Here is a 108,450-nt window from a genome sequence, read left to right as displayed (position 1 = left end):
TACACCTTCACCCATGCCTTCAAACGCCAGTACGGGTCACCGCCCGGCAGTTACCGGCACCACGTCGGCTGAAGCACAACACCCGCGTCGGGATCTTCGAGGTCTGGCGGCCTATGACACGTTGGTTAACGGCACCCCGAGACACCGCACTGTCGATTGAACTACGACGCGTCGTCGGTGTGAGCGTGCGCGCTGCTCGCATCCGGGGCTCTGCGTAGGTTCCCAGCTCGGATGACTACGCTGGATCCGCAAGCTGGGGGAGGTCGCGATCGGTATGGCCAACGAGAACGCGACTGGACGGTCTGAGCTCGAGGACACGCTCGGAACCGAATGGGAGGGGCACCGGCCCGCTGTTTTCGGCGTGGCCTACCGGCTGCTGGGCAGTGTGGCCGATGCCGAGGACGTGACCCAGGACGTGTGGCTGCGGGCGGCCGGAACAGATCTGCAGGACATCGATGATCTGCGGGCCTGGCTGGTGACGGTGGCCGCACGGCGGTCGTACGACATTCTCAAAAGTGCCCGTTTCCGCCGGGAGACCTATGTCGGGCCGTGGCTGCCGGAACCGCTGCTGACGGGGCCGGACGCGTCCGAGCCGGTCCTCGTCGATGAGTCCGTCGGCTCGGCGATGCTCCTGATCATGGAGGAGTTGAGCCCGCTGGAGCGGGTGGCCTTCGTCCTGCACGATGTCTTCGGCCTCGAGTTCGTCCGGATCGCCGAAGTGCTGGATGTCTCCGTGCCGAATGCCCGGCAGTTGGCCTCGCGGGCGCGGCGGCGGGTGACCAACGCGAAGCAGTCTTCGCCGCAGGCGTCGAGGGCGGAGCGTGAACGTGTGCTGGCGGCCTTTCGCGCCGCCTACGAGGCCGGGGATCTGGCCGGCCTGGTCAGGCTGCTGCACCCCGACGCCGTCTACGTCACCGATGGCGGCGGCAAGGTCGCCGCGATGCGCAAGCCCGTCTACGGTGGTGAACGCGTGGCTGAGGTGATGGTGCGCGTGGGCCGCCGGTGGCGTCCGGACCGCATCGACCTCGTCGAGGTCGGCGGCGAGCTCGCTCTGGTGTGCCACCGGGAGGGCCGTGTCTACTCCGTGGACACGCTGCAGATCACAGACGGTCTGATCACCGCGTACCGCAGGGTCATCAACCCGGACAAACTTTCTCACGTCTGAGCTGTCACAACTCGAGGGGCCACCTCGTCTCCCTGATGAGAACCCAAACGGGACAGACGAACGAACGCGGCTCGCGCGTGAGTTCGGCGCGTACGTCATCGCCACCGGACGCGCCGTCGACCGTCAGAAGACGCTCGACTTCGGCGCGATGGAGTTCGTACGCGCCCATCAATGCACTAAAGAGACAAATCTCCGAGGAGACAAATCCCATGAAAGCGATCGTGGTGACAGACCAGGCTGCGGGAACGGCCGGGATGACGCTGATGGAGCGGCCCGAGCCGCCGGCAGCGATAAACGACGTCGTCGTTGAGGTTCATGCGTCGGGATTCGTCCCGACGGAGATGGCGTGGCCTTCGACCTGGACCGATCGCCGCGACCGTGACCGAACACCGTCGATCCCTGGGCACGAGCTGGCCGGATTGGTCACCGCGCTCGGATATGGCACGACGGGGCTGTCGGTGGGACAACGGGTGTTCGGCCTCACGGACTGGCATCGCGACGGCACCCTGGCGGAGTATGTGGCCGTCGAGGCACGCAACCTCGCGCCGCTCCCGGGCGACGTCGACTTCACGGTGGGCGCGAGCCTGCCGATTTCGGGGCTGACCGCGTGGCAGGGACTGTTCGAGCACGGCCGCCTCCAGGCGGGGCAGAGCGTGCTCGTGCACGGCGCGGCCGGCGCAGTCGGGTCGATGGTGACGCAGCTCGCACGTGAGTTCGGTGCGTACGTCATCGGCACCGGACGCGCTGCCGACCGTCAGAAGACGCTCGACTTCGGCGCGATGGAGTTCGTCGACCTTGAGAACGACGCTCTGGAAGACGTCGGCGGCGTCGATCTGGTTTTCGATGTCATCGGCGGCGACATCCAGAAGCGGTCCGCGGGTCTGGTTCGGGCCGGAGGAACGCTGGTGTCCATCGTCGGGCCGCCCGAGGCGCGGCCTGCGGACGGCCTGGCGGTCGACTTCGTTGTCGAGGCCGATCGTGCCCAACTGGGTGAGATCGTCCGGCGGGTGCGTGACGGACGGCTGCGGACGAACATCGGCAACATCGCAACCCTCGACGATGCCGTCGCCGCCTTGAATCCGACCGAGCGGATCAAGGGGAAGACGATCATCCGCGTTCGTCCGTGAGACTCAGGGCGAGGGGAACCGCCATGACAGCCGGCGACCTGGAGGGGTGGGCGAGGTACGGGTTCAGCGAAGAACTCGTCAGAGTCTTGTTCCACGGCCTGCGCGTGGGTCTCTACGTGGTCGACCATACGGGGAAGATCCTCATGGTCAATCCGTATGCCGAGAGGCTGCTCGATCGTCCCGCACGGCAGTGGATCGGGGCCGACTCCCACGACTTGCTGCACCGCAACGCCGACGGAAGCCCGATCCCCCGGGAGGACTGCCAGATTTCGGGCGCGTTTTCCGAGGGGGTGTACGTCCGCAGCGAGGAGTCATGGTTCACTCGCGGATCCGGCGGCCTGGTCCCCTTGGGCGTGATGGTGGCTCCGCTCCCGATGGGCGGGGAGGAGGACATGGGCTCGGTGGTCCTGTTCTACGACCTGTGGCGGCACAAGGCCGTGGAACACAAGCAGGCGGCCGCCCTTGCGGCACTGGGAAAGCTGACCGACCGGTTGTCACTGGTGGCCGAGACCAGCACCGTGCTGGCCTCCACGCTGAAGGTGGATGAGGCGCTGCGGCGGCTGTCCCGTCTGCTGGTGCCCCGGCTGGCCGACTGGGCGATGATCGACCTGCTCAGTCCCAGCGGCAACGGGGTGGACAGGGTGGCGGTCGTGGTCAAGCAGGGCCGGAGCGGTGTCAAGTGCAAGCAGTTGGAGGGGCCGCTTCCGGCGTTTCCGGAGACCTCCCAGGCGCCGATGGCGCGAGTGCTGCGTGGCGGCCCCGCGGTGCTGTTAGGCCCTGAGGATCTGGCCGAGCGAATTGACCCGAAGAAGGAGCCCAGCGTCCGGCGGCGGCGGCCGTACGAGGAGTTGGGCGCCCATTCGGTCATCCTCGCGCCGCTGCGAACGCCGCACCGGGTGCTGGGTGCGCTCACCCTGGCCCGGTACGAGACCTCCCCGGTGTACGACTCGGCCGATCTGTCCCTTATCAGCGACATCGCCAGCCGGGCCGGGCTCGCCGTGGACAACGCGGACATGTGCGAGGAGCAGCGCCGGTTCGCCTCCACCACATCGCACGAGCTCAGAACGCCGCTCGCGAGCCTTTGCGCCCGGTTAGACGAGGCGGTGCTCTACCCCGCCGACGTCGACCCGCACGAGACCATCAGGGAGGCCCTGACGGTCACCGATCGTTTGAAAAAGATCGTCGACGACCTGCTGGTCCTGGCTCGGCTCCGCGGCGGCGACCCAGCCGCGTACGAGCCGATCGACGTCGGCGCGCTGGTGACGGACGAGGCGGCGGCTCTGGCGGGCGGCGTCCCGGTCCACGTCGAAGCCGACCGCGATGTGAACGTTCTAGGCAATCGGATCCAGCTGATCCGGGTCATCGACAACCTCCTGGTCAACGCCCGGCGGCATGCCGGCACAACGGTCGAGGTCACCGTGCGACGAGCGGCGGGCTCGGCCGTCATCACCGTGCAGGACGACGGTGCCGGAATCGCGCCGCAGGACCGGGAGCGCGTCTTCGAGCCCTTCGTCCGACTGGACGACGGCCGGCGCAAGGAGCCCGGAGGCAGCGGGCTCGGCCTGGCCATCTCACGCGACATCGCGCATACCCACCACGGCACCCTCACGGTCGAGGACTCGCCACGTGGGGCCAGGTTCGTGCTGTGGCTGCCGCTCATCAGTGAAGGTCCCGCAACGGCAGGGGAGGAAGGCGCCTGACGCGCACCAAGAGCCGCATTCACAGGTTGGTCGGCTGGCTGTACCTGTTGGCTCATAGCGACGCCGTCACCGAATCCGCGCCGAGCACCGTCCGGCGACGAAGCCGAGGAGAGGTAGCGTAGTGGGCGGCGCCGCGGACACGGCCCAGCCGCGTGGTCGTCCGCGTGGTCGTCGCCGACCACGTGGCAGTGCTCGGCGGTGGCCTCGAACCGATGGTGAAGCGTGACCTGATGCTTAGCGTTGGCTGATTTTTCGAGTCCTACACCGAGCGATATAGCCGACGCGGTAGGCGAGGATCTCATGGAAATACACCGCATCGGAAAAATAGTGCATAGTGCGGGGATTTCGACCATTCGGTATGGACTTGTGGTCAACCTTCTGGAGATCGGGCGAATAAAATTCGAAGACTACGAGGTAGAGAATATTCGCCCCCTCGTAACTTCAAGCCCTCCGCTCGCGTGGCTTATCGCCAGATTGGGGGAGAAGAAGGTCGCTAAATTACTCGGCGTCACTGAAATCGTTCTGGGCTCGCTGATCGGAGCGAAACCGATTGCGCCGCGAGCGTCAGCCCTCGGCAGCCTCGCCGCCGTCGGCATGTTCGCCACCACCCTCAGCTTCCTGGCTACGACGCCCGAGGCGTGGCAACAGACACGCGGGGAACCGAAGCTGTCTCTCGCGGGGCAGTTCCTGATGAAGGACGTCGTGCTTCTTGGAGCCTCCTTGCTGACGGCCGCGGACGCCCTGCAAGCCGCGGAGCGCCCGGGTATTGCGCGCTGATGAGCACCACACCCATCGCCGACCTCGCGTTGGTGTCCGACCGCCATTCCGCTGGCCTCATCAGCCGGGACGGATCGGCCGAGTGGCTCTGCTTCCCCCGGTTCGACGGGCCGTCCGTCTTCGCCCGCCTGCTGGACGACGAGGCCGGGCACTGGGCGATCCGCCCGGCCGTCCCGTACGAGACCACGCGCCGCTACCTACCGCAGACGATGGTGCTGGAGACCACCTTCCGCACCGGGAGCGGCACGGTCGTTCTCACCGACGCCCTGCTCACCGGACCGGACGACGGCGGCCACCGGCTCGGCGTCGGTGTGCCGCACCTGCTCGCCCGACGGGTGTCCGGCCTCGGCGGCGAGGTGCCGATGGAGATCGAGTACCGGCCCCGGCCGGAGTACGGCCTGATCTACCCGATCCTGTCCGTCGTCGACGGCGGCGTGACCGCCCGCGGCGGCGCCGACTGGCTCGTGCTGACCACGCCGGTCCCCCTCGGCATCGGCGACTGCAGCGGATACGGCGTGTTCACGGTGCGAGAGGGCGAGACACGGCACTTCGGGATGCACTGCTCGACGCTGCAGGAGACTCCCGCGCGGGTGTGGGACCAGGCGGAACTGGCGGCCCGGCTGGACGACACGATCGTCGCCTGGCAGTCGTGGTCCAGCCTCCACCAGGCCTATGACGGCCCGTGGTGTGACCTGGTGCACCACAGTGGGCGGGTGCTGCAGGCGCTGTCCTTCCAGCCCAGCGGTGCGATCGTCGCGGCCGCCACGACATCGCTGCCCGAATGGGCCGGTGGCGGGCGCAACTGGGACTACCGGTACACGTGGGTACGGGACGCGTCCCTGACCATGGGCGCCCTGTGGGTCGCGGCCTGCCCCGACGAGGCGAGCGACTTCTTCGCCTTCCTCACCACCGCGGCCCCATCTCTGGACAGGGACCGTGCGCTGCAGATCATGTTCGGCGTCCGCGGCGAGCACGACCTGAGCGAGCGCACCCTTCCGCACCTGCGCGGCTGGCGCGGCAGCCGGCCTGTACGCGTCGGAAACGACGCGTGGAACCAGCGGCAGATCGACGTGTACGGCGAGCTGCTCGATGCGGCCGTGCGCCTCGAACACCAGATCTGCGACATCGACGACGACGTCCGGCGCTTCCTCGTCGCCTGTGCCGACACCGCGGCCGAGCGCTGGATGGAGAAGGACCAGGGCATCTGGGAGATACGCGGAGAGCCACGCGACTTCCTGTACTCCAAGCTCATGTGCTGGGTGGCGCTGGACCGCGGCATCGCCCTCGCCGGCCTCCTACGGGCCCAGGATCGTATGGACTCCTGGCGGCGGACCCGCGCCGAGATCCGCGACACTCTGCTGCGCGAGGGCTGGAACGACCGGGTGGGGGCGTTCACGCAGGCCTTCGGTTCCGACGAGCTGGACGCCAGCGCCCTCATGGTGCCGATCACCGGCTTCCTGCCCGCCGGCGACCCGCGGGTGCTGGCCACGATCGACGCGGTCGCGGACCGGCTCACCGACGACCAGGGCCTGGTCTACCGCTACCGCACCGCGGACGGCCTCGACGGCCTCGCCGGGGAGGAGGGCACCTTCCTGCTGTGCTCGTTCTGGCTGGCGCAGGCCCTCGCCATGTCCGGGCAGGTCGGCCGGGCCAGGGAGGCATTCGAGCGAGCCGCCGCGTACGCCAACGACGTGGGCCTGCTGTCGGAGGAGGTCGACCCCGGGAGCGGCGAGCTGCTCGGCAACTTCCCGCAGGCGTTCAGCCACATCGGGCTCATCAACGCCGCCTGGGCCATCGACGAGGCCGAACGAACCGCACGGGCCGGCGGGGCGACCGGCGCGGGCAGCGGGAACGGCGATGGTCGGATGGCGTGAGGTCACCGCCGAGTTCGCCGGCACGGCGCGCTGACGGCGAGGTGGCCGAGGTGGCCGAGGTCTCTGGGGTGGCTGGGGGTCAGGCACGGCTCGGCACGGGGCGGTCCAGTTCCGCGAGGCGTTGCAGCGCCGTCGCGTCGCCCTCGGCCACGGGCAGGAAGACGACGAGGTGCTGGGTGACGTCCTCGGTGACGGTCAGCTTCGTGTAGTTGAGGCTGAACCGCCCTGCCCGCGGATGGTCGAAGTGCTTGGTCGCCGAGGCGAACGCCCGGATGGGATGGGCCGACCACATCGAGACGAACGTGGGACTGGCCGCCAGCAGCGCGTCGACTAGCGCGGTGGTCCGCGGGTCGTCGGGGTTCTTGTCGGCCGCAGCCCGGAACTGCCCGAGGATGTCGCGCGCCTCGCACTGCCAGTCCACCAGCAGCGTGCGCATGCCGGGGCGGGTGAACAGCAGCCAGACGCTGTTCCGCTCCTCCTCCGGCAGGTCGTCCAGCCCGCCGACCAGGTCGGCGTACGCGCGGTTGTACGCCAGCAGGTCCCAGCACGGGCTGATCACGTGGGCCGGGTTGGGTTCGAGTGTCTCCAGCAGGGTCCGCAGCGTCGGGCTGACCGGCATCCGGCGCGCCGGTTCGGCCGGCAGGGGCGCGCCGGCGAGTGCGAAGAGGTGACCGCGCTCGGCCGGTGTGAGCTGCAGCGCGCGTGACAGGCTCTCGAGCACCTGTCTGGATACGGTGATGTCCCGGCCCTGTTCCAGCCACGTGTACCAGGTGACGCTCACCCCGGACAGCTGCGCGACCTCCTCGCGCCGCAGGCCGGGTGTGCGCCTGCGGGAGCCGCCGGGCAACCCGGCCGCCTCGGGGCCGAGGGACTCCCGGCGCGAGCGGAGGAAGCCCGCCAACTCCTTACGCCTCATCATGCCGACCATGAAACCGCAATCGGGCTTGTTCAGCCGGGTGGGATTTATACCAGCATAAACACAATCTGTACCAGGATAATCGCCCGACCAATGATGGCTGGGTGAGCACACAGCAAACGGCGACACCAACCGGCCGGACGAGCACCGCGAACAGTGCCTGGGTCAGGCAGGTCACGATCCTCGCGGTCGGATCCTTCGCCATGGGCACCGACTCCTTCGTCCTGGCCGGCATCCTGCCGCAGATCTCCGGGGGACTCGGCCAGACGGTCAGCGCCACCGGCCAGGCCATCACCGTCTTCTCCCTCACCTACGGCGTGACCGCGCCGTTCCTCGCCGCGTTCACCGGCAGACTTCCCCGCAAGCCGCTGATGGCGTTCGCCCTGGCCGTGTTCGTCGCGGCCAACCTCGCCTCGGCCGCCGCGCCGACGCTGGCGCTCCTGCTGGTCGCGCGGGTCGTGGCCGGCCTCGGCGCCGCCCTGTACACGCCGAACGCGAGCGCGGCGGCCGCCACGCTCGCCGGTCCGGCTCATCGCGGCCGGGCGCTCGCGGCCATCCTCGGCGGGTTGACCGTCGGCACCGTTCTCGGCGTGCCCGTCGGAACCTGGATCGGCCAGAGCCTGTCCTGGCAGGCGAGCCTGATCTTCGTCGCGTGCGTGGGCGCGGTCGCGCTGGTCGGCCTGCTCACCGTCCTGCCTGCGCTGCCGCTGCCGCCCGCCGTGCCGCTCCGCGCCCGGTTCGCGGTGCTGGCCCATGCCCGGGTGGTGGCGATCGTCGGGTTCATGCTCCTGGAGAGCGCGGCCGCCATCATGGTCTACACCTACATCGCCGACGTCCTCGACGACACCGTGCACGCCCATGGGACGACCCTGACGCTGCTGCTGCTCGTCTGGGGTCTCGGCGGCGCCGTCGGCGCGTTCGGCAGCGGGCGGCTCACCGACCGCTGGGGCGCCGACCGCACGCTGACGGTCGCGGTCGGCCTGCTCATCGTGACCCTCGCGGCGTTCGCCGTCTCGTCCTCGCTGCCGCTCGCGTTCGTCGTCATGGCACTCAACGGCGCGGCCGGGTGGGCGGTGTCGACGCCGAACAACCACCGGCTCACCGAGCTCGTCCCACACCTCCCGAGCGTCGTCATCTCCTTCAACTCCTCGGGCATCTACCTCGGCCAGGCGATCGGCGCTGGGCTCGGCGGGGTCCTGCTCGGCGCGATCCCGGCGACCCGGCTGTGCTACGTCGGCGCCGGTATCGCCGTGGTGGCAGCCGTGCTGCACCTGCTCATCGCCCGCAGACCCGCGACGTCGCCTGCGCCCGGCGTTCACACGTGAGCCCTGGCCGGTGATGGGTCACTGGTGGAAGGACCCGTGAACGGTCAGTCCCCGACCTGCCCGGTCAGGCTCGGGCCGCCGAGTCCGGCGAGCAGTTCGCGCAGCAGGTCGGCGAGCTGATCGCGGCGTTCGGGTGAGAGATGGCCGACGAGGCGGTCCTCGGCCACGAGCAGGTCGGCGACGACGCGGTCGAGCAGGGCGTTGCCCGCGTCGGTGAGGAAGACCGCGCGCGCGTGGTAGCCCGATCCGACGGTGGTCCGTTCGACCAGCCCGGCCCTGACCGCGCGCTCCACGCGCTGGGTGATCGCGCCGCGCGTCACCATGCACGCGCCGGCCAGCTCGCCCGGGCTCATCCGGTAGGGCGGGCCGGAGCGCCGCAGCGTGGACAGCAGATCCAGAGTGGCGACGTCCACGCCCAGGTTCGCGAGGAGACGGCGGCGCTCATCGCCGAAGACCTTGGCGGCCCACCAGATCCGGGTGACGACCCCGATCGACTCCACCGGGACGCCCGGCAGCTCGCGCCGCCAGGCGTCCTGGATCGCGTCGGCACCGTCGCGCGGCGGCTCAGCGGCCACGTTCGGCCCCGCCGTTCACCTGGATGATCTGGGCGGTGACGTGCCCGCCGCCGGGCGAGGCGAGCCAGTGCACGGTCTCGGCGATGTCCTGCGGCGACCCGGCCCGGCCGGTGTGCGTCTGCCCGACGAGCATCGCGCGGCGTTCGTCGTCCATGGTGCCCCGGAAGAACTCGGTGTCATCGATGAACCCCGGGGCGACCACGTTCACCGTGATGCCGCGTGGTCCGAGGGCGGCGGCGAGATCGAACGCGTACGGGTGCAGGGCCGCCTTCATCGGGCCGTACGAGGTGCCGCCCGAGCCGCGGAAGGCCGCGATCGAGCTGATGAACACGACTCGCCCGTTCGGGTTCAGCAGATCGCGGAACGCCTCGGTCGGCAGCACCGCCGTCAGCACGTTGGCCCGGAAGTTGCCGGTCCACCGCTCCGCGACGTCGCCGGAACCGCCGTGCCTCTCGATGTTGCCGCCCGCGTTGTTGACCAGCACGTCGATCGTGCCGAAGCGCTCGGCCAGGTCGGCGCGCACCCGCTCGACCTCCGCGGGCTCGCTCAGGTCGGCCGTCAGTGCGGTGCCGCCGATCTCCTTGGCCGTCCTTTCCAGGACGTCGGCGCGGCGGCCGATGATCGCCACCTGGTCCCCGTCGGCGGCGAAGCGCGCCGCCACGGCCTTGCCGATGCCGGTGCCGCCGCCACTCACCACTATCGTGCGCGTCATCGCGATCCCCCCTGAGTTTAGGTCTAAACTCAGTTTAGCTCGCCGAGGGGAAGGCGTGTCGCGGTGCGGCCGGTCAGCCGCCGAGCCCGAGCCGTACGGCCCGCGCGAGGGGGGTGGCGTCGCCAGGGGTGAGCGGCTCGGCCAGGAAGAGCGGGATCTGGGACATGAAGCGAGGCCGGGTGCCGCCGTGGGGCTGAGCGGCGTGGACGAGGTGCGGGTGGCACAGGTAGACGTCGCCGGGCAGTCCCGTGGCGCAGGTCTCGGGCCGGTGCGCGGTCGCCTCGTCCAGCACCGGGCCGGAGGCGAAGAACTCCAGCCCCTCCTCGCCGTACGGCTCCAGGACGCGGACGGTGTCGAGGTGGGAGCCGACCCTGATGCGGGTGGGCGCGTCGTCGGGCCCGACCTCCGACAGCAGCACCAGCACGAGCATCGTGCGGGACGCGAGGGTGACGGTCCCCCAGGCGTCGGCCGGTCCGGGGTTGTTCTGGTCGATGTGCCAGCCGGTGTCCCCGGCGTCGGAGGGGTGGGGGAAGCGGACCGGCGTGTTGCCGATGGTGCCGCGCGGCACCCATCCGCCCTTGCCCGCGACGAGGTCCAGCGCCTCGGTCAGTCGCGGGCCGCGCATCGCCTCTCCGAACGGGCCCCGCCCCGCCGGGTCGGGGGCGGCCCACACCACCGGCTGCGTCCAGTCCTCCGGCCGGTCGGGGGACAGACCGATCTGCCGCCACAGCAGATCCCTGATCCGGTCCCCGGTCTCGCGTGGGAACGCCTCCTCCACCTTGAGGAAGCCCTCGGTGACGAAGCGGTCGAGGTCGGCATCGGTGAAAACAGCCATGGCCGGACGGTAGCGATCTCCCGCACTGGGTGTCGATCGATTTAACCGGGGCCTCACCCGCCGAGTCCGGACGGCCGGCGGCGCGACGAACTGCGGCGCGACGAACGGGCGGCCTTGGATTCCTGGTTGCGTGTCGGGCCCTATGTGGTGGACGACGTCTGGCGCGAGGTGCGCGTCCACCAGTGCCGGATAGGGCCGTCATTCCTGCCGTCCGGCATCGAGACCTCCGAATGACGTCGGCGCCATGCCCGGTTCGCCGGGTGGCAGGGCGGCGGGCGACGGCGGGTAGTCGTCGATGGTCATGGAGTTGTAGAAGCGTGCGCTCTTGGTGGTGAGGCGGACGAGAGCTCGGCTGGGCCCCGCGGGCAGGGCAGAGACCAGGCGGGCACCCTGGACCAGTTCCAGCACGCCGAGGCGGGACGCGGGAACCAGGGTCTTCGCCGCGCTCAGCGCGACCACGCGGCTGCCGCGCACGTGCTCCGCCATCGCGCGCTCGTAGGCGGGGAAGGCGCGCTCGTGATCGCCGCCCGCCCGCGCCAGCTCCCCGGCGAGGACGTACGCGCCGACGACGGCCAGGCTGGTGCTGCCGCCGACGGCCGGGCCGGGGCAGTAGCCCGCGTCGCCGACGAGCGTCACCCTCCCACGCGACCAGGTGTCCATGCGGAGCTGAGTGATCGAGTCGAAGTAGAACGCCGGTGTGCGGTCGAGCTCGTCCAGCCAGCGGTCCACGTCGGCGTGCATGCCCTCGAACGCATCGCGCAACAGCTCCTTCTGCCGGGGCACGTCGCGATGGTGGTAGTCGAGCTCGCGCTCGCTCCGGAACAGGAACAACGCCCGCGCCCCGCCGAGGCGCCGCGAGCCGTACATGCCGGCAGTGCGGCCGACGCCGGTGTGGATGAGCAGCTCGCCGTCGAGGCCGGAGACGCCGGGCAGGGTCAGCACCCCGAGGTAGGCCCCGATGAAGGCGCTGAAGCGGGACTCCTCGCCGAAGACGAGGCGGCGCACGTTGGAGTGCAGCCCGTCCGCGCCGACGACGAGGTCGAAGCGGCGCGGCGCGGCGTTCTCGAACCGCACATCGCCGTCTCGCGAGATCGCGGTGATCGAGTCGCCGAAGACGTACTCGACGTCGTCGCGCGTGGCGTCGTAGTAGATCTCACTCAGATCGTCGCGCATGATCTCGACGTGCCGCTCGGAGGTGGCGCTGAAGATCTTCGAGAGGTTCGCCCGGACGGGACGCCGTGCGCCCTCCCGGTACATGGTCATCCGGTTCGTGCCGATGGCCCGCTCCTCGACGCGGGGGAGCACGCCCATCTTCTCCGAGATGTTCATCGCGGGCCGGAACAGGTCGACCGCGTGGCCGCCGGTCTTGCGCAGAGCCGGCGCGCGCTCGACGACGGTGACGGAGAAACCCTGCCTGGTGAGCCAGTACGCCAGCACCGGACCGGCGACGCTGGCGCCGGAGATGAGAATCCGCATCGGCAAGGCTCCTTACTTAACGATAGGTAAGCATAGACCGTTACTTACCTATCGTTAAGTCGATAGGCTCGTGGCATGCCTCGTCCCTCTGACACCAAGCAGCGGATCCAGGAGGTCGCTCGCGAGCTCTTCGCCCGGCAGGGTGTGCAGCGGACCAGCCTGCAGGAGATCGCCGACCGGCTGGGCATCACCAAGCCGGCGCTCTACTACCACTTCTCCTCACGTGAGGAACTGGTCCGCAGCATCGTGCAGCCGATCATCGACGAGGAAGAGGCGTTCCTGATGGGTCAGGAGGCGCTGGGCGAGGCCGAGCCCCGCGCCCTGCTGGAGGGCTACTTCGACTTCCACTACCGCCACCGCAGAGACATTGTGCTCATGCTCAGCGAGCTGACCACGCTCGCCGACCTGGGCCTGATCGACCTCGTGCTGAACTGGCGCGGGCGGCTGGTGAAGCTGCTGTACGGCCCCGAGCCCACGCTTGAGCAGGCCACCCGGGCCGTGATCGCCTTCGGCGGCCTCCAGGACTGCACGATCCAATTCGCCGACGTGCCGAAGGACGAGCTCCGCCGGGTGGCCGTGGACGGCGCCTGCGCGGCCCTGGGCATCGAGCCGCAGCGCGAGACCCGACGACGGGCGTGATCACGCCTCGTTCCCAGGGCCGCGGGGCGTCATCCCGTGATTTCGCGGATGCGCGGTCACCGGCGGATGACGCCCCGCCCGGCTCACCAGGTCTTGCCGGCCTGCTCCCGGACCGCGCGGTTGATCCGGTTGAAGAAGTTGGTCATCGCCACGTTCAGAATGATCGCGGACAGCTGCCTGTCGTCGAAGTGGGCGGCGGCGGCCTCCCAGATCTCGTCGGTCACGCCCGGCGCGCCGTCCTGGATCCGGGTGGCGGCCTCGGTCAGCGCGAGCGCCGCCCGCTCCGCCTCGGTGAAGAACGGGGTCTCGCGCCAGGCGACCACGTTGTGCAGCCGCTCGTCGGTCTCTCCGTGCTTCTTCGCCGATGCGACCCCGGCAAAGACGCACGGGCTACAGCCGTTGATCTGACTGGCGCGCAGGTGGACCAGCTCGAGGACGCGCGGGTCGACGCCACCGGCGTGAATCGCCTTGTAGAGGTGCTGGACCGCCGTGGTCACGTCGGGATTCGCCGGGCTCTTCATGCGTGCTTCCATCGGTGTTGCTCCTTCATCGGTTACCTCGGCCCGTCCGGGCCCGTCATCCCCATGACGGAGCAGATTCGAGGAAGGTAACAAACATGTCCGACACCAGCCCGGCGGACCTGGTGACCAAGACGTTCGAGGCCCAGCGCGACCGGCTGCGCGCGGTCGCCTACCGCATGCTCGGATCGCACGCCGACGCCGAGGACGTGGTCCAGGAAGCCTGGCTGCGGCTCTCCCGCCAGGACACGGCGGCCATCCACAACCTCGCCGGCTGGCTGACCACGGTGGTCGGCCGGATCAGCCTCGACGTCCTGCGATCGCGCCAGGCCCGCCCCGAGGCGTCCTACGACGACCGGCTGCCCGAGCTCGTCGTGACGGTCGACGCCGGCCCCGCGCCGGAGGACGACGTGGCGCTCGCCGACTCGGTCGGGCTCGCGCTCCTCGTCGTCCTCGAGTCGCTCGGGCCGAGCGAGCGGCTGGCGTTCGTGCTGCACGACATGTTCGCGGTGCCATTCGACGAGATCGGCCAGATCCTGGGCAAATCCGCCGCTGCCGCCAAAATGCTCGCCAGCCGCGCCCGCAGGAAGGTGCAGACGACCGAGCACCCTACGGCCGCCGGACGGGAGCAGCGCGAGGTGGTCCAGGCCTTCCTGGCGGCGGCACACCGCGGCGACTTCGAGGGGCTGCTGCGCGTGCTCGACCCCGAGGTGAAGCTGACCGTCGACACCCCCGACGGCGTGGTCGTCGTCCTCGGCGCCACCGAGGTCGCCGCCGGCGCGCAACGTCGTGTGGCCGCCGGCGCGGCCACGCGGGGGCGGGCGGCGCTCGTCAACGGCCTTCCCGGGTTCGTGTCGTGGCGCGAGGACGGCACCCCGCTGTCGGTCATGGCGTTCACCGTCGTCGACCGTCGGATCACCCGCATCGCGGTCGTGATCGACCCGGCCAGGCTCGCGGCGATGGACCTGCCGGAGCCGGTGTGAGCCGTCGCAGAGACCGGCTCCGCACCCGGTCCGCGTTCTCCAGGCACTCCCGCGCTACCAGCGGGCGTGCCTGTCCGGCCGGCGCCCCTACTGGGCTCTCAGCTTCCGGAAGAAGTCCCGGATGTCGGCGACCAGGAGGTCCGGAGCCTGCAGGGACGCGAAGTGCCCACCTCGGGAAAACCGCGACCAGTGGACGACGGTGTTCGACAGCTCCGCCAGCCCGCGGATCGCCCGGTCGCCGAGGAAGTTCGCCACCCCCGTCGGCACCGGCGAGGGCTCGGGGCGCCGGCCCCACGCCTCCGATCCGGTCTCCAGGTACAGCCGGGCGGCCGATCCCGCCGTCCCGGTCAGCCAGAAGATCGTGACGTTGGTCAGAACGGTGTCGCGGTCGACGGGGGTTCGCTCGGTGCGGGTGGGGTCCCAATCCACGAACCACTCCAGGTTCCACGCCAGCTGGCCGACCGGGGAGTCGTTGAGCGCGTACGCGAGGGTCTGCGGCCGGGTGGACATCTGGGTGGCGTAGCCGGAGTGGGGGTACCACCACGACTGGTTCCGCCTGGCCTGTTCGCGTTCGTCGTCGGAGAGCTCCTCCAGTTCGCCGGGGCCGACGGGTGTCGAGGCGGTGGCCAGCGCGTTGACATGGACGCCGATCACGCGCTCCGGCGCGATCCGGCCGAGCTCCGGGGAGACGATGCTGCCGAAGTCGCCACCCTGCGCGCCGAAACGCTCATAGCCCAGGCGTCGCATGAGCTCGGCCCAGGCCCGGGCGACGCGGCCGGCCCCCCAGCCGGTCTCGCGGGTCGGGCCGGAGAACGCGAAGCCCGGCACCGAGGGCGCGACGACATGGAAGGCGTCCGCCGGGTTTCCGCCGTGCGCCCGCGGGTCGGTCAGCGGCCCGAGGACGTCCAGGAAGTCGTACGCCGTGCTCGGCCAGCCGTGCGTGACGATCAGCGGGGTGGCGTCCGGCTCGGGGGAGCGTACGTGCAGGAAATGGATGGTCTGGCCGTCGATCTCGGTGGTGAACTGCGGGACCTTGTTGAGGCGGGCCTCGTGCTCGCGCCAGTCGTAGCCGGTGCGCCAGTGGTCGGCCAACTCCATCAGGTAGTCCTTGCTCACGCCGTAGGACCAGCCGACGCCGGGAAGCTCGTCGGGCCAGCGGGTGCGGGCCAGACGAACGGCCAGGTCGTCGAGATCGGCCTGCGGGATGTCTATGCGAAACGGTTGTGGTGTGCTCATGGCAGTCAGCCTCCCGTCTGTGTAGGACAGCTCCGGTCCTACACATCCGTCACCATTGACGCATGTTGGAAACCCCGGCCCGCCTGCTCCGGCTGCTGTCGTTGCTGCAGACCCACCGCGACTGGCCGGGCACCGAACTCGCCGAACGCCTGAACGTCACCACCAGGACCGTGCGACGCGACGTCGAAAGGCTGCGCGAGCTGGGATATCCGGTGCACGCCACGATGGGCCCCGCCGGTGGTTACCGGCTCGGGGCCGGCACCTCACTGCCCCCGCTGTTGCTGGACGACGACGAGGCGGTGGCGGTGACCGTCGGGCTGCGCACCGGCGCGGCGAGCAGTGTCAGCGGGATCGAGGAAGCGTCGCTGCGTGCGCTGACCAAGGTCGAGCACGTCCTGCCGTCGCGGCTACGCCACCGGGTCGAAACCCTGGAGAACGCCATGGTCACGATCCCGCCGCGCGGCGGACCCACCGTGGACGCGGACGTCCTCACCGCTGTCTCCACCGCGATCCGCGCCGCCGAGACGCTCCGCTTCGACTACGTCGGCCACCACGGGGCGCGGTCGGCCCGGACCGCCGAACCCCATCGCCTGGTCTCCTGGGGCCGCAGGTGGTACCTCGTCGCCTGGGACGTCGGCCGGGGCGACTGGCGCACCTTCAGAGCCGACCGGATGTCGCTGCGCACACCCAACGGGCCCCGCTTCACTCACCGCGAGCCACCCGACGGCGACGTGGCGGCCTACCTCCGCAGGACGATCGGCCGTGACATCTGGCCGTACCGCTCCCGGCTGACAGTGCACGCCCCCGCTTCGCGGATCGCCGGACGCGTCGACGGCGTCGTCACCCCCATCGACGACGACACCTGCCTGCTCGAACTGGCCTCCGACTCACTCGACCTGGTCGCGCTCGTGGCGGGCATGCTCGACGTCGACTTCGACGTCGAGTCGCCCCCGGAACTCGCCCGGCACCTTCGTAAGCTGTCCGACCGCTTCGCCAGTGCGGCGGCGCAGCGGTGACGGGACTTCCGCCGCGACGGCTCCGGTCGGACTGCGGTCAGACTCCGGTCGGACTGCGGTCAGACTCCGGTCGGACTCCGGTCAGACGAGGGCGAGCTGGCGGGTGGGGGAGCGGCGCCGCCGCCACCGCCGGGCGTCCCTGCCGATGCCGTAGGTCTCGGCGAGGACGCGCACCTGCTCGGCGATCCGCTGCCGGTAGCCGTCCTCGGCGACCTGGCCCCTGCCGTACAACGCCTGGTAGCGCGGCACGAGACCGGGATGCTCACGCTCCAGCCACCCCATGTACCATTCCCGGGCGCCGGCGGGCAGGCGCAGCACGACGGGCGTCACGCTGACCGCGCCCGCCTCGGCCGCCCGCCGTACGGTCGCCAGCAGGTGATCGGTGGAGTCGGTGATGAGCGGCAGGATCGGCGCCATCAGCACACCACAGGGAATGCCGGCCTCGTTCAGCGTCGCGCAGATCTCCAGGCGCCGCTGCGGGGTCGCGGCCCCAGGCTCGACGGCACGCCGCAGACGGTCGTCGACGAAGCCGACCGACACCAGGGCGCCGACCTGGGTCACCTTCGCCGCCTCGCGTAACAGGTCCAGATCACGCAGGACGAGGGGGCTCTTGGTGAGCACGGTGAACGGGTTGGCCGCGTCGGCGAGCGCCCGGATGACGCCGGGCATCAGGCGGTAGATCTCCTCGGCCGGCTGGTAGCAGTCGCCGGTGAGGCCCAGCGCGACCGCCTCGCCGCTCCAGCGGGGGGAGTCCAGCTCGCGCCGCAGGCGGCGGGCCAGGTCGGTCTTGACGACTATCTTCGTGGAGAAGTCGCGGCCCGGATCCAGGCCGAGGTAGCGGTGGCCGCGCCGGGCGGTGCAGTAGCCGCAGCCCGCCTCGCAGCCGCGATAGGGGCTCGCGCCCCACACGAAGGGCAGCTCGGCTGCCTCGGGCACCCGTTCGAGCGCCGCGCGGGCCGGCACCTCATAGCAGGTGATGCCGTCGAAGACGCGTGTGACGGCCTGCCGCTCGATGCGCGGACGGGCGGGCCCCTCACCGACGAGCGACTGCTGCACCGTCTGTCCGGGTTGCTGCACCGTCTGTCCGGGTCGCTGCACAGACTGTCCGGGCTGCTCCACAGACTGTCCAGGCTGGTGCACCGTCTGCTCGGGTTGCCGCGCCTGCTGTTGCCCGGGCTGCCGCACCGTCTGCTGCTGCCCGCGGGGCTGCGCAACGGGCTGGTCCTCCGCGCGGGAAGTGGCGTCGCGACGCATGAGGTTCAGTAGAACACGCATTCGACCCTCGCGCCAAGTGTCCACGCCTGTGCGCGCCGCCCGTGCTCGGCCCGTGGCGGTCAGCGCGGCGCGACGGTCAGGGCTCGGCGGAGGCGGCGGCGTGACAGGCGCCGTACCCGTCGGCGCGCGCGACCACGCGGCCCGACCGCACCCGGACGGCCGCCTCGGTCCCGTCGCTGACGGCGGCCACCCCGGCCGCCGCCGCCACCGCCCCCTCGTCGTCGTGCACCACGCGCAGGCGCGGCCAGGCCGGCGCGGGCAACACCTGCCGCAGGCACGCGCGCAGGCCGGCGAGGGTCAGCCGGGCGAGCGGCCCCAGCTCGCCGGGATCGCCGGTGACCAGGACCGCGGTGACCTCGCCGCCGGGCGGCATGGCCCGCACCGCCTCCTCCACGGCCTCCAGACGGTGCAGTCCGAGGATCGCCACCACGCCGTCACGCGTGAGCGGGACCGGCTCGCCCCGCACCGCGTCCACCGCGAGCGGCGGCGACCAGGGCTGGTCGGCGGGCCGTGCGCGGGGCACGAAGGGCAGGTGAGGGGGGTCCCACCGGTCGCCGAGATCGAGGTCCGCCAGTGCGGCGCACGCCGCGACGATGTCGAACGGCTCGGCGAATCCGGGCGCCGCGTCGGCCATCTGGCTCGCGCCGTGCAGGGTGGTCAGGGCCGTCTCCGCGATCCGCACCCGGCGCCGCGTGGAGGCGTGCCCGTCGAGTCGCTCAAGCGCGAGTCCGAGCACGATCGCGTTCAGCTTCATGAGCTGCGCGAACGGCTGGCGGACCCGCTGGTCGGCGAGCACCTCCGGCATCAGGTCCATGCCGAGCCTGGCCGGGCCGTCGGTGGCCAGCGGAAGCCGGGCGACCCAGGCGCGGGCGAACGCCGCGAGCGCCTCCCGGGCCGTGTCCACGGCGGGTGTCCCTGTATCGGCTGTCTCGGCATCGGCTGTGTCGCTGGCGGGCGTCTTGCCGGACGCGGGGGAGGGTCGCCGCGCGCCGTCCGGTCCGGCCTCCCGCTCGGCCAGGCCGGCCAGCACCGAGAAGTACAGGGCCCGCTTGCCCGGGAAGTTGGAGTAGACCGCGCCGCGGGTGAGTCCGGCCCGGTCGGCGATCGCGTCCACCTTCGCGTCGCGGAACCCCCGCTCGGCGAACTCGTCGCGGGCGGCGGCCAGCACCCTGGCCCGGTTGCGTGCCTGAAGCTCAGCCCTGGTGAGGCGTCCCATCCCTCTCCTCGTCCGCATACGCCCGCTTGCCGTACGGGCGGACCCAAGATACCGTCACGAACTCAGATGATAAGAACATCTGGACTCAACATCTGGAGTTGCCAGTGATCGCCCTGCCCGAGGTGGACCTCACCGACCCCGAGGTCCTGCGCGACCCCTTCACGGCGTACGGACAGGCGCGTGAACGCGCGCCGCTCGCCCGGCTGCTGATCCCCGGACTCGGCCCGATATGGGCTCTCACCAGGCACGACGGCGCACGGGCGATGCTCGGTGACGCCCGTTTCGAACTCGCCGCCGACAGCTTCATGCGCCCTCAGGTCCCCGACGACTGCCTGCCGTACATGCGGACCATGAGCGAGATGAGCGGCCCCGAGCACGCGCGGCTGCGCAAACTGGTCGCTCCGGCCTTCACCCCCCGGCGGGCCGCCGAGTTCCGGCCCCGGATCGAGGCCATCGTCGGCGCCCTGCTCGACGACCTGTTCACCCAGGCGGACGGCGGGCGGGTCGACCTGCTGCGGCACTTCGCCCGGCCGCTGCCGATGGACGTCATCTGCGCGCTGGTCGGCGTTCCCGAGCAGGACCGCCCGCGCTGGCGCGAATGGGGCGCCACCGTCGCCGCCGGGGCGGGCCAGGACTTCGCGCGGGCCATTCCGGGCATCATGGCGGGTGCCAGGGACGCCGTCGCCGCCGCCCGTGCCGATCATTCCGGCGCGCCCGGGGGTCTGCTGGGCGAGTTGGTGCGCGTTCAGGCCGAGGACGGGGACCGGCTGAGCGACGCCGAGATCGTCACCCTTGTCTGGCACCTGGTCCTCGCCGGGCAGACGCCGACCAACCTCATCGCCAACGCCGTGGCCGCCCTGCTGTCCCACCCCGCCCAGCTCGCCGCCGTACGCTCCGACCCCGCGCTGATGCCGGGGGCCGTCGAGGAGCTCATCCGCTGGTGCGGCCCCTCACTGCTGGCGATCCCGCGTCACGCCCGCCAGGACGTCGACCTGTACGGCGCGACCGTGCCCAAGGGCGCCAAGGTCACCGCCCTGGTCGCCGCGGCCAACCGCGATCCGCGGGTGTTCGCCGACCCCGACCGCCTGGACGTCACCCGGACGCCCGGCGCCGGCCACCTGGGGTTCGCCCACGGCCCGCACTTCTGCCTCGGCGCGTCCCTCGCCCGCGTGCAGACCCAGGTCGCGCTCACCGCGCTGCTGCACCGCTTCCCCGGCCTGTCCATGGCCGCTCCGCCCGACGAGCTGCGCGCCCCCGACCCCGGCACGTGGCGGCTGACCGCGCTGCCGGTGACCCTTTGAAACACGACCCGCGGGCTCACCGTCGGGTCAGGCGACGGGGACCCAGGTGAACCGGCCGTCGGAGCGGCGCTCGGCGCGCCCGAAGACCACGTCGGCGAAGTGACCGCCGTAGCCGACGGTGTCCGGGCGGCTCAGCTCTTCGACCAGGCGGCGGCGGTGCTCGGCGGACTCGCCGGGGTCGTGGTCGATGCCGCAGGGCCATTCGGGGTGGGTCACCTGGACGGGGGAGTGGAGCGCGTCGCCGAACGCGATGAGCCGCCGGTGATGGTGAAGGTGGTGTGGCCGACGGTATGCCCGGCCGCGAAGGAGGCCCGGACGCCGGGGAAGATCTCCTCGCCGTCCGCGGCCGGGTGAACGCGGGAGGCGAAGGCGGCCAGGCGCTCCTCGGTCGCCCCGCCCTCGCCGGCGCCATGCGACTCGCACTCGCCGATGACGACAGCATCTCCACAGTATGGATTCCGACGGCCGTACGCCTTCGGGCGAGCACGCCGCCCGTGTCCGGCAGGCTGTCGGTCTGCTGAGCCGTGGTACGTCCGGCGCTCCGCGGCACCGGCAGCCTCGCCTCCGGCTGGGGGTTCCAACCGGGCTGCCGTCTACGGCGTGCCGCAGGACAAGCTACGCCCAGCGCACCCCGCTCAAGCGGGAGGCGCTGCCCGAGCACGTCGCCGCGGCCCCGGTGGGAGCCGGGCGCGCGATCTCCTTATGTGAAAGGTGAGGCCGAGTCAGTACTCGGTTGCCCGTTGGCGGTCAGGCGTCGGACGCGTCCGTCACTGAGTGACCGGATCGAAGGCCCACAGGTCCACCGGGAGGCCGGGTCTGCGTGCGCTGAGAGTCAACGTCTGGTTCTCGCCGTGACCGGCCAGGTACACGCTCTCGCCGGGGGCCGTGTGGTTGCTCAGGAACATCCCCGCCCCGTTGAACGTCGCACACCACTGATAGCCGTCGTCGTTGGGGCGGAAGGTGTTCAGCGTGACCTTTGCTCTGCGTGGTCGACGACGCGCAGTGGATGGACCGGGCCTCGGCGCAGGTTCTCGGCTTCGTCGCCCGGCGGCTCCTCGCGGAGTCTGTCGCCCTCGTCTTCGGCTCTCGCAAGCGGTCCCAGGATCTGCTCGGACTGCCGGAGCTCGAGGTCACAGGCCTGACAGCGGAAGACGCGCACGCCTTGCTGACCTCGGTGACGCACGTCCAGATCGATCAGCACGTCCGCGACCGGTTCGTGGCCGAGACCAGGGGAAACCCGCTGGCCCTGCTGGAGCTGCCGCGTGATCTGGCGGGCGGGTTCGGCCTCCTGGACGCCGAGACGCTGCCGGGCCGGATCGAGCAGAGCTTCCTGGCCCGGATCGAGGGCCTGCCCGCGCAGACCCGGCTGCTCCTGCTGGTCGCCGCGGCCGAGCCGGTCGGCGACCCCTCGCTGGTGTGGCGGGCCGCCGAGCGGCTCGGCGTCACCCCTGCGACGGTCCCGGCGAGCGGGACGGACGAGCTGTTGGAGTTCGGCGTGACGGTGATCTTCCGTCACCCGCTCGTGCGGTCGGCCGTGTACGGCTCGGCGAAGGAGGAGGACCGGCGAGCTGCCCATCTCGCACTGGCGGAGGCCACCGACGCGGAGACCGATCCGGACCGCCGTGCTTGGCATCTCGCGTCCGCTGCGGCCGCGCCAGACGAGAGTGTCGCCGCCGAGCTCGAACGGTCAGCCAGCCGGGCGCAGGCCCGCGGCGGGCTGGCGGCCGCAGCGGCGTTCCTGCAGCGATCCGTGGCTCTGACCATCGACACCTCACGGCGTGCCGAGCGTGCCCTGGTGGCGGCCGACGCCAGCCTCAGGGCGGGCGACATCGAGGTCGCGCGCCGGTTCGCCGACATCGCCGACCGGGATGCCCAGAGCGAGTTCCAGCGCGTGCGAGCGCACCTGACACGCGGTCACATCACGTTCGCGGCGGGCTTCGACAACGAGGCACCGCTGATGCTGCTGGAAGCCGCTCGGCGGCTGGAGCCGTTCGACCTGGATCTGGCTCGGGAGACGTACCTCATCGCCTGGGGCTCCGCGTCGTTCGGGGCGGCGAACCGCGACAGTCTCATGGCCATCTCCCAGGCGATCAGGGAACTCCCCGCGCCCGAGGGCAGCCGGCGGCTTCTCGACCTCGTGCTCGAGGGCTTCGCCCTGCTCATCACCGAGGGCAGGAGCGTCGCGCTTCCCACGTTGCGCAGGCCGCACTCGCCGACTGTCCCGTCCGGGATCTCCTGAAATGGGGCTGGGCGGCGTTCGGCGTGAGCCCGCTCGTCTGGGACGACCGGGTCATGCCCGAGACCCGCGCCAGGGCACTGGACGAGGTGCGCAGGTCCGGTGCCGTGTCCGACCTTCCCGTCTATCTCCACGCGCTGGGGATACCGATCGTGCTGAGCGGGGACTTCGCCGCCGCGGCCGCGCTCGTGGCCGAAGCGGAAGCGGCCGCCGACGCGACGGGCGTGCCCATGGCGCAGCACACCCAGCTCCTGCTTACGGCGATGCAGGGCAAGGAGGCCGAGGCCATGGAGCTGATCGAGGCCACGATCGAGGAGGCCGGCGCCAGCGGCCAGCTGAACGGTGTCGCCTCCGCCCACTGGGCGGCCGCGATCCTCTACAACGGCCTCGCCCGCTACGGGCTCGCGCTCCCGGCGGCCCATGCCGGCAGCGAGAGCGCCAACCTGGTCGTCTCCAACTGGGCGCTGCCCGAACTCGTCGAGGCGGCGGCGCGCGCCGGGGACGACACGGCTGCTCGCGGGGCGCTGGAAGGCCTGGTGGACGCGACAGAGCCGTGCGACACGGACTGGGCACAGGGAATTCTGGCTCGTTGCCGCGCGCTGCTGACCGACGCCACCGCCGCGGACGGGCTTTACCGCGAGGCGATCGAACGGCTGGGCCGTACACTCCTGCGCCCCGAGCTGGCACGCGCCCACCTGCTGTACGGCGAGTGGCTGCGCAGGGAACGGCAGCGGGCCGAGGCGCGGGTTCACCTGCGGACCGCGTACGAGTTGTTCGTGTCGATCGGGATGGAGGCGTTCGCCGAACGGGCCCGCCGCGAGCTTCTCGCCACAGGCGACAGTGTCCGAGAGCGCCAGAGCACCTCGATCAGCGGCGAGCTGACCGCGCAGGAGACGCAAATCGCCCTGCTCGTACGAGATGGCCTGTCCAACCCCGAAGTCGCGGCCCGGCTCTTCCTGAGCCCGCGTACGGTCGAGTGGCACCTCCGCAAGATCTTCACCAAGCTCGGGATCAGCTCCAGAAAGCAGCTCGGCGACGTCCTGTCAGGCGGCGCGGCGTAGTCCCGACCCCGGGGCGATCCCTGGCTCCGGTTGACCAGTGAGACACCCTGGTTCGGCCCTGGGCCGGCTGCGCGAGTCTCGTCGCGTAGGTAGTTCGGCTGAACGCGGGAGGCGCGGTCGTGGGGATAGTTCATGATCAGCCGCTCGACGGCGCCGTCGCGCTCGTCACCGGCGCGAGCAGCGGAATCGGTGCCGCGACCGCATGCCGCCTCGCCCGTGAGGGCGCGGCGGTCGCTCTCGTAGCCCGCCGCCGCGACCGCCTGGACCGGGTCGCGGGCGACATCGCGATGCTCGGCGGTGAGGCCGTCGGGTTGGAAGCCGACATCACCGAACCCGAGCGTGCCGAGGACGTGGTGCAGGACACGCTGGACCGGTTCGGACGGCTGGACATCCTGGTCAACAACGCCGGGATCATGCTGCTCAACTCGGCGCTGCACACCACCGTCCAAGAATGGGATCGGATGATCTCGCTCAACGTGGCGGCGCTGTTGCACGTCACGCACGCCGCCATCCCCCACCTGATCTACGCGGCGTCGACATCCCCCCGGCAGGTGGCAGACCTGGTGAACGTCAGCTCGACGGCCGGGCGAGTCGCCCGGCCGGGGAGCAGCGTCTACGGCCTGACCAAGTCCGGCCTGAACGCGTTCACCGAATCGCTCCGCCAGGAACTGCTCAGCGAACGCGTCCGGGTCAGTGTGGTGGAGCCCGGCACCGTGGACACCGAGCTGGTGAACCATCTGAGCGACACCGTCCGGGACGCGGCCCGCCGGCGGATCGACGGAATCGAGGCGCTGCTTGCGGAGGACGTTGCGGACGCCATCGGCTACATCGTCACGCGAGACCGGCGGATCGCCATCAACGAGTTGCTGATCCGCGCCGGCGACCAGACCTGGTAGCCGCGTTCGATCGAGGAGGACGGACGGTCAGCTCGTTCGGCCCGCTCCTGCGAAGGTTGCGGCAGGAATCGGGGTTGACGATCGAGGAGCTTTCGTACGCCTCGGGCGTGAGCGTGCGAGCGGGGACGCGCTGGAGGAGCAGGCCGAGCTGGGCCTGCTGACCTCGCCGTACGCCGGCCGTTACGTCTTCCACGACCTGGTCAGGTTGTACGCCCGCGCCCGGTTGTCGGAGGAGGAACCTTCGGCCGTTTGCTGACCGCGAGGACATCCACCCCGCGCTCGGCGAGTTCGATGGCCTCCCGCAGCCCGGCCCCTCCGGTCCCGATGGTCGGAGGCGAGCGTGCCCGCCGCGTTCTCTGGCGCGATGAGACCAGATGGATGGAACTGCACCAGCTCGGGGTCGCGGACGCGTCAGCCGGCAGGCGGCACGGGGCGAGGGCGGGATCCTGCGCAACCGGCTCGGCGAGCGATTCATGTCCCGGTACGACCCGGAGCGGATGAAGTCGTCCACGCGCGACCGGGTCGCGCTAGCCGCCTACACAGAGATCAAGGTCGCGGCACCCCGACGGCGGCCTCCTCGTCTTCGGACGCATCGTCGGCCAGGCGGCGGCGGAGTATTCCGCGGGTCTCGACGCGCAGCGCCGCTCCGCCGAGGCGCTCGCCGCGCGCGCGACCATCGAAACCGCGATCGAGCGCCGCGAGACCGCGGGGCAGCATCCCGCCGATCCCGCCGAGATCGCGGCGCTCATGCGCGAGGTCTCGACCGTAGGAAAGCTCGTCGAGTAGCCAGCTCTTGTCACAAGTGCCGGGGCTGTCCTGTCTTAGCTGGCGATCCTGCCACAGCACTGAACGGGGGAAGTTGTTGTGACCGCGTTGGCGATGGTCGCCGAGTTCGACGATGTCGCGGGCTGGACCGCCGACGCCGTCGAGCTGCTCGGGGAGCGGCATGCCGTACCGGCTGCCTGCCGTGGCACCGCGAGCCCCGCGGCGCTGGCGTGGCTGGCCGAGGCGTGCGAGCTGGCACCCGGGATGCGGCTGATCGATGTGGGCGCGGGAGTCGGCGGGCCTGCGGCCTGGGCGGCCGAGCGGTTCGGGGTCCGGCCAATCCTGATCGAGCCGATGCCTACCGCCGGCCGCGCGGCCGCCCGACTGTTCGGACTGCCGGTCATCGCGGCCGATGGGCGAAAGATCCCGCTCCGTCCGGCAACCGCCGACGCCGCCTGGTGCCTGGGCGTGTTGTGCACCGTGCGGGACAAGGCCGCGGTGCTCAGGGAGATCCACCGGGTGCTCAAGCCCGGCGCCTCGCTCGGGCTCTCGGTGGTCGTGGCCAGGGGCCCGCAGGTTCTCCAGGTCCCCGACGGCAACCACTTTCCCACCTGCCGGGAGCTCGACGCGCTGCTCGAAGGCGCCGGGTTCGAGGTTCTCGAGCAACTCGACCAGCCCGGCCGGGCGCCTCTGTCGTGGTCGCGGCGCGCCGACCAGGTCGCCGCGGTAGTCGCCCGCCGCCACCGGGCTGATCCCGCCTACGCGCTCGCTGCCCGCCAGGGCGAGCGCTTCACCCGCCTGTTCGCCACCGGCCAGATCGCCGTCCATCTGATCCACGCGGTCAGCAGGCCGGCCGTACAACCCATGGAGGAGACATGAGCACGCCGAACGGTGAGAACGAGTTCCTGTACGAGCTCCACGTCGAGATCGAGGAGGAGCTGATCACCGCCGAGGCCAGCCACCCGGAGGAGGAGATGGGGCGGCCGGTCACCGAGTGGCTGTACGACCCGACGGACGTCGAGCGCGAGAAGATCGCTCTGCGGGTGCTGCGCGACTCGGTCGAGGTGTTGGAGGACGGCTCGCGGCCGGGTGGCGACGTTGCCTGAGCCGCGGATCGACACGCTCGCCAGCCTCCGCGAGCACCTGCAGTGGGCGATCGAGCTGGAGCACGCGACGCTGCCGCCGTACCTGACCGCGCTGTACTCCCTCGACCCGGAGCGCAACCCGGCGGCCGTCGAGGTGGTGAGCAGCGTCTTCGTGGAGGAGATGCTGCACCTGGCGCTGGCGGCGAACCTGCTCAACGCCGTCGGCGGCGCCCCGCGGCTCGACACGCCCGAGATGCTGCCGCCTCACCCCCGCAAGCTGCCCCACGGCGACCTCGAGCTGTCGCTGATGCCGTTCGGCCCGGAAGCGCTGGAGATGTTTCTGCGTCTGGAACAGCCCGCACCGGCCGGCGCCCCGCCGGAGGACGACGACTACGAGACCATCGGGCAATTCTACGCCGCGATTGAGCAGGGGTTGCGCTACTTGTGCGACACGCTCGGCGAGAAGGAGGTCTTCTCCGGCGACCCGGCCCGTCAGGTGAGCGGCGGCCACTTCCGCCATACCGGCGGCAGGCTGGTCGCCGTCACCAACCTCGCCTCCGCGCTGGACGCGCTTGAGGAGATCGTCGAGCAGGGGGAGGGCACCGCCCGCAGCGAGGTCTGGGACGGTGACCAGGACGAGGTCGCCCACTACTACCGCTTCATGGAGCTGAAGCTCGGCCGCCGCTACCGCCGCGGGGACACCCCTGAGTCCGGGCCCACCGGCGAGAAGCTCTCGGTGGATCTCACCGGGGTGTTCCTCCCGACACCCAACCCTGCGGACCGCGCCGCGCAGGAGGAGTTCAACCACACCTACTGCGCGATCCTGCACCTACTGGAGGTCGCCTTCAACGGCAGCCCGAGGATGCTCGCCGTCGCTACCGGGGAGATGTACGCACTCAAGGCCCAGGCGCAGGAGCTGATGCGGCTGGGCGGCCCCACCTTCGAGTACGTCCCGCCCGAGCTGCGCCGCTGGAGCGCGGGCGACCACCAGCGGATCGTCGTGCTCCGCAACGGGCCATACGTCGTGTACGGCCGCATCCCCCTGCGGCGCAAGCGGAAGATTGTCTCCGCCGAGCAGAAGAACGCGCTCACCTGGAAGACCGGCGAGCCGCTGGAGACCGAGGAGACCTACGCGCTGTGCCGCTGCGGCCATTCGGGCGCCAAGCCGTTCTGCGACGGCACCCACGCCGTGATCGGCTTCGACGGCACCGAGGCCGCGCCGATGCAGTCCTACCGGGAGCTGCAGCACGTGCACGACGGCGTCGGCATCTCCGCGCAGCGGGTGGGCGAGCTGTGCATCCACGCCGCCTTCTGCATCGGCCGCGCCAGGCCCATCGCCAAGATGCTCGACGACACCGCCGACAGCGACGTGCGCTCGGACATCATGGGCCGCATCGACCACTGCCCCTCCGGCTCCTACAGTTACGCCCTCGAACGCGGCGGAGAGACGATCGAAGCCGACCTCCCGCGCGCCATCTCGGTGCTGCAGGAGGAGGACGGCCTGGCCAGCGCGCTGTGGGTGACCGGCGGCATACCCGTCACCCGGTCGGACGGCCGGCCCCTGGAGACCAGGAACCGGATGACGCTGTGCCGTTGCGGCCACTCCGGCAACAAACCGCTATGCGACGGCACCCACCGCGAGATCGGCTTCCACGAATGAACAACCAGAAAGGCAATCCCGTGAAGCAACCCGTCATCCTTCTCGTCCACGGCGCCTTCGCCGAGTCGGCCAGCTGGAACCGCGTCATTTAGCGCCTGCACAGCAACCAACTCACCGCGGTCGCCGTGGCCAACCCGCTGCGCAGCGTCTAGGGCGCGCATGTGGTCGTGATCAAGGGGTGGCGCGGGCGAGGTCTTTGATCCAGATCATCGCAGCGCGGAGGTGGAGGCCGGCGAGCCGCAGGGCGATGGCCCGGTGCAGCCGCGTGACCGGTGAGGGCGCCAGATGCAGCAGCATGTCGTAGAACACCAGGATCTGCGCCCAGTCGGTGTCGGCGAAGGTCTTGGCCTCGGCATGGCAGGCCGCGATCGCCGCCTGCAGCTGGTACGGTCCCGGCCGCCGGTGGGTGCGGGCCGCGCGTGTGAGCAGGGCGGTGGCCTGCTCGATGGCCTGGCGGTCCCACTGGCCGCGGTCCTGGTCGGCCAGCAGCACCAGACGGTCCTGGGCGTCGAAGCGGGCCGCACCACGCGCCCGGTGCAGCCGGATCAGCGCCAGCAGCCCGGCTGCCTCAGGCTCCTTGGGCAGCAGGTTCGCCAGCAGCGCGGCCAGCCACTCGGCGTCGTCGACCAGGTCGCGCGCCTGGGCCCGCTCCGCCGTGCTGGACAGGTAGCCCTCGTTGAACAGCAGGTAGATGACCGTCAGCACCTCCTCGACGCGCTGCGGCAACTCCTCCTCGGCAGGAATGCGGTACGGGATCCCGGCCTCGCCGCTCTTACGTTTGGCGCGGGTGATGCGCTGCGCCACCGAGGACCCGGGCACGAGGAACGCGGCGGCGATCTGCGCGGCCGACAGCCCGCACACCACCCGCAACGTGAGCGCGATCTGCGCGGTCCGCGACAGCACCGGATGGCAGCAGGTGAAGATCAGCCGCAGCCGGTCAGCATGCGGGACGGGAGCCGGCCAGGTGAGCTGGGCGAGCTTGGCCCGGTAGTTCGACTCCCGGCGCAGCACGTCCAGCCCGCGCCGCCGGGCCACGGTGAACAACCACGCGTCCGGCCGCTCGGGGATTCCCTCTGCCGGCCAGCGCCGCAGCGCGGTCTCCACGGCGTCTTGGACCAGATCCTCGGCTGCGGCGAAGTCGCCCAGCAGCGACACCAGGGACGCGGCCAGCCGGCCCGCGTGCTCGCGTACCACGCGGGCCAGCACCTTCTGGCTCACCTGCCCGTGCACCGGCTCGTTCATGATGCCGGGCGGATCTCCACGATCGGGCAGGCCGGCCAGGAGCGGGCGATCTTCAGCGCCTCGTCCAGGTCGGCCACCTCGACCTCGGCGAACCCGCTGACCACCTCCTTGCCCTCGACGAACGGCCCGTCGGTGATGACGGGCTCGCCCTGACCCAGGCGCATCGTGGTGGCGGTGTGCACCGGAGCCAGATGCGTATGGTGAGTGATCTTGTCGGCGTGGTCGGCGAACCACTTGCCGACGGCCGCGTAGGCGGTCTGCTGCTCCAGCTCGCCCATCGCTTCCAATTGCTGGGCGAACTCCTCGGTCTCGATGAACATCAGCACGTACTTCACGGTCGCTGCCTGCCTTTCCGTCTCAGCTCGCCGGGAGGGTGGCGTACAGGTCGACGCCGTTGCCGTCCGGGTCGGCCACCGTGGCGTACCGCATTCCCCAGAACGCGTCGAACGGCTCGGCGATCCCGCGGTAGCCCGCCGTGACGAGCTCGGCGTAGGTGGCGTCCACCCCGGCCGGGGTGTCGAACTCGAAGCACAGGAGGGTACGCGGCCCGCCGGTCGGCGCGCTCCAGCCGGGCAGGAACGGCGTGCGGAAACCCTCGGTGTCCAGCATGATGTGCAACCCGTTCGGCAGGTCGCAGCCGGCGTGCTCGGGCGAGTGCTCGTCGACCTTGAACTTCAGGCCCAGGCGGGCGTAGAAAGCTACCGAGGCGTTCAGGTCGGACACCACGATGTCGATCGTGTTCAGGATGGGATGCATGTTGCGCTCCTTCGGGGCTCGGCCGGTGTGGATTCCCAGCCCGTCCGCGAGATTGCCCTCGGGGGTCTACCTCGCCTGACCGCGAGGTGAACACTGCGAGATGCCCGCTGACGGCCTGGCCCTCACCTCACAGACGATCGGCCGAGGCCTCGATACGACACCAGCGCCGAAAACCTTCCCGCGCCGCGCTGGAAGCGCAGCCTGATCAGTCCAGGCCACCCATGACGACAAGCCCTCCAGGGCGGAGCACACCGCATCCCAACCGGGTGCCCCGCCCCACCGCGGCCCCCGTGGGGAGGCAGGTAGCCGCCTTGGTTAAGGCGCAGCCAGGCCAGCCGCTGCCGCGCGGTGCTATTCGGGGCATCGATCGCTCCATAGACAAAGCCGTCCAGAAGCACGAACGTCGGCCACGTGCCTCGATCGTCCTTCCAGCTGCCTACCCGAGCGTGAGTCAGGTCGGATGCCTCCGTCCAGACGAGCCGGACGCATTTCAACGGCACCGTCGATTTCGGCACGCTCCAGGTCTAGCGCCGCGCCTCCCGGGTTGGCCAACGAGGTTCGTCCGTCGCAGCACAGGATTCCGCGGATTTGAGCGCCGAGCAGCATTACCTGACCGGTCACCCGCGTAGCTCTGAAGAATAGATCACGATGGACGGTCAGCCCAGCGGCGAACAGCGCATGGCCGCCCGAGTTGGTCAAGGTGGTTTGACCATCGCAGGACAGTTGGCCGCCGATGGGGCCCTGCGCGCGACGCACAGCTTCGTCGGCATGGCGCTGTTGCTGGCGCTGTTCGGGATGGCGACCACGGTGTCGATGAGCGTCGCCGAACGCAGGCGGGAGTTCGGGCTGCTGGGGGCCGTGGGCGCGACCATGAGGCAGACCCGCTCGATCGTCCGCTGGGAGGCGGCGGCCGTGGTCTCCCTCGGCACGATCCTCGGTCCGGTGATCGCGATGGGCACGCTGGTGCTGCTGCATCTGACGAGCGGCAGCTCGTACCTGCGCCCGGCCCCACAGTGGTGGCTGTTCCCGCTGATCGCGGCGGGTGCGGCCGTGGCGACGCTGGCGACCTCGACGCTGCCCGCGCGCCGGGCCGCGTCCGTACCCGTCCTGGAGGCAGCCAGGGCGGAGTGAGCCCCACGTCCAGTGAGCGGCCGTCGCCTCATCGAGGCGAGATGCCGACGGCTTCCAGCGGTACGGGCGGCGACACACAACGTGCACCTTTCGTCTCGCGCTGCCGCCCTGCGGGATGACGGCCAGGGGTCATGGCCTGGTCAGCGGAATGAGCACCTCATCGACGATGGAGGCGATCTCGCCGGAGTCCACGCGACCGCCCTCCCATGCCTGGAGGAGGATCAGGCGTGGCCCGACTGAGACGATGCGCGGGGTGAGGCTGCGGGGTGCGGCTTCGCCGCGTTCGACCGCCTGGCGCAGGACGGACAGCAGTACTTCCTGGTGCGGGCGGATCACCAGCCGGTGGACCTGCTCGAACAGCTCGGGATGGCGGTGGCGGTGGGCGATGAGCGGGAGCAGCGCGCGGCCGCGCGGCTCGTCGAGTGCCCGTACGAAGTGCTCGAGCAGGGCGATCAGGTCATCGCGCAGTGCGCCCGTGCCGGGCGGCGCCGGCGGGTCGCCGAAGCCGGTCGCGGGGTCGCTCAGCGCGGCGAGGACGAGTTCGGCCGGGGTGGACCAGCGCCGGTACAAGGCCGCTTTCCCGGTCCCGGCGGCGGAGGCGATCTTGTCGAACGTCAGCTCCTCGAAGCTGCTCCCGGCCAGTTCGCTCAGGACGGCCTGGAAGATCGCGGTGGTGAGGGCGTCTCCGCGGCGGCGGGTGGGACTCATGAGGACGGATATATCACCACTTCGCCGTGCTAGCCTCCGTTAGTGAACAAAGTTGTTCCTTATTTGAGGCGGGTGGCCCATGTCCACTGACGGCAGGACGGCCTTGCGCAATGTGCGGGTCTTCGATGGCAAACGGCTCGGCGAGCCCCGTACCGTCGTCATCGACGGTGCGCTGATCGGCGATGATCCCGCAGGGGCGGAGGAGATCGACGCGGCGGGGGCGGCGCTGCTGCCCGGGCTGATCGACGCGCATGTCCACCTGCACGACCCCGGGAACCTGGCCGCCCTGGCCGCCTGGGGGGTGACGACCGGACTCGACATGGCCTGCTGGCCGGCCGAGCGGGTGGCCTCGCTGCGCGAGACCGAGGGAGCGGCCGACTTCCGTACCGCCGGACTGCCCGCGATCGGGCCGGGCGGCCGCCACGCCCGCATGCCGGGAATGCCGCCGGAAGCCGTCATCCTGACGGCAGCCGATGCCCGGCGGCACGTCGAGGCGCGGGCGGCGGAGGGTGTCGACTACATCAAGGGCGTCGCCGAGGCCCCCGGCGAGGGCGGGCCGCCCGCGGACGCGCTGCGCGCGCTGGTGGAGGCGGCGCGCGGGTACGGGCTCAAGACGATCGTGCACGCCGCCACCCCGGGCGCCTTCATGATGGCCGTGGAGTCGGGCGCGGAGTTCGTCACGCACACGCCGATCGCCGGCGGGGTCCGGGCGCACGACGTGGCCGCGATGAGGAGCGCCGGCCAGAGGTCCATCCCGACGATCACCATGATGGAGGCGTTGCTCACCGCCTTCATGACCTCCGGCCCGCCGCCTGGGCGGGCCGACCACCTGGGGGAGGTGCTGGGCGACGTCGGCCGTCTGCACCGGGCCGGTGTTGAGATCCTCGCCGGGACGGACGCGAACGCCGAGCCGTCCGCGCCGGTGCCGGTGCCCCACGGCGAGAGCCTGCATCACGAGTTCGAGCTGATGGCGCGGGCCGGAATGACGCCGGTGGAGATCCTGCGCTCGGCGACCGTGCTGCCCGCCCGCGCCTTCGGCCTGGCCGACCGGGGCGCCGTCCGGCCGGGTATGCGGGCCGACCTGTTGCTGGTCAACGGCGACCCGACCCGGGACATCACGGCCACCCGCGACATCCGCGCCGTCTGGTGCGCCGGTCACCCCGTCACTCCGGCCGCCGCTCGCGAACCCTGAACCTGAGCGGCTGCACGAGCGGAGGTTCCCGTAACCGCGGCGGCGTCGAGCAGGTCGAGGCAGTACCGCCACAGGCCGGCGACGGCCCCGCAGTCAACAACGGCGCTCGACGTACCGGTCGACCGCTGACTCAAGGGCCGCGTCCCCTACCCCCGCCACCGCTGGGCACTGGCCAACTTGATGCCCACCCGCCTCGACGGGACGGATCGACCGGCTTCCTGAAGGCCACGTCACCGCTACCGCCCACCGTCACTCAACCAGCATCCGCCGCATTCGCCAGGAAGGACCGGTTGACCTCGATCAGGTGATCCAGCGCATCCCTGGCGGCCGTGAGGCTGTCGATCGTCGATGTAAGGCGGGTTCGCTCATGATTCATGACGGCCAAGGCCTGCAGGACCTTGGCCGTGGCGGGCTCCGACATGCAGGGGACCATCTGAGTGATGCTCATGCTTGACATGCCGGCGGCTAGGAATGTCTGAATCAGCGCCTAGGGGTCCCTGTAGTCCTGGCCGAAAAACCAACGCATATCGCTGACCTGCGCTAACGCGGATAGCATCCGTCGTCCCCGTCGTCTTGGCGCGGTCGAGGACGCGGTAGACGGTGGTCGGCTTCGAACTCAGCGAACACGGCCAGCATGTTGAAGAACATCTTTGACATGGGGTCGGCGGGGTCGTAGATGCTCCCGCCCTTGTGTTACTGGTTGTCCTGGAGGAGTTGTCGTGTGCGGGTGAGGAATGCCTGGCGGACCTCTTCCGGGTGCAGTATCTGGAGTGGTCGGCCGAGGCTGAGCAGGTAGCGGGCCAGGCCGTCGGCGTCTGGCCCGCCGATGTCGATGATCGTGGCGTCATCGCCGTCCGGGTGGTGGACGCCGACCGTTGGTGGCACCAGCCTGCGGGCCTCATCGGCCGGTACGGCCAGGCGGATGGTCACCCGCACCGGGTGGGGCCTCAGCGCGATGCCGGTGCTGACCATCTGTGCTGGATCTGGCGGGTCGGGCAGGGCAGCGGCCTGCCCGGTGGCTGTGGCATCGATGATGCGATCGGTACGGAAGGTGCGCCAGTCCTGCCGCGTCAGGTCGTAGGCGAGGAGGTACCAGCGGCGGCCTGTGTAGATGAGCCGGTAGGGGTCTACTCGTCGGGTGGACGTCGTTCCGGCCCCGTCGCGGTAGGTCAACTGGGTGCGTTCGCCTCGCCGGCACGCGGTGGCCAGGTCGAGCAGCAGCGCGGGGGAGATCTGGCTGTCGTCGGGTCGTGCGGTGTGGGTGAACGCGGCGTCCAGCTCGCCGAGCCGGCCGGCGATCCTGGCCGGCAGCACCTGGCGTAGTTTCAGCAGCGCCGACAGGGCTGCCTGGTCGCTGCCGGAGACTCCGCTGAAGGCGGCGGTGCGCAGCCCGACAGCGACCGCGAGGGCCTCCTCCTCGTCAAGGATCAGTGGCGGAATGCTGGTTCCGGGCCCGAGGTGGTAGCCGCCCCATGGGCCCATCTCCGATTCGATGCCGTAGCCGAGTTCACGTAGCCGCGCGATGTCCCGGCGAACCGTCCGTTCGGTGATCTCCAGCTGGGCGGCCAGATCAGCGCACGTCCAGGACTGCCGCGTTGACAGCAAAGACAGCAGCCGCAGCAGCCGCGCGGAAGTGTTGACCACGGCTGACAGTCTGCTCGATAACCAGGACCGTTTCTGACCGGGTCATACCGTAACGTCGCCGGCATGGCCGAGAACACCTCGGCCGAAAAGTCCATCACGACAACGATGATCTCCGCCAAGGTGCGTTAGACGGCGGGCCCGGATGGGCGCGCGTAACCGACGAGGGGCAGGACCCATGGAAGCACGCATGAAGAGCGTGGCGAATCCCGACGTGATCACAGCGATCCAGCATCTCCACAAGGCGATTCACGCCGGTGGCGTCGACCCGCTCGTGCTCGAGCTGGTCCATCTGCGGGCCAGCCAGATCAACGGCTGCGGCCCGTGTGTGTTCGCCGGCGTCCAGTCGGCGAAGAAGCTTGGAGAGACCGAGGAGCGGCTGCACAACGTGGTCGCCTGGCGCGAGACCCCGTTCTTCACGGAGGAGGAGCGGGCGGCGCTCGCGCTGACCGAGGCCGCCACCCGGATCCAGGACGGCGCGCCGGGCGTGACCGACGAGATCTGGGACGCTGCTGCCACCCACTTCGACGAGAAACAGATGTCCGCGATCATCCTGAACATCGCAATCACCAACTTCTTCAACCGGATCAACCACACGATCCGGGAGCAGGCCGGCAAGACCTGGTGAAGGCGGGCGGGCGTCATCCGCCCAGAGTCCGCGGTGGTCGACGTGGCGAAGGACGTGATCGCACCAGTCCCGACACCGTGTACGTCGTAGAAGTACGGGCCGATGAGGCCAGTGCGAACGCCGCACTCCAATCGGCCCATGCCACCACGGCCACGCGACCACGCGTCACCGACGTGCTGGCGATGCCCACCGACCAGCCGCAACGCATCGACTTCGTCCCACTCGGCGGGGTCGGGCTCCCCGATTGAACAAAGGCCGCCCACTCGCCATGGGCGGCCCCATTGCGCAGCCGACGAATACCCCGAAGACAATAACGATCTGTAATGACGCCTCCGGTACGCGTATGCGGCGAGATCCCAAGCGACTCCCAATTGACGATCATCAGGGGCACATGACGATGAGCGACGAACTACTGGAACTGACCGTTACCGATGCCCGAGCCTGGCGGGAGTGGCTCAGCAGGCACCACGACAGCTCGGCAGGGGTGTGGCTCGTCCTCGCCAAGCAGAACACGACCCGGCCCACCAGTCTGACCTATGACCAGGCGCTCGACGAAGCCCTTTGCCACGGCTGGATCGATGGTCGGCTACGACGGCGGGATGAGATCACCTTCTGCCGGCGCTTCACCCCTCGCGGAAGGCAAAGTCCCTGGTCAGCGCGGAACGTTTCCATCGTCACCCGTCTGATCAGCGAGGGCCGGATGCATCCGGCCGGAATGACCGAGGTCGAACGCGCCAAGGCCGACGGCCGCTGGGACACGGCCTACGCGGGACAAGCCGGCATCGAGGTACCAGCCGATCTGGCCGCCGCATTGGCCGCGAAACCCCAGGCACAAGCGATGTTCGACATCCTCACCTCCCAAAACCGCTACGCCGTTCTCTACCGGATCACGAACGCCAAACGCGCCGAGACCCGAGCCCGCCGTATCACCCAGTTCGTTGACATGCTCGCCCGCGGCGAGACGATCCACCCACAAAAGCGCGCCCTCGGCAGTTGAACGCCGGACCACTCCTCTCCCCACCTCGCTCCTCCAAGCCCACGCACATGGCGGCGCGGCGTTCGGCCAGAGCCGGAACCTTACTCAGCCCCCCAAGAACCCGTCATGGGGGCAGGCTCGGCTCAACAGCGGCCGGACGCAAGGGGCGCCCAGCAGCGGCCCGGCGTGCGGGTAGCGATTGCCAGGCCAGCGGTGTCACGCCCCGCCCGACATCCACCACCAGCATCCGATACAGATCGCTGCAGACCTGCTCGGTCAACAGATCGGCCACCGTCTCATGGGTGAGGTCGGTGGCCAGGACTACCGGGACCCCGGCTACAGCGGATCCTGCTCTGGGTCGCCGCAGGGCCGATCCGGTCGCGGCAGTGGTCTGGCGGCGTTCGGGTAGGTGGATGAGGCGCCAGGCGATCAGCGGCCCGGCGATGTAGGCGGCGCCGACCAGGAGGAACGGCAGGGCCGTTCCGGCGGTTCAGCCGCGGTGACGGCCGACGCGGCGCCGATGGAGGCGATGTCGATGCCTGATCAGAACGGTCGGATGCCCCGGGGATATCGCGCACGGCCGAAAATATCCCGCGGTCCCAGGATCGCTGAAGTAGCATCGCCCCTCATGAGCATTTCCCGGGAACGTCCGCCCTTCGTCGCCGACGAACGCACCCAGCTCGTCGGCTGGCTCGACATGCAGCGCGCGATCGTCCAGTGGAAGTGCGAAGGGCTGTCGGAGGAGGACGCCTACCGGCCGGTGCTGCCCACCTCGCCGCTCATGACCATGGCGGGCCTGGTATCGCACCTGCGCTGGACCGAGCACGGCTGGTTCGAGGTGCTCTTCCTGGGCCGCTCCGCCGACGGCAACCCGCAGTTCGACGAGAGCGTGGAGAACGCCGACATGCGGATCGAGGGCGTCCCGCTGGCGCGGCTCCTCGACGAGTACGAGCGCCAGTGCCGGATCTCGAACGAGATCGTCGCCGCCCACTCGCTGGACGACGTGGGCAAGCACCCCGACTACCGCTCGGCGGCGGGGAACCTGCGCTGGATGCTGATCCACATGGTCGAGGAGACCGCCAGGCACGCCGGTCACCTGGACACCATCAGAGAGCTGATCGACGGCGAGAAGGGTTACTACTGACCGCCCCCGGAGACCGTCCGCACCACAGAGAGTGATCCGCCTCGTCCTCGCTCGTTCCGGTCCAGCGGCCCCGGATCCTCCTTCAGCTCCTGAAAGGAGCTGCGCATCCGCCCGCCGGAGCCATGTCGGAATCGGGGTCATCGCCGGGAGTCGATCCAGGGTGCGGGTGGAACTCCCGCCTGAACATCGCCTCGGCCGCACCCAGCAGCGGGAGTCCGGCACGCTTCCGGCCGGGGGCGGCTGTCTCATAGGCGAGGGCGATGAAACAGCTCTGCCGGTTCACGGACGAATGTTGATCTCCCGGTCGGCCTCGCGCAGGCTTGGCCGCCCGCGAGCGTCGTTCACGGCCGTGATGATGGCCTAAGTCCGCCGGCGCGCCGACGCGATCTCACCCCTCACCTAGGCCGTGTCTTCAATGTGATCTAGGTGCTAGATCATGACTTGGCGTGATTCGCCGGTACGAGTTGACCGATGAGGAGTGGGAGAAGCTGCGGGTTCTTCTCCCCTCCGGCCAGATGGGCCGTCCCCGGGAGGACGACCGCCGGGTGCTGAACGGGATCGTGTGGAAGATCCGCTCCGGAGCGACGTGGCGGGACATTCCCAACCGGTACGGGCCCTGGCAGAGCGTCTATACGCGCTTTCGCCGCTGGGCTCTGGACGGCACCTTCACCCGGATGCTGCAGGCCCTGCAAGCCGAGGCCGACGCCCGCGGCGACATCGACTGGCTGGTCGCGGTGGACTCAACCATCGTGCGAGCCCACCAGCACGCGGCGGGGGCGAAAAAGGGGGACCAAGCGCCGGCGAGCCATCCGATCACGCCCTCGGACGATCCCGAGGGGGACTGACCAGCAAGATTCACCTCGCCTGCGACGGACGCGGCCGGCCGCTGGCGCTCCTGGTGACCGGCGGGAACGTCAACGACTGCACCCGCCTGCAGCAGGTGCTACAGGCGATCCATGTTCCCCGCCTCGGCCGCGGCCGGCCCCGCACTCGCCCCGACCACGTGGTGGCCGACAAGGGCTACAGCTCCCGCGCCATCCGCACCTACCTGCGGCGACGCGGGATCAGCCACACCATCCCCGAGCGCGCCGACCAGATAGCCGGCCGTGCCAGGCGAGGCAGTAAGGGTGGCCGCCCGCCCATCTTCAACGCTCAGGTCTACAAGCGCCGCAACGTGGTCGAGCGCTGCTTCAACCAGCTCAAACAGTTCCGCGCCCTGGCCACCCGCTACGACAAGACCGCCACCTCATACACCGCCGTGGTCACCATCGCAGCGCTCCTGCTGTGGCTCTAACTGATCACTATGAAGACAGGCCCTAGCCCGTCCGCCGCCGATGGCCGACGCGGGGCGCGATGGCGGCATCATCGGGGGCGGCGCCGGATGGCCCGCACCGTGGACTTCCTGTGCCGGACGGATACCCGCAATACGCTCTATTTCGGTGCGCGGAAGCCGCCGATCTTCTGCTCGAGCAGTTCGGCCAGCCGCAGCGGAGTGCGGTCCTCGAACATCGGACCGATGAGCTGCACTCCCACCGGCAGGCCCTCGGGGGACCGGCCCGCGGGTATGGCGGTGGCGGGCAGGCCGGGCATGGTGGCCAGGCCGGCCCAGACGAGCTGGTCGAAGTACGGGTACTCGGCGCCGTCGATGTCGATGCGCCGTTCCAGCGGATTGGGGCTGTGGTCGTGCGGGAACGCGGGCGTCGGCGTGATCGGGCACACCACGGCGTCGAACTCGGCGAACAGCTGCCGCCAGCCGTGGCGGTGGAGCTCGCGATGGTTGTCGGCCTCCATCCAGTCGCGGTGGCTGAACACCGTGGCGCGCAGCCGCACGGCGTCAAGACTCTGGTCGTCCTCGCTCAGTCCGGCGGCGCGGGTCCGCAGCTGCTCGTACGATTCAATGGGAAAACGCGCAACGGAGCCCGAAATCAGCAACTGCATGTAGAGCGTCGCGGCTTCGGTCAGATCGGGCAGCAGCGGACTGTGCCGTTCGACGCGGGCGCCGCCGTCGACGAGCGCGTCGGCCACCCGGTTCACGCTCGCCCGCACGGCGGACCCGGTCGGAATGAGCGGATGCTCGTCGAGGACCAAGACCCGGAAGTCGCCGAGTCGCTCGTGGCGGGCGGGCGGCAGCGTCAAGTCGTGCGCCACGCCGAGCGTCAGCGGGTCCGGTCCGGCCATGACGTCGAGCAGGAGCGTGAGGTCGCGGGCGGTGCGCGCCATCGGACCGACGACGGCGAGGTCGAGGTCGACCGGCAACGGCGGTGCCGGCGGTGCGACCATGCCGCGGGTTGCCGCCAGTCCGAGTGTCGGCTTGTGCGCATAGACGCCGCAGAAATGCGCGGGGGTGCGCAGCGAACCGGCGAGGTCGGAGCCGATGGACAGCGCGCCGAACCCCGACGCCAGGGCCGCCGCCGACCCGCCGGAGGATCCGCCCGGCGTGCGATCGCGATCCCACGGATTGCGGGTGGTGCCGTAGATCTCGTTGAAGCTCTGGATATCTTGCAGCCCCAACGGCACATTGGTCTTGCCGAGCACCACCGCGCCCGCGGCCTTGAGTCGAGACACCTGCACCGCGTCCTCGGCCGGCATGTAGTTCCGGTGCGGCGGCATGCCCCAGGTCGTGGGCAGCCCGGCGATGTTGTACGACTCCTTGACCGTCACCGGAATGCCGAGCAGCGGCCGGTCCTCACCACGCGCGCGTGCCTGGTCAGCACCGCGCGCGGCGGCCCGCGCACGGTCGAAGTCCGGCACGCAAACAGCGTTGATCACCTCGTCGTCCCGCTCGATACGGGCGATCGCCTCGTCGGTCAGTTCCACCGAGCTCACTTCACCGGCACGCAATGCAGCTGCGAGGTCTTCGGCCGCCTGAAAATTCCATTCCATGGAGTTGACTCTAACGGCCTGCCGTAAACGCTTGTCCCCACACACGTCGCCCGCATCCGCCGGGAAAAGCCGAAACGGCCACCTTCACTGGCCGAAGTCACGCACTCGTTCTGCCGTCCACGATGGTCCACCCCAGGTCAGCGGGGTCGGCAGCAGGTCGACTCCATTGGCGAGGGCATGAAATGCCGCTTCGCGCAACGAGATAGACATCTCAATTTTCATCATGCATCTCTCCGGCCACCGACTATTCGCTCGGCCGCTGGCCATAGCGTGCGGGAATTGTCCAGTAAACGGGGTGACTAATTTTGAACCCGTTTTATCGAGACGGCTGGGGGTCAGCGGCCTTCGAAGCGGGCGCGGCCGGCTCATGCACCCGGACGCGCCGCGTCGGCCATCACCGCAGACCGAGGCTGGCGGCACCCGCGCCGGCAGCGCCGCCCTCCACCGTGACCTGCACGGCCATGAAGTCCATCGCGACGCGGGGAATGTCCTCGCGCCGGGGAAAACGAGCTTCCAGCTCGGAGAACTTCAGCATCAACGCGAAGCCGAGCCGCGTGACCCCGGATGAACCGCTCGCGCCTGCAGCGCACCTGCGGTCGACAAGCCTGGAGTGCCTGGTCGGCTAGCCCATGGCTTTACGGAGCCTTGCCACGTAAAATTGGGACAAGCGTACCGTTTTTATCGAAGAGGTTCCCATGGCCTGGCTCCTGCTCGTCGGCGCGATCGCCTCGGAGGTCCTGGCCACCTCCGCGCTCAAACTCAGCGAGGGCCTGACCCGCTGGGGCTGGACCATCGTGGTCGCCGCCGGGTACATCGCCTCGTTCCTCCTGCTGGCCTGGGCACTCAAGCTCCGCATGCCCGTCGGCATCGCGTACGCGGTGTGGGCGGGCACCGGGACCGCGGCGATCGCGCTGATCGGCGCGTTGTTCCTCGGCGAGCACATGAACCTTCTCAAGGCCGCCGGCATCGCCCTGATCATCGCCGGGGTCGCCGTGCTCAACCTCTCAGGCGCGCACTGACCGGGCGACACCGGTCGTTTGACCCGGCGGCGCGCGCCCGCTAAGGGTGATCCGGACGGCTCCCCGCCCGACGGCGGAGCCCCGACGATCCAGGGGAGGATCACGGCGTGCCCGATCAGGACCGGCCCGCACCCGTCCCGCCGGCGGCCCCCGCACGCGGCGTCGCGACGCGGGCCGTCTCGCCTCAGCCGCGGCGCCCGCAGGAGCGCGCCGTACGCCGCAGGGAGGCGCTGCTGGACGCGGCCGTCGACCTGCTCGGCGACGGCGGCTTCGCCGCCGTGACGCACCGCGCCGTCGCGCGCCGGGCAGGTCTTCCTCTGGCCGCCACCTCCTACTACTTCACCAGCCGCGACCAGTTGCTGGCCGAGGCGTTCGCCCTGCTGGTCGAGCGCGAACTCGCCCGAATGCGGGCGACGGTGGACCACCTGGCGGGTCGTACTCCGCTCGCGGTCGCCGAGACCCTCACCGGCGTGTACGCCGCCGACCGGCTGCGCCAGCTCGGCCTGTGGGAGCTGTACCTGCAGGCGGGCCGCGACCCGGCGCTGCAGGCCATCGCCCGCGCCTGGACCGACGGCTGCGACGACATCGTCGCCGCGGTGCTGGAAGGCGCCGGCTACCCCTGCGGGCCCGGGGAGGTCCGCTTCGTCGCCGGTCTGCTGTCGGGGCTGTGGGTGGAAGAGGTCGTCGAGGCCCGCCCCGACGGCAGGCAGCGGGCCCGGGAGGCGGTGGCCCGCGCGCTGGCCGGGCTCGGCCCGCCCGCTAGGGTCGGCCCATGATCTTCCATCTCGCGCTGGCCGCCGACTGGGACGCGGCCGTCATCACCGGCGAATACCGCGTCTCGACCCTCGGCCGGACCCTGGAGGAGGAGGGCTACATCCACGCCTCGGCCGACCTGGCCCAGGCGCGCGGCGTGGCGGGCCGCTACTACCGCCACGTCACCGAGCCCCTGGTGCTGTTGGAGATCGACGAGGACCGGCTCGGCTGCCCGGTCAGGCGGGAGGTTCCCGAAGGGACGGACGAGGCGTTCCCCCACATCTACGGGCCGATCCCCGTGACCGCCGTCACGGCTGTCACGCCCTTCTCCCACTGAGCGTCCGGCACGGGCGTCCGGAGCCGGGTGTCCGATACGTTCAAGACGGCGGTCCGGCCCCCCTCCTACCGTGGCCGTCATGGCACCAACGTTCGATCTCATCGGCCTGGTCGTAACCGACATGGCCGCCTCTCTGTCCTTCTACCGTCGGCTCGGGCTGGACATCCCGCCCTCCGCCGACACCGAACCCCACGTCGAGGTGACCCTTCCCGGCGGGCTGCGCCTGGCTTGGGACACCACCGCCACCGTCCGTTCGTTCGACCCCTCCTGGTCGCCCGCGAGCGGCGGGCCGCGCATGGGGCTCGCCTTCCGCTGCGACGGCCCCGAGGAGGTCGACCGCCTGTACGCGGGCCTGGTCGAGGCCGGATACGAGGGACACCTGCCGCCGTGGGACGCGTTCTGGGGGCAGCGCTACGCGACGGTGCACGACCCCGACGGCAACGGCGTGGACCTGTTCGCCGCCCTGCCCACCGGCTGACGGCCCAGCTCAGCAGGCCAGCTGCTCAGCGGGTCAGCGCGCCGAGGGTCACGCCGGTCAGCGACCTCACCTCACGAGACAGGTGGGCCTGGTCGGCGTACCCGGCCACGGCGGCCACCGTGGCCGGCGGCGTGCCCCCGCGGGCCAGGTCCACCGCCCGGTTCATCCTCAGGATGCGGCCGAGCGTCCGCGGCCCGTACCCGAACGCGTCCAGGCACCGGCGGTGCAGCCGCCGCTCGCCGATCCCCGCGTCGGCGGCGATCCGTGCGACCGGCAGGCCCGCGCGCACGCCTTCGACGACGGCGCCGACGAGGGCGGAGTCGACGGGGCGGGGCGCCGCGCCCAGCCGGTGCGCGGCCTCCTCCTCCAGCACCGCGCCCAGAGGAGGGCCCGCATCGGCGGCCTCGCCCGCTCGCTCCGTCAGCCGCCGCGCCTCGGCGCCCGGCCACAGGTCGGCCAGCGGCACCCTCAGGTCGCGCAGTTCGTGTGCCGGGACCCCGAAGACCACCGGGCCGGTGCCCGGGCCGAAGCGCAGCCCCACGTAGCGGGCGCCGGGCCGGTCGGTCACCACGTGCGCGGCGGTGTCCGGGCCCGCCACCAGCAACGCGCCGTCCGCCCAGATCACGTCCATGCACCCGTCCGGCAGCACGCGCCGCTCGGCGGTCGCGGAGCCGGGGGAGGTGCTCCACCACAGCACCGCGTCCGGCACACGCGACACCCTCTCCCGGTACATGCCCGGCATTATCCCGTGCGCGGCGATCAGCGGGGGTTGCCCGCCCGCAGCCAGCCGACGTAGTCGGCCACGGCGCGGTCGAGGTCGTACTCGGGGGCGTAGCCGGTGTCCTCCCGCAGCCGGGAGATGTCGAGACAGGCGTCTATGGCGGGCACGCCAGGGGAGCGCCCGGGACGCAGCGCAGGGGCCGCCCCCGGTACGGCCCTGCCGATGGCGGCGGCGACCTCCTGGTTGGCGACGGACCGGCCGCCGCCGACGTTGTAGGTGCGGTGGCGCAGCGTCGCGGTCGTCTGCAGGAGCGCGAGGGCCCGCCCGCAGTCGCGCGCGTAACACATGTCGATCGCGTCCCCCGCGTAGGAAGGCGCCGCCTCGCCTGGCACGCCGCCCTCACCGGTGGCCTGGGCTTCCGCCGCGCAGGCGGCAGGGGAGGCCGGGGAGACGCTCGCGCCGCCGTCCGCCGCCGCGTGCCGCGCGGCGGCATGGACGAGCCGGGGAGCGGCGAAGAACGGCGAGGACGGCCTGCCCAACGGGCCCCAGATCGCCCCGATCCGGGCGGCGACCACGTCGAGCCCGGATGACGCGGCGACGTCGGCGACGACTTCTGCGATCTTCTTGCCGGCCGGGATCGGATGCGGGCTCGCGACCGGCAAGGGCGCGTCCTCGCGGAGGGCCGGGTCCGCGACCCCCGCGTACACGCCGATCGTGCTCGCGACGACGACGCGGCCGGCGCCCCACTCCCGCGCGGCGCGCAGCACGGTGAACAGCCCTGCCGTGTTCGCCGACAGTTCGTCCAGCGGCGCCGACGCGCCCATCCCCGCCGCGGCCAGGTGCACGATGCCGGTGACGCGGTGACGCCTGCCGACCGCCAGGACGCTGTCGAGGTCGGTGCAGTCCATCCGCTCCACCACGGCCCGCCCGTCCCGCACCTCCCGCTCGCGCACGAGGGCCGGCGGCGGTCCCGCCGCCCGCTGGCCGAGCACACAGCGTTCGCCGAGGTCGAGCAGGGCCCGCACGGTGTGCGCGCCGATGAAGCCGCGGCCGCCTGTCACGAGGATCATCCGGATCCCTCCAAGTCGATAGCAAGCTAATGATCAGCTTAACAGTGAGATCGCTAGCAGGCAAACGAATCGTAGGATGGCCAGGTGACTGAAGTGCTGAGGCTGCTCACGCGGGCGCAGAAGCTGTTACGGGCGGCGGCGGACGAGGCCATGAGCCGCCACGGCGTGCGCGTGGGCCAGAACCTCGTGCTGGAGGTCCTGTGGGAGACCGACGGGCTGACGCCGGGAGAGCTGGCGGCCCGCCTGCAGGTCACCACCCCGACCGTCGTCAACACCGCCACCCGGATGGAGGCGGCCGGACTGCTCGTGCGGCGCCGCGACCCGGTGGACGGCAGGCTCGTCCGGCTGCACCTGACCCCGAAGGCCCGCGCCGCGCAACAGCCGATCGCCGAGGCCAGGCGCCTGCTGGCCGAACACGCCACCGCGACCCTCACCGACGAGGAGCGGCGCCACCTGAACAGCGCACTGAAGAAGATCATCGAACGGATGACCGCATCCACACCACCCCCCGGCCCCGGTGAGGACGGGCAGTGAGGAACACCCGCGTCCAGCTCCGCCGGGGGAGGACGCCATCAGCGCGGCAGCGTCACGAGCCCCATCTCGTAGGCGGAGATCACGAGCTGGACCCGGTCCCTGGCGCCCAGTTTGGTGAGCAGCCGTGACACGTGCGACTTGGCCGTGGCCACCGTGATGAAGAGGTCCTCCGCGATCTCGGTGTTCGACCGGCCGCGTCCGATCAGGGTCAGCACTTCCCGCTCCCGCTCGGTGATTCCCTCGACAGGCCGCGGGGAGCGCTCGGGGGCGGCGCCGGGGCGTCCGACGAAGTCCGCGATCAGACGGCGCGTCACACTCGGCGCGATCAGCGCGTCGCCGGCGGCGACCACGCGGATCGCCGAGAGGATGTCATCCAGCGCCATGTCCTTGACCACGAAGCCGCTCGCGCCGGCCCGGAGCGCGCCGTAAACGTGGTCGTCCTCGTCGAAGGTGGTCAGGATGAGAACGCGGGTCGTCGCCGCGCCGGCCATGATCCGGCGGGTCGCCTCGATCCCGTCCATGCCGGGCATCCTGATGTCCATCACCACCACGTCGGGGCCGAGGTCGCCGACGAGCCGGACCGCTTCGGAGCCCGTGGCGGCCTCACCGACGACTTCCAGGTCGGGGTGGTCGGCTATGAGCACGCGCAGCCCGGACCGCACCAGCGGCTGGTCGTCGGCGAGCAGGATCCGGACCGTCATCGGGCCTCCACCGCGACTTCGGCGGGTTCGGGCAGCGGCAGCCGGGCCGCTACCCGGAAACCGCCCTCGGGGCGCGGCCCGGCGCTCAGGTGGCCGCCGAGCAGGCCGACCCGCTCCCGCATGCCGACGATGCCGAAGCCCTGAGCCGGTCGGGCTGCCGATCCGTTCCAGGTGGCGCCGCACCCGTCGTCGACGACCTCCACGGACAGCTCCTCATCCCCGAAGTCGACGGCCACCCGGCAATAGCCGGTGTCCGCGTGGCGGACCACGTTGGTCAACGCCTCCTGCACGATGCGGTAGGCGGCAAGATCGATGTCGGCCGGCAAAGGACGTTGCTGCCCGCTGCGGCGCACGTCGACGCGTACCCCCGCGCCCCCGGTCGCCGCCGCCAGTTGTTCGACGTTCGCCAGGCCCGGCGAGGGGGCGAGCGGTGACCGCTCCGACCCGATCGCGCCCCCGTCGGCCTGACGCAGCGCCACAAGCGTGCGCCGAAGGCTCGACAGGGTCTGCCTGCTGGTGGCCTCGATGGTGCGCAGCGCCTCGCCGGCCTCCGACGGCTGGGTCTCGATGACCCGGCTCCCCACACCGGCCTGGATGGCGATGATGCCGATGCTGTGCGCGACCATGTCATGCAACTCCCGCGCGATCCGCAGCCGTTCCGCGGTCACGGCCTCGGCCACCTCCTGCGAACGCAGCGCCGCCGCGTGCTCGCGGCGTTCCCGGGTCAGCAGACCGGCCATGCAGGCCGCGGCCATGGCCAGGAGGGCGATCACCCCGTTGGCGATCAGGTCCCCCCCGTACGTGAAGCCGCCGATCACCAGGAGTTGCACGGTGAAAGACACGGCCACGGCGACGATCGAAGCCCATCGCGCGCAGGTGGCGACGACGAAGCCCAGGACGAGGTCCACTGCCAGATACGACAGGAACTGGCTCGGATACGACGCCGTCAGCCTCTCATAGGCGGAGCTCGACGGGCCCACGACCACGGCGGTGAATCCGATGAGCGTCATCGCCAGAGCCGACAGCGGCATCCGCCGCACCATGCCGGCGAGCAGGCTCGCGGCCAGCAGGGAACCGGCGGCGTGGACCGTGCCCGGCGCCCGCGGCGCGCCCCACACCAGCAGACCCACCATGAGGAGGTAGGAGGCGCCCCCCGCCCACGCCATGGCCTTCGTTCTCGTCATCGGCGGTGTGCCCTCCCGGGAGCAAGGCCGCGGTAGGCGACGCGCGCAGCCAACGGGGTGGCCGTTACGGGGTCCATGCCCCGAGGCTAACCGGCCGTCGCCCACGCGGCATCGGCCCGGGGACGTACGCCCAGGGGCCAACCGGGCCCGCGCGAGTGCCGCCCACGGCGCCCTTCCACCGCCACCCGCGCGGCCCGCGGCACAGCGCCGCGGTCCCCGGCTCCTGGATCGTGTACGTGCTCGGGCCGCTGATCGCGGTCGCGCTCGCCGTGTTCGTGGTGAGGCGCCGCGACGTGTGAGCGTGCCTCCGAGGCGCACCGACGGGGTGGCTCGATCCCGATCGTCGCGGCCACGGGCGCGCACGCGCTGCAGACGCGCAGGAACGGCGTCGCCGGCATCACCCGTGCGAGCGACCGGGGGAGCAGTGGTCACCCTTCGCCGACGCCCTTGGCCATGACGTACTTGCGCAGGCCGGGGTCACGCGGATGGACTTCGTATTCGCCCGTGCCGTGGAATCCGAGCCGCCGGTAGACGCGTTCGGCCGAATGGTTGCCCGAGATGACCCACAGCTCCACTCGGGAACGTCCTGTCTCGCGCGCCCAGGCCACCACCTCCAGTGCCAGCCGCTCGGCGATCCGCCCGCCTCTGAGCCGGGGACGCACCCACATGCCGAAGAGTTCCACGGCCCCGGCCCGGTCTGCCGGGACACGCCCCGCGGCCACCCCCACAGGCACGTCCGCGTCGAAGGCGGCCACCTTGACACCGTCCCCGGTCCACGCCCGCCACCGCGCCTCGTCGTAGGCCCGCTCCTCCTCCAGGTCTCCGTGGAAGATGCCGGGCGCGTCGGCGAGTGCCGCCAGACGCAGACGGCGCCAGGTACGCCAGTCCTCACCGCTGAGACGGCGTATGACAACCGGGCTCATGCTCGCGTCCCCTCGCCTTCCTCGGAAGATCCTCCTTCTGCCATGGTCGAGATCCGGGCCGGCCTGGACAACGGGCCCGGACATGATCGATCCGTACGCCGAGAGGGAAGTATGAGCATTCGCGTGGGTGGCGTGGTCATCGACGCCAACGACCTCGACGGGCTGGCCGGGTTCTGGAGCCGGCTGCTGGAGCGGGACATCACCCGTCGTGAGGACGACTGGATCAGCCTCGGTCCCGATCTGGCCCTGCAGCGGGTCCCCGAACCCAAGACCGTGAAGAACCGCATCCACCTGGATCTGGTCACCGATGACTTCGCCGACGCGGTCGCCCGCGCCGCCGCGCTCGGAGCCACCCCGGCGGGGGAGATGCACGAGGATCTCTGGCAGGTCTGGCGGGATCCCGAAGGCAACGAGTTCTGCGTGTGCGTGTCCTGAGCGGCCCTGTCGCGGACCTGTCGGGCCGGTTCGAGCTGGACATGAACAGCCGCCTGGAGTTGAAGCTGACAGCCACGGCCGTGGCGGTGCCCGGCCCGCACGGGCGGCAAGGCGAGGCGGTGCCAGCCGCGGGATGTGACGCCGAATGAGTGGAGGTTCCGCCCCCGGCGTCGTACGTGAGCGCAGCGCGCCTTGTGCGCGCAGAGACCGTGTGCGGATGACCGATGCGGCGATTGAGCAGGCGTGTCGTTGTCCCTGCTTCCCGATGCAGGAAGCCGGAGATGTCCCATTCGGGCCTGTGTGATCATCACCGGATGGACATTCGTTTCCTCGGCATCGCCGAGCTGGTCGAAGCCCCGTCCACGGCGGTCGTAGTCGACGTCATGCGTGCCTTCACCGTGGCTGCCTGGGCCTTCGCCCGGGGAGCGGAAAAGATAGTTCTCGCTGAGTCGCTGGACGAAGCCCTGGCGCTCAAGGCTCGCCACCCGGAGTGGGTGGCGCTCAAGGACGGTCCGCCCGCGGCCGGGTTCGACGCCGTCAACTCGCCGGGCCTGCTGCGATCCGTTGACCTTGGCGGGCGGACCGTCGTGCAGAAGACCACGGCAGGGACGGTCGGCGCCCTTGCGGTCAAGGAGGCGTCGCTCGTGCTGTGCGCCGGGTTCGTGGTGGCGGAGGCGACGGCTCGGCTCTTGCGGACACGTGAGTGCGGCAGCGTCACCTTCGTGGTCACCGGCGACGACGGACGCGCCGATGAAGATTTGGCGTGCGCTCAATACATCGCCCGGAGGGCCACCGGGGCCGGGGCGGACGCAGTTGAGTTCCTCCGCCGCGCCGGTGAGTCACGCGCCGCCGCCGAGTTGGCGGAGGGCGTGCGTCAAGGAGCCCATCCCGATGATGTCGCACTCTGTCTTGAACTCGACCGGTTCCCCTTTGCCATGGTGGCGGCCTTGGAGGACTCCCTCATGGTCCTCCGCCCGTGCGCCGTGCCCTCGTTGGCCGACGAGGCTTCGATCTGATCGCCGGTGAGGTCCGGCCCTCGCCACCGCCCGGGCACGCGGCAGCCGGAGCGCGCCCCTGGACTCGGTCACGGACTCGGTCACGGGCGAGAGCGATCACGCCCGCCCTGACGGCACGGCGTCAGCGGCCACGCCGCACACGGGCCTCGTCCCACACCGGCTCGGCGGTCTCGTACACGGTCCCGTCGGCGCCGAAGACGAGGTAGCGGTCGAAGTCGGCGGCGAACCAGCGGTCGTGGGTGACGGCCAGGACCGTGCCGGAGAAGGACGCCAGCCCTTGCTGCAGGGCCTCGGCGCTGGCCAGGTCGAGATTGTCGGTCGGTTCGTCGAGCAGCAGCAGGGTCGCACCGGACAGTTCAAGCAGCAGGATCTGCAGCCGCGCCTGCTGTCCGCCGGACAGGGTCTCGAACCGCTGCCCGGCGGCCGGCGCGAGCTCATAGCGGGCCAGCGCGGCCATCGCCTCGTTGAGCGTGAGCGCATACTCGGACGTCACCAGCTCGGCGGGGGTGCGTCCGTGCAGCTCGGGCCGGGCGTGGGTCTGCACGAAGTGGCCGGGCACCACCCGCGCACCCAGCCGTACGGAACCGCTGTAGCGCACCGAGGTGAGCGCGCCCGGGGTAACCGCATGTGGGGCAACCGCGCGGTCCGCGGTCTCGGCCAGCAGCCGCAGGAAGTGCGACTTGCCCGAGCCGTTCGACCCGAGGACGCCCACGCGCTCGCCGTACCAGATCTCCAGGTCGAACGGCCGCATCAGCCCGGTGAGCTCCAGGCCCTCGCAGACGACGGCGCGTTTGCCGGTCCGGCCGCCGCGCAGCCGTATCCGCACGTTCTGCCGCCTGGGCGGGCGCTCGGGCGGGCCCGCCTCCTCGAACCGCTCCAGCCGGGTGCTGGCTGCCCGGTAGGCGGACGACAGCGCGTCGTTGTTGGCCGCCGTCTGCCGGAGGGTCTGCACCAGGCGCCTGAGCTTTGCGTGCTCCTCGTCCCAGCGGCGGCGCCGCTCCTCCAGCCGGTCGATGCGGTCACGGCGGCCCTGGGCGTAGGTGGCGAAACCCCCGCCGTGCACCCACACGCCACGCGATTCCACCGTGACAATCCGGTCCGTGGCCTCGGCCAGCAACCGCCGGTCGTGGGAGACCAGCAGCACGGTCTTCGCGGTGGCACGCAGCCGCCCTTCCAGCCATTGCTTGGCGGGCACGTCCAGGTAGTTGTCCGGCTCGTCCAGCAGCAGCACCTGGTCCGGGCCGCGCAGCAGCGCCTCCAGCACGATTCGCTTCTGCTCCCCGCCCGACAGCGTGCCCACCGGCCGTCGCCGGACCACGTCGTAGGGCAGGCCCAGCGCCGCGGTCGCGCAGGTGTCCCACACCACCTCCATGTCGTAGCCGCCGGCGTCGGCGTAGTCGCCGATCGCCTGCGCGTAGGCCAGCTGCGCCGCCTCCTCGTCACGAGCCGCCACCGCCGACTCCGCCCGCCCCAGGGCCGCCGCGGCGGCCCTGACCCGCTCCGGAGCCACGGACAGCAGCAGGTCGTGCAGGGTCCTGTCGTCGCGGACACCGCCGATGAACTGCCGCATCACCCCCAGCCCGCCCGAGTGGCCCACCCTGCCGTCGTCCGGGCGCAGGTCCCCGGCGATCAGCCGCAGCAGGGTCGTCTTGCCCGCGCCGTTCGGCCCCACCAGCCCGGCCTTGACGCCGTCGCCGACGCGGAACGACACCTCGTGCAGGAGCAGCCGCCCGTCCGGCAGCACGTAGGTGAGCCGGTCCACCTCCACATGTCCCGCCACCGTCGTTCCTCCCAGTTCTCCGGACCAACGTTCCAGTCACCGGATCAATGATCCGGCACTCGATCGCCATACTAGACTCGCCCCCAGGACGAGGAGGAGGACCGGAAGTGGTGGGGAAAGGCTCGGGATCGGCCGGAGACGTGTGGCTGCGGCCGCCCGCGCGGGCGGCGCGCGAGGCGCCCCCGCTCAGCCGGGACCGCATCGTGGAGGAGGCCGTCGCCCTCCTGGACGAGGAGGGCGCCGACCGGCTGACCATGCGCCGGCTCGCCGAGCGCCTCGGCACCGGTTCGACCACGTTGTACTGGCACCTGAAGACCAAGGACGACGTCCTCGACCTCGCCCTCGACGCGATCTTCGCGGCCGTCGAGATCCCCGGCGACAACGGCGGGCACTGGCGCGCCGCCGTCACCGCGCTGATCAGCGGGTGGCGCGCCGTCCTCCTGGAGCACCCCTGGTCGGCCGCGCTGCTGGGCCGCCCGATGCTCGGCCCCAACGTGCTCGCCCGCAGCGAGTTCCTGTACGCCACTCTCGTGAAGGCCGGGGTCGTCGAACCCCACCTGACCGCCGCGGCGTACGGGCTGTCCAACTACGTCATCGGAAGCGCGCTCATGCAGGCGACCTGGACGGCCAGGGGACGGCAGGCCGCCGCACAGACCGCCCGCGAGCAGTTCCAGGCCAAGAGCGACCGCTATCCCGTCCTCGCCGCCCATGGCCCCCTGGTCGCGGACGGAGACTGGGACACCAGCTTCACCATCGGCCTCGACTGGCTCCTGGACGGCATCCAGGCCGGCACGGCCACCGGCGAGGAGTAGCCGGGGTACGGGTCAGGCGCACCGTCACCCGCGCCATCGGTTGGGCCGTCGGTTGAGCCGCCGACCGCGACGCCGACGTGGCCCGCCCGGCGCCCGCCCGCGATGCGGAGGCCTGGAACGTCGTCAACCGGCCGAAGCCCTGAGCGGGCCGGAGGCCGCGGCACACGCACCCGCGTACGGACAGGACACTGACGCGGCCTGCTACTCCCGAACTCTTCGACGCAGGGATCCGGGGTCCGGGAGAAACCCGGGCGTGTGGGTCAGTCGCACAGGACCCGGGTCAGGCGCCGGGAGGCGAACCAGACTCCCGCCCCGGCCAGCACGGCCAGGTAGGCCGCGTGCCCCAGCAGCCCCCACCCCAGCATTCCCATGCACAGGCCGCGCACCAGCTCCACCGCGTGGTAAAGCGGCGTGAGCTGGATCAGCACCTCGACCCCGACCGGGTAGTCCTGCACGGGGGAGAACGTCCCGGAGAACAGGAACAACGCGAACTGCCCGGTGCCCATCAGGTCGAAGTCCTGCCAGCCGCGCATCAGCGTGCTGACGGCCATCCCCAGCCCGCCGAAGGCCAGCCCCACCAGCACGGTCGCCGGAAACGCGGCCAGCGCCCAGCCGGGCTCCGCCAGCCCCATCACCACCATCACCACCAGGAAGATCGCGGTGTAGAGCGAACCCCGGGCGATCGACCACACCAGCTCGCCCACCGCGATCTCGATGGGCCGCACCGGCGTCGCCAGCACCGCTTCGAACGTCTTCATGTACTTCAACTTGAAGAAGAAGTTGAACGTGGTCTCGGCCAGCGCCCCCGACATCGCCGAGACCGCCAGCATCGCCGGCGCGACGAACGACGCGTACGACATGGTCCGCCCGCCCACCGTCAGCTCACCGATCAGCGCGCCGACGCCGACGCCGATCGACAGCAGATACAGCAGCGGCTCGAAGAAGCCCGACAGCAGCACGATCCAGTACGACGGCCCGGAGCGCAGCGCCCCCACGTTGCGGCCGATGACGGCGCCCACCCGGCCGGGGGAGACCCGGGACGCCACCAGCGTCGTCACCATCAGTCCTCCAGCTTCCGGCGGAACGCCCGCACCGCCAGGAAAAGACCCGCCACCGCCCACACCAGCAGGTAGCCGACATGCACCGGAACCGGCCAGGCCGGGGCCGTGCCGAGCGTCGCCGCCCGGCACAGCTCCACCGCATGCCACAACGGCGAGGCGTACGCCAGCGGGCGCAACACCGCCGTGAGCTGCTCGACCGGGAAGAACACCCCCGCGAACAACGTCGAAGGGATCACCACGAACCGGAACAGCAGCGAGAAATAACTGTCGTGGTCGATCGTGGCGGCGAACGCCGTCACCGGCGCCGCCACCGACACCGTCAGCAACGCGCACACCAGCGGGGTGACCAGCGCCCACGGCGAATGCAGCCCGCCGAAGAACACCACGACGACCAGGAAGGCCACGACCGCGATCGTCACCCGGAAGACGAGATAGAGCAGATGCCCCCGGACCATGTCCGCCGGCCCCACCGGCGTGGCCCGCATCGCGTGATAGGCCCGCACCCACTTGAAGTCGCCCAGCACCGAATAGGTCGACTCGCCCACCGCGATCTGAAAGGCCGTCGACGCGAGCACGCCCGGCACGATCCACGACAGGTAGTCGACCCCCTGCACCCTGCCGACATAACCCCCGACACCGATGCCGATGCTCACCAGGAACAGCACCGGCAGCACGAACGAGGAGAACACCGACGCCTGCCACAAGCGCCGGTAGAGGGTCAGGTGCCGCTCCAGCACCGCGATCGTCGGATGCACGCCATGGGTCACGGCCATCTCAGTCCACCAACGTCCGGCCCGTCAGATGGAGGAACACATCCTCCAGCGTCGACCGCCGCACCAGCACGCTCGACGGCTCCAGCCCACGCCGCTGGATCTCGGCCAGCGCCGCGTCGCCGTCGTCCACGTAGACCAGCACCCGGTCGGGCAGCGGATCGACCCGCTTGCCCACCCCCTCCAGCGCCGCCGCGAACCGCGGCCCCGCCTCCGGCATGCCGGGGAAACGCAACTCGACCACCTCGGCCGTCGAATAGGTCGCGATCAGCGACCTCGGCGACCCCTCCGCCACGATCCTGCCGCCGTCCATCACGACCAGCCGGTCGCACAACTGCTCCGCCTCGTCCATGTAATGCGTCGTCAGCACCAGCGTGGTGCCCCGCTGCTTGAGCCGGAACAATCGCTCCCACAACAGGTGACGGGCCTGCGGGTCAAGCCCCGTCGTCGGCTCGTCGAGCAGCACGAGATCAGGCTCGTTCACCATCGCCCGCGCGATCGTCAGCCGCCGCTTCATGCCCCCCGACAGCGGCTCCACCTTCCCGCCCGCGCGGTCGCCGAGCTGCACGAACTCCAGCAACTCGTCGGCCCGCCTGCGGCTCTCCGCCCGCGACAGCCCGAAATAACGGGCGTACGTCACCAGGTTCTCCCGCACCGTCAGATCGGGATCGAGGTTGTCGAGCTGGGGACATACCCCCAGACGCGCGCGGATCCTCGGCCCGTCGTGCACCGCGTCCATGCCAAGGATCCGCAGCTCGCCGGCGGTCGGCGTGGACACACAACCGATCATCCGCATGGTCGAGGACTTGCCGGCCCCGTTGGGCCCGAGGAAACCGAACGCCTCTCCCGGCGCCACGTCAAGGTCGATCCCGTCGACGGCGGTGAACTCCCCGAAGCGTTTGACCAGGCCACGCGCATAGATCAGAGGTTGATCAGCCACGATCCGAGACCCTAACCAACGGCCCCGACACTTCCGCAACAGGTTATCCCCGCCACCCGGCCGGGCCCTGCCCCGCCTCCCCGGCGCCCCCGCGAAGACCGTCACGCCGCACCTGATCCACCAGGACCCGCCCCCAGGCCCGGCCCCGTATCCGGACGCCCCCCGGTGGCCGTACGCTGACTTGCGTGAACACGTTCGAGCTGGGCACCGACGGCCCACGAGTGATCCTCGTCGGCATCGACGGCTCGGAAACCTCCCTGCGCGCCGCCGCGTACGCCTGGGGGCTCGCCCGCCGCCAGGGTTCGCATGTCGTCCTCGTCTACGTCACCAACCCCGGAACGATCAGCACGATGATGCCGGCCGCGTCGGCCTCGGTGATCGAGGCGGGGGAGGAGGTCGCCGCGGACTTGCGCACACAAGTGGAGCGCTTCGCCCAGACCGCCCACTCACGCGTCGACTACACCTTCCGCACGGAGTACGGCGACGCCGCCGGCGTCCTCGCCAAGATCGCCGACGAGATCAGGGCGGACGCGGTAGTGGTGGGAGCCTCCACACAGGCCGGCCACCGCTTCATCGGATCGGTCGCGCTCCGCCTGGTCCGCACCGGCCGCTGGCCGGTCACCGTCGTCCCCTGACCCGCCGCACATTCACCCGGCCCCGGCTCAGCGGCGGTCCGGGCCCGACACGTCCAGCGCCCGCAGGCCCTCCAGCACCCGCAGCAACGTCGCCTCGTCCGGGCCGTCCGCCCGCGCGCCCACCGGATGCCGCCGCACCCGCTGCGGCAGCGCCCCCGTCGACGCCGCCGGCCGCCTGTGCGGCGCGGAACCGGCGGCCGGAGCAGCCGCCGCCCCCGGCGGACGCGCCCCCTCCATCGGCGAGATGGCCAGCTCACACCATACGATCTTGCCGCGATCCGGCGCCGAATAGTGGCCCCAGCGCCGGGCCAGGCTGCCGACCAGCGCGAGCCCCCGGCCGCTCTCGCGCAGCTCGCCTCCCCCCTCGCCATGCGGCACCGGCTCGCGCTCGCTGACGTCCCACACCTCGATGAACAGGCTGCGCAGTCCCGGCGCCACCCGGACCCGCAGCGCCACCGTACGCAGGGCCACCGGGAACATCGACGAGGCCATCGGCGGGCTGACCACGGCGTCCGTCGCCCGCACCGCGTTCGTCACCAGCTCGGAGACGACCAGCTCCGCCGTCTCGGCCAGATCCGCGAGCTCCCACCCCCGCAACTGGCACCGCACGAACGCGCGCGCCCGGCGCGGAGCGGTCGCGGCCGACCCGAACACCTTGTACGCCGTCCTGCGGCCCTCCTGCGAAGGGAAGGGAGAGATCAGCATCGCGCCGGCCGGGCCTGGACGAACCGGCCGGCGAGGACCGGGACGGCCGGTCGGGGAAAACCCATGCCTCCGATCATCTGTCATGAACGGCTGCAAAGTGACGGGCTTCACGGCATTCGCCTAACTTTCTCCTGCCGCTCACTCATCGGACACCGCCGTACCTGACAGAAGATGACAGGAACACGCGGCACGCTGGACATATGAACGGACACGCCACCGGCACCTTCGACGTCACCAACTGGACCGACCTGGCCACCGAGGAGAAGGAAGGCGCCACCTTCGGCCGCAACCACCTCACCAAGACCTTCCACGGCGACCTTGTCGGCACCAGCACCACCGAAATCCTCACCGTCGTCACCCCCGACGGGCCCGCCGCCTACGTCGGCGTCGAACACGTCGAAGGCACCCTCCATGGCCGCAAGGGCACCTTCGTCCTCCAGCACAGCGCGGCCAGCCACAACGGCGAACAGTGGATGAAATGGCAGATCGTCCCCACCAGCGGCACCGGCGAACTGGCCGGCCTCACCGGCGAGGGCACCATCCGCGCGGAGGACGGCCACCACTACCTCCTCGACTACACCCTCCCCGAGGCCTAATCGGCCCCCATCCGGGTAGCCGCCGGTCCATGGTGAAATCCGCTGACCGGCGGCCCGCGGACGACCCCGCCGCCGCGCCTGCCACCCCTCGAACCCCGGTGCCCCGCGTCGCCGTCATCGCGCACCGCAAGAAGACCGTCGGCGGCGGCCTCGACGAGCTCCGCAAGCTCATCACCGGCTACGACGTCGACGACCTGCTCTGGTATGAGGTCCCCAAGAGCAAGAAGGCCCCAAAGAAGGTCCGCCAGGCCCTCAAGGAGGGCGCCGAGCTGTTCTTCCTCTGGGGCGGCGACGGCACCGTGCAACGCTGCGTCGACGCCCTCGCCGGCAGCGACGCTGCGGTCGCCATCGTCCCCGCCGGGACCGCCAACCTCCTCGCCCGCAACCTCGCCATCCCCGAAGACCTCCCCGAGGCCGTGCGGATCGGCTTCGAGGGCCGCCGCGCCAAACTCGACCTCGGCAAGATCAACGGCGAGCACTTCGCGGTCATGGCAGGCGTCGGCTTCGACGCCGAGATGATCGCCGACGCCGACCGCGGCCTCAAGGACCGCCTCGGCCGCTTCGCCTACATCTGGACCGGCCTGCGCCACGTCGGCGGCGCCGTGACCCCCATGAAGATCAAAATCGACGACAACGACTGGTTCGAGGGCGACGCCAGCTGCGTACTCGTCGGCAACGTCGGCACCGTCACCGGCGGCATCGACGTCTTCGAAGACGCCCGCTACGACGACGGCTGGCTCGAAGTCGGCGTCTCCACCGCGGAAGGCCCCATCCAATGGGCCCGTACCCTCGGCCGCATGAGCGCCGGCAACGCCGAGAAATCCCCCTTCGTCCGCATCACCCGCGCCCGAAAGGTATCGGTCAAACTCCGCACTCCCATGGCGTACGAACTGGACGGGGGAGCCCGCGACCGGGTCAAGCGCATCACGGTCAAAGTCGTGCCCCAGGCCGTCACCGTGTGCCTGCCCGACACCACCGCCTGACCACGCGAGGCCCGGACGCTCCGCGCCCGGTTCAGGGACGACGCCAACCGTCCGAACTGGCCGGGCGCCTCGAACGGCCCAGCCTGTCCGCAAGCCCTACACAGGCCGTCGTCATCGAACGGAACATAGGCGATATCGGGCCGACCGTAGTGACGCCCCGCTGTGCTCTCTCAGCCGGCGTGAAGGATCCGAAAGCGACCGGGTTCCGCCGGGTCTCGATCAACGACCTGGATCGGCGTCCACGCCCATTGCCACACGCTGACACCTGGCGTGCGGGAGAACCGGATCTGCCCCCGGGTGCCTTCGACCGCGACGCGCGGCCAGGATCCGGCGGTGCGCGCGCGGTCCACGCCGTGGGAACGCAGCACATCGGCGAGGACGGCGACCGCGTCGTACCCCTCGAAGGCGACGAAGGAGGGCGCTTCGGCCAGCCGCTCGCGGAGGGCCGTCTCGACTCGTGTACCGAGTGGGCTGAGGCGCTCGGGCAGATAGCGCAAGAACGGGATCGCGGCGCCGTCGTCGCCCAGCAACATCGCCCATTCGGCGAACTCCGGTTGCCCGGCCGGAGCACCGATCGTGATCTCTGCGAGGCGCTGGTCGCTGCGGACAGACTTGACGATCGGCACTGCCGGCTCCGGATGGCCGACCAGAAGAAGGAGGGCTGTCGCGCGACTGTCGACGAGTTCGTCGCACACGGCCGTGGGGGTGCGCCCGCGCACGTCGAGTTCGATGACGGTACCGCCGCGTGGAGCGAGGTAATCCCGCAGGATGCGGGCCCCAGCCGCCCAATAGACACTCGGCTCGGCTGCTACGACGATGCGCCTGTGGCCCGCGCGGAGGAGGAAGTCCGCGTAGATCCGCCAGCCGTGGGACTGCGCCGGGGCGAGGCGCGCGACCCATTCCGTCGGCTGTTCTGTGAGCGCGTCGAGAACCGCCGACGAGCAGAGGAACGGCAGGCCGAGGGCGTCGGCCCTGGCGGCAGCGGCACGGGCGACGACGCTGTGATATTCCCCCGCCAGGGCAGCCACGCCCAGGCGCGCCAATTCATCCACGGCCGCCGCGGCCCTGTGCGGATCAGCCGCGGTGTCTCGCACCACCAGCTCGAGTGGTCGTCCGACGATCCCGCCGGCGTCGTTGACTTCGCGAACGGCCAACTCGAGTCCAGCGAGCAAGTGCCTGCCTGCCTCGACCCAACCAGGCCGAGTCAGCGGAACGAGAGCGCCGATCTGGACGAACGATCCGTCAGCCCGCTCCGCTCCAGGTGGCGACGGTGGCCTGTTCATGCGCTGGCGTCTCCCATGTAACGACTTATTGCACTATGCCCTTATCGCAGAGTGGTAAGGCCAGATCGTACGCGTTCATCCCATCTCGCCCTAGCAGGCGCATCCGGGTGATCACGCCGGATGTTGCATCCACCACCGCCAACTGGGGCGGATGAAAGGCCAAGGAGTGTGTTCCCCGAGGCCGGTGCCCTTCGCCGCTCCCGGGTCGATGACGTCGCCACCGAAGTCACGGCGAAGGGTTTCCACCATGACGTTCCTTTCAGCTCGCCATGCCGGCGAACATGCCAGGTTCATAGGAGCCGCCCGGGTTGCGCACGATCACGTTGAGCCGGTTGTTGGCATTGATCATGGCGATCAGGGACACCAGCGCGACGATCTGGTCGTCGTCGTAGTGCTTGCGCACCCGGTCCCAGGTCTGGTCGGACACGCCGTGGTGCGCGTCGGCGATCCGGGTGCCCTCCTCGGTGAGCGCCAGCGCGGCCTGCTCGGCCTCGGTGAACACGGTGGACTCGCGCCAGGCGGCGACCAGGTGGAGCCGGACCGCGCTCTCCCCGGCCGCCGTGGCGTCCTTGGTGTGGTAGTCGATGCAGAAACCGCAGCCGTTGATCTGGCTGGCGCGCAGCATCACCAGGTCCTGAGTGGCCTGGGGGAGTGGCGACTGCTGGATCGCCAGGGCGACGTTGTAGATCCGCTTGGCGATTTTGGCGCCGAGCTCGTTGGCCATCAGGTCGATACGGGGTTCCATGACGTGGTCCTCACTCGCGACGTGGCGTACCGCGCCGATCGTCGGCGCGGCGTCCTGACGAGCAAGAGATCCCGGCGACCGGATCCCTGTGACAACGCGGCCCTGTGACGTGTGTCACCGGACACGGCTGTCACACAGCGGTGATGCCCGGCCTCTTATGCATGGCACAGTCGAGAACCAACAGACAGGAACCAGCGATGAGCGAGCGCGGCGAGCGACCGGCGGACACAGCAGGGCCCCTCGCTCGTGACAGCCGCATGGACTCCGCCATGGACCCGGCCACCGAGGCGTTCGTCGCCCACCGCAACCTGCTGTTCACCGTCGCCTACGAGATGCTCGGTTCGGCCGCCGACGCCGAGGACGTGCTGCAGGAAACCTGGCTGCGATGGGCGAGTGTCGATCTCGGCGCGGTGCGGGATCAGCGTGCCTACCTGGTGCGGATCGCCACCCGCCAGGCCTTGAAACGCTTGCGTACGCTCGGCCGGCGCAGGGAGTCCTACATCGGGCCGTGGTTGCCCGAGCCATTGCTGACGGCGCCGGATGTGGCCGAGGACGTGGAGCTGGCCGACAGCGTCTCGATGGCGATGCTGCTGGTGCTGGAGACGCTGTCGCCGACCGAGCGGGCGGTGTTCGTGCTGCGCGAGGTCTTCGACCTGGACTACGACGAGATCGCCGATGCCGTCGGCAAGAGCCAGGCCGCGGTCCGCCAGATCGCCCACCGCGCACGCGCACACGTCGCCGCCCGCCGGCCCCGCGACGTCGTCTCCCCGAACGAGACCCGAGCCGCGCTTCAGGCCTTCCAGCGAGCGGTTGAGACCGGCGACCTGCAACGCCTGCTCGACATCCTCGCCCCCGACGTCGTCCTCCTGACAGACGGCGGCGGACTCAAGCAGGCCGCGTCGGCGCCCGTCGTGGGGGCCGGCAAGGTGGCCCACGTGCTGAGCAGGATCACCCCCGCGGCGTCGCTGCAACCGGCACACGTCAACGGCCACCCCGCCCTGATCGTCCGGCTCGACGGCGACATCGACACCGTCATCACGGTGCGCATCGACGACGGCCTCATCACCGGGCTCTACGCCGTACGCAACCCCGAAAAGCTGTCGCGCATGGAGCGGGAGACCACGATGAGCCGCTGAGCCCGGCGCCCTGCCGGCACGCTCTTCGCTCAGGAAATCGCGAGCAACAAGGCCATCGTCGTTCCGGTGACCACGGCCAGCACCACGGGCGCCGCGGCGTGGGAGCGGTGGCGCCGGTGCGCGAAGTCGCGGGCACGGAGATGGAATCCCACTGCGCCGATCAACAGCAGCGTGAGACCGGCCGCGGCCGCGACGGCGAGCGGCTTGAACCAGAGGCCGGCCGCGAGCCCGAGCGCGCCGGCGATCTCCAGGGTGCCGATCAAGCGGGTCATCGTCGAGCCGACGCCGAGCCTGAGCAGGTTGGCCGTCACGGGATCCCGTAACAGGACCTTCTGGGCGCCGGCGAGGAGGAAGACGAGAGCGGCCAGAGTGCTCAGCGCGTTGGCGGCAAATGACATGGCATACGGCCCTTCACAGAAAGAGAACGAACATTCTTTTTCTAAGAGAGGGCCGGGAAAGTTGTCAAGGGCGAATGTTCGTTCTACGTTGTGATCCCATGGCACGCATGCCCAAGGAGCACCTCGAAGCCCGTCGCCGCCAGATCCTGGACGCCGCTCGGCGCTGCTTCATCCGCAACGGCTTCCATGCAACGTCCATGCAGGACGTGCTGGCCGAGGCCGAGTTGTCGGCCGGGGCCGTCTACCGCTATTTCAAGAGCAAGGACGACATCATCGCGGCGACCGCCGCCGAGGCTCTGGCCGAGGTCGCGTCGGCGTTCGAGGCGGACGACGACGCGCGGCCGCCAGATTTGGACAACATCGTCGATCTCGTACTGGCTGTTGAGCGCCCACCGCTGTCCGGCTCGCAGGAGTCGGCTCAGTTGCTGGTCCAGGTCTGGTCGGAGGCGTTGCGATCGCCGTCGCTGTGCACGGCGCTGAAGGAGGTCATGGCAGAGGCTCGCGGCGTGGTCGGCGGGCTCGTGGCGCGGCATCAGCAGCGCGGCCTGCTGCCCGCCGACGTTCCCGCCGAGCACGTGGCCGATGTCCTGATGGCGCTGGTCGACGGGTTCCTGGTGCGCCGCGCGGTATACGGTCACGCGGATTCGGCGTCCTTCAGGAACGGCATGCGAGCCCTGATGTCGGCGCCCGCGCAAGCCGCCCGGTAGAGATCGTGCGCTCTTGACGAAGATCGGAGGTTCATGCTCTTCTAAAAAGAACGATCATTCGTTCTAAGAAGGTGAGTTCATGACTACGAAAGCGGACGTTCTCATCGTCGGCGCGGGGCCGACCGGCCTGGTCCTGGCCATCGACCTGGCACGGCGGGGAGTGATCCCGCGCATCATCGACGCTGGGCGCGCGGACCACCGGGAAAGCCGGGCGGTGTCGATCGTGGCGAGATCGCTGGAGATGCTGGACGATCTCGGGCTGGCCCAAGCCGCCATCGAACGAGGCGTCCCGCTGCACACGCTGAACTTCTACCAGGGCACGACGGCCCTGGCCGAGATGGACGTGACGGCCGTGGACTCCCCGTTCCCGCTGGACCTGTGCATCCCGCAATGGCAGACGGTCGCGCTGCTGCGCGAGCGCGCCGAGGAACTCGGAGTCGTCATCGAATGGGGCACCCGCCTGGTCGGGCAGCAGGCCGGCGAGCACGGCGTCAGCGTGGAACTCGGCCACGAGGACGGTCGCGGCGAACGATGCGAAACCGGGTGGCTGATCGGCGCTGACGGCGCCCACAGCGCCGTGCGTGAGACGGCGGGCATCACCCGGGAGAGAGCCGACCTGAAGCGGGGGTTCATCCTGGGCGACGTCGCCGTGGACTGGCCGCTCACGCGGGACCGCTTCCATGTCTACTTCGGCAAGTCCGGCCTCGTGGCCGTCTTCCCCATGATCGGGGGCTACTGGCGCATCCTGGCCAGCACGCCGGACGACCAGCCGCCGCAGACCCCAGGGCTGGACGACTTCGCCGCCTACGTCGCCGAACGCACACCCCTGGACTCTCGCGTACGCGATCTGCAGTGGAGTTCGTCGTTCGTGGCCCGCGAGAGCCTGGCCGACCGGCTTCGCCAGGGCCGGATCCTCCTGGCCGGCGACGCCGCGCACAGCCACAGCCCGGTGGGCGGCCAGGGCATGAACACCGGCATGCAGGACGCCTACAACCTGGGCTGGAAACTCGCGCTCGTCGTCACCGGGCGCGCCGAGGAGTCCCTCCTGGACAGCTACGAGGCCGAACGCTGGCCCGTGGTCAAGGCCGTGGTCGACGCGACCTCGGCCACCACGAAGGCCGCCACCGGCAGCACGCTGGTCGCCCGCAGAGCCAGGCGGCACGCGCTGCGCCTGTTCGGCCGGCTCAATCCCGTGCAGCAGCGGCTGTCGAACGCCTTCGGCGAACACCTCGTCCACTATCGCGACAGTGACCTCGTCTTCGAACGCTGGCACGAGTCGCAGGCCAGGGCGTGGAGTGACATCGCCTGTACCGGACCGGAAGCCGGCGAGCTGGTGCGGGACGTCTACGTTGAGAACCGTGAGGGGCCGGTGGCGCTCCGTCACATCCTCCGGACGCCGGGCCACCACCTCGTCCTGTTCGCGGCGGACACGACGGACTCCGCCACCCTGGCCGCCTGGCGTGTCTCCGCACACGAGGCGATGGCCGGGCACGGCGAGGTCCATGTCATCACCCGCGGCCACCTGCCGCACGAGCCCATGGACGGAGTCTTCGCCGACCTGCGCAGCGAGGCGCACAACCGCTACGGCGTGCGCCGCCCCAGCCTGTACCTGATCCGCCCGGACAAGTACGTCGGCTTCCGCGGCGACAGCGTCGACTTCGCACCCGTGAGCGACTACTTCCGCGCCCTGGGCGCCCGCCCGTGACACCACCTGTCAAGAAGAGGAGCTGGACAACCCCGTGACGCAAGAACCGACCGTCCCCAAAAGCCTGTCCGGAATCGGCGCGACCGCCTTGGGCGTGGCTCTCCTGCGCGCCCAGGAGAGCAGCCGACCGGACCGGCTGTTCGACGACCCCTACGCACGGCACTTCCTCCAGGCCGTCGATCCGGCGTTCAGCCCTTGGGCCGCCGGGGCCTCTCCGGCGACCGCACGTTTCCTGCAGGTCATGGCCGAGCAGGTCGCCGTCCGCACCCAGTTCCTCGATCGCGCGCTACTGGAAGCCGCCGAACGAGGATGCGAGCAGGTGGTCCTGCTGGCGTGCGGCATGGATGCCCGCGCGTTCAGACTCGCCTGGCCCCCCGGCACCAAGGTCTTCGAGCTGGACTTCGCCGACGTGCTCGCATTCAAGGCAGCCGTACTCGACGACCGCGGCGCGACCGCCGCGTGCCACCGCGTCGAGGTCGCCACCGACCTGCGCCAGGACTGGCCGCGCGCGCTGACGGAGTCCGGCTTCAACCCGGAGCGGCCGGCCGCCTGGCTGGCCGAGGGCATCCTGTACGCGCTTCCGCCCGAAGCCGCCGACCTGCTCCTCGACCGGATCACCACCCTCTCCGCCCCAGCAAGCATGCTCGCCCTGGATCACATGAAGGACTCCGAGCTGCTCCGCAGCGCCCGCGCGGACATCTCCGCCGAACTCGTCGACCTGTGGCGCGGCGGCCCCACCGAGAACCTCAATGCCTGGCTTACCCGCCGCGGCTGGCAGCCCGCCGTGACGGACATCGCCGAGGCCACGGCCGCCTGCAAACGCCCGATTCCACCCGCGTTCGATCCCGCCCGCGCCGCCGCCGGCCGCGGCTGGCTGGCCACGGCACACCTCCCGAAACCTCGCTAAGAGGCCCTCGACGTGCCAACCATCGAGACCGAGCTCGCGTTGCCCTCGGCCTTCATGGTGGTGCCGCACCGCGCCCTCGATCATCGCGTGCACCTCCGAGGCCGAGACGCGCAGGGTCTGGGAGTGCACGACCATCGACTTTCGCGACGGTCGAACGGCCCCCAGCCGCGCTGAGGGCCGTTCGCCGCAGTCAAAGGAGCGGGAGATCAGACGCCGAACGCCGCCGGGTAGCGGATGACGCCGCTCGGGACGGGCCGTTCAGGGTCGAGGGCGAGCGCCATCATGTACTTGTCCTCGACGTCGAACGGCGGGCGGATGCGGAATCCGGAGGCCGGGGTGAAGCCGAAGCGCGGGTAGTACTCGGCGTGGCCGAGCACGAGCACCAGGTTCTCGCCCTGCTCACGGGCGGCTTGCAGAGCGGCGCGGATGGCGGCGGAACCCGCGCCCCGCTGCTGATGTTCGGGCTTGACGGCGCACGGGCCCAAGGTGAGGGCGGGTGAGTCGCCGACGTGGCAGCGGGTGAGCAGCGCGTATCCGGCGAGCTCGCCGCCGGGGGCCTCGGCCAGCCAGGACAGGCCGGGCAGCCACGCCTGCGGGTCGGCCCGCAGCGCCTCGACGAGGTCGGCCTCGAGCGGGGTGGGGAAGGCGGCAAGGTTGATGTCGCGGATGATGGCGACGTCGCCGGCGCTCTCGGGACGGGTGGTGAGGGAAGAGGTCATGATCGGGCTCGTCTCCTTGTCCTTCTGCGGATGCAGGACATAGCCGGTGTATTGGTAGTCCGCGCCGTGCTCGCGGCGCATAGTGATCTTTTGCAGGGTGGCCGCGACCGCCTCGCGCATCCCGGGTACGGCCGGGTCGGCCGCGTGGGCGCGCTGTGACAGCGGCGTGTAGTACTCCTCGAACCAGTCGCGGTCGGGGAGTGTATGCAGCGCGGCGACGGCGTACCCTGCGGCGTGCGCCGTGGCGATGTTGTGCTCTCGTGTGCGTAGCGGATACGCCTGATCCCAGAACGCGCGGGCTTCGGCGGATGGGGAGTCAGCGCTCCATTCGCATTCGGTGACGACCAGCCGGCCGCCTGGGGCGAGCAGCCGCCGCCAGGAGCGCAGCGCGGTGTCGAAGCCGATGAAGTACGCGGATCCTTCGGCCGAGATCAGGTCGAAGCTCTCGTCATGAGCGGTCGGGGAGATCGGTGGGATGCGGCCGGTCATGGCTGCTGGTCCCGGAACCTGTAGGTGGCACGCAGGTGACCGGTGATGGCCTTTTGCCGGTTGACGCGCTCTTCGCGCAGCCGGGCATCGGTTCGTGAGGCCGCCCAGGCGTTCTCCCGTTGCAGCTTGTGGTAGCTGCGCAGGCGACGTTCGGGCAGTTCACCCGCCTGGATGGCGGCCTGCACCGCACATCCTGGCTCGGTGTCGTGGGAGCAATCGCCGAAGCGGCAATACGCGGCGAGTTCTTCGATCTCGGCGAAGACCTGCTCCAGGCCGTCGGCGGCGTCGTGCAGGCTGATCCCGCGCAGGCCGGGCGTGTCGATGAGGACCCCGCCGCCGGGCAGGGGGAGCAGCTCGCGGCGGACGGTGGTGTGGCGGCCCTTGCCGTCCTGCTCTCGTACCGTGCCGGTGGCCAGCAGTTCCTCGCCGAGCAGCATGTTGCCGAGGGTGGACTTGCCCGCGCCCGAGGGGCCGAGCAGCACGGTGGTGCCGTGCATCATCGCGGCCAGCACGTCGATGTTGTGACCGGTGGCGACGCTGGTGACCAGGATGTCCACGCCGGGTGCCAGCGCTTCGGCCTCGGCGTGAACGGCTTCGGGATCGTGGGCCAGGTCCGCCTTGGTCAAGACGATCAACGGCTGTGCCCCGCTCTCCCAGGCCAGGGCGAGCAGCCGCTCCAGTTTGGCCGCGTCCAGGGGCGTGGCCAGGGACAGGGCGATGACGACCATGTCGACGTTGGCGGCGAGCACCTGTTCGCGGGAGGACCTGGACGCCGACGAGCGCACGATCGCGCTGTGCCGCGGCAGCAGCGCCACCAGGTGCGGCTCGGCGCCCGGGCGCAACGCGGCCCAGTCGCCGGTGCAGGGCGTCAGGAGCGGGTCGGGCCGGTGCGGCGCGGCGAACGTGGCCCTCATCGGGCCCGACGTGGTGATCGCCGTGCACAGGCCGCGATCGACCCGGGAGATCCGGGCCGGTACGAGGCCCGCTTCGTAGTGCTCGGTGAAGGTTTGGTCGAGTGCGCCGGTCCACCCATACCGGGACAGGCCGGATGGATCAGTGTACGTGTATGACAACGTGAGAGACCCTTGCGGAGAAGGGGCCCCGACGAGACGCGGACATCACCCCGCCAGGCGAGCCCGATGGCTCAAGGCTGGGGGAAGAAGTAGGTCAGACCGGGGCCCGGGACGTGAGGTTGGTCCGGGCGCTGCGCATGGCAGCGGTCTTCACCGCGGTCATCAAACCTCACCTCCCTCCCACGCCGATCCAATACTGAACGAACGGCAGCCTAGCACCCCGACCAGGATCAGTTGTACCGCTGCCGTTAACACTCTTATCCGCCGACGCCTCCCACCACTAACTAGACGCCTCCGACCACCGACTACGTGAAACCGGACGATCGGGTGTAGGCCGAGCACGTGGCTTAGGCGTGCCGCCACCTCCCGATTTGCGCCGGCCGCGATCGCCTACCGGGCAGCGATCGGACCGTATCGGATGGTGGGTTCGGCGCCACTGGCTGCACGTTCATGACTACCCGCATCGGCGTCCCCACCGACTGGGACGCCAAGCGCGCGGCGCTGGCCACCTCCGGCACCTCGCGCCGTACCGGTCAGCCTTCGCTGGAGGAGGGGTACGTCGCGCTCATGCACGCGGGCGCGAGCGGCTGAACAGCGGGGGAGAGGGGTGTGGTCACGCTGTAGTCGCCGGATCCGCCACTCGCACCGAGGGGTGCCGCACCGGCACCGGATCCTCCTCGTGCGCACCGGCCTCGCGCAGGCACGCGGACGCTGGTGAATCGGATTGTCCCGGATCGCCCACGAGCGATCAGTTATAGGCAACAGGGGGAGTAGTCGCTCGCCGCTGAACTCGTCGTCGGCCCCGATGTCCTCCGGTGCAATGGTGACGACGACCGTCGCGCCCAACCCCACTGCGCGACGTGCGGGTGGACGTGCAGAGGTTGCCGATCGCGCCCGGGCTAGCACGCGAGCTGATCAAGCCAGGGGTGCGTGCCGAAACTGTGTGTCAGGGCTTCGCTGAGCCAACGTCGTTGTGACGTGGCGAGGTGGGGCAGGACCGCGAGAAAGTCGATCTGGTCCTTCGGCCGAGGTTGCTTGGCCTTGTAGAACAGCTGGATCTCGGGCGCGAGGTAGGGGATACCGTCCGAGCTGATCTTCCCGATTTCGGCCATTGCGCGGCGGATGCCGGGATCTCGTTGCGATACCCACTGGCCGTTGCTCGTCTCATCGAGGATCACCTGGATCCGCCACGGTTCATCGGGCCCGGGGCGGCACCAGATGTCGTGTACGGGACCAGCAAGGCTTTCCGTGGGCTCCCAGGGACGCAGGACACCCGGTGGGTCGGCCGCCCAATACTCCCAGCCACGCAGGGCGCCGCAGAGGTGGTGCTGATCCGGGCGCAGCATCACCACGGCGACGTCCCCGTGATCACGGATGTGATGGCCGACGGCGAGTTCGATAGCGAACCCGCCGGCGACCCACCATGGACACGGCATCGCGGAAAGGAGCGAGGCGACTTGCGCAGGCGTCGCCGGTTCCCAACGCCCATACGGAGCAACGATCGTCCTCATGCTGTGCTTTGTCTCCCTGGCCGGCCTGAACGCGGTCCGCTTGGCGAGTCGCCGGCATTCGCCAGAGCGGAGAGGAGTGGCCGAAGAGGCCAACTTGACATAATGTTCATTATCGAGCAATGCCGGAAGGGGCCTCAAAGGGCGGATGGCCTGGGGTTTCGGAACGCCCTTCGAGGTGCACGTGACACCATCTCTGTGCTGTTGCCGCGACGGGGTCGTCAGTCGATCTGCTCGGCCAGCGCGACGACGATGCCCTCGGGGCCGCGGATGTAGCAGAGCCGGTAGGCGTCCTTGTACTGCGCCACCTCGCCGACGAGTTCGGCGCCCCGGGTGCGCAGGCGGGCGATGACGTCGTCGATGTCGTCGACGGCGAACATGATGCGGCGAATGCCCAGCGTGTTCGCCGGGGCGTCCTCCGGCACGCCGCTGATCGCCGTCGGCCTGTGGTACTTCGCCAGCTCGATTCGCCCATGGCCGTCCGGGGTCCGCATCATCGCGACGTCGACTCGTTGGTCGTCGAGCCCGACGAGACGTGCCGCCCAACGCCCCTCGATCCGGCCCTTACCCTCCAGCTCCATGCCGAGTTCTACGAAGAACGCAATGGCGGCCTCAAGGTCGTCGACGACAATGCCGACGTTGTCCATCCGCTGAATCGTCATGGTGGTCCTCCTTTGTCGCGCGGGCCCGTCGTGGCCACTGGCGTACCTGAGACGGAGCCGGCGCCAGATTCTCGACACCCCGGATCTCAAGATCTTGCTTCTGGCCGTCACCCCCGGGCGCCCACCCCTCCTCTGATACGACAAAGACCCCTATTCACTCCCATACCGGACAGAAGGTGAATTCTGTCTGGTATGGACGGTCATGTTCGGTCTCTCTGTCGATGACCCCGCAGCTGTTCGCACCGCATGAGGATGCCGGGCATGCGGTGCGAACACCTTGGCTATCTATCTGCGGCCCGGCCGGCTCGCTCCGGTGATCTCGGTCCCCTCGGCCGATCCAGATCGCCGGCACAACGCTCCCCCGCTTGCCTATCTGATCAAGGAGTGTCGAGGCGGCGGCCCTGACCGAGGTGCCGTTCGAAGAACCGTAGGGTGCTGTCGGTCTCGAACTCGGGGATCTCCCCATGCTTGCCGGGGTTGGCGTGCAGCGTCTTCTCGACCGAGGCCAGGGCGTCGAACAGTGCCAAGCCCTGGGCCCGCGGCACCCGCTCGTCGTCCCACTGCAGCAGGAACTCCACCGGCACGGTGATCCGCGCCGCGGCCTCGGCCGCTGCCAGCGCCCCGCCCAGGCCCAGCACCGCCGCACGGACCCGGGGTTCGGCCGCGACGAACGGAACGCCGAGCCCGCACCCCAACGACACACCCCAGTAGCCCACCGGGCCGACGCCCACGTGCTCAAGACGCTGGAGCGCCGTCAGCGCCGCCCGCCACTCCGGGACGGTCTGGCGAGCCACGAGCGCCTGAAAACCGGCGATCAGCGGAGCCGGCTCCTCCCCGGCCGCCACACGAGCCTGGTTCTCGATCGCGATCTTGTCGTACCTCTCGTCCTTCGGCCGGTCGCCGTGGCCGGGCACGTCCACCGCGGCCACCGCGAAACCACACTCGACCACGAAGCGACGCGCCCAGGCCACGACGTCGGGGTCCTTCTTGTGCCGGCCGCCGCCGTGTCCCATCAGGATGAGGGGACGAGCACCGGCGGCGCCTTCCGGCGTCCAGAGCGCGCCAGGGACCTCATCGAGGGTGAAGAGTTGTTCGCGGACGCCGTCGGACGACGTCTCAGAGATGAAGCGCAATGCGATTCACGCCTTTCGGAATGCCTACTGCGGGCACTCCCCTAGGCCATGCGAAGGAGGGAGCCCCGACCTGTCACAGCGTTGATCGGTCTCACCTCCTTAGTTCGCAGCGATGCGCGGCGATGGCGAACTTATCACGGATCTCGCAAGGCAGGGCTCCTCCCCCACCGCGTCACGAATGGGTACAGATGTGGTGTTGCCACGTTCCTGAGGTGACGATAACGTGAAAACCATGACTGCCGGGTCGGCCATGGGCCACAAGCGAGTGAGGCACCCGGCCACGGCGTGAGGGCCGGGCGGGCGCGAGGCCCGCCGCATCTCCGACCTCCTGATTCGGAATTCTTCTTCCCGCGTATCGGCGCGCCCGCGTATCGGCAGACCCCTCGGCGTCGGCGAAATCGCCGCCGTACCGCCCCTTTGCCGTGCGCGTTTCCGTCATTCATTCATAACCGCGGGCCCTCATTGGGCGACGCGGTCGATTCGCCATGCCCGAAACAAGAAAGCAGAGAATGCCGTACGACTTCAATCAGCAGATCATTCAGGAATTCCGCGCGAACCGCGGAAAAGTGGGCGGCCCTTTCGAGGGAGCCAGGCTGCTCCTCCTGACCACCACCGGCGCCCGCTCGGGAGTCCGCCACACCGTCCCCCTCGGCTACCTGCATGACGAGGGGGGTCGCATGCTGGTCATCGCCTCGGCCGGCGGTGCGCCACACCACCCGGCCTGGTATCACAATGTGCGTGCCGACCCCCACGTCACCGTGGAGACAGGCGTCTTCACGATCGAGGCCGAGGCCGCTGTTCTGGAAGGCGAGGAACGCGAGCGGCTCTTCGCCCGTGCGGTGGAAGCGGACTCCGGCTGGGCCGGCTATCAGGCGAAGTCCGGCCGCGTCCTGCCCGTCGTCGCGTTGACTCCGCTCTCCGGTTCCCTCCCGGACTTTCCGGAAGGCGAGGTGCTTAAGGCGATCCACGACGGCTTCCGGCGGGAACTGGCCCTGATCCGCGCCGACGCCGCCGTCTCGGGCCCGCGTGTGGGCGCGCAGTTGCGGGTCAATTGCCTGGCCGTGTGCGGTGGGCTGCGCCACCACCACACCGCGGAAAGCGGCCAGCTGTTTCCGCACCTGCGTGACCGCCACCCCGAACTCGACGCGGTCCTCGACCGTCTGCACGCCGAGCACGCGGTCCTGGACCACCTCCTCGACGACCTGCAGAAGCTGCTCTCAGCGGGACCGGCCGACCTGCTGACCGAGGTGGACCGGCTCGTCGCGCAGATCGAAAACCATCTCTCCTATGAAGAACGGCACCTGGTCCCCCTGTTGAACGCACTGCCGCCCCGGCACGAGGATCATCTGAACGTCACGCGCATCCCCGCCACCTCCGACGACCACGCTGCCGTGACGGCCACGATCCGGGCTCTGGTCACCCGCACCCCGGCGCTCGCCGCCGACGTGAGGCCCGCGCTCGCTCATACCGGAGGCGTACCAGGACAGTGGGTCAGCGCCGCCGGAGGGTCGGCCACCGAGGACGGCGTCACGCTGTACGTGCACGGAGGCGGCTTCGAACATTCCCAGCCGACGCTGGAGCCTCTCATGGCCTGCCGCCTGTCTCAGGCCACCCGGCGTCCCGCGTTCAGGGTGGACCAGCGCCTGGCCCCCGCCCATCCGTATCCCGCCGCCTTGGACGACGTCGTGGCCGTCTACCGGAGCCTGCTGGAGCAAGGAGTTCCCGCCGATCGCATCATCGTGTGCGGCGAGTCGTCGGGTGGCACGCTCGTCCTGTCGGCACTGCTGGCGCTCAGGCAAGCGGGCGATCCCCTACCCGGCGCGGCCGTCGCGGTTTCCCCGCTGACCGATCTGACCCTGTCCAGCCAATCCCTGGACACCAACGACGGCCGGGATGTGATCAACCGCCGTGTCGCCGAACACGTCACCGCCCAGTATCTGGCGGGGGCCCGCGCCGATCAGGCTCCTCAGTCTCCGCTGCACGGCGATCTGCACGGCCTGCCTCCGCTCCTGCTCGTGGCCGGCACCGCAGAGGTGCTGCTGGACGACACCCGTCGCTTCGCCGCAGCCGCCTCGGCCGCCGGCGTCGACGTGACCCTCGACCTGTATGAGGGCATGCCGCACGCGTTTCACGCGAGCGTGATGGCACAGGACCCACCCCCCATCGCCTTGACGTTCCTGCGCCGCCTCACCGACTGGGTCGCTGAAACCCGGGCAGGGGGCACGAGGTCGCGCTGATCAGCGCATAGACGCCCCTGATCGCCCGAGCAGAACACGGCTCAGCGTCCCATCCCGAGATGGACGTTCGAGAATCGCGGCTGCTCGGGCGGTCACCTCGGGACCCAGGTCTCTTGCGGGGTTGAAGAAGAAGCCCGGGAGACCGACCATGTCACCGCTCGATATAGTTTCCAAGGAATATAGTGCAGTGGAAGCTACTTACGGCGGGAGTACACCCATGAGCAAGGAGCAGCGCGCTCAGATCGACGCGATGATGCGACAGCCCCGGCCCGGTGGCCCCCGTTCGGTCGAGGCGATCCGAGCCGGATTCAAGGCGATGATGGCCCAGATGATCGTGCCCGGCGACATCCGCGTCACGCAGACGACGCTGGGCGCCCGGCCCGCACTGCATGTCGAGCCGGACGACGGGCGCCGCGCCGGGACGATCCTGTACTTCCACGGCGGCGGCTGGGTTTTCGGCTCTCCTGAGACGGCCCTGTCGCTGACGGGAAACCTGGTGGCCAAGACTGGCTTCGGGGCCTACTCGGTGGACTATCGGCTTGCCCCCGAGCATCCGTTCCCGGCCGCGATCGAAGACACCCTGGGCGCTTACCGCGCCCTCCTCGACAGCGGCAGAGATCCCTCGACGATCGCGTTCGTCGGCGACTCCGCGGGCGGCGGCCTCACCGTCACCACCTGCCTCGCCGCCCGCGACGCGGGTCTTCCGCTGCCCGCCGCCATCGTGGCGTTCTCTCCGGGCCTCGACGCCACCCGGACGGGCGAGAGCATGGACACCAAGGAAGGACTCGACCCGATCTTCACCCGTGAGGCGGTCGAACACACCGGGGCCATGTACCTCGCCGGAGCCGACCCGCACCAGCCCCTGCTCAGCCCGGCCGTCCTCGCCGATCTGACCGGCTTCCCCCCGATGCTGCTCCAGGTGGGCACCAATGAGATCCTGCTGGACGACTCCACGCGCCTGGCCGCGCGCGCCAGGGCGGCCGGAGTGGATGTCATCCTGGACATCACCGCCGACGTGCCGCACGTGTTCCAGTCGTTCGCCGGTGTCCTGGACGAGGCGGACGAGGCATTGGACCGCGCGGCTCTCTTCCTCGGTCAGCGCGTTCGCACCGCGGGCGCGGCGCCCACGCCGGAATAGGACCGGCCCCGCCCTGGGCCGCCGCCGCCACCGTGCGGGTCAGGTCAGGTCCGGCGCCGCCTGTTCGTGCTCGCGGGTGGGCGCCGACGCATCGTCGGGGACGGTGTACGAGGTCTTACGGCGGGTGCCGAGTGTGAGGAGCAGCGAAGCCGCTGTCAGCGCCACACCGAACCAGACGACATTCGTGACGCCCAGATGATCGGCGAACAGTCCGCCGAAAAGCGCCCCGAGGGCGATGGACGTGTTGTATGCCATGGTGTTGAGTGACATCGCGGCTTCGAAGGTGTCGGGCGCGGCGGCTTGCGTCATGTTGACCTGGGAGAGCTGGACGACGCCGAAGGAAACGCCCCACAGGATCAGCGTGATGATCGACCCCGCGTGCCCGTGGGCGATCGTGAGCAGCAACAGCAGGGACGTCACGAGTCCCGCGCAGCCGACGATGAAGCTGCCCCGCGGATTTCTGTTCACCGTGTATCCGGCGACGAAGTTCCCGGCCGCGCCTCCCGCGCCGTAGACCATCAGCGCCGCGGTGATGAAGAAGGGCGTGGCGGACGCGCTTTGCTCCAGATAGGGGCGCACGAACGTGTACGCGCCGAAATGGCCGAGCACGAAGAGTACGACGGTGAACAGCACCAGACGTAGCGGCACGTTCTTCAGCGGGAGCCCGAAGACTTCCCGCGCCGAGACCGCGTTCGTCGACGGCAGCGATGGAACGACGGCGACGACCGCGAGGAACACCAGCGCGCTGAGGCCGGCCCAGATCAGGAACGTGGTTCGCCAGCTGGTGAGGCTTTCCAGGACTGTTCCCAGTGGTATGCCCACGACCGCGGCGATCGAGATTCCGGACATCACGATCGCGGCTGCCCTGCTCGCGTGGCGTTCCCGAACAAGGCGCATCGCCATGCTCACGCCTATGGCCCAGAACACCCCGCTGGCGAAGCCCATGATGAGCCGTGTCGTCAGGACCAGCGGATAGTTCGGCGAGATGGCGGTGATCGTGTTGCCCAGGGTCAGTGTCGCCAGGAGTGTGGACAGCAGGACGCGTCGGTTGACGCGCCTGGTCCATGCCACGATGAAGGGCACGCCGAGCCCGGCTGAGACACCGTACAGAGTGACCATCAGCCCGGCGGTGCCCACGGATATGCGCAGGCTTGCGCTTATCGGAGTGAGCAGGCCGACGGGCATCAGCTCGGTCGTGAGGAAGACGAAGAGACTGGCGGTGATGGCCGCGACGCCGAGCCATGCTCTCAAGGTCGAGTGCGCGCGTGTGTCGTAGGTGACCAATTTTGTTCTTTCTGATGGTTGATCGTCCGCGAGCTCAACGGCCGCCCGCATCGACAAGGGTGCGCGACGCTCGATCGATGAGTCCAACACATACTTTTCATCGGTATCGATCGTGATTCACTATGGTCGGGTGGAGCTGCAGCAGCTGAGGTATGTCGTGGCGGTCGCGGAGACCAGGAACTTCACCCGGGCGGCCGAGCGCTGCCGTGTGGTGCAGTCGGCGCTCAGTCATCAGATCGCCGCGTTGGAGCGGGAGCTGGGCGCGCGGTTGTTCGAGCGGACCAGCCGGCGTGTACGGCTGACGCCGGCCGGAGAGGCGTTCCTCACCGCGGCCCGGGAGTGTCTGGAGGCCGCGGACCGCGCGCGGGCCGAGGTGGCGGCCGCCGCCGGGGAGATCCGCGGGCGGCTCGCCGTCGGCACCATCCCCACGGTGGCGGCCGTCGACCTGCCGGCCGCCTTGAGGGACTATCGTCGGCGCTATCCGCGGGTGCGTATCACGCTCGCCGCGGCGGGCAGTGATGAGCTGGTCGAGCGGGTCCGGCAGGGTGGCGTCGACGTCGCGTTCCTCGGCCTGCCGCCGCGTGCGGAACCCAAGGGCGTCCAGAGTCGCCGCCTCGGCGGAGGCGAGCTGGTCGCCGTGGTCGCGCCCGATTACCACCGGGTGGAGAACGAGGTGGATCTGCGGAGCCTGGCGGACGAACCGTTCATCGACTTCCGCGTCGGCGCGGCCGGTCGAGCGCAGTCGGACGAGGCCTTCGCGGCCGCGGGGGTGCGACGTGAGGTGCCTTTCGAGGTGTCGTCCGCCGAGCTCATGGTCGACCTGGTGCGGCAGGGCCTCGGCGTGGGCATGCTGCCTGCCGCGTACGCGCCGAGCTTTCCCGACCTGCGCGTCATTCGTCTTCGCGATGCTCCCATGCGGGTGGAGCACCTGATCTGGGACAACCGGCCGTCCCCGGCGGCCATGGCCTTCCTTGAGCTGATTCGCGCTGATCCCGCGGACTCCGCGTGACGGTCGTCGCCTGCGCACCCGATGGGAGTTACATGATTACAATGCAATCATGATCTTATCCTTCGACAGCGCGGCCTCCGGGGCGATGCTCACATGATCGTCGAGTACATCCGCTACCGGATCGACCAGCAGGACGCGGAAGAGTTCGAGGCCGCCTACGAACGTGCCGCGGTTCCCCTGGCGGCCGCGCCGCAGTGTGTGGACTACGAACTGTCCCGGTGCGTGGATGAGCCCGAGTGGTACATCCTGCGCATCACGTGGACCTCGGCCGATGATCACCTGCAGGGTTTCCGCGGTGGCGAGCACTTCGGGGCGTTCTTCTCCGCGATCAAACCCTACGTCCGGCAGATCGAGGAGATGCGGCACTACGAGCGCACCGCCGTGCGCGGCACCGGCTCCTCGGTCCCGAGCCTGTACGACTGGGCGGGTGGCACCGAGGCGTTCGAGCGGCTCACCGAGACGTTCTACGAGCAGGTTCTCAAGGACGATCTGATCGGTCCCCTCTTCGCCCACATGGACCCGGGACACCCCAAGTACGTCGCGATGTGGCTGTCGGAGGTCTTCGGCGGGCCGTCCCGCTACACCGACGAGCGGGGCGGCTACCACCACATGCTGGTCCAGCACCTCGGCAAGGCCATCACCGAACCTCAGCGCCGCCGATGGGTGAATCTCCTCATGGACGCGGCCGACGTTGTCGGTCTGCCGGCGGACCCCGAGTTCCGCGCCGCCTTCGCGAGCTACATCGAGTGGGGCACCCGCCTCGCGTTCGCCAACTCCCAGCCCGGCGCCCGCCCTCCGCAGCAGGCTCCCGTTCCCCGCTGGGGCTGGGGTGTGGCCCCGCCCTACTCCCCCACGTCGTGATCCGACGAGGCCGGCGGGGGTCGTCGATCCCCGCCGGGGCGGTGTCGGACATCGACGCGGTGGGTCACGTGAGCGGCACGCCGAGCTGGGCCAGCAGCTCCAGCTGGTCGAAGTAGAGGCGCAGGCTGACGATCAGCCCGTTCTCGATGGCGCAGACATAGCAGCAGCGGAGATTCAGCGGACGGCCTGTCGGCGGGACGACCCTGCCGCCCGGTCCCAGGTAACGCCCCTTGTGGGTGCCGATGAGCACCAGCTCGTCGACCGTCATGTCGTCGACGTCGAACGACTCCAGGACCACCGTGTGCACGTCCGGGAAGGCCGCCCAGAACTCCTCCAGGTAGGAGCCCAGTTCCTCACGGCCCTCGGCCATGCCTTCCGGGGTGAGGAACGCCCCGTCAGGGCTGACCGTGCCGAGCAGCGCGTCGATGTCGTGCGCATTGAACGCGGCGTTGTACCTGTCTCGCACCCGGCGGGCTTCGCCCACGATGTCGATCCTCCCCTATCGATGGATGCCCTCGGAAGGGGCGTTTTCGTCTCGTACGGTGAAGCCGCCCTGGTCGTCGAAGGTCACCGTGTGGATCGCGTCGAATCCGTCCGACGGGCGTGGGCGGCGGAGGCGTTTCACCGTGGCGTGGACGCCGACCTCGGGCACCCGCGCGCGGCCGGGTCGCCGCGCGTTGCGGTCCAGGGACGCGGTGAGGTCGGGAGGGAACCAGTAGGCCACGACCCGGGCGCCGTGTTCTTTCGCCGCGACGATGAGCGGGCCCCACTCCTCCGGGGAGGGATTGGTGTTGTCCACGGCCACGTTCCGCCCCTCCTCCAGTGTCTCGGCGATGACCCGGAGTTGGCGTCGCTGCCGGTGGCGGGCGTTCGGCCAGTTGTCCTTGCTGACGTGGGCGTGCGTCGCCGCCAGGCGCTGCCGGTAGAAGGTGGTCTTGCCGGACGCCTGCAGCCCGATGAGGACGGCGACCTCCCGGCTCGTCATGGCCGCGACTTCCACGCCGGGGTCATACCTCATCCTCCCCCGGTGAGGTCCCGGTTGGGGCAGGGGGCCGCGCTCTGGTCCGGCACGTCCGTCCGGGGGCGGGTGATCGGCCACTTCGGGAGTGTCGCCGCCGCTCCCCTGGCCGTGCAACGGCATTCCCCGCGCCGGGTCTCGTACGATCACGGCATGTCGGATGGGCCGCTCCCCCATGCCAGGGAAGACTTCGATGTCGCCGCGTATGTGCGGCGTGTCAGGGGTGGTCCCTGTTTCGTCTGCGCGGTGGTGGCGGGCGACCCCGCGTACGTCTTCGAACAGGTCGTGTTCGAAGACGATCTTCACATCGCGTTTCTCGACCGTTACCCCACGTTGCCGGGGAAGGTCCTGGTGGCGCCGAAGGCCCACGTCGAGCATGTGGTTCGCGACCTGGACGAGGAGGCGTACGTGCGGCTGATGCGGACGGTGCGCCGGGTCGCCCTGGCGGTCGAGGCGGTCGTCCCCTCGGAGCGTACGTATCTGCTGTCACTGGGCAGCGGGCAGGGCAACGCCCACCTGCACTGGCACATCGCGCCGCTGCCGCCCGGGACTCCGTACGAGCGGCAGCAGTTCCACGCGCTGATGACGGAGAACGGGGTGATCCCGTGGTCGCCGCGGCAGGCGGCCGACCTCGCGGAGAGGCTGCGCGCGGCGCTCGCCGGTCCGGCCGCAACGCGTTTGCCCGAGGGGCGCGAGGAGGAGCTGACCGGGGGTGGGGTCAACCGTATCGTGCGGGTCGGGGGCACGGTGCGCCGGCCGGCCCGCCGGTGGACGCCGGCGGTGCACGCTCTGCTGGACCATTTGGCGGCGGCCGGGTTCGGCGGCGCGCCGAGAGCTCACGGGTGCGACGGCGAGGGCCGGGAGGTGCTGGATTTCCTCCCGGGTGTGGTGCCGAACTATCCCCTGCCTGCGTACGCGATGACGGATGAGGCGCTGGCCAAGGTCGGGGCGTTGCTGCGGGACTATCACGACGCGACGGTGGGTTTCGCGCCTCCGGAGGGTGGCGAGTGGTACTTTCCGCCGCGGGTTCCGGCCGAGGTGGTCTGCCATGGTGACGTGGCGCCGTACAACTGCGTGTTCCGGGAGGGGCGGCCGGTGGCGTTCATCGACTTCGACACCGCGCATCCGGGGCCGCGGGTGTGGGATGTGGCCTATGCCGCCTACCGGTTTGTGCCGTTGCATGATCCCGGCCGTGACGAGAGCGCTCCGGGGGTGGAGGAGCAGGCGCGGCGGCTGCGTGTGTTCGCCGATGCCTACCGGCTTGGAGTGAAGGACCGGGAGGCGCTGACGCGGACCGCGCGGGCGCGGCTGGAGCATCTGGTCGCCCACATGCGTGCGGAGGCGGCGGCGGGTCACGAGGCGTTCGCCGCTCATGTCGCGGAGGGGCACGATCTGCTGTATCTCACCGACAGTGCGCATATCGCGCGTCATGAGGTGCTGTTCCTGGCGGCGCTTTCGTCGGAGGGGCAGGGCGGCAGGGTGGGGATGTCGGCGGGGTAGAGCGACAGCAGCAGCCCGTACGGCTCGCCGCCGGGGGGCGGGGTACGGCCGGGAGGGGGCAGGAGGTCGCGGAGACGGGCGATGAGCGCGTGGACTTCCTGCGGGGTGAGCCAGAGGTGGTTCAGCAGGGTGTGCTCGGCCTGTCCGGGCCGGGCGGGCAGCATCTCGGCGAGGGCGGCCCTGACGAGGAAGTCGGGGCCGGCCGCGGCCTCCTCGTGCAGCCGGAAGCCCCGGCTGACCAGGGCGAGGGTCTGTTCGGTGCCGCCGCGTACGTGCCGGGTGGCGGCGAGGCGGACGATGCCGGCTTCGCGCAGGACGCGGACGTGGTAGCCGATGGTGCCCTTGGCGGCCCGCAGTGCCGCGGCCAGTTCCCCGAGCGTCGCGGGGCGCTGGCGGAGCAGGTTGACGATGCGGTGACGGACGGGGTGGCCGAGAGCCTTGAACTGGGCGGGGGTACGTAGCTCCAAGAGGTCGGGCTCGTGCGGGGGTGTGGCGGAGTGCTCCCCCGTCGTCGTCTCGTCGTTCACGGGGGAAAGTGTCGAGGATCGTCGATGCTTTGACAAACGGGCGGGCGGGCCAGCAGAATCGCCGGGCCGGAAGCGTCGAAAAGTCTCGACGCTTGATGTGTCAGATGGAGGAAGCCGATGCCTCATTCGACGGCGTACGTCGTCACCGACAGGCCCGAGCGCTACATCAAGCAGCTCGTGTCGCACATGGGCCACAAGGTGGAGACCGTGCTCGGCGGCGACGGCCGGGCGGTGATCGAGCTGCGGTCCGGGCGTTGCGTGCTGCGGCCGTACGGCGGCGGGTTCGAGATGATCGCGACCGCGGCTGTCGAGGAGGCGCTGCTCGGCGTGCGGGACGTGGTCACCCGTCACCTGCTGCGGTTCGCCACCCAGGAGGAGCTCGTGGTCGACTGGTCGCCGCCGGTCGGGGGTGACGCGGCGTGGGCCCTGTCCCCCGTCGTGGACGACTACCTGCTCACGCACTGCTCTCCTGTGGACGAGGTGCTGCGGGATCTGGTGGTCAGGACTCGGGAGGAGACGGGCGGCGCGGCCGGGATGCAGGTCTCGCACGACGAGGGCGCCTTGCTGACGATGCTGGCGCGGATGTCGGGCGCCCGCCTGGCCGTGGAGGTGGGGGTGTTCACCGGCTACTCCTCGATCTGCATCGCGCGGGGGCTGCCGCCGGACGGGCGGCTGCTGGCGTGCGACGTGAGCACGGAGTGGACGTCGATCGCCAGGAACTACTGGGAGCGCGCGGGGGTGGCCGACCGTATCGACCTGCGGATCGGGCCGGCGCTGGAGACGCTGCGCGCGCTTCCGGCCGAGCCGGTCGTCGGTTTCGCCTTCATCGACGCCGACAAGGTGAGCTACCCGGATTACTACGAGGAGGTGGTGACGCGGCTGAGTCCCGGCGGCCTGGTCGTGCTCGACAACGTGTTCCAGGGCGGGCGCGTGTTCGACCCGGCCTTCCAGGGGGACGCGCAGGTGGCCGTACGCCGCCTGAACGACACGATCGCACAGGACAGCCGGGTCGAGTCGGTGATGCTGCCGGTGCGCGACGGCGTCACGATCGCCCGGCGGGTCGGCTGACCCGCAGGGAGGCCGGGATCGGGCGTGGCGTACCCCGATGCCGGCCTCCCCGGCGGGCGCGGGCGTCGACCGGCCGCGCAGGCGTGCTCAGGCCAGGGCGAGGAGGCTGACGGCGACGGCGGCGGCGCCCAGGCCGACGAGCTGGCCGCGGTGGATACGCTCGGCGAGCACGCCGCGGGCGAGCAGGACCGTGCCCGCCGGGTAGAGGGCGGTGACGACGGTGACGACGGCGAGGTCCCCGGTGCGGGCGGCGAGCAGGAACAGCAGGTTCGCCACCGAGTCCAGCACACCCGCGGCCACCGACATCGCGTACGCGGGCCGTTCGCCGCCCAGCTTGCGGCGCATCAGCCCCGCCGCGGCCAGGGTGACGGCCGAGGAGACCGCCCGGCCCACGATCAGCGGAGCCACGCCACTGCCGGACGGCGTCTGGTGCAAGAAGATCAGCTGAAGGGCGATGGCGGCGCCCGCGCCGAACGCCGGCAGCAGCGCGGTACGCGAGGGGCGCGCCATGTCCGCGCCGTGTCCGCGCCGTGTCCGGCGCTGACCAGCACCACCGCCACCAGCGCGAGCGGCAGACCTGCCAGCCCGGCGGCGGCCAGGTGCTCGCCCTGCAGCAGGCCGGCGCCGACGGGCAGCATGGCCGACACCAGCGCGGTCACGGGCGACAGCACGTTCATCGGACCGATCGCCAGGGTGCGGTAGAGCAGGGCGAACGCGGCCGCCGAGGCGACCCCCGACGCGGCACCCCAGCCGAGGGCCGCGGCGCTGAACGAGGCGCCGAGCAACGGCCACAGCAGCAGTTCGACCGCGAGACTGGCCGGGGCTGCGATCACCACGGTGCGCAGCACATGAGCCTTACGGGCGCCAAGACCGCCGAGGAAATCGGCGCACCCGTACGCTGCAGGGACCGCCCGAAGGTCGCGTCCGCGTCGTGGCCGCCGACGCCGTGGCACCTCTGTGGACCGGAGAACGGGGCGGCGAGGCGCGGCTCATGCTGACGACCTCAGGCCCGGCCCCCGTCGAGGTGTGGCGCTGGCGGCTGGAACCGGGCGAGGAATACCGCAGCCACCCCCATCAGGCCGGAGTCGTGGAAACCGTCAGCGTCACCTCCGGCCGGATGACCCTGGTCGTCGACGGCGCGGAGCACGTCGTCGAAGCCGGGCAGACCGCCACGTGCGACGCCGACGCCCCGCACGTCTACCGCGCCTCGGGCACCGGAACCTGCAGCCTGATCATGACCGTCCACCTGCCTCCCGGCCCCGCCTGACGCACCGGCCAGGAGCCGGAGGGGCTGACTGTTCCTTGGGGCGGGGCTTACGATCACCGCATGCCTAACATCGGTCCGTTCGAGCTGTCGGTCCTCGCCGTCATCGTGATCGCGCTTCTCGGTGTGGGGCTCGCCGCCGTGCGGGCCGGTGCCCGACCCGCCGGGCCGCTGGCGTGGCGCAGCCCCGGCCTGCTGCCGCCGGTCTCGGCCGACCTGCAGCACCGGGTGCGGGAGCTGTACGCCGACAACAAGAAGATCGAAGCGATCAAGCTGATCCGCGAGCAGACCGGGCTTGGCCTGAAAGAGGCCAAGGACCTGGCCGAGGCCCTGGCCTCCGGGCGGCCGCTGCCGGTGGCCCCGGGTCACGCGCGGCCCGACCTGGCGTCGCGGGTGCGGGAGCTGAAGGCGGCCGGACGCGGCGAGCAGGCGGTGTTCCTGGTGCGCGGCGAGACGGGCATGGGCCAGTCGGAGGCCGAGCGGTTCGTCGACGCGATCGACGCCGTCGACGCGGAGGGCGGCGAGGGGTAGGAGACCGCCGCCGCGGCGTTTGCTGTCGGTGCGGCTCGGTACGGTGTCGATCATGCTGCCCGTACAGGTGAACAGGCTGACCGTGCAGGAGGCCGGGGACCGCTATGTGGAGCTGGTCCGGGCCAAGACGGTGACCGGTGCGCTGTCGCCCGCCACGGCCGAGGTCTACGCGCGGGACGTGGCCACGTTCGTACGGCTTGCCGGGCCGGACCGGGTGCTGGACGACCTGACCGGTGAGGACGTGGACGCGGTGCTGCTGGCCTTCGCGCGCAAGCCGGACGAGCGCAGGAAGAGCGACGGCCAGGGGAAGAGCACGGGGAAGAGCACGGGAAAGGACACCGGGCAGAGCGCGGCGTCGCAGGCGAGGTTCCGCCGGTCGGTGTCGGCGTTGTTCCGGCACGCCACGTCGGCGGGCTGGGTGCATCTGGATCCGATGGCGGCCTCGTCGGTGCGGGCGCGGGAGCGGGGCGGGCTGCGGCCGGAGCGCCGGGCGCTGACACGGGAGCAGGCCGAGGGCCTGATCGAGGCGGCGGGCTCCCCCGCCGCGCCGCCCGCGGAGGCGACCGGTTCCGGCGCGGGGCGCCGCAGGCGGGCCGACCAGCGGACGGACGTGCGTGACGCGCTGGTGGTGCTGCTGCTGACCACGCTGGGCCCGCGGGTGTCGGAGCTGGTGCGGGCCAACGTGGAGGACTTCTACACCAACGACGGGGTGCGTTATTGGCGGATCTTCGGCAAGGGCGGGCGCACCCGTGACGTTCCGCTGCCCGATGCCGTCGCGGCGGCGCTCGACGCGTACCTGGGGGTGCGGGCGGGCGGGGACGGCGAGAAGGCGCTGTTGCTGTCGTGGCGGGGCAGGCGGCTGGCGCGGGGCGATGTGCAGGCGGTCATCGACCGGGTGCAGCGGCAGGTGGATCCCGGGCGGCGCCGGGCGGTGACCCCGCACGGGTTACGGCACACGACGGCGACGCACCTGCTGGCGGACGGCACCGACATGGACGCGGTGCGGCGGGTGCTGGGCCACAGCGATCTGTCGACGCTCGGCCGCTACCGGGACGACCTGCCCGGGGAGCTGGAGGTGGCGATGGGGTCGCATCCGCTGCTACGCCGCCGGCGCGGCCAGGCCGGGCGGAACGACCAGGCCGGGCCGGACTCCTGACGGAGGGTGTTCAGGCGCTGCGCACGGGTTGCCGCAGGATGGTGCGGATGGCCGTGGGGTCGGTCTCCTGGACTCCGCTCAGGTAGATCTCGTGGTGGAGGCCGGCCGGGACGAGGCCGTGGGCGCGCATGAACTCGTCCATGAGCGCGAGCGACTTGGGTTCCTCGGCGAAGGAGCCGTGGTGGGTCATCTGGACGCACCGCCCGTCGGTGAAGGTGACGAGCTGGACGGCGTCGATGCCAGGGGCGGGGCGGGCGGCCTCACGGGCCTGTTCGGCGAGGGCGGGGTCGAGAGCGGCGGGCAGGCGGAGGAACAGGTGCCAGTGCCATTCGTCCCTGGGAACGTCGAGGGGAGGGCGGGTGGTGTCCTCAACCCACCAGCGGCCTTCGAGCACGGGCATGGGCAGTCCCCCGGCGAGGCCGGTGAGGGGTCCCGCGACGGTGTACAGGGCGGTGATCGCGGCGAGGTGCGCGGGCCCGCCGGGTGCGCCGCGTCCGGTGACGCCGAGTCCCGTGACGGGGCCGAACTCGGCGAGTTCGGGGGTGTCGGCGGCGGAATACCAGTTCATTCTTCGTCCTCCAGTCGGATCATCAGGTGGGTGACCAGCCGCTCGGGCGGGGTGGTCGCGGGGTCGGATACGTATGCCTCGCGGAGGGGGCCGGTGGGGGCGTGCCCGCGTTCCGCGCACCAGGTGAGCAGAGCGTGGGCGGTCAGCGAGATCTGGTCGTAGGGGCCGACGTGGGCGGCGGTGGCGAACGTCCCGCCGGGCAGGATCTCGGGGTCGGCGCCGGGCACCCGCGGCAGGCCGGTGCCGGTGAGGGCGACGGCGACGAGGATCGACTCGCCGTAGTCGAGCGGGAACAGTCCGACGAGGGCGGGTGCGGGTGGCTCGGCGGCCATCAGCCGGGCGACGCAGGCGGAGGTGGCACGGCCGATGTCCTCGGGGGTGGCCGCCAGGTCGCGGACGACGATCGCGGGGCGCGGGGGTTCGGTGACGATGGTGACCTCGGCGCCGGGCAGGCCCGTGGTGAGGATGTGTTCGAGGCTCTTGAGGGTGCGCCTGCGCCGGGCGAGTTCGGCCTCCAGGTCGTCCCTGACCCGCGCGAGCGCGGCAGCCGCGGAGTCCCGTCCCCGGGCGTCCTCTCCCTCGCCGGCGTGGGACAGCACCTCCGCGACGACGGGCAGCGGGACGTCAAGGGAGCGCAGCAGGCCGATGACGAGCGCGTCGCGGGCCTGGGCGGTCCGGTAGTAGCGGTAGCCGCTGGCGGGGTCGATCCAGGCGGGTTCGAGCAGGCCGAGTGTGGCGTAGTGGCGCAGTTGCTTGACGCTGAGCCGGGCGAGGCGGGCGAACTGCCCGATCGACAGGAGGTCGTCGTTCACGTGCCCCAGCATGGCCTCTCCCCCAGTGGGAGAGTCCACCGCGGGATTTCTTGGAAAGATGTCGCGCGGGGTGTCGAGAACGCGGTGCCGGCTCCGTCCCAGGGGCGGGAGCGGCGACGACGGGCCGCGTGAGGAAGAAGGAGAACCACCGTGAAGTACCTGCTGCTGAAGCACTACCGAGGTGGCCCGGCCCACTTCGTCGACTACGGGTCGATGGACCAGTGGACGCCGGAGGAGGTCGACGCGCACATCCAGTACATGCGCGACTTCGCGGCCCGCCTGGAGGAGACGGGTGAGTACGTCGGCGAACAGGCGCTGGCACCCGAGGGCACGTTCGTGCGGTATGACGGCGAGGGGCGCCCGCCGGTGACCGACGGTCCGTTCGCCGAGACCAAGGACCTCATCGCCGGCTGGATGATCATCGACGTGGAGTCCTGGGATCGCGCGGTCGAGCTGGCCGGGGAGCTGTCCGCCGCTCCAGGGCCCCGCGGCGAGCCGATCCACGAGTGGCTCGAGGTCCGGCCGTTCCTCACCGAGCCGCCCACGGTGACGGAGTGACGGGTGACGCGGTGAACGAGTCGTTGCTGCGGGAGCTCGTACCCGCGGTGATCGGCATCCTCGTCCGGCGCGGGGCCGATTTCGCCTCGGCCGAGGACGCCGTGCAGGAGGCCCTGATCCGGGCGCTGGACACCTGGCCCGGCGATCCACCGCGCGATCCGAAGGCCTGGCTCGTCGCGGCCGCCTGGCGCAGGTTCCTCGACGCCGCCCGTGCCGAGGCGTCGCGGCGGGGGCGGGAACTGACCGTGGAGGCCGAGCCTCCCGCCGGTCCCGCGCCCGCCACCGACGACACGCTGCGGCTGTACTTCCTGTGCGCGCACCCCACCCTGCCGCAGAGCTCGGCCGTCGCGCTGACGCTGCGCGCGGTCGGCGGCCTGACCACGCGGCAGATCGCGACGGCCCACCTCGTCCCCGAGGCGACCATGGCGCAGCGGATCAGCCGGGCCAAGCGGCGGATCGCGGGGCTGCCGCTCGACCAGCCCGGCGATCTCGGGACGGTGCTGCGGGTGCTCTACCTCGTCTTCAACGAGGGGTATGGAGGAGACGTCGACCTGGCGGCCGAGGCGATCCGCCTGACCCGCCAGCTCGTCGCCTTGACCGACGAACCCGAGGTCGCCGGGCTGCTCGCGCTCATGCTGCTGCACCACGCGCGCCGCGCGTCTCGCACCGGCCCTGGGGGTCGCCTGGTGCCGCTCGCCGAGCAGGACCGGTCGCGCTGGGACACCGGCCTGATCGCCGAGGGGGTGACGATCCTGCAGGGCGCGCTGGCCCGCGACCGGCTGGGCGAATACCAGGCGCAGGCCGCGATCGCCGCCCTGCACGCCGACGCCCGCAGCGCCTGCGAGACGGACTGGGTGCAGATCGTGGAGTGGTACGACGAACTGCTGCTCCTCACCGGCAGCCCGGTGGTGCGGCTCAACCGCGCGGTGGCGGTCGGCGAGGCCGACGGACCGCAGGCCGGCCTGGCGGCGCTGGCCGGTGTGGACCCCGGCCTGCCCCGCTACGCCGCCGTGACGGCGTACCTGCACGAACGCGCCGGCGACCTCCAGCGCGCCGCCGAGCTGTACGCCGAGGCCGCCCGCGCCGCCACCAGCGTGCCCGAACGCGACCACCTCACCCGAGAGGCCGCACGGGTGCGGCAACTGCCGCATCGGTGAGAACGGACGGAACGCCCGGCCCCCGGCGGCCGGGTGTTCACACGCCGATATCGGCCGTGGGCTGCTCGGCTTGACCCTCACGTCGCGGGAGGCCGCAGGCTTGGACCCCGGAAGGGAGGAGAGCCCATGGGCTACTCGGTCGGCCAGGTCGCCCGCTTCGCGGGGATCACGGTGCGCACGCTGCACCATTACGACGAGATCGGGCTGCTGCGGCCCAGCGAGCGGTCGGCTGCCGGATACCGGCGCTACAGCGATCGGGACCTCGACCGGCTGCAGCAGGTGCTGTTCTACCGGGAGCTCGGGTTCTCCCTGGAGGAGATCGCCGTCATCCTCGACGATCCGGGCGAGGACCCGGTGACCCACCTGCGCCGCCAGCACGAGTTGCTGCGGCGCAGGATCGGGCGGCTGGAGGCGATGGCGGCGGCGGTCGAACGTGCGATGGAGGCGAGGAAGATGGGGTTTTCCCTCACGCCGCAGGAGCGGTTCGAGGTCTTCGGCGACTTCGATCCCGAGCAGTACGCCGAGGAGACGGAGGAACGCTGGGGCGGCACCGACGCGTTCGAGCAGAGCCGCCGCCGGTCGGCCCGCTACACCAGGGACGACTGGCGGGCCATCACGGCGGAGGCCGGCGAGGTGCTGCAGGCGTTCGCGGCGGCTTTCGCCGAGGGGGCGCCCGCGGACGGCGAGCGGGCGATGGGCGTGGCCGAACGGCACCGCGCGCACATCACCCGCTGGTTCTACGACTGCACCTACGAGATCCACAAGGGTCTCGGGGAGATGTACGTGACCGATCCGCGCTTCGCGGCGAACTACGAGCGGGTCGCCGAGGGGCTGAGCCGCTATGTCCGCGACGCGGTCCACGCCAACGCGGCGCGGCACGCCTGACCCCGGGTGGTGGCCCACTCAGGACGGTCCACCCAGGGGTCCAGGGCATCCAGGCGGTCCGGGGGTCCGGGGGTCCGGGCGGTCACAGTACGGCGGCGAGCGAGCCCGTCATCAGGCGGCGCCATCCGCCGTCCATGATGGAGCGGGCGCGCCGCTGCATCTCGTTGCCGGGGTCGAAGCCCTCGTGGGTGAGGAACAGCCGGGTGCCCCGGCCTTCGGGTTCGAGCGTCCAGGTGATCGTCCAGTCGGCGCCGCTGGGGCTGGCGGGATCGGCGTCGCGCCAGCCCAGGCGGAGCATGCGCTCGGGCTCGAAGGCCAGCACCTGGGCCTGGACGGTGCCGGAGAACCCGGTGCCGGGCATGGCCGTCCCGCCCATCGTGTAGCGGTGTCCCACGCTGAGGCGGAAGTCGCCCGGCATGAACCACCGAGCGAGCAGGTCCGGGTCGGTCAGGGCCTGCCACACGCGGGCGGGCGGGTGCGCCAGGTATTCGTCCAGGCGCAGCACGGTCGGGTCGTCGGCGTCGTTCATGGTCTCTCCTCGTCCTGGTCCGTCCGGGGGCCGCTGCCGCTGTCGTCCGGGCGGCCGCCGGCGCCGGATTCGTCTGTGGTTTCGGTCTCTGTGGTTTCGGTGTCGTCGAGCAGGTGGCGCAGGGCGGACAGCCTGTCGCGCCAGAACCGCTCGTAGGGGTCCAGCCAGTCGCGGACCCGGACCAGCGGGACGGGCTCCAGACGGTAGAGCCGGCGCCTGCCGTCCCTGCGTTCGCTGACCAGGCCCGCCTCACGCAGCACCCGCAGGTGCTCGGAGAAGCTGGGCCGGGCCATGGAGAAGCAGGAGGCCAGCTCCTGCACGGACTGGGGGCCGCGCTCGCGGAGCAGGCGCAGCACCTCGCGCCGCACCGGGCTGGCGAGCGCGGCGAAGATCTCGTCTTCCGCCGGTGACGACTGCCGTACGGCGGTGGGGGTGACGTCCACGACCCCATAATAGGTAGGAAATTTCCTACCTGTCATCTCCGGTGGCTTCACAGTCAGGAAACGCGCTGGAAACACGCCCCAGTCAAGATGGGGACTCGTGATCAGGGCCATTCTGTTCGACCTCGACGAGACCCTTTTCGATCATCGCCGGGCGGTCGCGCACGCCGCGACCCGCTGGACCGAGTCGGTCTGCCCCGGTCACGAGCTGCTGCCGGAGACGCCGGCGCTGTGGCTCGATCTGGAGGACAAGCACGTCCCCGCGTGGCAGGCCGGGGAGTGCTCGTTCGCCGAGCAGCGGCGCCGGCGGCTGCGCGAGTTCTGCCGGCGGCTCGGGCTGCCCGAGCCGTCCGACCCGGACGCGGCCTTCGCCGGCTTCCTGACCCACTACGAGTCGGCCTGGGCCGCCTTCACCGACGTGCCCGAGACACTGGACGCGCTGGCGGCCCTCGACGACGCCCCCGCGCTGGGCGTGCTCACCAACGGTGTGGCCGTGCAGCAGGAGGCCAAACTGCGCCGCATCGGGCTGATGGACCGCATGGAGGTGGTGCTGACGCCCGACACGCTCGGCGCGTTCAAGCCCTCCCCGCGGTGCTATCACGAGGCGGCGGCGAAGCTCGGCCTGCGCCCACAGGAGGTGCTCATGGTCGGCGACAACCTCCTGCTCGACGCGGTCGCCCCCACCCGGGCGGGGATGCACGGGGTGTGGCTCGACCGCTACCGCGCCGAGCCCGGCACCTCCTCCCCCGCAGTGACGAGGATCACCACGCTGCGCGATCTGCCCGATGCGCTGGCCGCGCTGAGTCCGCGCCTGCTCGGCCCGTCGCGCGCCGCCTGAACCGCGAAAGGCTCAGCTGCGCAGGCCGGTGGCGGCGACGCGGCGGCGGGCGAAGCCGAGCCGTTCGTAGACGACGACGGCCGCCCGGTTCCAGTCGTCCACCATCAGCGCCGCGCGCCCGTGCTCCGCGAGCAGCGCCGACGCCACGAACCTGCACACCCGCTCCCCCAGCCCGCGTCCCCGCGCCGGTGCGGCGGTCGCGACGCCGGCCAGCAGGCCCACCGTCGGCGCGGACCACGCGTCGGCCGCGACCGTCAGCAGAGCGCCCGAGCCGTCCCGGACGCCGGCCCAGCGGCGTACGCGCGGCAGGCCCGGCACGGCGTAGGAGTCGGGGTTGGCGGTGGCGAGCAGCGCCGCCACCTCCGGGACGGCGGAGTCCGCCAGCCAGGAGGCCGCCCCCTCCCGGCCGCTCGCCTGGTGACGGGGCGGGGCGAGCTTCTCGGTGCCCATCCAGGAGAAGCGGACCGCCGGCTCCAGCTCCGGCACGGCCTCGACGACCTGTTCGATCAGCGCGGCGTCGCCGAGGGGCCGGTACGACGGCCCGGCCTCGGCCAGGGCGTGCCGCACAAGCGGGACGGCCTGGGCGGCGGCCGTGCCCCGCACGACCAGGCGGTCGCGCCGGGACGCCTCGGGGCTGGCCACCGCCACCGCGTCCCCGTACGCCCAGGCGCGCACGCCGGGCCGCATGCCCTGCGCCGCCCACACGACGAGGTCGTCGTCGCCCGAGGCGGCGACGACCTCGGCCTCGCTCACCAGTTCACGCACGCGTGTCCCTAAAGGATCGAGCCCGGGACGTAGGCGGCGTCATCGGGATGGCGCGCGGTGATCTCGCCGACCCGCGCGGTCACGGCCGCCACCTGACCGGCGGCCGCACCCGCGAAGGAGGCCCGGTCGGCCAGCAGCGCGTCGAGCTCGGCCCGGCCGAGCGGGAAACGCTCGTCGGCGGCCAGACGGTCGAGCAGCTCGTTGCCCACGCCGCGCGATCGCATGGCCAGCGCCGAGGCGACCGCGTGCTCCTTGATGATCTCGTGGGCGGTCTCGCGGCCGACCCCGGCCCGCACGGCCGCCATGAGCATCTTGGTCGTGGCGAGGAACGGCAGGTAGCGGCCCAGCTCGGCCTCGATGACCGCCGGGAACGCGCCGAACTCGTCCAGCACGGTCAGCATGGTCTCCACCAGGCCGTCGAAGGCGAAGAACGCGTCGGGCAGGGCGACCCGGCGGACGACCGAGCAGGACACGTCGCCCTCGTTCCACTGGTCGCCGGCGAGCTCCCCGGCCATCGAGGAGTACCCGCGCAGGATCACGGTGAGGCCGTTGACGCGCTCGCAGGAACGGGTGTTCATCTTGTGCGGCATCGCCGACGAGCCGACCTGGCCTTCCTTGAAGCCCTCGGTGACCAGCTCGTGCCCGGCCATCAGGCGGATGGTCTTGGCCAGGGAGGACGGCGCGGCGGCCAGCTGCACCAGCGCGGTCAGCACGTCGTAGTCCAGCGAGCGGGGGTAGACCTGGCCGACACTGGTGAAGCGGCGGGCGAACCCCAGGTGCGCGGCGACGCGGTCCTCCAGCGCGGCCAGCCGCTCCTCGCCGCCGAGCAGGTCGAGCATGTCCTGCGCGGTGCCGACCGGGCCCTTGATCCCGCGCAGCGGGTAGCGCTCCAGCAGGTCCTCCAGCCGCTCGTAGGCCACCAGCAGCTCGTCGGCGGCGGTCGCGAAGCGCTTGCCGAGCGTGGTCGCCTGCGCGGCGACGTTGTGCGAGCGCCCCGCCATGACGGTCGAGGCGTGCTCGGCGGCCAGGCGGCCCAGGCGGGCCAGCAGCGCCACGACCCTGCCGCGCACCAGCAGCAGGCTGTCGCGGATCTGCAACTGCTCGACGTTCTCGGTCAGGTCGCGGGAGGTCATGCCCTTGTGGACGTGCTCGTGCCCGGCCAGGGCGTTGAACTCCTCGATGCGGGCCTTCACGTCGTGCCGCGTGACCTTCTCCCGCTCGGCGATGGAGGCCAGGTCGACCTGCTCGGCCACCTTCTCGTAGTCGGCGATCGCCTGCTCGGGCACCTCGATCCCGAGGTCGGCCTGGGCCCTGAGCACGGCGAGCCAGAGCCTGCGTTCCAGCACCACCTTGTGCTCGGGAGACCACAGACGGGCCAGCTCCGGCGAAGCGTAACGGGCGGCCAGGACATTCGGGATACGCGGCTTGGCATTCACGTTGGCCCAGTCTATTGAGCCCGTTCCTTCCGGCTGTCCGCAGGTGCCGGACACGCACCGGGCGGCTTCACGCCACAGGCTCGGCCGCCCGCGATTCCCGAGCGCCCCGGCCGCGCAGGCGGTCCATCTCACGCCACTGCGGCAGCAGCGCGGCCAGGTTGGTGGTCAGGAAGTACGCCGCGCCGGCCGTCAGCAACACCGGTGCGAGCCCGGACCACGCCACCGCGGCCCCGGCGATCAGCCCGCCCAGAGGGATGCCCGCCCACGCCATCGAGTCGCCGAGGGCGTTGACCCGGCCGCGCAGGCCGTGCGGCACCCGCTCGAAGGCGATCGCCCCGAGGATCGGGTTGAGGAAGCCTCCACCGGCCCCGCTCACCGCGAAGACCGCCAGCGCCGCCCACATCGGCGGGTCGGCGGCCAGCACCAGGAACCGCGGCGCCCCGGCCAGCAGGAACCCGGCGAAGAACACCACCCGGCGCGGCATCCTGTGCGCGACGGCCGCGGCGACCAGGCTTCCCGCGACCGCCGTGGCGCTCCACACGCCGTTGCTCAATCCGATCGCGGTCGGGCCGTTGCCGGATCGCTCGGCCCACACGGGCAGCAGGACGGTGTTGAACGCCGCGTCCAGCAGGTTGGTGATCCCGACCATGACGATGATGGTGAGCAGCAGCGGTTCGCCGCGCAGGAAGGCGAAGCCCTCGCCGAACCGCCGCCAGTAGCCGGAAGCGGCCGGGGCTTCGACCGCCGGGTGACCCATGCCGCGCGGCAGGGCCAGCGAGATGATCAGCGACCCGAGGGCAAAGCACGCGGCGTTGAGCACGAGACCGGTCAGCGGGCCCAGCAACGCCACCAGGAGGCCGCCGACCGCCGGACCGACGGTCGAGGCCAGCCGCTCGGTCACGCCGGACAGGCCGGTGGCCCGCTCCAGCGGCACGCCGGCACGCTCGGCCGCCTCCGGGACCATCACCTCCTTGGCCAGGTCGCCGGGGCCGCGTACGGCGCCGATCACCGCGACCAGGGCCAGCAGCACGGGGAAGGACAGCAGGCCCACGGCGTGCAGCAGGGGAATCGCGCCGGCCGCGGCCGCGCTGACCGCATCGGTCCTCCAGGAGACGACCCGCGGGCCCGCCCGGTCCACCAGCGGCCCGGTCAGCGCCTTGACCACCACGTACGGAGTCATCTGGCAGAAGGCCACCAGCCCGGTCTGGGTGGCGCTGCCGGTCGTGACCAGCACGAACCACGGCAGCGCGATGGCCGACACCCGGGTGCCGGTCAACGCGACCGCCATCGCCGCGAGCAGCCCGCCCAGCGGCCGCAGCCTGCGCGCGCGGGAAGAACCGCCGGTGGACGCGTCCTCTTCCGTCATCGGGCGTCGTCTTCCTGAGCGGTGGGCGCGTCCAGCTCGGGCAGGATGTGCACGATCACCGACACCCGCTCGGCGTCGTCCGGGGCGCCGGCCGCCTCCGGGCTGTCCCTGCGGTATCGCGTCACGACCGCCCACAGCTCCTCCCGCAGGGCGGTGGCCTCCTGCGGGGTCAGCCGCAGCGCCCAGTCGCTCATGTCGGCCGCGTGCCGCCATGCGCGCGGCATCGTCTGGAGCTCGTTGATCGTCCGCTGGGCGCGCATGGTGTAGATGGCGGCGACGGACTGCAGGTACGCCAACGTCGCCTCCGGCTCCCGCTCGGCCAGGTCGAGGTCGTCGAAGTACGTCGACTGATGGACCGCGCGCCACCAGCGTTCCCGCGCGTTCCCGCGCCCGGCGTCCTCCTCGACGAAGCCGGCGGCGGCGAGACGGCGCAGATGGTAACTGGCCGCGCCGGAGTTGATGCTCAGCAGCTCGGCGAGCCGGGTGGCCGTCGACGGGCCGTGCTTGCGCAGCAGGCCCACCACCTGCACGCGCACCGGATGCGCGAGGGCGCGAAGCCCCTTGGCGTCGAGGACGACCGCGTCCTCCGCGTTCGGAGAGCAGGGCGTCTCGAGAGGATCACTCATGCCCCCACCATAAACCGCAAACAGTTCTTCGCAAAGACTCCTTCGCGAAGAACTGTTTGCGGTTATATCTGTGTGGCGGCCGGGCTCACTTGGCCGGTTCGAGGGCCTCCTTGCCGTACACGGTCAGGTCACCCTCGCCGTCGCCCGACGCGGGCCGCTTCGGCGTACGGCGCATGCGCTCCTTCAGCCGCTCCACCATCGTGTAGAGCGTCGGCACCAGCACCAGCGTGAGCAGCGTCGAGGAGATCAGGCCGCCGATCACGACGATGGCCAGCGGCTGGGAGATGAACCCGCCCGAACCGGTCACACCCAACGCCATCGGGGTGAGCGCGCAGATCGTCGCGATCGCGGTCATCAGGATCGGGCGAAGCCGCCGCCGGCCACCCTCCATGACCGCCTCCACCACGCCCAGCCCCTGCTCGCGGTACTGGTTGATCAGGTCGATCAGCACGATCGCGTTGGTGACGACGATGCCGATCAACATCAGCATGCCGATCAGCGCGGGCACGCCGAGCGCCGTGTCGGTGACCAGCAGCAGCCCGATCGCGCCGGTCGCCGCGAACGGAATCGACACCAGCAGGATCAGCGGCTGCACCAGGCTGCGGAACGTCGCCACCATGATCATGAAGACGATCGCCACCGCGAGCAGCATGGCCACCCCCAGATCGGCGAACGCGTCCTGCTGGTCGGAGCTCGCGCCGCCGATCTTGTACGTCACCCCGGCCGGCAGCGTCAGCGTCTTCAGCTTGTCGGTGACCTTCGTGGTGATCGCACCCAGGTTGGACGCGTCGGCGGTGCCCGACACCGTCGCGGTGCGGTCGCCGTCCTGCCGGGTGATCTGGGTCGGCCCGTCGGCCTTCACCACGTCGGCGACGTCGCCGAGCTTCACCATGCCCGTCGCCGTGGGAATCGCGAGCTTCCTGATCTCCGCGACGTCGTCGGGCGCGTCACCGACGGCCCGCAGGATCACGTCGCTGGAGCGGCCGTCGACGTCGATCGAGCCGACCGGCGCGCCGCGGAACGCCTGCGCGACCAGCTGCCCGATCCCGGCCTCGGTCAGGCCCCTGGCGGCGGCCTTCTCCCGGTCCACGTGCACCTCGACCCGCGGGACGCTGTCTTCGAGGTTGGAGGCGACGTCCCGCAGCCCGTCGATCCCGGCCATGGTGTCGCGCACCGTGGTGGCCGCCGTCTTCAGCGCGGCCTGGTCCGAGCCCTGCACGATGACCTGCACCTGGTCGGAGTTGAACCCGCCGCCGCTGCCGCCGACCGTGATGTCGCCGATCCCCGTCAGGCCCTTCAGCCTCTCCCGCAGCCGGTCCTCCAGGGCGGAGGTCTCCACGTCCTCCTTCAGCGTGACCGAGAACGACGCGCGGTCGGCGCCGCCGCCGACCCCGCCGAGGAAGCGGTTCCCGCCGCCGACCGTCACCTGGTAGGACTTCACGCCCCCGTCGGCCGCGAGCACCGCCTCGACCTTCTTGGCCGCCGCGTCGGTGGTCGCCAGGTCGGTCCCGGCCGGCATCCGCTGGCTGATCTGCGTGGTGTCGTTGCCCGAGTTGTCGAGGAAGTTCGTCTTCAGGTTGGGCGCCAGCGCCATCGTCGCGACGAACACCACCACCCCGATCAGCACCGTGACCAGGCGCCTCCGCGTCGCGAACCGCAGCACCGGCAGATAGATCCGCTGCAGCGGGCTGCGCAGCTCCCTGCGCTCGGCGTCCTCGCGTACGGCCTGCACCTCCTGCGGCGTGAGCGCCGGCGCCTTGAGGAACCAGTACGCCAGCACCGGGATGACGGTCAGCGCCACCAGCAGTGACGCCAGCAGCGCCACGGTCACCGTGATCGCGAACGGGCTGAACAGCTGCCCCACCATCCCGCCGACGAAGGCGATCGGCAGGAACACCGCGACCGTCGTGAGCGTCGAGGCGGTCACCGCGCCGGACACCTCGCGCACCGCGTCGAGGATCGCCCGCCGCTTCTCCTCGCCGTAGGCGAGATGGCGCTTGATGTTCTCCAGCACCACGATCGAGTCGTCGACCACCCGGCCCACGGCGATCGTCAGCGCCCCCAGCGTCAGCAGGTTCAGCGAGTAGTCGCCGATCCACAGCGCGATCAGCGCGATCACCACCGACAGCGGGATCGACACGGCCGTGACCAGGGTCGAGCGGACCGACAGCAGGAACACCAGGATCACGAGCACGGCGAACGCCAGACCCAGCAGGCCCTCGGTGGTGAGGTCCTCGATGGACCGCTCGACGTACGGCGCCTGGTCGAACACCACGGTCAGCTCGGCGCTGTCGCCGAGGGCGCGCGTCAGGTCCGGCAGGGCGTCGTTCACGTCGTGGGAGATCTGCACGGCGTTGCCGTCGGGCACCATCGTGATCGACACGCCGAGGCTCGGGGTGCCGTTGGTGCGGGTGAGCGTGGTAGCGGAGGCGTCCTCGACCTTGATGTCGGCGACGTCGCCGAGCTTGACCGGCTTCGGCCGGGCCGCGGCGGCCCGCGCCTGCGCCTGCGCCGCCGCGCTCTGTCCGGCGGCAGCGCCCTGCCCCGCGCCCTGTCCCGCCGGCTGTCCGGCGCTCGCGCCGCCGCGCTGACCGGCCGCGGCGCCCTGCCCCGCCGTCGGCGCGGCGGGCGTCAGGTAGAGGTTCTCGAGGTCCTTCACCGTACGCACCGGGTCGCCGATCTGCACGGTCAGCGACTTGCCGTCCTCGGTCAGCGTGCCTGCGGGGATGGACACCCCGTTGGCCCGCAGGAGGTCGGGGATGGCCGCGGCCGACAACCCCTGCAGGGCGAGCCTGGCCTGGTCGGGGGTGATGACGACCTGTTCCTCACTGGCGCCGCTGACGGTGACGTCCCGGACGCCCTCGATCGACTGCAACTCCGGCACCATGATCTTGTCGATCTTGTCGACCATGGCCTGCTGGTCGCCGCCGTCGCCCACCGCGATCGCCATCACCGGGATGTCGTCGGTGCTGCCCGCGACCACCTGCGGATCGACGTCGGCCGGAAGCTGCGCCTTGATCCGGCTCACGGCCTGCTGCATCTTCCCGATCATCTGGTCGATGTCGGTGCCGTACTCATAGGCCACCTGCACCTGGGACATCCCCTCCCGCGAGGTGGAGGTGATGTCGGTGACGCCGGCGATACCCTGGAACGCGCTCTCGATCGGTTTGGTGACCTGCTCCTCCACGATCTCGGGAGCGGCACCCGGATAACTCGCCACCGTGAACGCCGCCGGGAACTCCAGCGACGGGAAAAGCTGTTGCTTCAGCGAGGGAATCGCGAACAAGCCGAAACCCGCGAGCACCAGCGTGATCATGATCACGAGAGTGCGGTTGGCAAGGCTCAGCCTGGCCAAGGAGGTCATCCGAGCTCCTGACATCGGGGGAAGTGTTTGCCCAAGCCTAACACTTCGCCTTGTCCGAACATTCAGCTGTCGCATTAACGGCTGGTAACCTCTTGACCCGAGAGGTGACAGTGAACGACAGCCCAGCCGAGCGCCGCGCCCGAACCGGCGCGGCGGCCACCCCCCGCCCGCAGGACGACCCCGCCACCCTCAGGGAGAGTGGAGAGGACCCCGAGCGCGGATGCCTCATCGCCCGCCTCGCGGAGCTGCAGCGCAGCATGGGCCGGTTCTTCGCCCGCGACCGCTCGATGCCGCTGCTGGCCTCCACTCTCACCATGCAGCAGCTCAAGGTCGTCATGTTCCTGTCGTTCGCCGGGTCCACCTCCGGGCAGGAACTCGCCCGCCACCTCGGCGTCGGCCTGGCCACCGTCACCGGCATCGTCGACCGCGTGGTCGCCCAGGGCCTGGCCAGCCGTCACGAGGACCCCCACGACCGCCGCGTACGCCGTGTCCAGCTCACCGAGGCCGGACGGCGGCTCACCAGCGAGATCGTCGAAGCCGGCACCGGCGGCTACATCCGCCTCCTGCGGCGCCTCGACACCGAGACCCTGCGCACCATGGAGACGGTGATGCGCAAGATCGAGGACGTGATGCGCGAGATGCACGCCGAGGACGCCGGTCCCGACGGTCCCGCCTGACCCGTCCGCCGGTCCCGCCCCGGCCTGCTGCTACCTTCCGGCGATATGCCGATCTACATCGAGGAACTCTTCTCCCTCACCGGCCGGGTCGCCCTGGTCACCGGAGGCAGCTCCGGCATCGGATACGCCATCGCCGAGGCACTCGGACGCGCCGGGGCGGCCGTGGTCCTGGTCGCCCGGCGGCGCAAGGAACTCGCCGAGGCCGTCGGCGGGCTCGAAGGCCACGGCGTGCGCGCGGCCGCGATCAGCGCCGACCTCGGCGACCGCGCCGACGTCGCCCGCGTGTGCGAGGAGGCGGGCGATTTCTTCGGTGAGATCGACATCCTGGTCAACGACGCCGCCAACAACATCCGAAGGCCCATGGCCGAACTGACCGTCGACGACTACGACCAGACCATCGCCGTCAACCTCACCGCACCGTTCCTGCTCGGGCAGCACTTCGGTCCCCGCATGGCCGCCCGGGGCCGGGGGCGGATCATCAACATCGGCTCCCAGCAGTCGATCAGCGCCTTCGGCGACAGCGGCGTCTACGGCGCGGCCAAGGCCGCCGTCTGCGGCCTGACCCGTTCCCAGGCCGAGGCGTGGTCGGCACACGGGGTCACCAGCAACACGATCATCCCCGGCTTCGTCCTGACCCCGCTGACCGCGCCCGCGCAGGCCGTCCCCGGACGGGTGGAGCAACTGGCCACCAGGTCCATGACCGGGCGCAACGGTGTCCCCGACGACTTCCGCGGCGTGGCCGTCTTCCTCGCCTCCGACGCCTCGTCGTACGTCACCGGCCAGGCCATCTGCGTCGACGGCGGCTTCAGCGTCCACTAGCGGCGCCGTCGCCGCTCGTCCGCGACCCCGGCGGCACTACCCCGACCGCGCGGTCGAGCGGGTTCGGCTGAGCCGGCCGTTGTATGCCGCGACACCATCGCGAACCGGCGAACACTGCCGGCTCCGGTGACGAGTGCGGATTGATCATCGGTCTACCTGCGGGTTTCCGGGGCCGTGGACGACAGCTGATCGCTACTTGGCCCCGCGCCGCAGCTACGGAGATCCAGGCCGGGTATGAGGGTCACGTCCCGGCGGAACCGGACGAGCGACAGCGAACGCCGGGTCAGGAACAGGAAGGCACATACGGAGATGTCCCGCTCCCGCGCGCGCGACCCGCGCGACACCAAGGTCCCCGCGATGGGCCTCTCGACCCGGCTGCTGGCCATGGCCGCGCTCGTGATCACCGCGGCGGGGATCACGCTCACGCAGCCCGCGATCGCCCGCGTCGCCCCGCATCACCCGCGCGAGGGACTCACCGCCCTCCGCAACCCCGGCCCTGACGGAGGCGGCGGTCACATGATCAGGAGAGGGCGCTCGGGCGGCGGACAGGTGATCAAAGGAGGGCGCGCGGGCGGTGGCCAGGGGCAATCCGGGGCGGGCCGTTTCAATCAGAACCTGACCGGCGTCGTCAGCCCCACCTTCGTCCGGGGACAGGCACAGCAGGCCATCACCGATCAAGGCGGGTTCGAGGTGCAGTCCACCTTCTGCGGATCCCAGCCGAACATCTGCTGGATCGGACAGAACATGCCGGTCCGCCACGGATCGTGACGCCGCGGGGCCCTGGGCGCGTCAGCCCGCCGCGGTGGGCCTGCCGAGCGTGTCATGCCGAGTACGCCGGGCGCGTCAGCGCGCCAGGCTGGGCGTGAGCTCGTCGGCCACCGGCCGGGTGACCCTCCTGCCGATCAGCGCCATGAGCTTGCGCGGCCGGCGAGGCATGAGGTGAGCCATCATCAGGGCGCCCCGGCCCGGTGCCACGTAGCCGCGGTCACGGTCGAAGGCTCGCAGGGCCGAGGTGACGACCTGGTCAGACGTGGTCATCTTGGCCCCGATGGCGGCCTTCCTGGTGCCGATCCGGTCGAAGAACGCCGTCTCGACCGGTCCGGGCGTGACGGCGAGCACCTTCACCCCGCTGCCGCGCAGTTCGCTCCACAGCGCGAGGCTGAAGTTGAGCACGAAGGTCTTGGACGAGCCGTAGGTGGCGAAATACGGGGTGATGTTGAAGCCGGCCGTGGATCCCACGTTGATCACCCCGCCGGCGCCCCGCGCGAGCATCCCGGGCACGAACGCGTGTGTCAGTCCCACCAGCGCGACGACGTTGACCATGAGCTCCCGATGCTCTCGTTCGGGGGCGATCCGGGCGAAGTGGCCGGCCGTGCCGAAGCCCGCGTTGTTGACGAGCAGATCCACGGTGAGTCCGCGGGCGGCGACCTCCTCGGCGACCCGCGTGGCCGCGTCGGGGGCGGACAGGTCCTGGACGAGCACCTCGGCCCGTACGCCATGGTCGCGGCGCACCTCGTCCGCGAGCGCTTCGAGCGCCGGCGCGGACCTGGCGACCAGGACGACGTCGTGGCCGCGGGCGGCGAGCCGGCGCGCGAATTCGGCGCCGATGCCGGAGGAAGCTCCGGTGACGAGGGCGGTTCCCTGAGAAGTCATGAGCAGAAAGGTAACAGATTCCCAAGTATCTGCGACAGATAGTCTCAGTTAGTGGCGGTACTGTTTCCCGTGTGGGACACAACAGGCCGCTGAGGGCGGACGCCGAACGCAGCATGCGAGCGATCATGGCGGCGGCGGAAGAGGTGTTGAGCGGCAACCCGCTGGCCACGATGGAGCAGGTCGCCGAGGCGGCGGGCGTGGCCAGGGCCACCGTGCACCGCAGGTTCGCCAGCCGTGAGGCGTTGATCGAGGCCATGGAACTGGCCGCATGGCGGGAGATCCAGGAGGCGGTGCTCGCCGCCCGCCCGCACACCGCTCCCGCCCTGGTGGTGCTGCACCAGGCCACCGCCACCATCGTGCAGATCAAGCTCGGCTGGCGCTTCACCCTGGCCCGCGAGCTGCCGCTCAGCCAAGAGGCCCAGACTGTGCAGGCCGAAGTGATGAAGGTGTGCGAGGCGGTCTTCGGCAAGCTGCTGGGCCCCGACGCCGACATCGTGTGGGCCAGGCAGGTCTACCTTGCGCTGCTGGGCGAGGCCGCGCATTCCGCGCTCCCGGACTCCGATCCCGACGCGCTGGCCACGAAGGTGATCGACACCCTCATGCACGGCGTCTCAGGTCGCACCTGACAGTCCTGGCGGATTGCCGACGATGAGAGCGCCGGGCGAGCGCGGCCGCGCACCACGTGGGGAACCAGCCGAGCCCAAGACACCCTCGCCGAGCCCGAGTGGGCCGTCGTGACCTGAACCGCTGTCCACGAAACTGACGACTACAGGTTGACAACGGGTAGCCGAGCCCATCACCCTTTCACTACTCAAATAGTGAAAGGGTGATTCTGGTTGATCGAGTTCATCCTTGATCGCGGCTCGGGGGTTGCGACGTATCTGCAGCTCGTGCACCAGGTAAAACAGGCGCTCCGGCTCGGTACGCTGCGGCCGGGCGACCAGTTGCCGACCGCTCGCGAGGTGGTCGAGAGCCTGGCCATCAATCCCAACACCGTGCTCAAGGCCTACCGGGAGCTGGAGCGTGAAGGGCTGGTCGAGGGGCGGCCGGGGATGGGGACGTTCGTGCGGCAGGGCATCGCGGGCGCGACGCTCGCCGAGCACACGCGGCTGCGGCGCGGTCTGGAGGCGTGGGTGCGCGAGGCCCGCGCGGCCGGGCTCGATCAGGAGGACCTGCGGGCGCTGTTCACCGTGGTCCTGGCCGACGCCGCGAAGGAGGGCGCGGCGTGAGACCGGCAATGGAGGCGACCGGCCTGGGGGTCCGCTATCGCCGCACGTGGGTGTTGCGCGACTGCTCGCTGTCGGTGCCCGCGGGACGCGTGGCGGCGCTCGTCGGGCCCAACGGCGCGGGCAAGACCACGCTGATGCACGCGGCTGTCGGCCTGCTGCGTCCCGCGCTGGGAAGAATCCGCGTGGCGGGCGAGGCCGCGTTCGTGGCACAGGACAAGCCGCTGTACGACAACTTCACCGTCGCCGAGATGCTCATCTTCGGCCGCCGCATGAACACTCACTGGGACGACGACGCCGCGGTCAGCCGGCTGGCCGGGCTGGGCATCCCGCTGGAGCGGAAGGTGCGCGGACTGTCGGGCGGGCAGCAGGCACAGGTCGCGGTCACGCTGGCGCTGGCCAGCCGGCCCGACCTGCTCGTGCTGGACGAACCGCTGGCAAACCTCGACCCCCTCGCCCGCCACGACGTGATGCGCTCGATCATGGCGGAGGTGGCCGGGCGGGAGCTGACCGTGCTGATGTCCTCGCACGTCGTCTCCGACCTGGAGGAGACGTGCGACTGGCTGGTCGTGCTGAACGGGGGGCGGCTGCAGGTCAGCGGTGACACCGAGGAACTGCTCGACGGGCATCTCGTGCTCACCGGGCCGGACGATGCGTCGACGGCGGGAACGCAGGTGGTGAGCGCAAGCCGTACCGGCAGGCAGGTGAGCATGCTGGTCAGGGGCGCGCCGCCGCTCGATCCGCGCTGGCAGGCGCGGCGCCCCGGGCTGGAGGAGCTCGTCATGGGCTACCTGCGCAGCCCGGAGTCGGCGGTGCTGCCACACCTGGCGGGGATGAGCGCGTGATCTGGGTGACGTGGCGCCAGCACCGGGCGCAGATCCTCGTGACAGCGGCCTTCTTGGCGCTGCTGGGGGTGCTGCTGCTGGGTTCGGCGGTGGAGGCGATCTGGTACGTGGCCGAGCACGCCCCGCCCGGCTGCCCGGGGCCCGCCGTGGGATGCGGGGACCTGGCGGTGGCGCTGGAGCACCGCTACGACGCGGTCTACTCGGTGTTCGGCTGGATGCCGCTGGTGGCACCGGCGTTGATCGGGGCGTTCTGGGGCGCTCCCCTGCTCGGCCGCGAGTACGAACGCGGCACCCACCGCCTGGCCTGGACCCAGGCCGTGCCCGTGTGGCGTTGGCTGGCGGTCAAGCTGTCGGTCCTGGGCGGGGCGGTCGTGGCGGGTGGGCTGCTGCTGTCGCTCATGGTGAGCCTGTGGCGGCCGGTGTTCAGGGCGGGGGTCGACTCCACGTTCGGCAACATCGGCGTGTTCAACATGGTCGGGGTGGAGCCGGCGGCGTGGTGGTTGTACGCGTTCGCGCTGGGCACCGCGGCGGGCGCCCTGTTCCGGCGTACGCTGCCTGCGATGGCACTGGTCGTCGCCGGTGTGACGGTGACGATGTTCACCCTGTTCCGGCTGAGTGACCACTATGCCGAGCCGGCGCGTACCGAGCTGTCCGGCACCGTGGTGCTGGACGATCACGACGCCCGGCTGGTGGGCACCGCCTGGGTGGAGCCGTCCGGTGGTGAGGTCGCCGAGCCGTCGGACAGTGGGTGCCCGCGGCGGGTGGACGTGGGGCAGAGCAACAAGAACACCGAGGTGTGGCAGGCCTGCCTGTTCGGCAAGGGCTACCGGTACGTGGTGTACTACCAGCCCCCGTCCAGGTTCTGGCGCTTCCAATGGACCGAGGCGGGAATCCTGGCGCTCGCATCGGCGGCCCTCGGCGGCCTGGCTGTGCGCCGCACCCTCCGCCGCCCCGGCTGACAGGCCGGGTCTGGCAGGAGGCGGTTCAGCGTGATTCGACTGTCGCTGATCAGGTCGCTAACGACAGGCCGCGAACCGCACGGTGATGGACAGGCCGCCTTCGGGGCGTGCGCCGGCGGTGAGGGTGGCGCGGTGAGCCTGGGTGACGGCATCGACAATGGCCAGGCCGAGGCCGTAGCCGTCGCGGCGGCCGTGACGTTCAGGCGCAAGTCTCTGGAAGGGGTGGAAGAGGCGCTGGATCTGGTCTCCGGGGACGACTGGCCCGGTGTTGGCGACTGTAAGGGCCACCTGCGCGCCGGAGGTCTGCGTGGTGACCTTCACGTGCCCGTCTGCGTGGTTGTGGCGGATGGCGTTGTCGATGAGGTTGGCGACGAGGCTTTCCAGCAGTCTCGGGTCCCCGGCCGTCACCGCGGGCGCCAGATGTTCGGCAAGGTCGATGCCTGCCTCTCTTGCAAGGTCGCGGCGGGAGGCGAGCACTCCTTCGACGACGTGGGCGAGGTCGACGGTGTCCCAGCGGGTGACGCCGCGCTCGCTGGTGGCCAGGGTGAGCAGTGCTTGAACGAGCCGCTCCTGGTGTCCGCCCAGAGCGAGGGCCTCCTGGCAGGCCGAGCGCAGGGCGTCGGCGTCGGCGCCGGGGTCGGCGAGGGCGACTTCAAGGAGGGTGCGCAGGCCGGCGAGCGGGGTGCGCAGCTCGTGGGAGGCGTTGGCGACGAAGTGGCGCTGGGCGTCGAAGGAGGATTCAAGGCGCGCGAACAGGTCGTCCAGGGTGTGGCCGAGTTCGGTCAGCTCATCCGTGGGCTCGCCGAGGTCGAGGCGCCGGTGGAGGTTTCCGGCGGAGATGATTTTGGCGGTCGAGGTGATGGCGCGCAGCGGGCGCAGGAACCGGCCGGCGACGTACCAGCCGAGAGCCAGGGCGACGGGAATCAGAACGACCAGGGCGACGGCGGATCCCGCGAGGAGCCGGGGCAGGCTGATCCCGGACCCGGTTTCGGTGATCGCGCTCGATGAGGGGTGGCCTTGGGGCCTGGCTGCCTGGATGCTGACGAGCGGGAGGTCGACGAATACGAGCACCACGACCCCGGCCGCGTAGACGCCCGCCGCGTAGGCGAGCGCGAGCCGCTTCTGCAAGGACCTTCTGGCGAGTTGCCGGCAGGTCATGACGGTCCGATCCGGTAGCCGCCTTCGCGGATCGTCTCGATCACGGGCGGGTCGCCGAGCTTGGCCCGTAACCGGTGCATGGTGTGCTTGACGGCACTGCTGAAGGGGTCGGCGGCCTCGTCCCAGACGCGTTCGAGCAGTTCTTCGGCGGAGACGACCAGGCCGGGCACCGCGAGCAGGCATTCGAGCAGGCCGAACTCCCGCGGGCTCAGCTCGAGACGCCGGCCGGCCCGGAACGCGATACGACGGGCCGGATCAAGGGTGATGTCCCCGCACGCCAGGGTGGGCGGTAGCGGCGGGGTGGCGCGGCGGGCCAGTGCGCGGACGCGGGCGACCAGTTCGGCGAACGCGAAAGGCTTGGGCAGATAGTCGTCGGCGCCGAGGCCGAGCCCGTCGACGCGGTCTTCGATCGTGCCGGAGGCGGTGAGCATCAGTACGCGGGTCTCGCAGCGGCCGCGGGCGAGTCGCCGGCAGATCTCGTCCCCGTGGACGCCCGGCAGGTCGCGGTCGAGGATCACCACGTCGTAGCGGGTGACGGCCAGGCGGTCGAGGGCGGCGGTTCCGTCCAGGACGACGTCGACGGCCATGCCCTCGCGGCGCAGCCCGGTTCCGATGGAGCGGGCGAGGACCTCGAAGTCCTCGACGACGAGGACCCTCACCGCCGCTCACCGCCGGCCGTCGTGCGGGCGGTGCGGCCGGGTTCAGGTGCCATGTCCGCCACGATGCCAGATTCCCGGTCGCAGCCGGGTCGCAGCCGGGTCGCAGCCGCTGGGACCCTGCCGAGACCGGGTGCCCCGTACAACCGTCGGCATGAATCCATCCACGCCTTACCGCTCCGGCCGACGGGCCGGGCAGGACGGCTTCCCCCGGGTGCTGCACGCGGAGTGGACCACGTTCCGCACCGCGCGCGGCTGGGTGCTCGCCATGGCGGCCTCCGTGCTGGTGACCGTGTCGCTCGGACTGCTGGTCGCCGGGGGCGTCCGCAGCGCTTGCGTGACCGGGAAGGGCGAAGGCCCCTGCCCCGCGCCCTTGGTGGGACCCGACGGCACGGCGGTCAGGGACAAGTACTACTTCGTGCACCAGCCGCTCAAGGGAAACGGCAGCATCACCGCCAGTGTGTCGGACATGACCGGGCAGATCCGGCGGCCGGACGCCGTACCCGGGGTGCGCAACATCGAGGAGGGGGTGGTGCCGTGGGCGAAGGCCGGGCTCCTCGTCAGGCAGAGCCTCAAGCAGGGCACGCCGTATGCCGCCGTCATGCTCACCGGAGATCACGGCGTGCGGATGCAGTACGACTACGTCCATGACGTGGCCGGCGGTCCGCACAACGGCCCGCAGTGGCTGCGGCTGACCAGGTCGGGCGACACCATCGGCGGCTACGAGTCAGACGACGGCAAGACGTGGACCGAGGTCGGCACGGTCAAGCTGACCGGGCTGCCGGAGACGGTCGAGATCGGGTTGTTCGCCACCTCGCCAGGCGTGCTGTGGGATATGGCGAAAGCGTTCTCCCAGGTCACCGCCACCTTCGACCAGATCAGACTGCAGGGCGCGAACGGTTCGTGGCGCCGCGACGACGTCGGCGTCGGCATGGAGTCCGACGGGAAGACCCCGCACCACCCGGGCGGGGCCGTCGAATCCGGCGACAAGCTCATCGTGACCGGGGGTGGTGACATCGGGCCCGCCACAGTGGAGGGCGGTATACGCGCCGACCTCGTGCTGATCGGCGGGGCTGTGGGGCTGATCCCGGTGCTCGTGGTGGCGGTCACGGTCTTCACGGCGGAACGCCGGCGCGGGCCGAACAGGACCAGCCCGCCGGCCGCGCCGCATCCGGCGCGACTGCTGGCGGCCAAGGCCATGGTGGTCGGCGCGGTCACGTTCGTGGCGGGGCTGGTGACCTCGGGGGTCGTGGTCCCCGTCGGCCTGGCGATACTGCGCGCCAACCAGAACCCGATTCAGCCGATCACCCCGAGTACCGAGCTCCGGGTGATCGTCGGCTACGCGGCGCTGGCCGCGGCCGCCGCCGTGCTGGCTCTGGGCCTCGCCGCGCTGGTCAAGCGGGGCATCGTCGCCATCGGGCTGGCCATCGCGCTGGTCGTCGTGCCCTACCTGCTGGCGACCGCGGGCTGGGCGCCATGGCTTCTCATGATCACACCTGCCGCCGGCTTCGCGATCGTGCAGAGCGTCCCCACGTTCGCGCATGTGGACGTCGGCCCGTCGCTACTCGAGGGCTACTACCCGCTCCCGCCCTGGGCGGGTCTGGCCGTGACCTGCGGATATGCCGCCCTCGCCCTCGGGGCGGCGATAGCCGTACACGCCCGGCTGGATCACTCGGAGCCTGGGTGAGCCGCCCTGAGTTCCCGGCACAGCCGGGCCGGGTCGACTTCGGTCACGGCCGTCTTCCCGTCCAGCTCCCACCCCTTCCCGTACGCCGCGGCGAAGACTTCCTCGCCGAGCGCGGCCCGCCCTCGGCGGGTGAGCTCGCGAACCTGCCGATCGGTGCGGTCGTGAGCGCCCCGCAGCCGGGAGGCGGCGCCGAGCAGGACGGCCGACTCGTGATGACGACCGTGCGCCTCGGCGAGCACGGCCGCGTTCACCGCCACCAGCGACAGAATCGGCAGGTCCCGGGTCTCCAGCGCCGCCGCGTACGCCTTCTCGAGGTGCCGTTAACCAACGTGTCACCAGCCACCAAACCCGCTCTGGGCTGGGCGCCGCGTGAGTGGATGAGATGGGACCGGGGAGGCGTAGCCGCAGGCGCAGCTGCTGGCGATGACGCGGTGGCTGGCCAACGAGCCGATACCGGCGCGGTCGCGCAGGCCGGAGCGACGGCGGGATCTCCCTCGGCGGGCTTTTGGCAATCGGGTCGCCCGCCGTCACGCGCGGACGGTCCCGGCTTGCACCTTTTGGCTGCGCGAGCAGGGCTTCTCCGACATCGCCGAAGGCACCATCTACCTGTTCGAGCAGGCCGCCGTGGATGGGACGCCGATCCGCGAGATCGTCGGGGACGACCCGGTGGAGTTCGCCGAGGCGTTCGTCAAGAACTACTCCGATGGCGGCTACGCCCCGGCCCGGGAGCGCAAGCGGCTGATCAACGACATCGCGCGCGCCGTCGGCGAAGACACCGCAGAAGACGACAAGACACTCTGATAACGACACAGCACATCGCGTCCCCGGGCCGTCGACAGGGCACCGCTTTCATCGGCCGTCGGCACTAAGCGGCCACGGGGTCATGCCCGGCCTGCCCCTTCTCGCCGCGTGTCAGCGGCGGCGTCAGGCTGGTGACGGCCCGATATCAGCGCGGCTGGCGATGGTGGATGCCATGAACAGTTCGGCGATGACGCCCTCGGGGCTGCGAACGGGCCACGCCGAGCTCACCCCCACCCCTTCGTGCGTCGCTGGCGGCTGCCCATGAGCGCCACGCCGAGACGGGGCTCGCAAGACCGAACGCTGTGGATCGAACACTGTAGGTGAGGACATTCATGATGGGACAAGGCAACCACGGCTTCTCCGCAGCAGGGCTGCGCGGACTCCGCGAGGTGCTGGCACGGCATGTCGAGTCCGGGCGGATTCCCGGGCTGGCCGCCCTGGTCG

At 70.7% G+C, this 108,450-nt stretch carries 124 protein-coding genes (2 of these 124 cut by a window edge); 66 read left to right on the top strand and 58 right to left on the bottom strand.

Annotated features, from left to right (window positions below):
* The 6 genes from FH610_RS02360 to FH610_RS02330 all read left to right on the top strand — a co-directional run.
* Positions 1-72 carry the 3' end of an AraC family transcriptional regulator gene (locus FH610_RS02360; protein ID WP_139572521.1) on the top strand. Its footprint begins 855 nt before the window's first position, so only the last 72 of its 927 coding nucleotides appear in the window; the start codon falls outside the window, past its left edge; the stop codon is at positions 70-72.
* Positions 73-274: 202 nt separating this feature from the next.
* Positions 275-1,165, top strand: a complete 891-nt coding sequence (gene sigJ, locus FH610_RS02355; RefSeq protein ID WP_139572520.1) for an RNA polymerase sigma factor SigJ — start codon at positions 275-277, stop codon at positions 1,163-1,165.
* Between the two features lie 209 nt (positions 1,166-1,374).
* A complete protein-coding gene (locus FH610_RS02345) occupies positions 1,375-2,292 on the top strand; it encodes an NADP-dependent oxidoreductase (protein WP_139572519.1) in 918 nt (305 codons plus the stop codon).
* Positions 2,293-2,315: 23 nt separating this feature from the next.
* Positions 2,316-3,992 carry an ATP-binding protein gene (locus FH610_RS02340; RefSeq protein ID WP_139572518.1) on the top strand — a complete coding sequence of 559 codons (1,677 nt, stop codon included), beginning with the start codon at positions 2,316-2,318 and terminating at the stop codon, positions 3,990-3,992.
* Between the two features lie 300 nt (positions 3,993-4,292).
* Positions 4,293-4,769: a YkgB family protein gene (locus FH610_RS02335; protein ID WP_139572517.1), complete on the top strand. Its 477-nt coding sequence runs from the start codon at positions 4,293-4,295 to the stop codon at positions 4,767-4,769.
* Positions 4,769-6,643, top strand: a complete 1,875-nt coding sequence (locus tag FH610_RS02330; protein WP_139572516.1) for a glycoside hydrolase family 15 protein — start codon at positions 4,769-4,771, stop codon at positions 6,641-6,643. The genes FH610_RS02335 and FH610_RS02330 overlap by 1 nt, the downstream gene beginning before the upstream one ends.
* Positions 6,644-6,722: 79 nt before the next feature.
* Here FH610_RS02330 and FH610_RS02325 read toward each other — a convergent pair whose 3' ends face one another.
* Entirely contained in the window at positions 6,723-7,562 is an 840-nt protein-coding gene (locus FH610_RS02325; protein ID WP_205825473.1) for a helix-turn-helix transcriptional regulator, read from the bottom strand.
* Positions 7,563-7,663: 101 nt separating this feature from the next.
* On the opposite strand from FH610_RS02325, the gene FH610_RS02320 reads away from it, so the two are divergent.
* On the top strand, positions 7,664-8,884 hold the full coding sequence (locus tag FH610_RS02320) for an MFS transporter (protein WP_205825472.1): 1,221 nt from the start codon (positions 7,664-7,666) through the stop codon (positions 8,882-8,884).
* Positions 8,885-8,928: 44 nt separating this feature from the next.
* On the opposite strand, the gene FH610_RS02315 is transcribed toward FH610_RS02320, so the two are convergent.
* The 4 genes from FH610_RS02315 to FH610_RS02300 all read right to left on the bottom strand — a co-directional run bounded on the left by FH610_RS02315 (position 8,929) and on the right by FH610_RS02300 (position 12,482).
* Positions 8,929-9,459, bottom strand: coding sequence for a MarR family winged helix-turn-helix transcriptional regulator (locus FH610_RS02315; RefSeq protein ID WP_139572514.1), 531 nt, complete (start codon positions 9,457-9,459; stop codon positions 8,929-8,931).
* Positions 9,449-10,171, bottom strand: coding sequence for an SDR family NAD(P)-dependent oxidoreductase (locus tag FH610_RS02310; RefSeq protein WP_139572513.1), 723 nt, complete (start codon positions 10,169-10,171; stop codon positions 9,449-9,451). The genes FH610_RS02315 and FH610_RS02310 overlap by 11 nt, the downstream gene beginning before the upstream one ends.
* Before the next feature lie 73 nt (positions 10,172-10,244).
* Positions 10,245-11,006, bottom strand: coding sequence for a phytanoyl-CoA dioxygenase family protein (locus FH610_RS02305; RefSeq protein ID WP_139572512.1), 762 nt, complete (start codon positions 11,004-11,006; stop codon positions 10,245-10,247).
* Between the two features lie 198 nt (positions 11,007-11,204).
* Complete coding sequence (locus FH610_RS02300) at positions 11,205-12,482, bottom strand: FAD-dependent monooxygenase (protein WP_205825471.1); 1,278 nt, start codon at positions 12,480-12,482, stop codon at positions 11,205-11,207.
* Positions 12,483-12,557: 75 nt separating this feature from the next.
* Between FH610_RS02300 and FH610_RS02295 the strand changes: the two genes are divergently transcribed.
* On the top strand, positions 12,558-13,121 hold the full coding sequence (locus tag FH610_RS02295; RefSeq protein ID WP_139572511.1) for a TetR/AcrR family transcriptional regulator: 564 nt from the start codon (positions 12,558-12,560) through the stop codon (positions 13,119-13,121).
* An 83-nt stretch (positions 13,122-13,204) separates the two neighbouring features.
* Here the strand turns inward: FH610_RS02295 and FH610_RS02290 are convergent, their stop codons facing one another.
* Positions 13,205-13,654, bottom strand: a complete 450-nt coding sequence (locus tag FH610_RS02290) for a carboxymuconolactone decarboxylase family protein (RefSeq protein WP_139572510.1) — start codon at positions 13,652-13,654, stop codon at positions 13,205-13,207.
* An 83-nt stretch (positions 13,655-13,737) separates the two neighbouring features.
* Here FH610_RS02290 and FH610_RS02285 point away from each other — a divergent pair, with 83 nt between their 5' ends.
* Positions 13,738-14,622, top strand: a complete 885-nt coding sequence (locus FH610_RS02285) for a sigma-70 family RNA polymerase sigma factor (protein ID WP_139572509.1) — start codon at positions 13,738-13,740, stop codon at positions 14,620-14,622.
* Positions 14,623-14,709: 87 nt separating this feature from the next.
* On the opposite strand, the gene FH610_RS02280 is transcribed toward FH610_RS02285, so the two are convergent.
* Complete coding sequence (locus FH610_RS02280; protein WP_139572508.1) at positions 14,710-15,858, bottom strand: epoxide hydrolase family protein; 1,149 nt, start codon at positions 15,856-15,858, stop codon at positions 14,710-14,712.
* 62 nt (positions 15,859-15,920) lie between these two features.
* Here FH610_RS02280 and FH610_RS02275 point away from each other — a divergent pair, with 62 nt between their 5' ends.
* The gene (locus FH610_RS02275) at positions 15,921-16,874 is read left to right on the top strand and encodes a helix-turn-helix transcriptional regulator (RefSeq protein WP_139572507.1); all 954 of its coding nucleotides are present in this window, start codon (positions 15,921-15,923) and stop codon (positions 16,872-16,874) included.
* Positions 16,875-16,955: 81 nt separating this feature from the next.
* Here the strand turns inward: FH610_RS02275 and FH610_RS02270 are convergent, their stop codons facing one another.
* Positions 16,956-17,951: a radical SAM protein gene (locus FH610_RS02270; protein ID WP_240808701.1), complete on the bottom strand. Its 996-nt coding sequence runs from the start codon at positions 17,949-17,951 to the stop codon at positions 16,956-16,958.
* Here FH610_RS02270 and FH610_RS44170 point away from each other — a divergent pair.
* Positions 17,943-18,140, top strand: coding sequence for a hypothetical protein (locus FH610_RS44170; protein ID WP_167538660.1), 198 nt, complete (start codon positions 17,943-17,945; stop codon positions 18,138-18,140). The two genes, FH610_RS02270 and FH610_RS44170, sit on opposite strands and share 9 nt — an antisense overlap.
* 85 nt (positions 18,141-18,225) lie before the next feature.
* On the opposite strand, the gene FH610_RS02265 is transcribed toward FH610_RS44170, so the two are convergent.
* Positions 18,226-19,365: a TetR/AcrR family transcriptional regulator gene (locus tag FH610_RS02265; protein ID WP_139572505.1), complete on the bottom strand. Its 1,140-nt coding sequence runs from the start codon at positions 19,363-19,365 to the stop codon at positions 18,226-18,228.
* A 104-nt stretch (positions 19,366-19,469) separates the two neighbouring features.
* On the opposite strand from FH610_RS02265, the gene FH610_RS02260 reads away from it, so the two are divergent.
* Positions 19,470-20,666, top strand: a complete 1,197-nt coding sequence (locus tag FH610_RS02260) for a cytochrome P450 family protein (protein ID WP_139572768.1) — start codon at positions 19,470-19,472, stop codon at positions 20,664-20,666.
* A 27-nt stretch (positions 20,667-20,693) separates the two neighbouring features.
* Here the strand turns inward: FH610_RS02260 and FH610_RS43495 are convergent, their stop codons facing one another.
* Positions 20,694-20,882 (bottom strand): hypothetical protein, encoded by a 189-nt coding sequence (locus FH610_RS43495; RefSeq protein ID WP_205825470.1) that lies wholly within the window; start codon positions 20,880-20,882, stop codon positions 20,694-20,696.
* 62 nt (positions 20,883-20,944) lie between these two features.
* On the opposite strand from FH610_RS43495, the gene FH610_RS43190 reads away from it, so the two are divergent.
* Positions 20,945-21,187, top strand: a complete 243-nt coding sequence (locus FH610_RS43190) for a hypothetical protein (RefSeq protein WP_167538655.1) — start codon at positions 20,945-20,947, stop codon at positions 21,185-21,187.
* 246 nt (positions 21,188-21,433) lie between these two features.
* Here the strand turns inward: FH610_RS43190 and FH610_RS42665 are convergent, their stop codons facing one another.
* Complete coding sequence (locus tag FH610_RS42665) at positions 21,434-21,571, bottom strand: hypothetical protein (RefSeq protein WP_161627891.1); 138 nt, start codon at positions 21,569-21,571, stop codon at positions 21,434-21,436.
* A gap of 80 nt (positions 21,572-21,651) precedes the next feature.
* Here FH610_RS42665 and FH610_RS43490 point away from each other — a divergent pair, with 80 nt between their 5' ends.
* The 3 genes from FH610_RS43490 (at position 21,652) to FH610_RS02245 (ending at position 24,859) form a co-directional block, all read left to right on the top strand.
* Positions 21,652-22,905 carry an ATP-binding protein gene (locus FH610_RS43490; protein ID WP_205825469.1) on the top strand — a complete coding sequence of 418 codons (1,254 nt, stop codon included), beginning with the start codon at positions 21,652-21,654 and terminating at the stop codon, positions 22,903-22,905.
* Between the two features lie 23 nt (positions 22,906-22,928).
* Entirely contained in the window at positions 22,929-23,963 is a 1,035-nt protein-coding gene (locus FH610_RS43485; protein ID WP_205825468.1) for a helix-turn-helix transcriptional regulator, read from the top strand.
* 119 nt (positions 23,964-24,082) lie between these two features.
* Positions 24,083-24,859, top strand: a complete 777-nt coding sequence (locus FH610_RS02245; protein ID WP_139572504.1) for an SDR family NAD(P)-dependent oxidoreductase — start codon at positions 24,083-24,085, stop codon at positions 24,857-24,859.
* Between the two features lie 546 nt (positions 24,860-25,405).
* Here the strand turns inward: FH610_RS02245 and FH610_RS43480 are convergent.
* A complete protein-coding gene (locus tag FH610_RS43480) occupies positions 25,406-25,705 on the bottom strand; it encodes a hypothetical protein (RefSeq protein WP_205825467.1) in 300 nt (99 codons plus the stop codon).
* 18 nt (positions 25,706-25,723) lie between these two features.
* Between FH610_RS43480 and FH610_RS02230 the strand changes: the two genes are divergently transcribed.
* From FH610_RS02230 to FH610_RS02220, 3 genes are read left to right on the top strand one after another with little or no spacing between them, the layout of a single operon-like run.
* Positions 25,724-26,503 carry a class I SAM-dependent methyltransferase gene (locus FH610_RS02230; RefSeq protein ID WP_139572503.1) on the top strand — a complete coding sequence of 260 codons (780 nt, stop codon included), beginning with the start codon at positions 25,724-25,726 and terminating at the stop codon, positions 26,501-26,503.
* A complete protein-coding gene (locus FH610_RS02225) occupies positions 26,500-26,730 on the top strand; it encodes a hypothetical protein (protein WP_139572502.1) in 231 nt (76 codons plus the stop codon). Before FH610_RS02230 ends, FH610_RS02225 begins: the two co-directional genes overlap by 4 nt.
* Complete coding sequence (locus FH610_RS02220; protein WP_139572501.1) at positions 26,714-28,369, top strand: ferritin-like domain-containing protein; 1,656 nt, start codon at positions 26,714-26,716, stop codon at positions 28,367-28,369. The genes FH610_RS02225 and FH610_RS02220 overlap by 17 nt, the downstream gene beginning before the upstream one ends.
* Positions 28,370-28,540: 171 nt before the next feature.
* Here the strand turns inward: FH610_RS02220 and FH610_RS02215 are convergent, their stop codons facing one another.
* Genes FH610_RS02215 through FH610_RS02205 form a run of 3 tightly spaced genes read right to left on the bottom strand, consistent with a single transcriptional unit; the run spans position 28,541 to position 30,367 of the window.
* The gene (locus FH610_RS02215) at positions 28,541-29,611 is read right to left on the bottom strand and encodes an RNA polymerase sigma factor (RefSeq protein WP_139572500.1); all 1,071 of its coding nucleotides are present in this window, start codon (positions 29,609-29,611) and stop codon (positions 28,541-28,543) included.
* On the bottom strand, positions 29,608-29,946 hold the full coding sequence (locus FH610_RS02210; protein ID WP_167538659.1) for a YciI family protein: 339 nt from the start codon (positions 29,944-29,946) through the stop codon (positions 29,608-29,610). Before FH610_RS02210 ends, FH610_RS02215 begins: the two co-directional genes overlap by 4 nt.
* Positions 29,947-29,968: 22 nt before the next feature.
* Positions 29,969-30,367, bottom strand: a complete 399-nt coding sequence (locus FH610_RS02205; protein ID WP_139572499.1) for a VOC family protein — start codon at positions 30,365-30,367, stop codon at positions 29,969-29,971.
* A gap of 705 nt (positions 30,368-31,072) precedes the next feature.
* Here FH610_RS02205 and FH610_RS02200 point away from each other — a divergent pair.
* A complete protein-coding gene (locus FH610_RS02200; RefSeq protein WP_161627890.1) occupies positions 31,073-31,498 on the top strand; it encodes an ABC transporter permease in 426 nt (141 codons plus the stop codon).
* A 129-nt stretch (positions 31,499-31,627) separates the two neighbouring features.
* Here FH610_RS02200 and FH610_RS02195 read toward each other — a convergent pair whose 3' ends face one another.
* Entirely contained in the window at positions 31,628-32,206 is a 579-nt protein-coding gene (locus FH610_RS02195) for a TetR/AcrR family transcriptional regulator (RefSeq protein WP_139572497.1), read from the bottom strand.
* Positions 32,207-32,285: 79 nt separating this feature from the next.
* Here FH610_RS02195 and FH610_RS02190 point away from each other — a divergent pair, with 79 nt between their 5' ends.
* On the top strand, positions 32,286-33,398 hold the full coding sequence (locus FH610_RS02190; protein ID WP_139572496.1) for an amidohydrolase family protein: 1,113 nt from the start codon (positions 32,286-32,288) through the stop codon (positions 33,396-33,398).
* A gap of 253 nt (positions 33,399-33,651) precedes the next feature.
* Here FH610_RS02190 and FH610_RS02185 read toward each other — a convergent pair whose 3' ends face one another.
* Together FH610_RS02185 and FH610_RS02175 are read right to left on the bottom strand one after the other, a co-directional pair.
* Positions 33,652-33,846, bottom strand: coding sequence for a hypothetical protein (locus FH610_RS02185; RefSeq protein ID WP_205825466.1), 195 nt, complete (start codon positions 33,844-33,846; stop codon positions 33,652-33,654).
* 245 nt (positions 33,847-34,091) lie between these two features.
* Positions 34,092-35,042, bottom strand: a complete 951-nt coding sequence (locus FH610_RS02175; protein WP_139572495.1) for a helix-turn-helix transcriptional regulator — start codon at positions 35,040-35,042, stop codon at positions 34,092-34,094.
* Between the two features lie 175 nt (positions 35,043-35,217).
* Between FH610_RS02175 and FH610_RS02170 the strand changes: the two genes are divergently transcribed.
* The 5 genes from FH610_RS02170 (at position 35,218) to FH610_RS02155 (ending at position 39,081) form a co-directional block, all read left to right on the top strand.
* Positions 35,218-35,667 (top strand): carboxymuconolactone decarboxylase family protein, encoded by a 450-nt coding sequence (locus FH610_RS02170; RefSeq protein ID WP_139572494.1) that lies wholly within the window; start codon positions 35,218-35,220, stop codon positions 35,665-35,667.
* 77 nt (positions 35,668-35,744) lie between these two features.
* The gene (locus tag FH610_RS42660; protein WP_161627889.1) at positions 35,745-35,915 is read left to right on the top strand and encodes a hypothetical protein; all 171 of its coding nucleotides are present in this window, start codon (positions 35,745-35,747) and stop codon (positions 35,913-35,915) included.
* 143 nt (positions 35,916-36,058) lie between these two features.
* Positions 36,059-36,664, top strand: coding sequence for a YdeI/OmpD-associated family protein (locus FH610_RS02165; RefSeq protein WP_205825465.1), 606 nt, complete (start codon positions 36,059-36,061; stop codon positions 36,662-36,664).
* Between the two features lie 607 nt (positions 36,665-37,271).
* Positions 37,272-37,787: a DinB family protein gene (locus tag FH610_RS02160; protein ID WP_139572493.1), complete on the top strand. Its 516-nt coding sequence runs from the start codon at positions 37,272-37,274 to the stop codon at positions 37,785-37,787.
* A 449-nt stretch (positions 37,788-38,236) separates the two neighbouring features.
* A protein-coding gene (locus FH610_RS02155) for an IS5 family transposase (RefSeq protein WP_420813645.1) occupies positions 38,237-39,081 on the top strand; the annotation gives its coding sequence in 2 pieces (ribosomal slippage) (positions 38,237-38,573 and positions 38,573-39,081; 846 coding nt in all).
* Between the two features lie 137 nt (positions 39,082-39,218).
* Here the strand turns inward: FH610_RS02155 and FH610_RS02150 are convergent.
* The 3 genes from FH610_RS02150 to FH610_RS42650 form a co-directional block, all read right to left on the bottom strand.
* A complete protein-coding gene (locus FH610_RS02150) occupies positions 39,219-40,670 on the bottom strand; it encodes an amidase (RefSeq protein WP_139572492.1) in 1,452 nt (483 codons plus the stop codon).
* A gap of 84 nt (positions 40,671-40,754) precedes the next feature.
* A complete protein-coding gene (locus FH610_RS42655) occupies positions 40,755-40,895 on the bottom strand; it encodes a hypothetical protein (RefSeq protein WP_161627888.1) in 141 nt (46 codons plus the stop codon).
* 169 nt (positions 40,896-41,064) lie between these two features.
* The gene (locus FH610_RS42650; protein WP_161627887.1) at positions 41,065-41,205 is read right to left on the bottom strand and encodes a hypothetical protein; all 141 of its coding nucleotides are present in this window, start codon (positions 41,203-41,205) and stop codon (positions 41,065-41,067) included.
* 160 nt (positions 41,206-41,365) lie between these two features.
* On the opposite strand from FH610_RS42650, the gene FH610_RS02145 reads away from it, so the two are divergent.
* The 4 genes from FH610_RS02145 to FH610_RS02130 all read left to right on the top strand — a co-directional run bounded on the left by FH610_RS02145 (position 41,366) and on the right by FH610_RS02130 (position 43,257).
* On the top strand, positions 41,366-41,689 hold the full coding sequence (locus FH610_RS02145) for a DMT family transporter (protein ID WP_139572491.1): 324 nt from the start codon (positions 41,366-41,368) through the stop codon (positions 41,687-41,689).
* A 107-nt stretch (positions 41,690-41,796) separates the two neighbouring features.
* On the top strand, positions 41,797-42,465 hold the full coding sequence (locus tag FH610_RS42645) for a TetR/AcrR family transcriptional regulator (RefSeq protein WP_161627886.1): 669 nt from the start codon (positions 41,797-41,799) through the stop codon (positions 42,463-42,465).
* The gene (locus tag FH610_RS02135) at positions 42,462-42,779 is read left to right on the top strand and encodes a DUF952 domain-containing protein (RefSeq protein ID WP_139572490.1); all 318 of its coding nucleotides are present in this window, start codon (positions 42,462-42,464) and stop codon (positions 42,777-42,779) included. Before FH610_RS42645 ends, FH610_RS02135 begins: the two co-directional genes overlap by 4 nt.
* A gap of 79 nt (positions 42,780-42,858) precedes the next feature.
* Positions 42,859-43,257 (top strand): VOC family protein, encoded by a 399-nt coding sequence (locus FH610_RS02130; RefSeq protein WP_139572489.1) that lies wholly within the window; start codon positions 42,859-42,861, stop codon positions 43,255-43,257.
* 25 nt (positions 43,258-43,282) lie between these two features.
* On the opposite strand, the gene FH610_RS02125 is transcribed toward FH610_RS02130, so the two are convergent.
* Positions 43,283-43,990, bottom strand: coding sequence for a helix-turn-helix transcriptional regulator (locus FH610_RS02125; protein WP_167538658.1), 708 nt, complete (start codon positions 43,988-43,990; stop codon positions 43,283-43,285).
* Between the two features lie 26 nt (positions 43,991-44,016).
* Positions 44,017-45,048: an NAD-dependent epimerase/dehydratase family protein gene (locus FH610_RS02120; protein WP_139572488.1), complete on the bottom strand. Its 1,032-nt coding sequence runs from the start codon at positions 45,046-45,048 to the stop codon at positions 44,017-44,019.
* An 84-nt stretch (positions 45,049-45,132) separates the two neighbouring features.
* On the opposite strand from FH610_RS02120, the gene FH610_RS02115 reads away from it, so the two are divergent.
* Positions 45,133-45,582 (top strand): MarR family winged helix-turn-helix transcriptional regulator, encoded by a 450-nt coding sequence (locus tag FH610_RS02115; RefSeq protein WP_139572487.1) that lies wholly within the window; start codon positions 45,133-45,135, stop codon positions 45,580-45,582.
* Positions 45,583-45,620: 38 nt separating this feature from the next.
* Here FH610_RS02115 and FH610_RS02110 read toward each other — a convergent pair whose 3' ends face one another.
* Positions 45,621-46,283 (bottom strand): response regulator, encoded by a 663-nt coding sequence (locus tag FH610_RS02110; protein ID WP_139572486.1) that lies wholly within the window; start codon positions 46,281-46,283, stop codon positions 45,621-45,623.
* Positions 46,280-47,467, bottom strand: coding sequence for a sensor histidine kinase (locus FH610_RS02105; RefSeq protein WP_139572485.1), 1,188 nt, complete (start codon positions 47,465-47,467; stop codon positions 46,280-46,282). The genes FH610_RS02110 and FH610_RS02105 overlap by 4 nt, the downstream gene beginning before the upstream one ends.
* A gap of 155 nt (positions 47,468-47,622) precedes the next feature.
* Here FH610_RS02105 and FH610_RS42640 point away from each other — a divergent pair, with 155 nt between their 5' ends.
* The gene (locus FH610_RS42640) at positions 47,623-47,766 is read left to right on the top strand and encodes a hypothetical protein (protein WP_161627885.1); all 144 of its coding nucleotides are present in this window, start codon (positions 47,623-47,625) and stop codon (positions 47,764-47,766) included.
* Between the two features lie 129 nt (positions 47,767-47,895).
* Here the strand turns inward: FH610_RS42640 and FH610_RS02100 are convergent, their stop codons facing one another.
* Positions 47,896-48,390, bottom strand: coding sequence for a GNAT family N-acetyltransferase (locus FH610_RS02100; protein ID WP_139572484.1), 495 nt, complete (start codon positions 48,388-48,390; stop codon positions 47,896-47,898).
* A gap of 111 nt (positions 48,391-48,501) precedes the next feature.
* Here FH610_RS02100 and FH610_RS02095 point away from each other — a divergent pair, with 111 nt between their 5' ends.
* Positions 48,502-48,825: a VOC family protein gene (locus FH610_RS02095; RefSeq protein ID WP_139572483.1), complete on the top strand. Its 324-nt coding sequence runs from the start codon at positions 48,502-48,504 to the stop codon at positions 48,823-48,825.
* Positions 48,826-49,139: 314 nt separating this feature from the next.
* Positions 49,140-49,841: a 2-phosphosulfolactate phosphatase gene (locus FH610_RS02090; protein ID WP_139572482.1), complete on the top strand. Its 702-nt coding sequence runs from the start codon at positions 49,140-49,142 to the stop codon at positions 49,839-49,841.
* A gap of 121 nt (positions 49,842-49,962) precedes the next feature.
* Here the strand turns inward: FH610_RS02090 and FH610_RS02085 are convergent, their stop codons facing one another.
* A complete protein-coding gene (locus FH610_RS02085) occupies positions 49,963-51,621 on the bottom strand; it encodes an ABC-F family ATP-binding cassette domain-containing protein (protein ID WP_139572481.1) in 1,659 nt (552 codons plus the stop codon).
* 107 nt (positions 51,622-51,728) lie between these two features.
* Between FH610_RS02085 and FH610_RS02080 the strand changes: the two genes are divergently transcribed.
* A complete protein-coding gene (locus FH610_RS02080) occupies positions 51,729-52,433 on the top strand; it encodes a TetR/AcrR family transcriptional regulator (RefSeq protein ID WP_240808700.1) in 705 nt (234 codons plus the stop codon).
* Positions 52,434-52,693: 260 nt separating this feature from the next.
* On the opposite strand, the gene FH610_RS02075 is transcribed toward FH610_RS02080, so the two are convergent.
* The 3 genes from FH610_RS02075 to FH610_RS02065 are packed head-to-tail and all read right to left on the bottom strand — an operon-like array spanning position 52,694 to position 55,204.
* Entirely contained in the window at positions 52,694-53,494 is an 801-nt protein-coding gene (locus FH610_RS02075; protein WP_139572479.1) for an ABC transporter permease, read from the bottom strand.
* Positions 53,494-54,267 (bottom strand): ABC transporter permease, encoded by a 774-nt coding sequence (locus FH610_RS02070; RefSeq protein WP_139572478.1) that lies wholly within the window; start codon positions 54,265-54,267, stop codon positions 53,494-53,496. Before FH610_RS02070 ends, FH610_RS02075 begins: the two co-directional genes overlap by 1 nt.
* 1 nt (position 54,268) lies before the next feature.
* A complete protein-coding gene (locus FH610_RS02065; protein WP_240808699.1) occupies positions 54,269-55,204 on the bottom strand; it encodes an ABC transporter ATP-binding protein in 936 nt (311 codons plus the stop codon).
* Positions 55,205-55,389: 185 nt separating this feature from the next.
* Here FH610_RS02065 and FH610_RS02060 point away from each other — a divergent pair, with 185 nt between their 5' ends.
* Complete coding sequence (locus FH610_RS02060) at positions 55,390-55,839, top strand: universal stress protein (protein WP_139572477.1); 450 nt, start codon at positions 55,390-55,392, stop codon at positions 55,837-55,839.
* 27 nt (positions 55,840-55,866) lie between these two features.
* Here the strand turns inward: FH610_RS02060 and FH610_RS02055 are convergent, their stop codons facing one another.
* Positions 55,867-56,544 carry an ATP-binding protein gene (locus FH610_RS02055; protein ID WP_139572476.1) on the bottom strand — a complete coding sequence of 226 codons (678 nt, stop codon included), beginning with the start codon at positions 56,542-56,544 and terminating at the stop codon, positions 55,867-55,869.
* A gap of 200 nt (positions 56,545-56,744) precedes the next feature.
* Here FH610_RS02055 and FH610_RS02050 point away from each other — a divergent pair, with 200 nt between their 5' ends.
* Both FH610_RS02050 and FH610_RS02045 read left to right on the top strand, forming a co-directional pair.
* The gene (locus FH610_RS02050; protein ID WP_139572475.1) at positions 56,745-57,140 is read left to right on the top strand and encodes a DUF3224 domain-containing protein; all 396 of its coding nucleotides are present in this window, start codon (positions 56,745-56,747) and stop codon (positions 57,138-57,140) included.
* A gap of 29 nt (positions 57,141-57,169) precedes the next feature.
* The gene (locus FH610_RS02045; protein WP_139572474.1) at positions 57,170-58,123 is read left to right on the top strand and encodes a diacylglycerol/lipid kinase family protein; all 954 of its coding nucleotides are present in this window, start codon (positions 57,170-57,172) and stop codon (positions 58,121-58,123) included.
* 170 nt (positions 58,124-58,293) lie between these two features.
* Here FH610_RS02045 and FH610_RS02040 read toward each other — a convergent pair whose 3' ends face one another.
* Both FH610_RS02040 and FH610_RS02035 read right to left on the bottom strand, forming a co-directional pair.
* A complete protein-coding gene (locus tag FH610_RS02040) occupies positions 58,294-59,406 on the bottom strand; it encodes an ABC transporter substrate-binding protein (protein WP_139572473.1) in 1,113 nt (370 codons plus the stop codon).
* 259 nt (positions 59,407-59,665) lie between these two features.
* Positions 59,666-60,151 carry a carboxymuconolactone decarboxylase family protein gene (locus tag FH610_RS02035; protein ID WP_139572472.1) on the bottom strand — a complete coding sequence of 162 codons (486 nt, stop codon included), beginning with the start codon at positions 60,149-60,151 and terminating at the stop codon, positions 59,666-59,668.
* A 197-nt stretch (positions 60,152-60,348) separates the two neighbouring features.
* Here FH610_RS02035 and FH610_RS02030 point away from each other — a divergent pair, with 197 nt between their 5' ends.
* Positions 60,349-61,287: an RNA polymerase sigma-70 factor gene (locus FH610_RS02030; protein WP_139572471.1), complete on the top strand. Its 939-nt coding sequence runs from the start codon at positions 60,349-60,351 to the stop codon at positions 61,285-61,287.
* Positions 61,288-61,316: 29 nt separating this feature from the next.
* Here FH610_RS02030 and FH610_RS02025 read toward each other — a convergent pair whose 3' ends face one another.
* Positions 61,317-61,685 carry a DoxX family protein gene (locus tag FH610_RS02025; protein ID WP_139572470.1) on the bottom strand — a complete coding sequence of 123 codons (369 nt, stop codon included), beginning with the start codon at positions 61,683-61,685 and terminating at the stop codon, positions 61,317-61,319.
* 107 nt (positions 61,686-61,792) lie between these two features.
* Between FH610_RS02025 and FH610_RS02020 the strand changes: the two genes are divergently transcribed.
* The 3 genes from FH610_RS02020 (at position 61,793) to FH610_RS02010 (ending at position 65,004) form a co-directional block, all read left to right on the top strand.
* Positions 61,793-62,392 carry a TetR/AcrR family transcriptional regulator gene (locus FH610_RS02020; protein WP_205825463.1) on the top strand — a complete coding sequence of 200 codons (600 nt, stop codon included), beginning with the start codon at positions 61,793-61,795 and terminating at the stop codon, positions 62,390-62,392.
* 79 nt (positions 62,393-62,471) lie between these two features.
* Entirely contained in the window at positions 62,472-64,097 is a 1,626-nt protein-coding gene (locus tag FH610_RS02015; protein WP_139572468.1) for an FAD-dependent monooxygenase, read from the top strand.
* 34 nt (positions 64,098-64,131) lie between these two features.
* Entirely contained in the window at positions 64,132-65,004 is an 873-nt protein-coding gene (locus FH610_RS02010; protein WP_205825462.1) for an SAM-dependent methyltransferase, read from the top strand.
* A 206-nt stretch (positions 65,005-65,210) separates the two neighbouring features.
* Here the strand turns inward: FH610_RS02010 and FH610_RS02005 are convergent, their stop codons facing one another.
* Entirely contained in the window at positions 65,211-65,723 is a 513-nt protein-coding gene (locus tag FH610_RS02005; protein ID WP_205825515.1) for a GNAT family N-acetyltransferase, read from the bottom strand.
* Between the two features lie 485 nt (positions 65,724-66,208).
* Positions 66,209-67,285 (bottom strand): ribosome small subunit-dependent GTPase A, encoded by a 1,077-nt coding sequence (rsgA, locus tag FH610_RS02000; protein ID WP_139572467.1) that lies wholly within the window; start codon positions 67,283-67,285, stop codon positions 66,209-66,211.
* Positions 67,286-67,735: 450 nt separating this feature from the next.
* Between rsgA and FH610_RS42635 the strand changes: the two genes are divergently transcribed.
* Positions 67,736-67,876: a hypothetical protein gene (locus FH610_RS42635; RefSeq protein ID WP_161627884.1), complete on the top strand. Its 141-nt coding sequence runs from the start codon at positions 67,736-67,738 to the stop codon at positions 67,874-67,876.
* A 308-nt stretch (positions 67,877-68,184) separates the two neighbouring features.
* Here the strand turns inward: FH610_RS42635 and FH610_RS01995 are convergent, their stop codons facing one another.
* The 3 genes from FH610_RS01995 to FH610_RS01985 form a co-directional block, all read right to left on the bottom strand.
* Entirely contained in the window at positions 68,185-68,796 is a 612-nt protein-coding gene (locus tag FH610_RS01995) for a nucleotidyltransferase domain-containing protein (RefSeq protein WP_139572466.1), read from the bottom strand.
* A gap of 218 nt (positions 68,797-69,014) precedes the next feature.
* Complete coding sequence (locus FH610_RS01990) at positions 69,015-69,440, bottom strand: VOC family protein (RefSeq protein WP_205825514.1); 426 nt, start codon at positions 69,438-69,440, stop codon at positions 69,015-69,017.
* Between the two features lie 392 nt (positions 69,441-69,832).
* Positions 69,833-70,588 (bottom strand): dienelactone hydrolase family protein, encoded by a 756-nt coding sequence (locus tag FH610_RS01985; RefSeq protein ID WP_139572464.1) that lies wholly within the window; start codon positions 70,586-70,588, stop codon positions 69,833-69,835.
* Positions 70,589-71,073: 485 nt separating this feature from the next.
* Here FH610_RS01985 and FH610_RS44165 point away from each other — a divergent pair, with 485 nt between their 5' ends.
* Positions 71,074-72,825 carry a nitroreductase/quinone reductase family protein gene (locus FH610_RS44165; protein ID WP_338104511.1) on the top strand — a complete coding sequence of 584 codons (1,752 nt, stop codon included), beginning with the start codon at positions 71,074-71,076 and terminating at the stop codon, positions 72,823-72,825.
* Between the two features lie 217 nt (positions 72,826-73,042).
* Entirely contained in the window at positions 73,043-73,963 is a 921-nt protein-coding gene (locus FH610_RS01970) for an alpha/beta hydrolase (protein WP_139572463.1), read from the top strand.
* Positions 73,964-74,002: 39 nt separating this feature from the next.
* Here the strand turns inward: FH610_RS01970 and FH610_RS01965 are convergent, their stop codons facing one another.
* On the bottom strand, positions 74,003-75,247 hold the full coding sequence (locus FH610_RS01965; RefSeq protein WP_205825461.1) for an MFS transporter: 1,245 nt from the start codon (positions 75,245-75,247) through the stop codon (positions 74,003-74,005).
* A 130-nt stretch (positions 75,248-75,377) separates the two neighbouring features.
* On the opposite strand from FH610_RS01965, the gene FH610_RS01960 reads away from it, so the two are divergent.
* Together FH610_RS01960 and FH610_RS01955 are read left to right on the top strand one after the other, a co-directional pair.
* Positions 75,378-76,256 carry a LysR family transcriptional regulator gene (locus tag FH610_RS01960; protein ID WP_139572462.1) on the top strand — a complete coding sequence of 293 codons (879 nt, stop codon included), beginning with the start codon at positions 75,378-75,380 and terminating at the stop codon, positions 76,254-76,256.
* Between the two features lie 93 nt (positions 76,257-76,349).
* On the top strand, positions 76,350-77,117 hold the full coding sequence (locus tag FH610_RS01955) for a group II truncated hemoglobin (RefSeq protein ID WP_139572461.1): 768 nt from the start codon (positions 76,350-76,352) through the stop codon (positions 77,115-77,117).
* A 64-nt stretch (positions 77,118-77,181) separates the two neighbouring features.
* On the opposite strand, the gene FH610_RS01950 is transcribed toward FH610_RS01955, so the two are convergent.
* Together FH610_RS01950 and FH610_RS01945 are read right to left on the bottom strand one after the other, a co-directional pair.
* On the bottom strand, positions 77,182-77,601 hold the full coding sequence (locus FH610_RS01950; protein ID WP_161627883.1) for an ester cyclase: 420 nt from the start codon (positions 77,599-77,601) through the stop codon (positions 77,182-77,184).
* Positions 77,602-77,616: 15 nt separating this feature from the next.
* Entirely contained in the window at positions 77,617-78,117 is a 501-nt protein-coding gene (locus FH610_RS01945) for an ATP-binding protein (protein WP_205825460.1), read from the bottom strand.
* Positions 78,118-78,288: 171 nt separating this feature from the next.
* On the opposite strand from FH610_RS01945, the gene FH610_RS01940 reads away from it, so the two are divergent.
* The gene (locus FH610_RS01940; protein ID WP_139572459.1) at positions 78,289-79,635 is read left to right on the top strand and encodes a phosphotransferase; all 1,347 of its coding nucleotides are present in this window, start codon (positions 78,289-78,291) and stop codon (positions 79,633-79,635) included.
* Here the strand turns inward: FH610_RS01940 and FH610_RS01935 are convergent.
* Positions 79,563-80,162 carry a winged helix-turn-helix domain-containing protein gene (locus FH610_RS01935; RefSeq protein ID WP_161627882.1) on the bottom strand — a complete coding sequence of 200 codons (600 nt, stop codon included), beginning with the start codon at positions 80,160-80,162 and terminating at the stop codon, positions 79,563-79,565. The genes FH610_RS01940 and FH610_RS01935 overlap by 73 nt on opposite strands.
* A gap of 117 nt (positions 80,163-80,279) precedes the next feature.
* On the opposite strand from FH610_RS01935, the gene FH610_RS01930 reads away from it, so the two are divergent.
* Positions 80,280-81,230 carry a DUF2218 domain-containing protein gene (locus tag FH610_RS01930; protein ID WP_338104510.1) on the top strand — a complete coding sequence of 317 codons (951 nt, stop codon included), beginning with the start codon at positions 80,280-80,282 and terminating at the stop codon, positions 81,228-81,230.
* A gap of 87 nt (positions 81,231-81,317) precedes the next feature.
* Here the strand turns inward: FH610_RS01930 and FH610_RS43475 are convergent, their stop codons facing one another.
* Complete coding sequence (locus FH610_RS43475) at positions 81,318-81,740, bottom strand: EamA family transporter (protein WP_205825459.1); 423 nt, start codon at positions 81,738-81,740, stop codon at positions 81,318-81,320.
* Positions 81,671-82,066, bottom strand: coding sequence for a hypothetical protein (locus tag FH610_RS43470; RefSeq protein WP_205825458.1), 396 nt, complete (start codon positions 82,064-82,066; stop codon positions 81,671-81,673). Before FH610_RS43470 ends, FH610_RS43475 begins: the two co-directional genes overlap by 70 nt.
* Positions 82,067-82,221: 155 nt before the next feature.
* On the opposite strand from FH610_RS43470, the gene FH610_RS44155 reads away from it, so the two are divergent.
* The 3 genes from FH610_RS44155 to FH610_RS01910 are packed head-to-tail and all read left to right on the top strand — an operon-like array spanning position 82,222 to position 84,181.
* Positions 82,222-82,497, top strand: a complete 276-nt coding sequence (locus FH610_RS44155) for a cupin domain-containing protein (RefSeq protein ID WP_240808697.1) — start codon at positions 82,222-82,224, stop codon at positions 82,495-82,497.
* Positions 82,498-82,557: 60 nt separating this feature from the next.
* The gene (locus FH610_RS01915; RefSeq protein WP_139572457.1) at positions 82,558-83,025 is read left to right on the top strand and encodes a ribosomal protein L7/L12; all 468 of its coding nucleotides are present in this window, start codon (positions 82,558-82,560) and stop codon (positions 83,023-83,025) included.
* Positions 83,026-83,077: 52 nt separating this feature from the next.
* Positions 83,078-84,181: a tyrosine-type recombinase/integrase gene (locus tag FH610_RS01910; RefSeq protein WP_139572456.1), complete on the top strand. Its 1,104-nt coding sequence runs from the start codon at positions 83,078-83,080 to the stop codon at positions 84,179-84,181.
* Between the two features lie 10 nt (positions 84,182-84,191).
* Here FH610_RS01910 and FH610_RS01905 read toward each other — a convergent pair whose 3' ends face one another.
* Positions 84,192-84,749 carry a GyrI-like domain-containing protein gene (locus FH610_RS01905; protein ID WP_139572455.1) on the bottom strand — a complete coding sequence of 186 codons (558 nt, stop codon included), beginning with the start codon at positions 84,747-84,749 and terminating at the stop codon, positions 84,192-84,194.
* Positions 84,746-85,573, bottom strand: coding sequence for a MerR family transcriptional regulator (locus FH610_RS01900; RefSeq protein ID WP_139572454.1), 828 nt, complete (start codon positions 85,571-85,573; stop codon positions 84,746-84,748). The genes FH610_RS01905 and FH610_RS01900 overlap by 4 nt, the downstream gene beginning before the upstream one ends.
* 138 nt (positions 85,574-85,711) lie before the next feature.
* Here FH610_RS01900 and FH610_RS01895 point away from each other — a divergent pair, with 138 nt between their 5' ends.
* From FH610_RS01895 to FH610_RS01885, 3 genes are all read left to right on the top strand, one after another.
* Positions 85,712-86,119, top strand: a complete 408-nt coding sequence (locus FH610_RS01895) for a YciI family protein (protein WP_139572453.1) — start codon at positions 85,712-85,714, stop codon at positions 86,117-86,119.
* 11 nt (positions 86,120-86,130) lie between these two features.
* Positions 86,131-87,276 carry an RNA polymerase sigma factor gene (locus FH610_RS01890; protein WP_139572758.1) on the top strand — a complete coding sequence of 382 codons (1,146 nt, stop codon included), beginning with the start codon at positions 86,131-86,133 and terminating at the stop codon, positions 87,274-87,276.
* Positions 87,277-87,402: 126 nt separating this feature from the next.
* Positions 87,403-88,161, top strand: coding sequence for a MerR family transcriptional regulator (locus FH610_RS01885; RefSeq protein ID WP_139572452.1), 759 nt, complete (start codon positions 87,403-87,405; stop codon positions 88,159-88,161).
* Positions 88,162-88,243: 82 nt separating this feature from the next.
* Here the strand turns inward: FH610_RS01885 and FH610_RS01880 are convergent, their stop codons facing one another.
* Both FH610_RS01880 and FH610_RS01875 read right to left on the bottom strand, forming a co-directional pair.
* The gene (locus tag FH610_RS01880) at positions 88,244-88,690 is read right to left on the bottom strand and encodes an SRPBCC family protein (RefSeq protein ID WP_139572451.1); all 447 of its coding nucleotides are present in this window, start codon (positions 88,688-88,690) and stop codon (positions 88,244-88,246) included.
* Positions 88,687-89,133 (bottom strand): ArsR/SmtB family transcription factor, encoded by a 447-nt coding sequence (locus FH610_RS01875; protein ID WP_240808696.1) that lies wholly within the window; start codon positions 89,131-89,133, stop codon positions 88,687-88,689. The genes FH610_RS01880 and FH610_RS01875 overlap by 4 nt, the downstream gene beginning before the upstream one ends.
* 97 nt (positions 89,134-89,230) lie before the next feature.
* Here FH610_RS01875 and FH610_RS01870 point away from each other — a divergent pair, with 97 nt between their 5' ends.
* Positions 89,231-89,968 carry an HAD family hydrolase gene (locus FH610_RS01870; RefSeq protein WP_161627881.1) on the top strand — a complete coding sequence of 246 codons (738 nt, stop codon included), beginning with the start codon at positions 89,231-89,233 and terminating at the stop codon, positions 89,966-89,968.
* Positions 89,969-89,980: 12 nt separating this feature from the next.
* On the opposite strand, the gene FH610_RS01865 is transcribed toward FH610_RS01870, so the two are convergent.
* From FH610_RS01865 to FH610_RS01845, 5 genes are all read right to left on the bottom strand, one after another.
* Complete coding sequence (locus FH610_RS01865) at positions 89,981-90,733, bottom strand: GNAT family N-acetyltransferase (RefSeq protein WP_205825457.1); 753 nt, start codon at positions 90,731-90,733, stop codon at positions 89,981-89,983.
* An 8-nt stretch (positions 90,734-90,741) separates the two neighbouring features.
* On the bottom strand, positions 90,742-92,169 hold the full coding sequence (gene purB, locus FH610_RS01860) for an adenylosuccinate lyase (RefSeq protein WP_139572448.1): 1,428 nt from the start codon (positions 92,167-92,169) through the stop codon (positions 90,742-90,744).
* Positions 92,170-92,236: 67 nt separating this feature from the next.
* A complete protein-coding gene (locus tag FH610_RS01855) occupies positions 92,237-93,535 on the bottom strand; it encodes an MFS transporter (RefSeq protein WP_139572447.1) in 1,299 nt (432 codons plus the stop codon).
* Complete coding sequence (locus FH610_RS01850) at positions 93,532-94,161, bottom strand: helix-turn-helix domain-containing protein (RefSeq protein ID WP_139572446.1); 630 nt, start codon at positions 94,159-94,161, stop codon at positions 93,532-93,534. The genes FH610_RS01855 and FH610_RS01850 overlap by 4 nt, the downstream gene beginning before the upstream one ends.
* A gap of 85 nt (positions 94,162-94,246) precedes the next feature.
* On the bottom strand, positions 94,247-97,525 hold the full coding sequence (locus FH610_RS01845; RefSeq protein WP_139572445.1) for an efflux RND transporter permease subunit: 3,279 nt from the start codon (positions 97,523-97,525) through the stop codon (positions 94,247-94,249).
* A gap of 110 nt (positions 97,526-97,635) precedes the next feature.
* Here FH610_RS01845 and FH610_RS01840 point away from each other — a divergent pair, with 110 nt between their 5' ends.
* The 3 genes from FH610_RS01840 (at position 97,636) to FH610_RS01830 (ending at position 99,789) form a co-directional block, all read left to right on the top strand.
* Positions 97,636-98,202, top strand: coding sequence for a MarR family winged helix-turn-helix transcriptional regulator (locus FH610_RS01840; protein WP_240808695.1), 567 nt, complete (start codon positions 97,636-97,638; stop codon positions 98,200-98,202).
* Positions 98,203-98,247: 45 nt separating this feature from the next.
* A complete protein-coding gene (locus tag FH610_RS01835; protein WP_139572444.1) occupies positions 98,248-99,021 on the top strand; it encodes an SDR family NAD(P)-dependent oxidoreductase in 774 nt (257 codons plus the stop codon).
* Positions 99,022-99,330: 309 nt separating this feature from the next.
* A complete protein-coding gene (locus FH610_RS01830) occupies positions 99,331-99,789 on the top strand; it encodes a hypothetical protein (RefSeq protein ID WP_139572443.1) in 459 nt (152 codons plus the stop codon).
* Positions 99,790-99,864: 75 nt separating this feature from the next.
* Here the strand turns inward: FH610_RS01830 and FH610_RS01825 are convergent, their stop codons facing one another.
* Positions 99,865-100,674, bottom strand: a complete 810-nt coding sequence (locus FH610_RS01825; protein WP_139572442.1) for an SDR family NAD(P)-dependent oxidoreductase — start codon at positions 100,672-100,674, stop codon at positions 99,865-99,867.
* 71 nt (positions 100,675-100,745) lie between these two features.
* On the opposite strand from FH610_RS01825, the gene FH610_RS01820 reads away from it, so the two are divergent.
* From FH610_RS01820 to FH610_RS01805, 4 genes are all read left to right on the top strand, one after another.
* Positions 100,746-101,300: a TetR/AcrR family transcriptional regulator gene (locus FH610_RS01820; protein ID WP_240808694.1), complete on the top strand. Its 555-nt coding sequence runs from the start codon at positions 100,746-100,748 to the stop codon at positions 101,298-101,300.
* A gap of 210 nt (positions 101,301-101,510) precedes the next feature.
* Entirely contained in the window at positions 101,511-101,903 is a 393-nt protein-coding gene (locus FH610_RS01815; RefSeq protein ID WP_139572441.1) for a GntR family transcriptional regulator, read from the top strand.
* A complete protein-coding gene (locus tag FH610_RS01810; protein WP_139572440.1) occupies positions 101,900-102,745 on the top strand; it encodes an ABC transporter ATP-binding protein in 846 nt (281 codons plus the stop codon). The genes FH610_RS01815 and FH610_RS01810 overlap by 4 nt, the downstream gene beginning before the upstream one ends.
* Positions 102,742-103,704: an ABC transporter permease gene (locus tag FH610_RS01805; RefSeq protein WP_139572439.1), complete on the top strand. Its 963-nt coding sequence runs from the start codon at positions 102,742-102,744 to the stop codon at positions 103,702-103,704. Before FH610_RS01810 ends, FH610_RS01805 begins: the two co-directional genes overlap by 4 nt.
* 57 nt (positions 103,705-103,761) lie before the next feature.
* On the opposite strand, the gene FH610_RS01800 is transcribed toward FH610_RS01805, so the two are convergent.
* A complete protein-coding gene (locus FH610_RS01800; protein ID WP_240808693.1) occupies positions 103,762-104,832 on the bottom strand; it encodes a sensor histidine kinase in 1,071 nt (356 codons plus the stop codon).
* Positions 104,833-104,858: 26 nt separating this feature from the next.
* Positions 104,859-105,521: a response regulator transcription factor gene (locus FH610_RS01795; protein WP_139572437.1), complete on the bottom strand. Its 663-nt coding sequence runs from the start codon at positions 105,519-105,521 to the stop codon at positions 104,859-104,861.
* Between the two features lie 151 nt (positions 105,522-105,672).
* Between FH610_RS01795 and FH610_RS01790 the strand changes: the two genes are divergently transcribed.
* Complete coding sequence (locus tag FH610_RS01790; RefSeq protein WP_139572436.1) at positions 105,673-107,205, top strand: DUF1349 domain-containing protein; 1,533 nt, start codon at positions 105,673-105,675, stop codon at positions 107,203-107,205.
* Here the strand turns inward: FH610_RS01790 and FH610_RS01785 are convergent.
* Positions 107,187-107,462, bottom strand: a complete 276-nt coding sequence (locus FH610_RS01785) for a hypothetical protein (protein ID WP_205825456.1) — start codon at positions 107,460-107,462, stop codon at positions 107,187-107,189. The two genes, FH610_RS01790 and FH610_RS01785, sit on opposite strands and share 19 nt — an antisense overlap.
* Before the next feature lie 166 nt (positions 107,463-107,628).
* On the opposite strand from FH610_RS01785, the gene FH610_RS01780 reads away from it, so the two are divergent.
* Positions 107,629-108,006, top strand: coding sequence for a DUF1048 domain-containing protein (locus FH610_RS01780; protein WP_139572435.1), 378 nt, complete (start codon positions 107,629-107,631; stop codon positions 108,004-108,006).
* Positions 108,007-108,338: 332 nt separating this feature from the next.
* Positions 108,339-108,450, top strand: partial view of a serine hydrolase domain-containing protein gene (locus FH610_RS01775; protein ID WP_240808692.1) — the beginning only. It continues 1,298 nt past the right edge of the window; only the first 112 of its 1,410 coding nucleotides appear in the window; it begins with the start codon at positions 108,339-108,341; the stop codon falls past the right edge of the window.

Source organism: Microbispora catharanthi, from assembly GCF_006334915.2.
Taxonomy (GTDB): domain Bacteria; phylum Actinomycetota; class Actinomycetes; order Streptosporangiales; family Streptosporangiaceae; genus Microbispora; species Microbispora catharanthi.
This window is presented reverse-complemented; position numbering and strand designations above follow the sequence as displayed.

Coding starts and splice junctions, on each gene's coding strand:
- sigJ (WP_139572520.1), top strand. CDS start 275: ATGGCCAACGAGAACGCGACTGGACGGTCTGAGCTCGAGGACACGCTC.
- FH610_RS02345 (WP_139572519.1), top strand. CDS start 1,375: ATGAAAGCGATCGTGGTGACAGACCAGGCTGCGGGAACGGCCGGGATG.
- FH610_RS02340 (WP_139572518.1), top strand. CDS start 2,316: ATGACAGCCGGCGACCTGGAGGGGTGGGCGAGGTACGGGTTCAGCGAA.
- FH610_RS02335 (WP_139572517.1), top strand. CDS start 4,293: ATGGAAATACACCGCATCGGAAAAATAGTGCATAGTGCGGGGATTTCG.
- FH610_RS02330 (WP_139572516.1), top strand. CDS start 4,769: ATGAGCACCACACCCATCGCCGACCTCGCGTTGGTGTCCGACCGCCAT.
- FH610_RS02325 (WP_205825473.1), bottom strand. CDS start 7,562: ATGATGAGGCGTAAGGAGTTGGCGGGCTTCCTCCGCTCGCGCCGGGAG.
- FH610_RS02310 (WP_139572513.1), bottom strand. CDS start 10,171: ATGACGCGCACGATAGTGGTGAGTGGCGGCGGCACCGGCATCGGCAAG.
- FH610_RS02305 (WP_139572512.1), bottom strand. CDS start 11,006: ATGGCTGTTTTCACCGATGCCGACCTCGACCGCTTCGTCACCGAGGGC.
- FH610_RS02300 (WP_205825471.1), bottom strand. CDS start 12,482: ATGCGGATTCTCATCTCCGGCGCCAGCGTCGCCGGTCCGGTGCTGGCG.
- FH610_RS02295 (WP_139572511.1), top strand. CDS start 12,558: ATGCCTCGTCCCTCTGACACCAAGCAGCGGATCCAGGAGGTCGCTCGC.
- FH610_RS02290 (WP_139572510.1), bottom strand. CDS start 13,654: ATGGAAGCACGCATGAAGAGCCCGGCGAATCCCGACGTGACCACGGCG.
- FH610_RS02285 (WP_139572509.1), top strand. CDS start 13,738: ATGTCCGACACCAGCCCGGCGGACCTGGTGACCAAGACGTTCGAGGCC.
- FH610_RS02280 (WP_139572508.1), bottom strand. CDS start 15,858: ATGAGCACACCACAACCGTTTCGCATAGACATCCCGCAGGCCGATCTC.
- FH610_RS02275 (WP_139572507.1), top strand. CDS start 15,921: ATGTTGGAAACCCCGGCCCGCCTGCTCCGGCTGCTGTCGTTGCTGCAG.
- FH610_RS02265 (WP_139572505.1), bottom strand. CDS start 19,365: ATGGGACGCCTCACCAGGGCTGAGCTTCAGGCACGCAACCGGGCCAGG.
- FH610_RS42665 (WP_161627891.1), bottom strand. CDS start 21,571: ATGTTCCTGAGCAACCACACGGCCCCCGGCGAGAGCGTGTACCTGGCC.
- FH610_RS02225 (WP_139572502.1), top strand. CDS start 26,500: ATGAGCACGCCGAACGGTGAGAACGAGTTCCTGTACGAGCTCCACGTC.
- FH610_RS02215 (WP_139572500.1), bottom strand. CDS start 29,611: ATGAACGAGCCGGTGCACGGGCAGGTGAGCCAGAAGGTGCTGGCCCGC.
- FH610_RS02205 (WP_139572499.1), bottom strand. CDS start 30,367: ATGCATCCCATCCTGAACACGATCGACATCGTGGTGTCCGACCTGAAC.
- FH610_RS02195 (WP_139572497.1), bottom strand. CDS start 32,206: ATGAGTCCCACCCGCCGCCGCGGAGACGCCCTCACCACCGCGATCTTC.
- FH610_RS02190 (WP_139572496.1), top strand. CDS start 32,286: ATGTCCACTGACGGCAGGACGGCCTTGCGCAATGTGCGGGTCTTCGAT.
- FH610_RS02185 (WP_205825466.1), bottom strand. CDS start 33,846: ATGAGCATCACTCAGATGGTCCCCTGCATGTCGGAGCCCGCCACGGCC.
- FH610_RS02170 (WP_139572494.1), top strand. CDS start 35,218: ATGGAAGCACGCATGAAGAGCGTGGCGAATCCCGACGTGATCACAGCG.
- FH610_RS02165 (WP_205825465.1), top strand. CDS start 36,059: ATGACGATGAGCGACGAACTACTGGAACTGACCGTTACCGATGCCCGA.
- FH610_RS02160 (WP_139572493.1), top strand. CDS start 37,272: ATGAGCATTTCCCGGGAACGTCCGCCCTTCGTCGCCGACGAACGCACC.
- FH610_RS02150 (WP_139572492.1), bottom strand. CDS start 40,670: ATGGAATGGAATTTTCAGGCGGCCGAAGACCTCGCAGCTGCATTGCGT.
- FH610_RS42655 (WP_161627888.1), bottom strand. CDS start 40,895: ATGATGAAAATTGAGATGTCTATCTCGTTGCGCGAAGCGGCATTTCAT.
- FH610_RS42650 (WP_161627887.1), bottom strand. CDS start 41,205: ATGCTGAAGTTCTCCGAGCTGGAAGCTCGTTTTCCCCGGCGCGAGGAC.
- FH610_RS02145 (WP_139572491.1), top strand. CDS start 41,366: ATGGCCTGGCTCCTGCTCGTCGGCGCGATCGCCTCGGAGGTCCTGGCC.
- FH610_RS02135 (WP_139572490.1), top strand. CDS start 42,462: ATGATCTTCCATCTCGCGCTGGCCGCCGACTGGGACGCGGCCGTCATC.
- FH610_RS02130 (WP_139572489.1), top strand. CDS start 42,859: ATGGCACCAACGTTCGATCTCATCGGCCTGGTCGTAACCGACATGGCC.
- FH610_RS02125 (WP_167538658.1), bottom strand. CDS start 43,990: ATGTACCGGGAGAGGGTGTCGCGTGTGCCGGACGCGGTGCTGTGGTGG.
- FH610_RS02120 (WP_139572488.1), bottom strand. CDS start 45,048: ATGATCCTCGTGACAGGCGGCCGCGGCTTCATCGGCGCGCACACCGTG.
- FH610_RS02110 (WP_139572486.1), bottom strand. CDS start 46,283: ATGACGGTCCGGATCCTGCTCGCCGACGACCAGCCGCTGGTGCGGTCC.
- FH610_RS02105 (WP_139572485.1), bottom strand. CDS start 47,467: ATGACGAGAACGAAGGCCATGGCGTGGGCGGGGGGCGCCTCCTACCTC.
- FH610_RS02100 (WP_139572484.1), bottom strand. CDS start 48,390: ATGAGCCCGGTTGTCATACGCCGTCTCAGCGGTGAGGACTGGCGTACC.
- FH610_RS02095 (WP_139572483.1), top strand. CDS start 48,502: ATGAGCATTCGCGTGGGTGGCGTGGTCATCGACGCCAACGACCTCGAC.
- FH610_RS02090 (WP_139572482.1), top strand. CDS start 49,140: ATGGACATTCGTTTCCTCGGCATCGCCGAGCTGGTCGAAGCCCCGTCC.
- FH610_RS02075 (WP_139572479.1), bottom strand. CDS start 53,494: ATGGTGACGACGCTGGTGGCGTCCCGGGTCTCCCCCGGCCGGGTGGGC.
- FH610_RS02070 (WP_139572478.1), bottom strand. CDS start 54,267: ATGGCCGTGACCCATGGCGTGCATCCGACGATCGCGGTGCTGGAGCGG.
- FH610_RS02055 (WP_139572476.1), bottom strand. CDS start 56,544: ATGCTGATCTCTCCCTTCCCTTCGCAGGAGGGCCGCAGGACGGCGTAC.
- FH610_RS02050 (WP_139572475.1), top strand. CDS start 56,745: ATGAACGGACACGCCACCGGCACCTTCGACGTCACCAACTGGACCGAC.
- FH610_RS02045 (WP_139572474.1), top strand. CDS start 57,170: ATGGTGAAATCCGCTGACCGGCGGCCCGCGGACGACCCCGCCGCCGCG.
- FH610_RS02040 (WP_139572473.1), bottom strand. CDS start 59,406: ATGAACAGGCCACCGTCGCCACCTGGAGCGGAGCGGGCTGACGGATCG.
- FH610_RS02035 (WP_139572472.1), bottom strand. CDS start 60,151: ATGGAACCCCGTATCGACCTGATGGCCAACGAGCTCGGCGCCAAAATC.
- FH610_RS02030 (WP_139572471.1), top strand. CDS start 60,349: ATGAGCGAGCGCGGCGAGCGACCGGCGGACACAGCAGGGCCCCTCGCT.
- FH610_RS02025 (WP_139572470.1), bottom strand. CDS start 61,685: ATGTCATTTGCCGCCAACGCGCTGAGCACTCTGGCCGCTCTCGTCTTC.
- FH610_RS02020 (WP_205825463.1), top strand. CDS start 61,793: ATGCCCAAGGAGCACCTCGAAGCCCGTCGCCGCCAGATCCTGGACGCC.
- FH610_RS02015 (WP_139572468.1), top strand. CDS start 62,472: ATGACTACGAAAGCGGACGTTCTCATCGTCGGCGCGGGGCCGACCGGC.
- FH610_RS02005 (WP_205825515.1), bottom strand. CDS start 65,723: ATGACCTCTTCCCTCACCACCCGTCCCGAGAGCGCCGGCGACGTCGCC.
- FH610_RS42635 (WP_161627884.1), top strand. CDS start 67,736: ATGACTACCCGCATCGGCGTCCCCACCGACTGGGACGCCAAGCGCGCG.
- FH610_RS01995 (WP_139572466.1), bottom strand. CDS start 68,796: ATGAGGACGATCGTTGCTCCGTATGGGCGTTGGGAACCGGCGACGCCT.
- FH610_RS01990 (WP_205825514.1), bottom strand. CDS start 69,440: ATGGACAACGTCGGCATTGTCGTCGACGACCTTGAGGCCGCCATTGCG.
- FH610_RS44165 (WP_338104511.1), top strand. CDS start 71,074: ATGCCCGAAACAAGAAAGCAGAGAATGCCGTACGACTTCAATCAGCAG.
- FH610_RS01970 (WP_139572463.1), top strand. CDS start 73,043: ATGAGCAAGGAGCAGCGCGCTCAGATCGACGCGATGATGCGACAGCCC.
- FH610_RS01955 (WP_139572461.1), top strand. CDS start 76,350: ATGATCGTCGAGTACATCCGCTACCGGATCGACCAGCAGGACGCGGAA.
- FH610_RS01940 (WP_139572459.1), top strand. CDS start 78,289: ATGTCGGATGGGCCGCTCCCCCATGCCAGGGAAGACTTCGATGTCGCC.
- FH610_RS01930 (WP_338104510.1), top strand. CDS start 80,280: ATGCCTCATTCGACGGCGTACGTCGTCACCGACAGGCCCGAGCGCTAC.
- FH610_RS43475 (WP_205825459.1), bottom strand. CDS start 81,740: ATGGCGCGCCCCTCGCGTACCGCGCTGCTGCCGGCGTTCGGCGCGGGC.
- FH610_RS44155 (WP_240808697.1), top strand. CDS start 82,222: ATGCTGACGACCTCAGGCCCGGCCCCCGTCGAGGTGTGGCGCTGGCGG.
- FH610_RS01915 (WP_139572457.1), top strand. CDS start 82,558: ATGCCTAACATCGGTCCGTTCGAGCTGTCGGTCCTCGCCGTCATCGTG.
- FH610_RS01910 (WP_139572456.1), top strand. CDS start 83,078: ATGCTGCCCGTACAGGTGAACAGGCTGACCGTGCAGGAGGCCGGGGAC.
- FH610_RS01905 (WP_139572455.1), bottom strand. CDS start 84,749: ATGAACTGGTATTCCGCCGCCGACACCCCCGAACTCGCCGAGTTCGGC.
- FH610_RS01900 (WP_139572454.1), bottom strand. CDS start 85,573: ATGCTGGGGCACGTGAACGACGACCTCCTGTCGATCGGGCAGTTCGCC.
- FH610_RS01885 (WP_139572452.1), top strand. CDS start 87,403: ATGGGCTACTCGGTCGGCCAGGTCGCCCGCTTCGCGGGGATCACGGTG.
- FH610_RS01880 (WP_139572451.1), bottom strand. CDS start 88,690: ATGAACGACGCCGACGACCCGACCGTGCTGCGCCTGGACGAATACCTG.
- FH610_RS01855 (WP_139572447.1), bottom strand. CDS start 93,535: ATGACGGAAGAGGACGCGTCCACCGGCGGTTCTTCCCGCGCGCGCAGG.
- FH610_RS01850 (WP_139572446.1), bottom strand. CDS start 94,161: ATGAGTGATCCTCTCGAGACGCCCTGCTCTCCGAACGCGGAGGACGCG.
- FH610_RS01845 (WP_139572445.1), bottom strand. CDS start 97,525: ATGACCTCCTTGGCCAGGCTGAGCCTTGCCAACCGCACTCTCGTGATC.
- FH610_RS01835 (WP_139572444.1), top strand. CDS start 98,248: ATGCCGATCTACATCGAGGAACTCTTCTCCCTCACCGGCCGGGTCGCC.
- FH610_RS01830 (WP_139572443.1), top strand. CDS start 99,331: ATGTCCCGCTCCCGCGCGCGCGACCCGCGCGACACCAAGGTCCCCGCG.
- FH610_RS01825 (WP_139572442.1), bottom strand. CDS start 100,674: ATGACTTCTCAGGGAACCGCCCTCGTCACCGGAGCTTCCTCCGGCATC.
- FH610_RS01790 (WP_139572436.1), top strand. CDS start 105,673: ATGAATCCATCCACGCCTTACCGCTCCGGCCGACGGGCCGGGCAGGAC.
- FH610_RS01780 (WP_139572435.1), top strand. CDS start 107,629: ATGACGCGGTGGCTGGCCAACGAGCCGATACCGGCGCGGTCGCGCAGG.